Source organism: Caballeronia sp. LjRoot29, assembly GCF_964252755.1.
In the GTDB taxonomy this organism is placed as follows: Bacteria; Pseudomonadota; Gammaproteobacteria; order Burkholderiales; family Burkholderiaceae; genus Caballeronia.
In genome coordinates, this window is record NZ_CAXUPU020000029.1 from 1 (window position 1) to 105,666 (window position 105,666).

Annotated in this window: 110 protein-coding genes and 1 pseudogene; 44 read left to right on the top strand and 67 right to left on the bottom strand. The window is 58.3% G+C overall.

Annotated features, from left to right (window positions below):
* A partial coding sequence (locus ACSQ83_RS25970) for an SDR family NAD(P)-dependent oxidoreductase (RefSeq protein WP_436230096.1) occupies positions 1-765 on the bottom strand: 765 nt, incomplete at its 3' end.
* Between the two features lie 125 nt (positions 766-890).
* Here ACSQ83_RS25970 and ACSQ83_RS25975 point away from each other — a divergent pair.
* Positions 891-1,523, top strand: a complete 633-nt coding sequence (locus ACSQ83_RS25975; RefSeq protein ID WP_436230097.1) for a TetR/AcrR family transcriptional regulator — start codon at positions 891-893, stop codon at positions 1,521-1,523.
* 268 nt (positions 1,524-1,791) lie between these two features.
* Here the strand turns inward: ACSQ83_RS25975 and ACSQ83_RS25980 are convergent, their stop codons facing one another.
* From ACSQ83_RS25980 to ACSQ83_RS25990, 3 genes are all read right to left on the bottom strand, one after another.
* A complete protein-coding gene (locus ACSQ83_RS25980) occupies positions 1,792-2,724 on the bottom strand; it encodes a hypothetical protein (RefSeq protein WP_436230098.1) in 933 nt (310 codons plus the stop codon).
* 143 nt (positions 2,725-2,867) lie between these two features.
* On the bottom strand, positions 2,868-3,767 hold the full coding sequence (locus tag ACSQ83_RS25985; protein ID WP_436230099.1) for a hypothetical protein: 900 nt from the start codon (positions 3,765-3,767) through the stop codon (positions 2,868-2,870).
* Between the two features lie 243 nt (positions 3,768-4,010).
* On the bottom strand, positions 4,011-4,259 hold the full coding sequence (locus ACSQ83_RS25990; protein ID WP_436230100.1) for a hypothetical protein: 249 nt from the start codon (positions 4,257-4,259) through the stop codon (positions 4,011-4,013).
* A 165-nt stretch (positions 4,260-4,424) separates the two neighbouring features.
* Between ACSQ83_RS25990 and ACSQ83_RS25995 the strand changes: the two genes are divergently transcribed.
* The 3 genes from ACSQ83_RS25995 to ACSQ83_RS26005 all read left to right on the top strand — a co-directional run bounded on the left by ACSQ83_RS25995 (position 4,425) and on the right by ACSQ83_RS26005 (position 7,172).
* Entirely contained in the window at positions 4,425-4,844 is a 420-nt protein-coding gene (locus ACSQ83_RS25995) for a hypothetical protein (RefSeq protein ID WP_436230101.1), read from the top strand.
* 54 nt (positions 4,845-4,898) lie between these two features.
* Positions 4,899-5,561, top strand: a complete 663-nt coding sequence (locus ACSQ83_RS26000) for a restriction endonuclease (RefSeq protein WP_436230102.1) — start codon at positions 4,899-4,901, stop codon at positions 5,559-5,561.
* Positions 5,562-5,684: 123 nt separating this feature from the next.
* A complete protein-coding gene (locus ACSQ83_RS26005; protein WP_436230103.1) occupies positions 5,685-7,172 on the top strand; it encodes an IS5 family transposase in 1,488 nt (495 codons plus the stop codon).
* 303 nt (positions 7,173-7,475) lie between these two features.
* Here ACSQ83_RS26005 and ACSQ83_RS26010 read toward each other — a convergent pair whose 3' ends face one another.
* The 7 genes from ACSQ83_RS26010 to ACSQ83_RS26040 all read right to left on the bottom strand — a co-directional run bounded on the left by ACSQ83_RS26010 (position 7,476) and on the right by ACSQ83_RS26040 (position 13,679).
* Positions 7,476-8,528, bottom strand: coding sequence for a DUF4238 domain-containing protein (locus ACSQ83_RS26010; RefSeq protein ID WP_436230104.1), 1,053 nt, complete (start codon positions 8,526-8,528; stop codon positions 7,476-7,478).
* Positions 8,529-8,593: 65 nt separating this feature from the next.
* Complete coding sequence (locus tag ACSQ83_RS26015) at positions 8,594-9,550, bottom strand: reverse transcriptase family protein (protein ID WP_436230105.1); 957 nt, start codon at positions 9,548-9,550, stop codon at positions 8,594-8,596.
* Between the two features lie 62 nt (positions 9,551-9,612).
* Positions 9,613-9,894, bottom strand: a complete 282-nt coding sequence (locus tag ACSQ83_RS26020) for a helix-turn-helix domain-containing protein (RefSeq protein ID WP_436230106.1) — start codon at positions 9,892-9,894, stop codon at positions 9,613-9,615.
* A gap of 39 nt (positions 9,895-9,933) precedes the next feature.
* Entirely contained in the window at positions 9,934-10,158 is a 225-nt protein-coding gene (locus ACSQ83_RS26025; protein ID WP_436230107.1) for a hypothetical protein, read from the bottom strand.
* A 567-nt stretch (positions 10,159-10,725) separates the two neighbouring features.
* Complete coding sequence (locus ACSQ83_RS26030; protein WP_436230108.1) at positions 10,726-11,118, bottom strand: hypothetical protein; 393 nt, start codon at positions 11,116-11,118, stop codon at positions 10,726-10,728.
* A 98-nt stretch (positions 11,119-11,216) separates the two neighbouring features.
* Positions 11,217-13,139 carry a phage integrase family protein gene (locus ACSQ83_RS26035; RefSeq protein WP_436230109.1) on the bottom strand — a complete coding sequence of 641 codons (1,923 nt, stop codon included), beginning with the start codon at positions 13,137-13,139 and terminating at the stop codon, positions 11,217-11,219.
* A 6-nt stretch (positions 13,140-13,145) separates the two neighbouring features.
* On the bottom strand, positions 13,146-13,679 hold the full coding sequence (locus ACSQ83_RS26040) for a hypothetical protein (RefSeq protein WP_436230110.1): 534 nt from the start codon (positions 13,677-13,679) through the stop codon (positions 13,146-13,148).
* Positions 13,680-14,383: 704 nt separating this feature from the next.
* Here ACSQ83_RS26040 and ACSQ83_RS26045 point away from each other — a divergent pair.
* The 6 genes from ACSQ83_RS26045 (at position 14,384) to ACSQ83_RS26070 (ending at position 20,473) form a co-directional block, all read left to right on the top strand.
* A complete protein-coding gene (locus ACSQ83_RS26045) occupies positions 14,384-15,571 on the top strand; it encodes a ParA family protein (protein WP_436230111.1) in 1,188 nt (395 codons plus the stop codon).
* A gap of 2 nt (positions 15,572-15,573) precedes the next feature.
* Positions 15,574-16,548: a ParB/RepB/Spo0J family partition protein gene (locus ACSQ83_RS26050; protein ID WP_436230112.1), complete on the top strand. Its 975-nt coding sequence runs from the start codon at positions 15,574-15,576 to the stop codon at positions 16,546-16,548.
* A 346-nt stretch (positions 16,549-16,894) separates the two neighbouring features.
* Entirely contained in the window at positions 16,895-18,121 is a 1,227-nt protein-coding gene (locus ACSQ83_RS26055) for a replication protein O (protein WP_436230113.1), read from the top strand.
* A gap of 170 nt (positions 18,122-18,291) precedes the next feature.
* Positions 18,292-18,651: an antitoxin VbhA family protein gene (locus ACSQ83_RS26060; RefSeq protein ID WP_436230114.1), complete on the top strand. Its 360-nt coding sequence runs from the start codon at positions 18,292-18,294 to the stop codon at positions 18,649-18,651.
* Positions 18,635-19,531, top strand: coding sequence for a Fic family protein (locus tag ACSQ83_RS26065; RefSeq protein WP_436230115.1), 897 nt, complete (start codon positions 18,635-18,637; stop codon positions 19,529-19,531). The genes ACSQ83_RS26060 and ACSQ83_RS26065 overlap by 17 nt, the downstream gene beginning before the upstream one ends.
* Positions 19,532-20,248: 717 nt before the next feature.
* A complete protein-coding gene (locus tag ACSQ83_RS26070; protein ID WP_436230116.1) occupies positions 20,249-20,473 on the top strand; it encodes a hypothetical protein in 225 nt (74 codons plus the stop codon).
* 341 nt (positions 20,474-20,814) lie between these two features.
* Here the strand turns inward: ACSQ83_RS26070 and ACSQ83_RS26075 are convergent, their stop codons facing one another.
* The 7 genes from ACSQ83_RS26075 to ACSQ83_RS26105 all read right to left on the bottom strand — a co-directional run bounded on the left by ACSQ83_RS26075 (position 20,815) and on the right by ACSQ83_RS26105 (position 24,598).
* Positions 20,815-21,087 (bottom strand): XRE family transcriptional regulator, encoded by a 273-nt coding sequence (locus ACSQ83_RS26075; RefSeq protein WP_165108104.1) that lies wholly within the window; start codon positions 21,085-21,087, stop codon positions 20,815-20,817.
* 28 nt (positions 21,088-21,115) lie between these two features.
* Complete coding sequence (locus ACSQ83_RS26080) at positions 21,116-21,826, bottom strand: DUF7673 family protein (protein ID WP_436230117.1); 711 nt, start codon at positions 21,824-21,826, stop codon at positions 21,116-21,118.
* Between the two features lie 102 nt (positions 21,827-21,928).
* The gene (locus ACSQ83_RS26085) at positions 21,929-22,075 is read right to left on the bottom strand and encodes a hypothetical protein (protein ID WP_436230118.1); all 147 of its coding nucleotides are present in this window, start codon (positions 22,073-22,075) and stop codon (positions 21,929-21,931) included.
* A gap of 449 nt (positions 22,076-22,524) precedes the next feature.
* Positions 22,525-22,887, bottom strand: coding sequence for a single-stranded DNA-binding protein (locus tag ACSQ83_RS26090; protein ID WP_436230119.1), 363 nt, complete (start codon positions 22,885-22,887; stop codon positions 22,525-22,527).
* A gap of 45 nt (positions 22,888-22,932) precedes the next feature.
* Positions 22,933-23,232, bottom strand: coding sequence for a hypothetical protein (locus ACSQ83_RS26095; RefSeq protein WP_436230120.1), 300 nt, complete (start codon positions 23,230-23,232; stop codon positions 22,933-22,935).
* 50 nt (positions 23,233-23,282) lie between these two features.
* Positions 23,283-24,116, bottom strand: a complete 834-nt coding sequence (locus tag ACSQ83_RS26100; protein WP_436230121.1) for a DUF932 domain-containing protein — start codon at positions 24,114-24,116, stop codon at positions 23,283-23,285.
* A 62-nt stretch (positions 24,117-24,178) separates the two neighbouring features.
* Positions 24,179-24,598, bottom strand: coding sequence for an antirestriction protein (locus ACSQ83_RS26105; protein ID WP_436230122.1), 420 nt, complete (start codon positions 24,596-24,598; stop codon positions 24,179-24,181).
* A 228-nt stretch (positions 24,599-24,826) separates the two neighbouring features.
* Between ACSQ83_RS26105 and ACSQ83_RS26110 the strand changes: the two genes are divergently transcribed.
* Positions 24,827-26,944: a ParB/RepB/Spo0J family partition protein gene (locus ACSQ83_RS26110; RefSeq protein WP_436230123.1), complete on the top strand. Its 2,118-nt coding sequence runs from the start codon at positions 24,827-24,829 to the stop codon at positions 26,942-26,944.
* 339 nt (positions 26,945-27,283) lie between these two features.
* Here ACSQ83_RS26110 and ACSQ83_RS26115 read toward each other — a convergent pair whose 3' ends face one another.
* The gene (locus ACSQ83_RS26115; RefSeq protein ID WP_436230124.1) at positions 27,284-27,772 is read right to left on the bottom strand and encodes a hypothetical protein; all 489 of its coding nucleotides are present in this window, start codon (positions 27,770-27,772) and stop codon (positions 27,284-27,286) included.
* A 266-nt stretch (positions 27,773-28,038) separates the two neighbouring features.
* Between ACSQ83_RS26115 and ACSQ83_RS26120 the strand changes: the two genes are divergently transcribed.
* The 5 genes from ACSQ83_RS26120 (at position 28,039) to ACSQ83_RS26140 (ending at position 33,262) form a co-directional block, all read left to right on the top strand.
* Entirely contained in the window at positions 28,039-28,455 is a 417-nt protein-coding gene (locus ACSQ83_RS26120) for a hypothetical protein (RefSeq protein WP_436230125.1), read from the top strand.
* Entirely contained in the window at positions 28,436-28,801 is a 366-nt protein-coding gene (locus ACSQ83_RS26125) for a plasmid mobilization protein (RefSeq protein ID WP_120311653.1), read from the top strand. The genes ACSQ83_RS26120 and ACSQ83_RS26125 overlap by 20 nt, the downstream gene beginning before the upstream one ends.
* 12 nt (positions 28,802-28,813) lie before the next feature.
* Positions 28,814-32,242: an LPD7 domain-containing protein gene (locus ACSQ83_RS26130; RefSeq protein ID WP_436230126.1), complete on the top strand. Its 3,429-nt coding sequence runs from the start codon at positions 28,814-28,816 to the stop codon at positions 32,240-32,242.
* Between the two features lie 58 nt (positions 32,243-32,300).
* Complete coding sequence (locus tag ACSQ83_RS26135) at positions 32,301-32,828, top strand: PH domain-containing protein (RefSeq protein ID WP_436230127.1); 528 nt, start codon at positions 32,301-32,303, stop codon at positions 32,826-32,828.
* Positions 32,829-32,986: 158 nt separating this feature from the next.
* Complete coding sequence (locus tag ACSQ83_RS26140) at positions 32,987-33,262, top strand: HU family DNA-binding protein (RefSeq protein WP_436230128.1); 276 nt, start codon at positions 32,987-32,989, stop codon at positions 33,260-33,262.
* Between the two features lie 190 nt (positions 33,263-33,452).
* Here ACSQ83_RS26140 and ACSQ83_RS26145 read toward each other — a convergent pair whose 3' ends face one another.
* Positions 33,453-33,845, bottom strand: coding sequence for a hypothetical protein (locus ACSQ83_RS26145; RefSeq protein ID WP_436230129.1), 393 nt, complete (start codon positions 33,843-33,845; stop codon positions 33,453-33,455).
* A gap of 599 nt (positions 33,846-34,444) precedes the next feature.
* On the opposite strand from ACSQ83_RS26145, the gene ACSQ83_RS26150 reads away from it, so the two are divergent.
* Together ACSQ83_RS26150 and arsN2 are read left to right on the top strand one after the other, a co-directional pair.
* Complete coding sequence (locus ACSQ83_RS26150) at positions 34,445-34,936, top strand: ArsI/CadI family heavy metal resistance metalloenzyme (protein ID WP_436230130.1); 492 nt, start codon at positions 34,445-34,447, stop codon at positions 34,934-34,936.
* 37 nt (positions 34,937-34,973) lie between these two features.
* Positions 34,974-35,399, top strand: a complete 426-nt coding sequence (gene arsN2, locus ACSQ83_RS26155; RefSeq protein ID WP_436230131.1) for an arsenic resistance N-acetyltransferase ArsN2 — start codon at positions 34,974-34,976, stop codon at positions 35,397-35,399.
* Positions 35,400-35,575: 176 nt separating this feature from the next.
* Here the strand turns inward: arsN2 and ACSQ83_RS26160 are convergent, their stop codons facing one another.
* Positions 35,576-36,553, bottom strand: coding sequence for a methyl-accepting chemotaxis protein (locus ACSQ83_RS26160; protein ID WP_436230199.1), 978 nt, complete (start codon positions 36,551-36,553; stop codon positions 35,576-35,578).
* Between the two features lie 114 nt (positions 36,554-36,667).
* Positions 36,668-37,207 (bottom strand): annotated as a pseudogene (locus ACSQ83_RS26165) (MCP four helix bundle domain-containing protein); the annotation flags it as partial.
* Positions 37,208-37,745: 538 nt separating this feature from the next.
* On the opposite strand from ACSQ83_RS26165, the gene ACSQ83_RS26170 reads away from it, so the two are divergent.
* Together ACSQ83_RS26170 and arsC are read left to right on the top strand one after the other, a co-directional pair.
* On the top strand, positions 37,746-38,840 hold the full coding sequence (locus ACSQ83_RS26170) for an ArsO family NAD(P)H-dependent flavin-containing monooxygenase (RefSeq protein WP_436230132.1): 1,095 nt from the start codon (positions 37,746-37,748) through the stop codon (positions 38,838-38,840).
* Positions 38,837-39,259 (top strand): arsenate reductase (glutaredoxin), encoded by a 423-nt coding sequence (arsC, locus tag ACSQ83_RS26175; protein ID WP_436230133.1) that lies wholly within the window; start codon positions 38,837-38,839, stop codon positions 39,257-39,259. Before ACSQ83_RS26170 ends, arsC begins: the two co-directional genes overlap by 4 nt.
* A 10-nt stretch (positions 39,260-39,269) precedes the next feature.
* On the opposite strand, the gene moaA is transcribed toward arsC, so the two are convergent.
* From moaA to ACSQ83_RS26195, 4 genes are read right to left on the bottom strand one after another with little or no spacing between them, the layout of a single operon-like run.
* A complete protein-coding gene (gene moaA, locus ACSQ83_RS26180) occupies positions 39,270-40,370 on the bottom strand; it encodes a GTP 3',8-cyclase MoaA (protein ID WP_436230200.1) in 1,101 nt (366 codons plus the stop codon).
* Positions 40,371-40,396: 26 nt separating this feature from the next.
* Positions 40,397-40,726 carry a c-type cytochrome gene (locus ACSQ83_RS26185; protein WP_436230134.1) on the bottom strand — a complete coding sequence of 110 codons (330 nt, stop codon included), beginning with the start codon at positions 40,724-40,726 and terminating at the stop codon, positions 40,397-40,399.
* A gap of 56 nt (positions 40,727-40,782) precedes the next feature.
* Positions 40,783-43,260, bottom strand: coding sequence for an arsenate reductase (azurin) large subunit (locus tag ACSQ83_RS26190; protein ID WP_436230135.1), 2,478 nt, complete (start codon positions 43,258-43,260; stop codon positions 40,783-40,785).
* Between the two features lie 12 nt (positions 43,261-43,272).
* The gene (locus ACSQ83_RS26195; protein ID WP_436230136.1) at positions 43,273-43,806 is read right to left on the bottom strand and encodes an arsenate reductase (azurin) small subunit; all 534 of its coding nucleotides are present in this window, start codon (positions 43,804-43,806) and stop codon (positions 43,273-43,275) included.
* A 283-nt stretch (positions 43,807-44,089) separates the two neighbouring features.
* Here ACSQ83_RS26195 and ACSQ83_RS26200 point away from each other — a divergent pair, with 283 nt between their 5' ends.
* The 3 genes from ACSQ83_RS26200 to ACSQ83_RS26210 are packed head-to-tail and all read left to right on the top strand — an operon-like array spanning position 44,090 to position 47,677.
* Positions 44,090-44,860, top strand: coding sequence for a substrate-binding domain-containing protein (locus tag ACSQ83_RS26200; protein WP_436230137.1), 771 nt, complete (start codon positions 44,090-44,092; stop codon positions 44,858-44,860).
* A 7-nt stretch (positions 44,861-44,867) separates the two neighbouring features.
* Positions 44,868-46,331, top strand: coding sequence for an ATP-binding protein (locus ACSQ83_RS26205; RefSeq protein ID WP_436230138.1), 1,464 nt, complete (start codon positions 44,868-44,870; stop codon positions 46,329-46,331).
* Positions 46,328-47,677 (top strand): sigma-54-dependent transcriptional regulator, encoded by a 1,350-nt coding sequence (locus ACSQ83_RS26210; RefSeq protein WP_436230139.1) that lies wholly within the window; start codon positions 46,328-46,330, stop codon positions 47,675-47,677. Before ACSQ83_RS26205 ends, ACSQ83_RS26210 begins: the two co-directional genes overlap by 4 nt.
* A gap of 801 nt (positions 47,678-48,478) precedes the next feature.
* Here the strand turns inward: ACSQ83_RS26210 and arsB are convergent.
* Together arsB and ACSQ83_RS26220 are read right to left on the bottom strand one after the other, a co-directional pair.
* On the bottom strand, positions 48,479-49,546 hold the full coding sequence (gene arsB, locus ACSQ83_RS26215; protein ID WP_436230140.1) for an ACR3 family arsenite efflux transporter: 1,068 nt from the start codon (positions 49,544-49,546) through the stop codon (positions 48,479-48,481).
* Positions 49,547-49,548: 2 nt separating this feature from the next.
* A complete protein-coding gene (locus tag ACSQ83_RS26220; RefSeq protein ID WP_436230141.1) occupies positions 49,549-50,064 on the bottom strand; it encodes an arsenate reductase ArsC in 516 nt (171 codons plus the stop codon).
* Positions 50,065-50,314: 250 nt separating this feature from the next.
* Here ACSQ83_RS26220 and pstS (ACSQ83_RS26225) point away from each other — a divergent pair, with 250 nt between their 5' ends.
* The 8 genes from pstS (ACSQ83_RS26225) (at position 50,315) to ACSQ83_RS26260 (ending at position 56,723) form a co-directional block, all read left to right on the top strand.
* Positions 50,315-51,334: a phosphate ABC transporter substrate-binding protein PstS gene (pstS, locus tag ACSQ83_RS26225; RefSeq protein WP_436230142.1), complete on the top strand. Its 1,020-nt coding sequence runs from the start codon at positions 50,315-50,317 to the stop codon at positions 51,332-51,334.
* Between the two features lie 60 nt (positions 51,335-51,394).
* Positions 51,395-52,426 carry a phosphate ABC transporter permease subunit PstC gene (pstC, locus tag ACSQ83_RS26230; protein ID WP_436230143.1) on the top strand — a complete coding sequence of 344 codons (1,032 nt, stop codon included), beginning with the start codon at positions 51,395-51,397 and terminating at the stop codon, positions 52,424-52,426.
* The gene (pstA, locus tag ACSQ83_RS26235) at positions 52,423-53,283 is read left to right on the top strand and encodes a phosphate ABC transporter permease PstA (RefSeq protein ID WP_436230144.1); all 861 of its coding nucleotides are present in this window, start codon (positions 52,423-52,425) and stop codon (positions 53,281-53,283) included. Before pstC ends, pstA begins: the two co-directional genes overlap by 4 nt.
* Positions 53,270-54,058: a phosphate ABC transporter ATP-binding protein PstB gene (pstB, locus tag ACSQ83_RS26240; RefSeq protein ID WP_436230145.1), complete on the top strand. Its 789-nt coding sequence runs from the start codon at positions 53,270-53,272 to the stop codon at positions 54,056-54,058. The genes pstA and pstB (ACSQ83_RS26240) overlap by 14 nt, the downstream gene beginning before the upstream one ends.
* The gene (gene pstB, locus ACSQ83_RS26245) at positions 54,051-54,845 is read left to right on the top strand and encodes a phosphate ABC transporter ATP-binding protein PstB (protein WP_436230146.1); all 795 of its coding nucleotides are present in this window, start codon (positions 54,051-54,053) and stop codon (positions 54,843-54,845) included. Before pstB (ACSQ83_RS26240) ends, pstB (ACSQ83_RS26245) begins: the two co-directional genes overlap by 8 nt.
* A 9-nt stretch (positions 54,846-54,854) precedes the next feature.
* A complete protein-coding gene (gene phoU, locus ACSQ83_RS26250) occupies positions 54,855-55,559 on the top strand; it encodes a phosphate signaling complex protein PhoU (RefSeq protein WP_436230147.1) in 705 nt (234 codons plus the stop codon).
* Positions 55,560-55,576: 17 nt separating this feature from the next.
* The gene (gene phoB, locus ACSQ83_RS26255; protein ID WP_436230148.1) at positions 55,577-56,308 is read left to right on the top strand and encodes a phosphate regulon transcriptional regulator PhoB; all 732 of its coding nucleotides are present in this window, start codon (positions 55,577-55,579) and stop codon (positions 56,306-56,308) included.
* A 70-nt stretch (positions 56,309-56,378) separates the two neighbouring features.
* On the top strand, positions 56,379-56,723 hold the full coding sequence (locus ACSQ83_RS26260) for an ArsR/SmtB family transcription factor (protein WP_436230149.1): 345 nt from the start codon (positions 56,379-56,381) through the stop codon (positions 56,721-56,723).
* Between the two features lie 77 nt (positions 56,724-56,800).
* Here the strand turns inward: ACSQ83_RS26260 and ACSQ83_RS26265 are convergent, their stop codons facing one another.
* Entirely contained in the window at positions 56,801-57,130 is a 330-nt protein-coding gene (locus ACSQ83_RS26265; protein ID WP_436230150.1) for an ArsR/SmtB family transcription factor, read from the bottom strand.
* A gap of 5 nt (positions 57,131-57,135) precedes the next feature.
* Positions 57,136-57,906 carry an arsenical resistance protein ArsH gene (gene arsH / locus ACSQ83_RS26270; RefSeq protein ID WP_436230151.1) on the bottom strand — a complete coding sequence of 257 codons (771 nt, stop codon included), beginning with the start codon at positions 57,904-57,906 and terminating at the stop codon, positions 57,136-57,138.
* A gap of 132 nt (positions 57,907-58,038) precedes the next feature.
* Between arsH and ACSQ83_RS26275 the strand changes: the two genes are divergently transcribed.
* The gene (locus ACSQ83_RS26275; RefSeq protein WP_436230152.1) at positions 58,039-58,764 is read left to right on the top strand and encodes a hypothetical protein; all 726 of its coding nucleotides are present in this window, start codon (positions 58,039-58,041) and stop codon (positions 58,762-58,764) included.
* Positions 58,765-58,856: 92 nt separating this feature from the next.
* A complete protein-coding gene (locus tag ACSQ83_RS26280; protein WP_436230153.1) occupies positions 58,857-60,008 on the top strand; it encodes an MFS transporter in 1,152 nt (383 codons plus the stop codon).
* Between the two features lie 271 nt (positions 60,009-60,279).
* On the opposite strand, the gene ACSQ83_RS26285 is transcribed toward ACSQ83_RS26280, so the two are convergent.
* A complete protein-coding gene (locus ACSQ83_RS26285) occupies positions 60,280-61,596 on the bottom strand; it encodes a cytochrome-c peroxidase (protein ID WP_436230154.1) in 1,317 nt (438 codons plus the stop codon).
* Positions 61,597-61,806: 210 nt separating this feature from the next.
* Between ACSQ83_RS26285 and ACSQ83_RS26290 the strand changes: the two genes are divergently transcribed.
* From ACSQ83_RS26290 to trxB, 4 genes are all read left to right on the top strand, one after another.
* On the top strand, positions 61,807-63,369 hold the full coding sequence (locus ACSQ83_RS26290; protein ID WP_436230155.1) for an acid phosphatase: 1,563 nt from the start codon (positions 61,807-61,809) through the stop codon (positions 63,367-63,369).
* Positions 63,370-63,658: 289 nt separating this feature from the next.
* Positions 63,659-65,146, top strand: coding sequence for an MFS transporter (locus tag ACSQ83_RS26295; protein ID WP_436230156.1), 1,488 nt, complete (start codon positions 63,659-63,661; stop codon positions 65,144-65,146).
* Positions 65,147-65,213: 67 nt separating this feature from the next.
* Positions 65,214-66,305, top strand: a complete 1,092-nt coding sequence (gene pstS, locus ACSQ83_RS26300) for a phosphate ABC transporter substrate-binding protein PstS (RefSeq protein ID WP_436230157.1) — start codon at positions 65,214-65,216, stop codon at positions 66,303-66,305.
* A 136-nt stretch (positions 66,306-66,441) separates the two neighbouring features.
* A complete protein-coding gene (gene trxB, locus ACSQ83_RS26305; RefSeq protein WP_436230158.1) occupies positions 66,442-67,446 on the top strand; it encodes a thioredoxin-disulfide reductase in 1,005 nt (334 codons plus the stop codon).
* A gap of 87 nt (positions 67,447-67,533) precedes the next feature.
* On the opposite strand, the gene ACSQ83_RS26310 is transcribed toward trxB, so the two are convergent.
* Positions 67,534-68,298: a metallophosphoesterase gene (locus ACSQ83_RS26310; protein WP_436230159.1), complete on the bottom strand. Its 765-nt coding sequence runs from the start codon at positions 68,296-68,298 to the stop codon at positions 67,534-67,536.
* 882 nt (positions 68,299-69,180) lie between these two features.
* On the opposite strand from ACSQ83_RS26310, the gene pstS (ACSQ83_RS26315) reads away from it, so the two are divergent.
* On the top strand, positions 69,181-70,200 hold the full coding sequence (gene pstS, locus ACSQ83_RS26315; RefSeq protein WP_436230160.1) for a phosphate ABC transporter substrate-binding protein PstS: 1,020 nt from the start codon (positions 69,181-69,183) through the stop codon (positions 70,198-70,200).
* Between the two features lie 1,462 nt (positions 70,201-71,662).
* Here the strand turns inward: pstS (ACSQ83_RS26315) and ACSQ83_RS26320 are convergent.
* From ACSQ83_RS26320 to ACSQ83_RS26440, 25 genes are all read right to left on the bottom strand, one after another.
* A complete protein-coding gene (locus ACSQ83_RS26320) occupies positions 71,663-71,989 on the bottom strand; it encodes a TrbM/KikA/MpfK family conjugal transfer protein (RefSeq protein WP_436230161.1) in 327 nt (108 codons plus the stop codon).
* Positions 71,990-72,035: 46 nt separating this feature from the next.
* Complete coding sequence (locus ACSQ83_RS26325) at positions 72,036-72,476, bottom strand: hypothetical protein (protein ID WP_436230162.1); 441 nt, start codon at positions 72,474-72,476, stop codon at positions 72,036-72,038.
* Between the two features lies 1 nt (position 72,477).
* Positions 72,478-73,185 carry a StbB family protein gene (gene stbB / locus ACSQ83_RS26330; RefSeq protein ID WP_436230163.1) on the bottom strand — a complete coding sequence of 236 codons (708 nt, stop codon included), beginning with the start codon at positions 73,183-73,185 and terminating at the stop codon, positions 72,478-72,480.
* Between the two features lie 61 nt (positions 73,186-73,246).
* The gene (locus ACSQ83_RS26335; RefSeq protein WP_436230164.1) at positions 73,247-74,932 is read right to left on the bottom strand and encodes an LPD7 domain-containing protein; all 1,686 of its coding nucleotides are present in this window, start codon (positions 74,930-74,932) and stop codon (positions 73,247-73,249) included.
* Positions 74,929-76,722, bottom strand: coding sequence for a type IV secretory system conjugative DNA transfer family protein (locus ACSQ83_RS26340; RefSeq protein ID WP_436230165.1), 1,794 nt, complete (start codon positions 76,720-76,722; stop codon positions 74,929-74,931). The genes ACSQ83_RS26335 and ACSQ83_RS26340 overlap by 4 nt, the downstream gene beginning before the upstream one ends.
* Entirely contained in the window at positions 76,719-77,081 is a 363-nt protein-coding gene (locus ACSQ83_RS26345) for a hypothetical protein (protein WP_436230166.1), read from the bottom strand. Before ACSQ83_RS26345 ends, ACSQ83_RS26340 begins: the two co-directional genes overlap by 4 nt.
* 9 nt (positions 77,082-77,090) lie before the next feature.
* Entirely contained in the window at positions 77,091-77,648 is a 558-nt protein-coding gene (locus ACSQ83_RS26350) for a hypothetical protein (RefSeq protein ID WP_436230167.1), read from the bottom strand.
* Entirely contained in the window at positions 77,645-77,935 is a 291-nt protein-coding gene (locus ACSQ83_RS26355; RefSeq protein WP_436230168.1) for a hypothetical protein, read from the bottom strand. The genes ACSQ83_RS26350 and ACSQ83_RS26355 overlap by 4 nt, the downstream gene beginning before the upstream one ends.
* Positions 77,932-78,159, bottom strand: coding sequence for a DUF3717 domain-containing protein (locus tag ACSQ83_RS26360; RefSeq protein WP_436230169.1), 228 nt, complete (start codon positions 78,157-78,159; stop codon positions 77,932-77,934). The genes ACSQ83_RS26355 and ACSQ83_RS26360 overlap by 4 nt, the downstream gene beginning before the upstream one ends.
* Positions 78,156-78,419 carry a hypothetical protein gene (locus ACSQ83_RS26365; RefSeq protein WP_436230170.1) on the bottom strand — a complete coding sequence of 88 codons (264 nt, stop codon included), beginning with the start codon at positions 78,417-78,419 and terminating at the stop codon, positions 78,156-78,158. The genes ACSQ83_RS26360 and ACSQ83_RS26365 overlap by 4 nt, the downstream gene beginning before the upstream one ends.
* Positions 78,416-79,456, bottom strand: coding sequence for a P-type DNA transfer ATPase VirB11 (gene virB11, locus ACSQ83_RS26370; RefSeq protein WP_436230171.1), 1,041 nt, complete (start codon positions 79,454-79,456; stop codon positions 78,416-78,418). Before virB11 ends, ACSQ83_RS26365 begins: the two co-directional genes overlap by 4 nt.
* A 54-nt stretch (positions 79,457-79,510) precedes the next feature.
* A complete protein-coding gene (locus ACSQ83_RS26375) occupies positions 79,511-80,170 on the bottom strand; it encodes a hypothetical protein (protein WP_436230172.1) in 660 nt (219 codons plus the stop codon).
* Positions 80,171-80,181: 11 nt separating this feature from the next.
* Positions 80,182-81,519, bottom strand: coding sequence for a TrbI/VirB10 family protein (locus ACSQ83_RS26380; RefSeq protein WP_436230173.1), 1,338 nt, complete (start codon positions 81,517-81,519; stop codon positions 80,182-80,184).
* Positions 81,520-81,537: 18 nt separating this feature from the next.
* Positions 81,538-82,446, bottom strand: coding sequence for a TrbG/VirB9 family P-type conjugative transfer protein (locus ACSQ83_RS26385; protein WP_436230174.1), 909 nt, complete (start codon positions 82,444-82,446; stop codon positions 81,538-81,540).
* The gene (locus ACSQ83_RS26390) at positions 82,443-83,285 is read right to left on the bottom strand and encodes a type IV secretion system protein (protein ID WP_436230175.1); all 843 of its coding nucleotides are present in this window, start codon (positions 83,283-83,285) and stop codon (positions 82,443-82,445) included. The genes ACSQ83_RS26385 and ACSQ83_RS26390 overlap by 4 nt, the downstream gene beginning before the upstream one ends.
* Before the next feature lie 8 nt (positions 83,286-83,293).
* The gene (locus ACSQ83_RS26395) at positions 83,294-83,437 is read right to left on the bottom strand and encodes a hypothetical protein (protein WP_436230176.1); all 144 of its coding nucleotides are present in this window, start codon (positions 83,435-83,437) and stop codon (positions 83,294-83,296) included.
* Positions 83,434-83,724 carry a hypothetical protein gene (locus ACSQ83_RS26400; protein ID WP_436230177.1) on the bottom strand — a complete coding sequence of 97 codons (291 nt, stop codon included), beginning with the start codon at positions 83,722-83,724 and terminating at the stop codon, positions 83,434-83,436. Before ACSQ83_RS26400 ends, ACSQ83_RS26395 begins: the two co-directional genes overlap by 4 nt.
* A 158-nt stretch (positions 83,725-83,882) precedes the next feature.
* Entirely contained in the window at positions 83,883-84,797 is a 915-nt protein-coding gene (locus ACSQ83_RS26405) for a type IV secretion system protein (RefSeq protein WP_436230178.1), read from the bottom strand.
* Between the two features lie 21 nt (positions 84,798-84,818).
* Positions 84,819-85,067 carry a hypothetical protein gene (locus ACSQ83_RS26410; RefSeq protein ID WP_120311308.1) on the bottom strand — a complete coding sequence of 83 codons (249 nt, stop codon included), beginning with the start codon at positions 85,065-85,067 and terminating at the stop codon, positions 84,819-84,821.
* Entirely contained in the window at positions 85,057-85,827 is a 771-nt protein-coding gene (locus tag ACSQ83_RS26415; protein WP_436230179.1) for a type IV secretion system protein, read from the bottom strand. Before ACSQ83_RS26415 ends, ACSQ83_RS26410 begins: the two co-directional genes overlap by 11 nt.
* Before the next feature lie 25 nt (positions 85,828-85,852).
* Positions 85,853-88,423: a VirB4 family type IV secretion system protein gene (locus ACSQ83_RS26420; RefSeq protein ID WP_436230180.1), complete on the bottom strand. Its 2,571-nt coding sequence runs from the start codon at positions 88,421-88,423 to the stop codon at positions 85,853-85,855.
* On the bottom strand, positions 88,423-88,860 hold the full coding sequence (locus tag ACSQ83_RS26425; protein WP_436230181.1) for a VirB3 family type IV secretion system protein: 438 nt from the start codon (positions 88,858-88,860) through the stop codon (positions 88,423-88,425). The genes ACSQ83_RS26420 and ACSQ83_RS26425 overlap by 1 nt, the downstream gene beginning before the upstream one ends.
* Positions 88,861-88,867: 7 nt before the next feature.
* Positions 88,868-89,206, bottom strand: a complete 339-nt coding sequence (locus tag ACSQ83_RS26430) for a hypothetical protein (protein ID WP_436230182.1) — start codon at positions 89,204-89,206, stop codon at positions 88,868-88,870.
* Positions 89,207-89,283: 77 nt separating this feature from the next.
* Positions 89,284-89,943: a lytic transglycosylase domain-containing protein gene (locus ACSQ83_RS26435; protein ID WP_436230183.1), complete on the bottom strand. Its 660-nt coding sequence runs from the start codon at positions 89,941-89,943 to the stop codon at positions 89,284-89,286.
* A 164-nt stretch (positions 89,944-90,107) separates the two neighbouring features.
* Positions 90,108-90,356, bottom strand: a complete 249-nt coding sequence (locus ACSQ83_RS26440; RefSeq protein ID WP_436230184.1) for a DNA-binding protein — start codon at positions 90,354-90,356, stop codon at positions 90,108-90,110.
* A 130-nt stretch (positions 90,357-90,486) separates the two neighbouring features.
* On the opposite strand from ACSQ83_RS26440, the gene ACSQ83_RS26445 reads away from it, so the two are divergent.
* Complete coding sequence (locus tag ACSQ83_RS26445; protein WP_120311505.1) at positions 90,487-90,888, top strand: helix-turn-helix domain-containing protein; 402 nt, start codon at positions 90,487-90,489, stop codon at positions 90,886-90,888.
* Here ACSQ83_RS26445 and pxpA read toward each other — a convergent pair.
* The 5 genes from pxpA to ACSQ83_RS26470 all read right to left on the bottom strand — a co-directional run bounded on the left by pxpA (position 90,885) and on the right by ACSQ83_RS26470 (position 96,430).
* On the bottom strand, positions 90,885-91,637 hold the full coding sequence (pxpA, locus tag ACSQ83_RS26450) for a 5-oxoprolinase subunit PxpA (RefSeq protein ID WP_436230185.1): 753 nt from the start codon (positions 91,635-91,637) through the stop codon (positions 90,885-90,887). The two genes, ACSQ83_RS26445 and pxpA, sit on opposite strands and share 4 nt — an antisense overlap.
* Entirely contained in the window at positions 91,618-91,884 is a 267-nt protein-coding gene (locus ACSQ83_RS26455) for a hypothetical protein (protein ID WP_436230186.1), read from the bottom strand. The genes pxpA and ACSQ83_RS26455 overlap by 20 nt, the downstream gene beginning before the upstream one ends.
* Before the next feature lie 5 nt (positions 91,885-91,889).
* Positions 91,890-92,945: a TRAP transporter substrate-binding protein DctP gene (gene dctP / locus ACSQ83_RS26460; RefSeq protein WP_436230187.1), complete on the bottom strand. Its 1,056-nt coding sequence runs from the start codon at positions 92,943-92,945 to the stop codon at positions 91,890-91,892.
* A 184-nt stretch (positions 92,946-93,129) separates the two neighbouring features.
* On the bottom strand, positions 93,130-94,167 hold the full coding sequence (locus tag ACSQ83_RS26465; protein ID WP_436230188.1) for an autoinducer binding domain-containing protein: 1,038 nt from the start codon (positions 94,165-94,167) through the stop codon (positions 93,130-93,132).
* Between the two features lie 4 nt (positions 94,168-94,171).
* Positions 94,172-96,430, bottom strand: coding sequence for a bifunctional diguanylate cyclase/phosphodiesterase (locus tag ACSQ83_RS26470; protein WP_436230189.1), 2,259 nt, complete (start codon positions 96,428-96,430; stop codon positions 94,172-94,174).
* 313 nt (positions 96,431-96,743) lie between these two features.
* On the opposite strand from ACSQ83_RS26470, the gene ACSQ83_RS26475 reads away from it, so the two are divergent.
* Positions 96,744-97,055, top strand: a complete 312-nt coding sequence (locus ACSQ83_RS26475; RefSeq protein ID WP_436230190.1) for a hypothetical protein — start codon at positions 96,744-96,746, stop codon at positions 97,053-97,055.
* A 28-nt stretch (positions 97,056-97,083) separates the two neighbouring features.
* Here the strand turns inward: ACSQ83_RS26475 and ACSQ83_RS26480 are convergent, their stop codons facing one another.
* Entirely contained in the window at positions 97,084-97,758 is a 675-nt protein-coding gene (locus tag ACSQ83_RS26480; protein ID WP_436230191.1) for an SOS response-associated peptidase, read from the bottom strand.
* Between the two features lie 57 nt (positions 97,759-97,815).
* Here ACSQ83_RS26480 and ACSQ83_RS26485 point away from each other — a divergent pair, with 57 nt between their 5' ends.
* The 4 genes from ACSQ83_RS26485 (at position 97,816) to ACSQ83_RS26500 (ending at position 103,251) form a co-directional block, all read left to right on the top strand.
* Positions 97,816-98,205 (top strand): phage protein NinX family protein, encoded by a 390-nt coding sequence (locus ACSQ83_RS26485; protein WP_436230192.1) that lies wholly within the window; start codon positions 97,816-97,818, stop codon positions 98,203-98,205.
* A gap of 66 nt (positions 98,206-98,271) precedes the next feature.
* Positions 98,272-98,457 (top strand): hypothetical protein, encoded by a 186-nt coding sequence (locus tag ACSQ83_RS26490; protein ID WP_436230193.1) that lies wholly within the window; start codon positions 98,272-98,274, stop codon positions 98,455-98,457.
* A 1,189-nt stretch (positions 98,458-99,646) separates the two neighbouring features.
* Entirely contained in the window at positions 99,647-100,933 is a 1,287-nt protein-coding gene (locus ACSQ83_RS26495; RefSeq protein WP_436230194.1) for a hypothetical protein, read from the top strand.
* Positions 100,934-100,944: 11 nt separating this feature from the next.
* Positions 100,945-103,251, top strand: coding sequence for a hypothetical protein (locus tag ACSQ83_RS26500; RefSeq protein ID WP_436230195.1), 2,307 nt, complete (start codon positions 100,945-100,947; stop codon positions 103,249-103,251).
* 250 nt (positions 103,252-103,501) lie between these two features.
* Here the strand turns inward: ACSQ83_RS26500 and ACSQ83_RS26505 are convergent, their stop codons facing one another.
* The 4 genes from ACSQ83_RS26505 to ACSQ83_RS26520 form a co-directional block, all read right to left on the bottom strand.
* Positions 103,502-103,711 (bottom strand): hypothetical protein, encoded by a 210-nt coding sequence (locus tag ACSQ83_RS26505; protein WP_436230196.1) that lies wholly within the window; start codon positions 103,709-103,711, stop codon positions 103,502-103,504.
* 48 nt (positions 103,712-103,759) lie between these two features.
* Positions 103,760-104,506, bottom strand: coding sequence for an SDR family oxidoreductase (locus ACSQ83_RS26510; RefSeq protein WP_132067690.1), 747 nt, complete (start codon positions 104,504-104,506; stop codon positions 103,760-103,762).
* Positions 104,507-104,549: 43 nt separating this feature from the next.
* On the bottom strand, positions 104,550-105,296 hold the full coding sequence (locus tag ACSQ83_RS26515; protein WP_436230197.1) for an SDR family oxidoreductase: 747 nt from the start codon (positions 105,294-105,296) through the stop codon (positions 104,550-104,552).
* Positions 105,297-105,456: 160 nt separating this feature from the next.
* Positions 105,457-105,666, bottom strand: a 210-nt coding sequence (locus ACSQ83_RS26520) for a hypothetical protein (protein ID WP_436230198.1), incomplete at its 5' end; no start/stop codon positions are given.

Genomic DNA, 105,666 nt, shown 5'->3' on the forward strand with positions numbered 1-105,666 from the left:
CGCGGTCTCCGGCGTCTGGTTCATGCCGGGAATGAGGTTCGCGAGTGGGATAAACAGATACTTCACGGCGAGGCCAGCTTGTCGCGAAACCTTGGTAGCGGTCGCGGCACCGGGCGACACGGCGTATACGGCCATGCCGGAAGGTAGCCGGCGGGCCAGCGCCGCGACCCACCAAGCGACAATGAGCTTCGCGTCGGCATACGCATTGTTGGGCACGTACTTCACGTTCGGCCCGTTGCGCAGCAGGGCTTCCATAGCAGCGGTCAGGTCGCCCTGGTGGTATTTCGCAGCGAGTGCGTCCACGTCGGTGTACTTGAACATGGGTACGCCCCCTCGGGCAGGTTCCGCGCTGGCGATGACGATCCGCGCGTTGGGGCTAAGAAGGTTAGCGCGAAGCAACCCGACAGTCAGTTCATGATGGCCGATGAGCGGGGCCTGAGAAGCCTCGACGCCCGCCGCAGTGATCATGCGCGCCTTGCCAGGGACCATCCCGGCATTGAGCAGTAGGAAATCGATCGGCCGACCTCGCTTGACGAGTTCGGCGAGGGCGGACTGAACGCTGGACGGCGTGTCCAACTCCAGCTCCAGCGGCGTGAAGACCTGTCTTTTGGTTTCCGCCGCGAGCTGAGCGGCCGTTTCCTGGACTCGAGTCAGCCTGCGGCCAGTGACGATGATCTCGCGGTAGCCCCCGACGGCGAGCAAGCGGGCTGCCGTGTAACCGAGCCCGGAGGTGGCACCGGTGACGAGCACGATCGAATGTTCCATGGGCGTCTCAGTGGTGAAGGGGGAGGTCGAGTCGTGAGGCCTCGCGAGGCCCGGACGACTTGCTAATTTAGAACTATTCGGTTATATATTGATGCGATAAAAGTTGTCAAGGAGTTTTGAACCATATGATTCAAAATACCGCTAGGCCAGTGGGGCGACCGCGCAGCTTCGACGAGACGCGGGCGCTGGAAAAGGCGACTCAGGTGTTCTGGTCGAACGGCTACGACGGAGTGACGATTGACGATCTCGTCGCCGGGATGGGTGTGGGACGGCCGAGCCTGTATGCCGTCTTTGGGGACAAGCGGGCGATATTCTTGCGCGTCCTTAAGGCGTACGCAGAACGAAAGGGCGCATCAGCCGCGAAGGCGCTCCTCTCACCAAAGGGGCTTCGCGACTCGATCACCGGCTTTCTGAGGTACGCCGTCGAAAGTGCGACCGAGAAAGGGTCGGCCCGGGGCTGTCTTCTGATATGCATCGCGCCACTTGTGGACGACGCTGAGGTCCGGCAGTTTCTGCAAAAAGCGGCGACTGGTGGCGCCGCGCTGGTGGAAGGTCGTTTCCGGGACGCGATCACTGCCGGTGAAATCCCGCCTGACTTTCCTGCGGCCGTCCGCGCGCTCCAAGTCACCGATTTAGCGCGTGGGCTGACCATGCGTGCGCAGATGGGCACATCGCGCAAGACGCTCCTCATAGATGCTGAGGAAGCGGCCGACTTGGTGCTCCAACCGCGGCGTGGAAACGCGGGGCCAGAAAGTTGACGCCGGCGGTTAAGGGGCGTTGCGGGGCAGTAGGCTTTGGTAGTTGCCGCTCCGTGCGCCCCACAAACCCGATCAAGATCACGGTACAGCGAGCGGTTTTGCTAGCTGTTGCCGCCGATTCCGGTTAGTCCAATCAATTCCATGCTTTCGAGTCTAACTAACCGCGCGTTAGTCCAACCAATTCCGTTAACCGACAGGACGCCGGTGGAGCCGATGAAAAATTGATGCGAAGTGGCCCGGATTCCGACAGGAGTCGACATGCGTTCTGTCAAGAAAGGAGGCGCGTGAACTCGACCAGCAACCCTGCTCCGACCACGCTTCCAGCTGCCTGCTCGATCACCGATCGCATGCTGTACATCGTTTCCCGGATGATCGCAAATCGAGGTCTAGGCGACTTCGCTTGAGCCTCGATGGTTGCTATGTCAGCTTCGACTTCGCCCCGAGCCTCAGCCGGCATATTGAGCGCGTCCAGCTGTTCCCGCAGTCGCGCCATCAGGGCCGAGACCGCGACCAGGTCAGGTGGTGCCTGCACAAAGGTTTGCGTAGAGTCTGTCGTTGCCTGCTGGACCTGAGACTGTTGCATGCTGTGGATGACCGTCTGGTTCTGTGCGTAATACGCGACTGGAGCCGGCGTGGGCGGCTCAGGCATGCGCCGCTTCTCCTCATCCGAAAACGTCATGTCCTCTCCCAGCACGCCGCTGGTTTCCAGCCTCAGCGACCAGTCCAGGACGGTGTTGCGCACGGTATCGATAACGCCTTGAACGGCTGCGCCGCTGATGGCGGTCGCAGGTTGCATCTTGGGTCCTCCTCTCATCGCGTCCATCAAATCTCTCTCGACTTGTGGGACGAACGTCACCATGAATTCGCCCGATTTAGACGTCTCTGCAACCATGCTTTCCAGTTTCGCGATAGGGTCGAATATTGGCCGTTTCGACAGTCGCTCCGCCCACTTCGGTTCGGCAAATCTCAGCGGTTGCCAGCCTTGGTAGTAGGGATTGAAGACCTTGACCGAGCCGGAGAGCAACCGGTACTCCGGCAGTTGTTGGGCATCTTTGTACCCATTCATTTCGGCATCGACCCACTTTTCAAACTCGGCGACTCCGAGTTTTCGGGCGACGACAAAGGCCATGCGCAGCAGATGCGACACGCTGCCTTGGGTGTTCAACGCTTCGCGCTGTAGCTCTAAAACAAGTGAGGCCATCACACTCTCCATGTGGGGCAACATCGCAGTTATTTATGGCTGCATGGGTAGGAGGCAGCGAACGCCTGCGTAACGAACGGGCCAACGGGAAAGTCCCATTATTTGGGCGCGGAAATTCACTGAATGCCTCGGAATTGATTTCTTTAAACCGCGTCTCCGGGTCGCTGCAGACGCATAAGGGGCACAGTCGGAAGAACGCATTCGCTGTCAGGCGGCGATCGATCGGATTCCTCCGCAGATTCAGCGACATCCGTGATTGGAACGGGCTTTCCCGTCCAGCCGCATTTGTCGCAGGTCGGTCGCTCCCATTCAATTTCTGGATCGTCCTTATGGAAACCGCGCTGCGGTGACAGTCGCTGCGACCCACATGCTGGGCACTGCTCCGGCACACCGCGAATATGCTGAATGACGGCCGAGGTGCAAAGGCCGATCGCGTTTTCAGTAGATGAAACCGCCGCTTCCGCGTCATGCCAGTGCGAGGCCTTGGCATGTGTCAGCCAGTTCGTGAATTTCCACGCGCTTTCGAGCAGGGTTTTGAACAGGTGCCGCCTATGCTCGTGTGATGCGCCCGCAAGCGCGACGCTGCAGATGTGATCCGCCCACGCCTTCAAATCCGCCTTTTTCGGTGGCTCCTGGTCTGCGGTCCAGGGCAGTGCTGTTTGCGCCGCGTTGCTGAAAGTCAGCAACGCTTCCCGGCATCGGACACCGATCGACTGATAGTCGTTGATTTCCTGCGCCTGCGCGAGAGCGTCGGACGCTTCTTGCATGTAGCGATAACACTCTGCAAAAGGCTCGATTGGCAGCGCGGACAGTTTCTGCCGATCGTTACGCGGAATACGGAGGCAAAGGCCAACATGGAACGTGAGTGCCAGATCCATATTCGGAAACTGGTCCTGCGAGTACAGGTTCATCGGCTCGGTGATAACCCACCAGCGATTAACATTGGTGTGAACGTCCCACACGTCATGCCGGATGTGCAGCACGTTTTCCGCATACACCTTCTGGACCATTTTTACGGCTAGGTCTGGAGCCTGCCATTCCATATAGCTCGTAACGTGGTCAATCTCTGCTTGCGTAGCGGGTAGCATGCTGTTTCCTGTTGTCGATTTATTTTTCGCTGAGTGTCGAAAAAGTCCGAATCCTGAGGGCATCCCAGTTCAATGGAGCGACGCATGCCCCGCGCGCAGTCAGGTTGCCGATCGTTACTTTACGCCATCCGTACTCGCCAATACCCCCTATTACTAATGCGGTAATTGGGCGATGGCTATATCGGGAGTTGTGACCTCTCACTGGCCGGTTTTGTCAGTGGCAGGGGTCACGCCAATCCGCTCGCCCAGCAACTCACGCATCGCGCTTTCAAGCGCCTGGAGTTTGGTACCAATGGGCTCGGTTTGCTCCCAAAGGTGCCGTGCCATGTGCAGTGCTTCCGAGCCGTCCTTGCTTCGCCCGAAGTGAAATTCCCACGAGCGGGCGATCAAAGACAGCTCGTCACTGATTTCTCTGCATAAGACGACGATCTCGGCGGGTAAGTCCATGTAGTGCGCGGTTATCGAAGCCTTACATGCGAGAGCAGCCCCCTTCGTCCGCTCCGCTGCCAACGCGGAACCCTCACTAAAATTTGCCAATCGAGATCGGGTTCGGGCGAGCGCTGGAACCGTTGGCAGAATGCTCCGCCTGGCGTGTCGCCATATTTTTATACTATGTTCGCGACGAAGCACACCGATGACGGTCGCGAGTGGTACAAGTTTCCGTCCATCGACGCTATACCGCCCGAGATTTTCTACGAATATCCAACTCGCGATCTGGAATTTCGCAGAGCGCATGGGCATTCCGAATTCGAGATCATCACGCTCGATCTAAAGCAAGCTTTAGACGCCTTACCTCCGGGCGATGGACTAACCCTGAATCCGGCTCGTTGGTGCCGTGTGCGTCAAGACTTGAGTGAGGGATGGACATACATGCCGTGGATGGGATCCGATGAAGAAAAGCCTTCCCTCATTGATGGCCGGCATCGTATCGTCGCTATGATGAAATTTCTCGAACTCGAGAAGGCACCCTTCGTGGTTGAGTCGTGCCACGTGCCTGTGATTCGCGCATGGTTTGACGTCAAACCTGCCTGACCCTTCAGCCGCCAATGAACTACCCTTTCCCAAGAGGCTAGGAAGAAGCCCCAGATGATTGATAACCCGTATCCGAACGATTGGCGCGAATTGCAAAACGGCGTATGCCGCCTGTTCAATGAAATCGGCTTAACTGCATCCGTAGAGAAAGACATTCAAACCCCGAGAGGTACCGTTGCCGTCGACGTTTATGCGGTCGATGAACAGAGCGTTGACAAGATCAGGTACATCGTCGAATGCAAGAATTGGGGCAGCGCCATTCCTCAAACTGTCGTGCATGCATTCACAACGGTGATGGCGGAGACGGGAGCTAACATCGGCTTCATCGTATCGCTTCATGGCCTTCAGGCCGGCGCAATACGCTACACAAATAACACAAGCACCCACGGACTAACCTACCTAGAACTCCAGAAGCGTTACCTTCCGGTGTGGTGGGAGCGCCATTTCTGTCCCGCGGTTGGTGATGCCGCGGACGATTTGATGCAATATGTGGAGCCCTTCAACGGCGCCCGTGATCGGCAACTTGCTCTGCTCTCTGGAGCGAGCCGGCAGAAATACAAAGACCTAGTGAACGAATTCGGTACGTTCGGTATGACGCTGAGTTTCTTCAACATCGGGCAATATATCAACGCACGGCGAAGCCCAAACTTCACGGGAGACCTGTTAGTCCCATCGGAAGACGTTGAGACCTTCAAAGAGAAAATGCTCATGAAATAGTCGGCCTTGCAGAAGTTCGTGAGGCCTCGCCTGGCTTGGCGATGCAGTTAGTTGGCGGGTAATAGAACTCCCAGAACGAATATCGATCTGATAAAGATTCTGGGAGTTTCGGAGTGGTCGCCCATGAGCACGCCTGATTTCTTTCGTAGCCGTCTGGACGCGATGATCGATCTGCGTCACCCGCTTGCCGTGTTGGCAACGAAGATGTCGTGGGCTTCAATCGAAACGACGCTTGCTCCCCTGTTCGAGCGACGCTCACGCGATGGGCGGGTGAGCGAGGCGGTTGACCTGTTTGGCTCGAACTCGCTGGAACTTGCTGGTGGCGTCAGTGCGGCTGGACGTCCGCGCCTGCCTATGCGGCTGATGGTGGGTCTGCTGTACCTGAAGCACGCCTACAACGAAAGTGACGAAACGGTGTGCGAGCGCTGGGCGCAGGACGTGTATTTCCAGTTTTTCTGCGGCGAGGAGTATTTTCAGCCGCGCCTGCCGTGTGACCCGACCAACCTGGTGCGCTTTCGACAGGCGCTGGGCGAAGCCGGTGTCGAGGAGTTACTTGCGGCGACGATCGCGGCTGCGGTGCAGATGAAGGCGGTGACGCCGGTCGAATTCGAGCGCGTGATTGTCGACACTACGGTTCAAGAGAAGGCGATTGCGTATCCGACCGACAGCCGTCTGCTTGAGGTGTCGCGGGCCAGACTCGTGCAGTTGGCGCAGCGCGCCGGGTTGGCGTTGAAGCAAACTTACGAGCGTGAAGGCAAGCGGCTGCGGCGCCGCGCAGGCGGCTATGCCCATGCGAAGCAGTTCAAGCGCCTGCGTCGTGTACTCAAACGTCAGCGCACAGTCTTGGGACGGTTGCTGCGCGATATCGAACGCAAGCTGTCCGGGGCTTCGGACGAACGGCAGGCGCAACTGCACGTCTGGCTTGAGCGGGCCTGGCGCATTTGCCGCCAACGTCCAAAGGACAAGAACAAACTCTACGCACTGCATGCGCCTGAAGTTGAATGCATCGGGAAAGGAAAGGCGCGCCAGCCCTACGAGTTCGGCGTCAAGGTGAGCCTCGCGATCACGGAGAAACAAGGGTTGATCGTCGGAGCGCGGACGTTCCCCGGTAACCCCTATGACGGCCATACGCTTGCCGAGCAACTCGAACAGAGCTCCGTTCTGTTGCAGGATCTGCCCGGTACACCGCAGCCGAAGACCATATTGGTCGATCTCGGGTTTCGCGGCGTCGACGCGGAAGTATCATCAGTACACCTGATTCATCGTGGCAAACACAAGACGCTGACCAGCACGCAGCGCCGCTGGCTCAAGCGACGACAGGCGATTGAACCGATCATCGGCCATGTGAAGCACGACCACGGTATGCGTCGTTGCTGGCTCAAAGGGCAAACCGGCGATGCGCTGCATGCCGTGCTGTGCGCCACGGGCTACAACCTGCGCTGGCTGTTGCGTGCGATTGTTCGCCTGGGGCTGGGGCCCATCTTTTTTATCCTCGCCTGGCTGCATTGGATCGTTAATGTCCCGTCGCATCCGCTGCTTTCGCACCGGAAACGCTTCCGGCGCCTATCCTTCCCGCTCCCACAAAATGTCCCGGTCGGGGTCGTGCGTTAAGCAAACTGAATTTTGCAGGGCCGACGAAATACTGGCCAGAGTTTAAATGGAGGTCCAATACCTTTCGGGAGCTTCTCGAGGAGATCATAGTCAACGTGAACTTTGTCACCAACGAATCCAACAAATTGTTTGGCAGAAACATTTTTAAATCGGACCAAGACCCACCCTCACAAACCAGCTCGTGACAGGGATTCCGATCGGTTAATGGCCAAAGCGCGAGAATAGCCCTGACGAGTGGATGTGGTTCCCAGCTAAACAATCCTGAACCCCGTCGAACGAAGGCGGTCCTGACGTCTCAACTTTTCAGCGAACGTATCGATCACCTCGACGGGAAAACCTGTACTGCCTATCGTCAAGCGTTTGATGCTCTAAGAAGGTAAGCGCTAAACGATAGTTCAAATGCGCTTGAAAATTGTGGACTACGTCACCTATCGGGTTTCCGTCATGATCAAATCCCGGCGTTTCGACAACTTTTGCTACCGATGGCTTGATCCTGTTTTGTTCTTGCCGCCACAACTCAGCTACATATCCTGAGAAGCTACCATCGTGAAAATATACACACGAGGATGCGGAATGCAGTTGCAGTTTGTTCATCGATATAACATCGCGAGAGCTTCTTATTATAATTGTATTTCTCTTCATCCCGCGCGTCCTATACACCGCAGGATCTAGCAGAAGAAGGCTGCGGTCTGCGCATAGGGGGAATAGCACCAGCAATCCGGGAGTGTCGTAGCCCAAAACACCCCGGTACTTCACATCTCGATAGTGAGCGTTATAGAACACTACCGGCGCGTCGCTAAAAATGAAAGGACGGTTGGTTTTGTTGATTAGGAGCACAGGAACGAGATCCCGCAAGATCTGAGCGCTCTCCATTGCTACGTCCATTTCTAAAACTTGGGCGTCGATCACATCGTAGTCAATTGCCGCTGGCGAAAGCTCTGCATGATCTCCGGCGACATCAGTTCTATCGTGACCTCCGTTGCTCGCAATCTGCGAAAGCAGCTCGGCTAGCTTATTGCGCATCGGTTCGCCCGAGTCTCTCGCAGCACGCGTACGTGAGCGCTGAAGTGCGAGCCAAATCAGGATCTGATCGATATCATTTCCGGTCATCTGCGTTGGGTCGGGAACGATCTGCAAGGCACGTAATGAGGCACTGCACGCGCCTTCAATCTCGCCTAACGCAGCCTCAATCTGGTCGTTACCATAAAACCACGATTTGCTGGCTTGACTTTTAATTGGCGCTTTCGAAACCGTCTTGCCTGTCGAAACCGTTAGTGCGCATATGCTCCGTCCGTCCTTAGAAAAATATCTGAAATAGAACTGAGGCACGTAGTGGTGGTTTTTTCTGGAACTCATTCAATTTGGATCGTTGGCGGCTAGTGGCCATTGTCTATCGATCATTGATCGATGGCGTACTCATCTCATTTGTCCGTCTCGACTTCGAGCCGACTACATGCCTGAGTTTGTACCGCCGGATGTGCTATCACATTCGACGACAACTGTTTGATTAAGATGGCGGCCTCGTTCACTCGAGCGACCAACTGCGCACCCTCCGTGGGATGGAAGCGCTTGACCTTGTGTGCCTGTCCTCTTACACGGGGTAGATCCCGAATCAAGTGCTCCAAGTCAGCGCCGAGGGTTGCTGCTTTGACATATTGATGGACGAGTGCTCTTACCCTTGAGCGCTCAACCGCGGGTAACGATGCTTTTTCGTTGCTGACGAGCTTCAAGATCACTATCGCGTTCCCGTCATGCATAACTTTGTGTTTGGTCCGCTTTGCCTGTAAGCCTTTATGTCGGAGCATCCCGTAGACTTGACCTACCGCCCAGGCGATCTGATCATTCGGCATGCGCGACGTGCTGGACATCACTACATCATCGCAATGTCTAGAATAGGCTGTGACTCCCCGCTCCATCAAGCGACGTAAGAGCTTGGGCTCGACATCCCAGAGGGCTAGATTCGCGAGATAGCCACTTGTCGGCGCGCCCTGTTCAAGGTGACCATTTCGTGTTGTTACAGCAGTTAGGACTTCAGCGACCTCTTCAGAGAATGCAAAAAAACGACGCCATACGTCGAAGACGATCTCGGCTGTTACGCTTGGATAGAATTGGGTTATATCTTCTTTTATGACGGTGGCAGCGCCTGCGTGGAGTTCAACGTTCGATTTGTAGTCTTTGCCCGGAACGCCACCCGTTAGATACGGTGGGTAGATGACCCGACGCAGTATCGTCTGGTTAAGTCTTTGAAGCACAGCTTTGAGAGGTTGCCGCGTGTCATAGACGATACGCAAAGAACCATCTTCCTTCGGAATCCGTTGTGCAATATAGTACATCCCCGATGCGCGATGGGCGAGGTCGCGCAGAGCATCGGGACTCATCTTGAGAGACCGTCGTAAGGACTCCAAAGATTGAACGCGATCGTGAGGATATGACGGCGGAATCATGATCGATGAATGAGTTCAAGCGCGAGCGTTGAAAATTGTTGTTCTGTCTGCGCATCGAGACCGCGGAGTTCGCTTGCGTCAGACGCCAAGAAGATAAGTACAGGCATCGGCACCGCGAGCACGTTTGCAAGCTTGCTTACAATGTCGAGTGTCGGCTCGCGCTGCTTGTTCTCAATTCGAGATAAGTAGGACACGGATATGTCAGCGCCCTCGGCAACCGCCTCGAGCGACATGTCCTTCGCTGAACGACAAAGTTTTAAGGCTTTTCCGATATTCATATATTCACAACAAAAGTACGGGCCTTGTGTACATGGTCATCATTTCAAGAACGTCATGACGTTTGTCACTACGCTCAGCAGTGCCGCAAGCACCTGCAAGGCATCAGATGCCAAGCGGCGTGGATCGCAACCTGCCTTGTCGATCTCCTGCTTCAGTTGATCGACCTTGAACTGCATTTCACAAAATACATCGGTGTCGAGCTGACCGTGATGCTTGTGCAAGAGCTTTTCAAGCTCCTGAACAAGGTTCTTTAAATTACACATAGGTGTTCTCCGTCCAGGCACTATGCCTGCCGCCCAAGAGCAAAGACCGGAAAGGAGTCGCTCAACACCGCAAGGCCCGTAACCGACGAATGAGGTATTTGCCGCCCCTTACGCATTCGATGCATCAGGTTCGGACCGAGAGCCTAGATCCGGCCATTGGTCGCTACCTGCCGCACGCGATGCGTACGAGACCAGCACCTCGCAGGAGACCGCAGTTGCCTGCGCTGTTCCTATAGCCAGATGACGGGACATCCAGCGCCGAAAACTATCGGCAGCTAGCGGTCAATTTCTTAGACGTTGGAGAAAACTTAAAGAACACATGAGCGGAACGCTCATCCAGGTCCCATTAAAGCAGAGCAATCGTGATCTGTCAAATTTTTTGCCTGTCAGGCAAAAGTCGGCGGTTTATGTTTCTGTCGCGTGAGCCTCCGATACCGGCAATTGGTAGAGTCTGTGGCTTGCAGCGACGCCAGGACTAGAAGACATTCCCCGAAGTACAGATCTGGCCACATGCAGAGTGTTATTGCGTGTGGCTTGCAGATCGGGTGACGTCAGCGTTCAGGTGGATTAGCCGTCGACGGTCAAAGTCAGCAAGGGAAAACTCCCCTTCGCCAGCACCCGCATCAACCGCTGCTTGGCCCCCTCGATCCGGTGCTTGGGCAACGCGGCCAACTGCGCATCGTGCAGACGAAGGATCAACTCGACCCCTTCGCATTCTTCTTCGGCAAGTCGCCATTCGTCGGTCGCAGCAGCGTGCTTGATCACCGCCTTCACCGCCGACTCAGCGCGCGCAAATTGTTCGGTGTGCGTTACTCGCTGATCGGGAGCTAGCAAATCGTACGCGACGTACACCGTCTTCAACAGCTCGGCGATGAGGTCAGCGTTTCCCTTCCCGTGCCGCAAGGCAACGAGCGCCAAGTGATTGTGCAGCGACACCTTGCTGGCGAGCTCCGCGGACATGGGCAGCAACATCGCTCGCGTGAGCGGTGGGGTCGTCCGCCCGGCCTTACGTTTTTTTGGTTTACTCGCCATCGTCCCTTGACGGTCAGTTACCGCGCTCAGTTGTCACGCTTTCCGGTTGTCGCCGATTCGGCACGGCGCGCGTAATAGCCGGCCACCTCCTCGAGCACGCGCTTTTTCTCGGCCTGCACGTAGATCGACGTCGTCTGCAGCGATGCGTGACCCAATACCTTTTGCACGACATCAACCGGGACCTCGTCGGCCACCGACTGGGTCCCAAAGGTGTGGCGCATCGCGTGCGCGTTCACCGATCCCAGGATCACGCGTTCATCCAGACTCAGATCATCCATGGTCTCGACGATGATCGTCAACATGCGCGAGATTAGGCGATTGATGCCGTCGGCCGAATACCCCTGCTCCCCTTCGTTGATTCGCTGGTCATGTTTTGCCCCATGTTTGGCACGCGAGGCGGGCGTGCGCGGGATGGTGACGGGCGACAGCAAGGGACCTGACGGGTTGAGCAAATCGATCGGCGCCATGAAGTCTCGCCCCCGATCCGCCCAATGCGCTTTCAGCGCCTCGAGCGTCGCGATGCTGACCGGCACCGTGCGCTCTTTCTGCCGCTTGCCGATGACGGTCAGCTCCCACACCGGCCGTTCGAGCGTGCCGTAGATCGACACTCGGAGTTTTCCGCGCTGCGCATCCGCCGCTTCTTCACGGCGTAGGCCGGAGTCGCCCATTAACAACAGGGCTGCGCGAACGACGCGCCATTGCATGCCAAGCTTCGGATCACCGTCCTCGCCGCATCGCTTATCGAGCTCGTCGCGCAGGCGCCGCCAGAGATCGGCCGGCAGCGCACGATGGATCTGCATCGCCGTCTCCCGCTGAACAATCTTCGGATCGTTGACCGCCTTCCAGGGATTGCCCGCGAGGTAGCGGACATCGACCAACCAGGTGAACGCGGCACGCAGCGCGCGCGTGGCATACCGCTGAGACTCCGGCGACAGGTTTTCAGAAGCGAACGGCCGCCAGCGCGGCGAGCTACGACTGAACCGCTCGCCCACGAACCGCGGATCCGGCTTTTTCAGGAAATCCTTGTAGGCCTCGCAGTCATCGACCACCAAGGAACTCAACGCCTTGCCGCGCACCACCACCGACCACAATAAAAACCGCTCAAGCTCCTTGGTGTAGGCGCGCAGCGTTTTCGGCTGATCGCGATATTTGTTCAGATACGCGCGCGCAGCCTCCAGATCGTGGCGCGCCTGGATATAACAGAACGCGACCGATCGGTTTTCACCATCGATGCCGGACAGCCCATGTGGCACTGCCATGCGCTCGAGCGGAGTGAGGGTCAATCGAACCGGCGCGCTCCCCGACTGCCCTACTCCGCCAGCATCAACTTGATATGTTCCAGCCGGTCGAACCTCGACCACATCCGCGGCGACCATCGGATCGCGCGCGTAGTTGCCATCACTGACGTCGGCATCCACGCGAAGCCTGAGTTGCGTTTCGTGCCGACGCAACCAGGCGACGATCACCGCCGCGCGCCCCGCACCAATGCGCGGAATCGAGCGCCACCAGCTGCCGCCGCGCCGGTTGCAAAACGCGATCAAGGCACCGAGCGTCGCGATCCCCTCCCCCTTCAAGCGGCTTGCCACGCGCGGACGAAACCACCGCCCGATCGAATGTGATGCGTGGGGTGCTGCCGCCGCCAGCGTCGCCGCCTCGGTGACCATGCGAAAGGTCACGGCCGTCAGTTTCGGTTCGCCGTGTTTGCGCACCGATGCACGCAAGTGCTCCGCCAACGCCGGCGAGCCCTGCTCGATCGCGACCCTCACGAGCCCGTCGAGCATACCGCGCAGGTGCCGCTCCATTGTGGACGGCGTCGCGGCGAAAGTGTCTTCGTCGACGTCGTAATAGGTGCGTGCGATGATCGCCGGCGCCACGCGCTGCACGTATGCGCGCACCGCCGCGAGATCCTTGGCGGTGTAGCCGTAGGTCAGCGTGAGGACTTCACTCATTGGGGATTACTCACGCGGGCCGCCCTTGGGTTTGGACCCGCCTGGTGGCCGTGGCCGGAACCCCGCTAGTACGTCGTTGGCTTCAGCGAGGAAGACGTCAGGGAACGCCAGCGAGAGCTGCGTGAACGCCGCGCGCGTCGCGCCGAGCATCACGGCCAGTTGCGCGTCGGACGCCGACTCGCCCCACAGCACGCGCTGCACGAACGCGACACCGCCGTGCCGGGCGACCAGGCGCAACGCATAACCGAGCGACGAGGTGGTCGTGATTTCGGCACCGTAGGTGTCAGCCAGTGCGGTGAGGATCGCGAGCTCCACGCGATCGGGTCGACGGGGCACGTTGCGATGCCCATGCGCACGGGCAGTGACATCATCGGCCAGGTCGCCGATCAGACGGCTGGCCGCATCCAGGGCGCGGATGCCGGTCGCCTCCCCGGCCCGGAAGGCCGAGAGCGCGTCATCCAGGCGCAGCACGAGGCGCGCGGTCTCCGGGTTGAGCGGGGTCGCCTTATCGGACAGCGGGTCGGGCTGGGATTCGGACATGAGCGGGCGGGCCAAAAAGTGACCCTTAAATGGGAATTGTCGTATTTTAGCTCTCAAATGACATCCCGATAATAACAATTATCAGGCTTGAACGAACGTCCCAAAACGCCCTGGACATCCCCCAAAGCACACCAGAATGGGATTCAAGTCGTCACCGGGCGTGGGCCCGCGTCGACGGCGCGCGCAAAATTGCATACATGGCCGCCAGGTGGCGCTCCCCTACTCCATCAATACTTGCACCACGGCGGGAAAACCTAGGCGCTGATAGACCAAGCTGCCGGCAGACCGTGGAAAGATAAGGTTTTGTGTCGCCGCGCCCGCAGGCCTGCGCGGCTGCCGCGACCGCTGCGTCCCCGACCTGTTCACGTAGCCAGGCCAAGACCTGCCGATCGTGCTCGTTTTGCACCCGCACCCATTGTTCCATGGCGTCCTCCGAATCCTGTATGGATATACAGTGGTTGGAAGATAAGCCAGCGGTGTGACAGAGGCAAGAACCGGCGATTTTCGTTCAGATGATCGCTCCATCCTCGAGTGAATTCTGAGCAATTCCGCGCTGGACTTTGCCTGACGGCCCTTCGGCATCGCTCCACACCAGAAAGTTTACTTGCGTTTACCGTTTACGATCGCTAATCTTCACGACAATTCGACCGTGCCGGTCCATTCCGGCTGAACCGGTCCAATCATCGAGAACGGTACTAAAGCCAATGGACACGAGCCTCGCGCACCCCGGGAAAACTACCGCCGACGATCTTACGCGCCTTGCGCACTTGTCGGATGTAATGCTCCAGAAGATCCGAGACGAGATGCTTGAACCCTTTCCTCGGAAAGAGCCGCCCTTAATCACGTCGGCACGGGTTCAAGAGATGTGCGGAATCGACAAGCAGAGGATGGCCTACGTTCTAAAAAAGGGTGAGTTGCCAGAGGGACGCCAGACGCGGGCAGGCTCTCCCCGATCGTTCTCAGTCGCCGAGACAATTGAGTGGATCAAGGCTGAACTCAAGCCCACAAAACGTCAAGGTCCGGCCAAAGTGCTAGCCGTCGCTAATTTCAAAGGTGGCGTCACCAAGACCACGACGTCAACGCTGCTCGCGCAGGGGTTGGCGATGCGTCGGGGGCGACGGGTACTGCATATCGACCTCGATCCGCAGGGTAGCGCGACAACACTTTATGGGATCAACCCCCATGCAGAGGTGGACGCGTCTCAAACGATCATGCCCTTAATCGAGGCGTACTTAAACAACGAGTCGTTCGATATGCGGGGCCTTCCGGCGCCGACCTACTGGCCCAATTTAGATCTCATCCCGTCATCAACCGAGTTGTTCAACGCGGAATTCATGCTGCCCGCGCGGGCATCGGCAATTGACCACGCGGTGAGGTTCGAGCAAGTTTTGCACGACGGTCTCGCGAGCCTGAAGGACGAGTACGACTACATCATTATCGATACTGCGCCAACTCTCAGTTACCTGACGATCAATGCCGTCTTCGCGGCCGACGGAGTGATTGTTCCTGTTGTCCCCGACATGCTTTCATTCGCCTCAATGGTCCAATTCTGGCATTTGTTCGCCGATCTAATTAACGGCATGAAGGCGTTCGGGGACGAGCGAACCAAAGAATTTGATTTCGTGGATGTGCTTGTTACGCGCTCGACGCCAAAACCGGCCGCGCAAGTTTTGCAGGCTTGGATTTCACAGATCTACGGTTCACGCGTTATTCCTGTCGAGATCCCAGAAACGGACCTCGCGAGGAACACTAACATGCGATTCTCCACGATATACGACCTTTCGAATTACGAAGGCGGCGCAGAGACTCTGCGACGAATTCGTTCTCCGGTCGACCAGCTTGTGGACCGGGTCGACGATAAGGTAAGTGCGATGTGGGCACGAGGAGCTTAACTATGTCTTGGATAAAGGATCAGGCCGCGAAAGCGTCTAACATTCAACTGACGGAGGCCGACCATGCACGTGCCAGCGCGGCAAAGCCTGGTGGCCCGCGAACGGCGCCCGGACAGTTAATGAACCTACAAGCTACCGCAGCCTCGCAGCGTGAAGAGATCGAACGTCTCAAAATCGCGCTCCAAGGCGCTGCCAAGGTCAAACTCCCCGTCTCTCGATTGCACGAGGTTCCGCATCGACGCCGACGGTTGACGGTCGAGCAGTACGGCGAATTAAAGGCGAACTTGGAGAAGTACCCGCTCTCGACTCCCGTGAGCGTTGAGGTGCGTCCAGATGGTGACTGGAACATCATCGCGGGAAACAATCGTGTCGCTGTCTATCGAGAGCTCGGACGTGAGGAAATAGAAGCGAACGTCTTAGACATAGAAAGCTCCTTGGTTGAACGCGTAGCTTTTTTCTCGAACTTGTTGTCTCCATCGCTTTCGGATTTCGAAAAATATTGGAATTTCAAACGCCTCCAACAAGACACCGAGTTGAACCGCAAGGAGCTCGCCGAGGCTGCTGGACTGGCCGAGTCACACGTCAGCCGCATCTTTGCTTTCGAAGGCCTTCCCGACGAGGCAAAGGAGATTCTGGCCGAACGTCCAGAGAGATTGGGAAGCCACGCTGCCGCCAAGCTCGCGAGCGCTGCAGCGGCCGGCAGAAGTAAAGAAGTGATAGAGGCAATTCGAAGGCTGGTAGACGACGTCGCTTTTACGCAGGAAAACGCGGTTAAGCATGCGATCTCAAAGCCTCAAGAACAGGACAGAAATGTTCCACCCCCCCTCGTGGTGAAGGTAGGTAAGAAGAAATTTTGCGAGATTACGACTCGCAACGGCGTTATTGGCGTGAAGCTAAACGACGAGGCCGATCAAGCCGAGCAGTGGGCGAAAGATATACAAAAATTCATCGAAAGCACATTGAAGTCGCGTGCCTGAGTAGCGATTCCCATTGGGAATTCGTTAGCAATCAATAAGTTATAGAAATGGAAATGAGCGTCATAGGTGACTGATTTTCGATTCCCAATGGGAATTGTCGAAAAATCAATCAGTTAGGCATTGAGAACCGGTCGCAGGAGCCGCCATGATGAAGTTCTGACCGTTTAAAAGACAAAAGCCTTCGGGTGGAACCGAAGGCTTTTGAACATTGGGCTTGCTGTCGCTCGCCCTCCTACTGCACTTCCCCGATTGGATTCGGGTCAGGCTTTGACACCTCGAAGTGTAACGGATAGCGATAGGCAGTCAAGCGCTTCTCTTCCATTTTTATAGAAATGGACGTGTGGATATGCTTATCGCGCAACTTTCCGTTGCTAGCGAGGATGTTGATCGCCCTCGCCTACCTGAAACACCGACGGCTGAAACTGATCAGGACGCACTCGAAGAATTTGCCTGCGACCGCTCAAATCTGCCGTGGGTGATCTTTCGCGCAGCACACCGCGCCACGCATGCAACAGCGCTGCCCGCGCGCGCTCGTGCAGTGCTGGCCGCCCTTGCTCGCACAGTCGATGCCAACCGCCCCTATGCCGCTATATTTGCCCGCCGTGAATTATTGACGGGCAGGGCCATGCAATCCATGCGCACCTTCTATCGCAGCCTCGATGACCTGGAAGCAGCTGACCTCATCGTCCGCCAGCCTCAGAAACGTCATGGTGACGCTGGACTATTCGGCCGCGCCTATCTGCACCTGACCGAGAAAGCGACGTTTGTACTGGGTTTTGTCGAGCGTCAGATGACTGCGGACAACGCGAGCGCAACGACGCGAGACAGCGCTAATACACAGGCAGCGCTTTCTTTGAGTCGTCCGTCTGCCACCGTGGCAGACGGAGCTATATATAAAGATCTTGACCCTAAGATTCAAAAGAGACAATCAGGCACCGTCCCTGGCGATCTCACGCGCTTGCTGAACCTGGGTTTTCATGAATTTTTGATTTTTAAGCTGATGCGCGAAGCCAAGCTGCATTCGAAAATACTCTCCGACGTGGTGGAAGCCACCTGGGAGCACCTGCGTAAAGCCGAACGGCCCATCAACTACCTTCGGACCCTGCTGCGCTCGCCGGTCGATTTTGGCCATCAGATACGGGTCAAGCAGGCGAGCGCCGAGCGTGCCCGTCGTGAGCATCTCGACGCGATCGAGATTGAACAGACCCTCGCACGGTGCGCAGATCAAATCTTCATCGATATCGCCGGTCAACGTCAGATCATAATAGGGGAGGGCGGGGCGTCCATGACTGTTCACAACTCGTCCGAATCTGCTGCGCGCCTTGCGGCAGGAAACTGGAAGCCGGCTTTTGTCGCAGCCCTCAATGCCGGCAGAATCCGGCTCGCCAAAGTTGAAGACCAAGAGGCATTTGCTGCACGTCGCCGCGACCGCCTTGGCCCAAGCACGGGCTCCGGACGTTCTGCACTGAAGCTCGTTCCTTCCCGCGTCCTGACTCCAGAAATCCATAATCGCCTGGCTCAGATGAAACAGTTGCTGCGCAACGCAGAGGGGAAGGGCGGACGCTATTCCTAATGCGATTGAAACAGCCCGCTGAGCGCGGCGGTGGATCCTGCTATCAGGGATACTCGTTGCTGAGGCGTACCCGGCCAAGACGCGAACTGCTATACATTGCTCATACATTGTATAGCGAGTAAAATAAGGCTTGCCGTCCAGTAACTTGAGTTATTCGAAAGGGGGTCAGAATGCCAAAAGAAGTGACGATGGCCTTTCGCGTCGAAGAAAACTTGCGCGAGAGCTTCCATGAAAGCGTGCTGCTCGATCATCGCCCTGCTTCCCAAGTATTGCGCGATTTTATGCGTGCCTACGTCGAGCAGACTAACAACAAACAGCGCGGCGAACCGGAGTCGCCCGCGAAGGTTGCGATCAGTCCCACAGAGCGGCGACGTCGCGAGCAAGCCGTAAGCTTTGCGCGAGCCTCCATCGGCCTCGAAGGATTGCAGGCGAGCGATGGGCTCGAAGCGTCCGCGGCGCAATTTATAAATGGTGATAGCGACTTGGCGGCGTTCCTGAAAGGCTCCCGTGAGCATGCACGGGACAGGTAAGCCACTTACCAAAGAGCAACGAGATCAGCTCGAAGCGGACCTGACCTTTCCGCGCATCGTTGAGCTGGAGCTGAACCCGGTTCAAGGCCAGTTTGACGCTGCGCATCTGAAGGAAATCAATCGCCGCATCTTTCAGGATCTGCCTGGCGCCGGTCTCACGGACGTAACGCCCGGGCAGTATCGACCGGCCTCACCGGCAGGCAAGGACTGGTACAAGAATCGCGGCTTGTCGGTGGCGGAAAAGGAGACATTTTTCGTCGCGTATTCGAGCATGGACGCATCTGCACAGACCCGTCTCGATACGGCGCTGCAAAGCGCCGATCCTGCCAACCTAGGCAAGCTGAAAACTAAAGGCTTTACAGACGCAATCGCGAAGCTCTACGTCGAGCTGGACTATCTTCACCCATTCAGTGACGGCAACAGCCGAACGTTACGTACGTTCACCAGACAACTCGCGCGCGAGGCCGGCTACAGCATTGATTGGGAGCGATTCAACAAGACCAAGGGTGGCCGCGATGTCCTATATATCGCGCGAGACCTGAGCGTAAATGCACTCGCGGAGCCGCACCTGCAAGATGACAAAACGCGCCTTGCGATCAAAACAAGCATGTTGATGCTCGATGGAAATCGGACACTGCCTGAGCTTCTTACCGATGTCGTGAGGCCGTTACGGGCCATTGCCTTCGAACAATTGCCGGAACGTGACGCACTGCAGGATCACCCGGAACTGGTCGACGCCTACAAGATGTTGCACGCTGTAGTGACCCATTTCAAACATGCTCTGGCGACGGACGCGAACGCACAAGAACAGGCCATCCGAAGCGCGAAGCAGAAATTGGTGGAGCGGTTAAACGAAGGTGAGACGCACAACTTTGCGTAGCTGTATTGAACACTGACGTTCTTCCGGCTATCAAGAACTGCGCCGTACAGGTCCAGCCCAGTTCCGATCCAGCCATTCTTTCCGATGACGTCATCTGAGAGTTAAATCTATGCTATCGAGGTCGAGAGCGTCCGGTGCGAGTCCAAACCGGACGCTGGCCGGGAGACGCTTGTTGCGTGGGTGTGGTCGCGCTGGTAGGGCAGAGGAGAACCGGATCTGTTGTTCGCGGAGGTGGCCGGTGTGCCGCAGGCCGAGGTAGACGCAGTCAACCCGATCGCTGCATTATCCCGATCAAGCCAGAGAACATTGACGGGTGGTGCGTCTGGATTCTAAGAGCGCCGTGGCGTGACGCGATCCTTGATAATCGCGACACCGTTTTATGTGCGTCGGATGGCGGCCTGAGAGTTGTCCACATAAACTGTGGACAGGCCTGTGGAAAACAAGCATGCACGTCACGCAACCCGTTGTAGTTAGGCTGCTTTTGCTTCGCGCCTTAATTTAAGCCGCGGGCGATCCAATGCCGGCTACGGTGTTGACATGGTCTATGAGGACATGAAGTGTGAATGGAACAGTGCGGATAATAATCGACTTGGTTTTTGACCTCGACTGCCTCACGACCAACAGGCTGCACGAGTTGGGATACTTCAAATCCGATTTGGAAACCCCTTATGCTCGTTTCGCTACGCTGTACACCGCGTGGAGCGAGCAGTACTGCCCATGGTGCACACAATCAAGGTGTCACGCCAGCTGACGGAAAACTCAAAATTTCCTGCAGCGCAACCCGTCATGCAGGAGATCAACAGGGTCGGTTCAGGGATCGCGGAACGCTATACCGGCGCAATCATTACGTATTGCGAAGAGTTGCGGATGTTCGGCATCGGGGCAATCGCCGGGATGACATTCGCGCGTGCCTGCGCGTTACGAATTGCCGCAAGCGGGTAGTGATAGCCTTCGACGTCGACGCGGAGCAGGTCTCCGTGATCGACATTTTCTACCGCGGACGAGACTTTGAGACAGTCGTGCAGGGCGATACTGACAATTCGTGTAGCCGCGGGAGTACGAGACGTAGCCGTCGGTCGGCGCACCACACCGCACGTGTTGCGCCATTCGGGGTGCCCGTCTATGAGCCAGGCGGAAAAGGAGCGCGTGCGACGCACACTCGCCGGCTACTATCAACGGATAACCTACGCTGCCGCGACGCGGTTTGAACACCATTAGTCGCGGCCTTGGTTCGATCCGTCCGGCTGGCGCGAGGCCCGCACGTGCTGCCTCAGCGGATCGGACTACTCGCGGACTTCCCAGATCTTGCCCAGACCTGCTACCTCGCACAGGATCGCCCAGGCCGCGTAGGGGATATGCGACTCCTCACTTATCCATCGCCGAACTTGCCGGCCGCCCCCTTTTTCGCTCAAGCCGACCAGATCCGCGACCGCCCGACCGGTTAGTCCCGTGCGACCTATGACCTCACGTATCTCAACACCGGTTGGTTGCTGCCAGCCTTGTACCCACGGCAGCAGGCATTCGGGGCGAATACGTGTGTGGAAGTCGTTATTCATTTTTTCCTTTTTGCGCGGAGTCTATTTCTTAAAGCCACCGTGGCGGGTGTTCGCCTTCCTTTACGTCAATAGGGCCTGCGCGGTGATCACGGTGCGCCCATGCACGACGATGAAGGTCCAGAAGATCGCGGGCCATGCTTTCCGAGTCTGCGGCCGAAAAGTGCAGCTCGATCGGAAGCTGGCGTGCAGGATCCCCGTCGAGCGCCACCACCAGCGTGATATCTCGATAACCCGGTGCTTCCTGATTCGTCACATAGCGGGCCTGATAGCGTTCGCCATGAACCAGTGCAGGCTCCGGCGCGGGGCGCTTGTCCAGATTCCAGCGCGAGATTATCTGCTGCCAGCGCTGTCCACCGCCAGGAAAATAGCCGTGCACTTCAACGGTTGGCCGGTGATCGAGCCGCAGCACGGCGAGACAGTGCTCGAAGAGATCATCGTCCAGCGCCCGAAGCGCCGTGAGATCGAAGCGGTAGTCGGTGCCGTTGTACAGGCCCGCGAGAAATTCCGCGACAGTCTCCGCCTGGTCGGTGCCGCTCTCGGCAACGTCGACGAGTTGCAGGAGCGAATCCAGGCCGCGGTCGCGATCACCGGCGCGTATCTCCGCTGCGCGCTGCGCCGACGTCTGGCCGCCGTGCGCTTTCGCAAAGAATTCCGTGACGGTGTGCTGGAACGCCTCAAGGAGGTGCTCTGGCACGTCGCTGGTGATTCGGTGTGTTTTCGGGCGGGGCGGAATGTTCATGGTGTTACCTTGATTGTCCGGAATAGGGGGCTTCGACTTCGTACCCGCCTTCGGTGATAAAAGGGGCGATGCTAAACGACACCGTTGCATCGGGGGCATCGGTCAGCGCAAGACCGGCAACCATGTCGCGGAAATATTCGCTACTGTACCCAACGCCAGTTCTTTGCGTCCGTTCGCGCCAGGCCACAACCATGGGGCCTTGAGACGTCCCAGTCCGTCGGCGCCAGCGTAAATCGTTCTGCTTTCCATGTCTGGTCCTGTTCAGTCAGTCCGAATATGCGATCGTACGACAGCGCCGGGCTCGGCGGTCCACAAGCCGATCCAGGATCCAGCCCCCACGGCTTCGCCGCGGAGGAAACACGCAGCCCGCTGCTGCTTGACGACCCCGGCTGGTCTGCCTGGGCCGTACCGGATCGTCCCGGCGCTACTGCGCCGCGCCGGCGCTCTCCCCGCGCCTACTGGCGCGAGTCCCCGTGCGCCTCGATCCGGGCGTGCCGGCGCGCGCGTGACGCGTGCGGTTACCCGGGCTCAAGGTTTGGCAGGAAGGGGGTATCTCTACCGGACGGCTGAGACGCGCATGCCGCTGATGCTACTTTCGGCCAGGTATGAGCCTGAATGAAATACCACCGCCGCCCATGGATTCAGGGGCATTTCCTGTACCGGGCAACGGCCCCGGTGTGAACCGGGGCCGACGTGGATTATTCCTGACGCCGGGCGAGTTGCGCCCGCTTGAGTTCGCCCGGTGCGCCGAATTCGAAATTATCGACCGTGAAGTTGTAGCTGTAGCGTTCGATGCCTTCACCGTCCGTGAAATCGTTGTTCGACAGCTTCGCTTCAACGATCAGTTGATCGCCCTTCAGAACGTTTCTGGCGATGGCCTCACCGCGCGAACCGAACGCCGTAAACTGGATTCTCACCTGACGCTCTTTTGCTTCGCCGCTGCCTTCGTCGCGACCGGCGTACTCGTTGGAAATCAGTGTGAATTTGGTCACCTTCGAATCACCGTGGTTCGCAAGCACGGGAGCGGCGGCAACACGGCCAGTAAAAAAAAGCTTGTTCATGATTTGTACTCCTGATAGTTTGAGTGAAACAGAGGGAGACGTTCGTTAAAATCCCGGCTCGGGTAGGACAGGCTGCGGGGCACGGGGCGGCACGCGATCAAACTCAGAGAGAGCGTTGCGGGCTATCGCGCGCAACTCGTCCCGACGCATGTCGATTGAGTGGCCGTCGCGATCCAGCATGTTCGCAATCCGATGGAGTGCTTCGGCGGAGCGCGCTGCGGCATCGGCGGACAAGGCCATGCGGAACAGTTCCGCGCGCACCAGGGAACGATCGCCGTACTGATAGACGGCCAGCAGCGGAAGGAGGGCGGTTAGCCACGTTGGGCGGATGTGAGCGGTATCCATATCGGTTTCCAAAGTGAGGTCACGCCCGGCCCGAAGGCCGGGCGCACCTGTCAGCCGCGCAGGCGGCACAGTTCGTCGGCGAGCACCCAGAGGGCGCGGTTGAGCCTGATGTTCTGATCAATGCCGGTCACGGCTCGGGTGGTGGTTGCCCGGCCATTCGCATTACGACCGCGCAGGCCGCCGTTGATCATGTTTTCCTGCACGCGGTTGAATGTCGTCCACAGGTCTGGTGCGCGATCCTCCATGCGATGCGGTGTTAGAAGTTGCTGCTCAGTGATGGGCGCGGGCTTGTCGTCGTCGTACCGCAGCGTAAGCGCGGCCCGTGCGAAAGCGGTCTGTTCGCCGTCGGTCAATGCCAGACCGGCCATCCCCTCGCGCTGATCGGTCGCTGCCTCAAAGCTGTTGAGCACCTTGAACGCTCCCTCGATCACCTCGCCGATCACGTCACCCTTGTGAGGCACGCGGATATCGCCAACTGTGTCGCCGCAGACCATGCCGTTCTGGCACACGAACCGGAACATCCCGGCGATCATCTGGTAGCTGCTGCTGCCATCGTGACTGTTCAGGAGGATGATTTCGTTGGCTTCACGTCCGGTGATCTGGTCGGCGTGGCGCAGGCGGACCAGATGTTTCGTATGCGCGCGTTTGTCGTCGTTACGCACGCGGGTCTGGCAGACCATGAAAGGCTGAAATCCTTCCTTGCGCAGGCCGTCCAGCACATCGCTGGTTGGAATATAGCTGTAGCGTTGCGAGCGGCTTTCGTGCGCGGATAGCGCGAAGATCGACGGTGCAACGTTCGCAATCTCGTCGTTCGTGAGCGGGCGATCCGAACGCGTGCCAACAGCGTTGTGGCTGAAGCGGCTTGTTAGGTAAGTGGTATCCATGCTGTTCCCCTATCTCAGGATCAGCCCCAGCCCACTGGCCAGGGCCGTGGATGGTCAATGCGTCAGTCGATGGCGCGAAGGATGTTGGCGGCTTCCACGTGCTGCGTCGCGTAGGCGCGAAGCGCGTGGTAGTGCCCGATGATGCTGTCGTCGTGGCGCAGTTCGGCTAGATGGCAGAGCGCAAAGAGCGTCACGACGATGCCGAAAGCGTCGGCACCCATCATGTCGTTGTAACCGTTGAGGTGCCAGCGGACATAAAGCCGTTCGCACTGCTCGGGAGCCATGTAAAAGCCACCGTTGGAGAGCTGGAAGAAGCTCCACGAGCCGCCGTCATAGGCGCTTGCGAGGCGATGCGCCCATTCATACACCAGCGCCTCGCCACGCAGAGAGTGAGAACCAAGATAGTGCGGCAGGAAGTTGGGGCGCAGTTCCTCAGGCACGACAGACGAGGTGATCGCGTCAACAGAGTTTGCTTGAGTCATCGGTTTTTCTCCGGTTAGTGACCGAAAACAGTTCGGCCTCAGTTCTTATTATAGGGCAAATTGCCCTAATGTAAAGTTGATAGCAGTCGAAGCAGTGAATTTTTTTTAATTAACTTTTCATAGTGATTGATTATTAATATGATGAATTTTATTTTAAAATAGGGCAAAGTGCCCTATTATGATTGTGAGGCCGGAAGCTACTTCTGGTCACTAACCGGAGAAAAACCGATGGAAGCATCTGAACGAAAGGCAGTCGTGGCAGCTAGCAGCGTCCTGGACGCGCTTGAAACCAGCTTCGGCAGGGAAGCGCGGATCGAATACCTCCCGTACGGACGGCTGTGCCGCTCGCCGCTGAACGTACGGAAGAAGCCACCCACAGGCATCGAGTCGCTGGCTGAAACCATTTCGGAGAAAGGCCTAATGCAGAATCTCGTCGTGCACGAGATGAAAGGCCGCGCGAAGGTGCCGAAGCTCGGCGTGTGCGCCGGGCAGCGGCGGCTCGCCGCGCTAGACCTGCTGTTCTCGCAGGGGCGGATTACCAAGGACTATCAAGTGCCAGCGCTGGTCGTCAGCGAAGGCGAGGCGGTGGCCGCGTCGCTGATCGAGAACCGCGAGCGGGAGGCCATGCATATCTCAGATGAAAGCGTCGCTTTCCGGTTGCTCACGGAGGAGGGCAAAAGCGTCGCGCACATCGCGGTCCTGTTCAAGGTGTCGGAAATGGTTGTGCGCCGTGCGCTAAAAATTGCCAACCTCGCTCCGACGCTGCTGGACCTGCTGCGCGACGACACGATGGACTACGAACAGGCGAAAGTGCTGGCGCTCGCTGACGATCACGCAACGCAAGAACGCGTCTGGAATGATGCGCACAACGCGTGGCAACGCCGCCCCTCCGAGCTGCGCGCGGCGATCACGAAGGCCGAGATCGATGCACGCGACAGTGCACTCGCGAAGTTCGTCGGGCTGGACGCGTACGAGGCGGCAGGCGGCTTCGTTCGTCGGGACCTGTTCAGCGACGGCGAGCACGCCGGGTACATCGCGGATGCCGACCTGCTGCACCGGCTCGCGACCGACCGGCTCATCGAGGTTTCGCAAACCGTTCAATCCGAAGAGGGCTGGTCATGGGTGGAGACGCGCACGCGCGGCGACGCAAACGAACTGATCCGTTATGGCCGCGTGCATTCGACCACGCGCAAGCCGACGAAGAGCGAAAAGGCCGAGCTTGCGGCACTGGTCGCGACACGCGACGCGGCGCACATGGAACTGAACGCGTACTACGACGAAGACTGCGAGGAAGATGAGGCACGACACGACCGCCTGAGTACGGCTGTCGATGTTGCCACGCACGCGGTCGACCAGTACGCCGCGCGCTTCGAAGTGTTCGGACCAGAGGACATGCAGCGGGCCGGGGCGTTCGTCTATCTCGATGACGATGGTTTCGTGACCATCGAGCGCGGCCTGATCCGGCCGGAGGAGAGGGCAGTCGCACGCGGTGACGATGCCTTGCCGGTGACGGCAACGGGGCAATCCGGCAGGCCTGCGCGTGTGACTCCGCTGCATAACGAAAAGCTGTGCCGCCGCCTGACGGCACACCGCACGGCGGCGATCCAGACCGAACTGGTGAGGCATCCGAACGTCGCACTCGCGGTGCTGATGAGCCGCATGATTCCGGTCGTGTTCGAAGAACACTATGAACGGCAGTATCCGGAGCACGCGATCGAGGTTGACCTGCGCACATCGCGCGGTGCACTGGTGAAACACGCCGACGACATGGCCGACAGCGTGGCGTGGAAGGAGATCGAGGCCGAGCGCGCGAAGTGGATGCGCATGCTTCCGGCGCGCGCGGATGCACTGCTGCCATGGCTGCTCGACCAGGGTTCCGACATTCAGTCGAATCTGTTTGCGTTCTGCGTGGCGGCCACCGTCGATGGTATCGATGGATCCGACCGCTCACACGCCGTCAACAGCCTTGCCGACGTGCTGAACGTGGACCTGTCGTATTACTGGAAGCCCACGCGCGCGAGCTACTTCGACCACGTGTCGAAATCGCGCATCGCGGCCGTGCTGCGCGAGCATGTATCACCGCAGGCCGCCACCGAGGTGCAAGGCATGAAGAAGGACTCGGCGGCGGCTGCCGCCGAAGTGCGGATGGCCGAGTCGGGCTGGCTACCCGAAGTGCTTGCGAACCGCGCGGTGCCGGAATTCCGGTCGTATGCGTGGGAGGATGATGACGCAGACGGTGAAGCGGACGACGAAGCGCACAACGGGGGCGCTGATCCGGATGACGTGATTGATGAGGCCGGGCACGAAGCTGGCGACGATCACGAAGGACTGGCCGAAGCCGCATAGACGACTGTAGCTGTTCACAAGTGAAGCCGTCCGGGTGCAAACCCGGGCGGCTTTTTGCGCCCTGCATGTCGTGTGGGCAATAAGGGAGCCGATGCCGTCAGGCACGGTCAGGCCTGGCTCTGCAAACACACGCCGATGGATCGGACGACCAGCCAGCCTCATTAACTGCACGGCAATAAAACCCTGAATATCGCCCTTTTTTTGCAAGCCCTGTGCTGCGCCTGACAACCGCCATGCGGGTTGGCGCGCGCCTGCGCGCCCGGATCGAGGGCCACGGGGACCCATGCAGGATGCATGGGGAGCGGCCCGACCCGACGCAGCGCGGCGGGGCGATGCGGCTCAGGTCTTCGGTTTCTGGGGGTATTTGCGCTTCAGGTCTTCGAGCGCGGCGCTGGTGAGTTTGGGGCGGTCGTATTGCTGCGCCTCCAGCTTGATTAGCTGCATGCGGGGCAGATGCGGAAACTCGCGCGCCAGTTCGTCGAGGCTTTTGATTCCGTCGTCCGTTGACGAGGGCGGAGGCGCTTCGGTGACCGGTTGACCGGGGCGCGGGGTTTCGGGCAGCGCTGGCGGGTTGTGAATGCGGCGCGGCGAGGTGCGGCCCATTCGTTTGCGGATGCGATGCAATGCGTTATCGAAGACCGGGAGGGTCATCGTGAAGCCCCCCTTATGGAGGCGTTCGAGCAGTTCTCTGCGCGAGACGCCCCGGGCAAGGGCTGCATCGATATGGTCGATCAGGTCGGCAAGCTGCGCGGTCTCGGATCGAGCATGACTGGTTTGCGGCGCTTGCGCCAGATCGGCGGCGATGCTGGCGATGTCGAGCTTGGTCATGGTGGGCGGTCGCGACAGGATGACTGATTCTGCTACATAAATGCTATATGGTCAAAAAGACTTGCTATGGAAACGGTGTGGAACCGCTTTATCATGGTTAACATGCGCTCAATATCGGCTAGAGTGGCGCTATTCGATTTCTGTGCGAGGCACGTCTGATATGTTTACACGCTGCTACGCATCGTGCAAAATATCCGTGCCAAAGGGGTCTTCCCCTTTGAAACCCCGGCGGCCACTGCCGCCTCCTGAACTCCACAGGAGCGCCGATGGAATCGGAGATGGTGAAGATCGTGGTCGAGGTCGCGCAGAGCGACAACCCCAGCTTTGACGACGACAAGATGGTCATCGTGATGGAGGTGGATGTCGCGGATCGCGAGACGGCACGAGCGCTGTTAAGGCAGGCAGAAGCCGATGAACGCAGCATCGCGCATCTCGGTCAGACGATCGAGGAAGGCGAGGTATGGATCTCGATCGAGGACGATGTAGTCGACGATCCCAGCCCGTGTTTTCATCGAGCGGACGCGGTGGATGCGTTAGAGATGTACCTGGGTATTGCGCCGGGTATCTCGAAGAGGGCGCTTGCGAAGGCGAACGTGAACCGGCTCTATCGGGAAATCGAAGCCGAGAAGGCCCGCGAAGCCTGTGAGGCACAAAGGGGTGTCGATGCCACGCGCGAAGAGTAACGGCGGTGTGGGACTCGGTAAGCCCATCGCGTTCCGATTGTCGGAAGCGGACCGTGCCGTGTACCTTGAGAAGGTTGCCGCGTCGGGGCTGACTCAATCCGAGTTTTTTCGCCAGGCCGTGTTGACTAATCGCACGCAGGTGATCGCGCGCCCAAAGGCGAGCGACGACCGGAAGCGTCTGCTGTACGTGTTCAACAAGACCAGCAACAACCTTAATCAGCTCGCGCATCGCGCCAATTCCGAGCACGTGCGCGGCAAGCTGTCTGAGGCGACCTACGAGCAGATGCTCGATCAATTGCAAATGATCTCGCGCTATTTAAAGGCCACGCTGGCCCAAGTCGAGTAGGGTGGATTAATCATGCTCATTCGCATCCGAGGTTATCACGATGGCATTAAAGAGTATCTGGAGAAAGGCCAGAAGAAGGATCGTGAATTTAATCGTGATGAAATGGATGAGCGAGTGATTCTTGCGGGTGATCTTGATTTTACCAATGAGATTATTCAATCCATTGAAACGGAGTCGGAACGATATCTGAATATCACTCTCTCATTCAAAGAGGATGAAGTATCGCGCGACGTGCTGCAGCAAGTTGTTCGCGACTTCGAGGCGTTTGCGATGTCCGCTTTTCGGCGCGACGAATACGCCTTCTATGCCGAAGCTCATGTTCCACGTTTAAAGAGTTACGCCGATCGACGAAGCGGAGAGCCGATCGAGCGGAAGGTCCACGTCCATATCGTGCTGCCGAAGGTGAACCTGCTCACTGGGCAACGGCTCGATCCGTTCGGCCTGGTCGATCGGCAGGTACGATTCCTTGAGGCGTTTCAGGAACACACCAACAACCGGTTGGGGCTGGCGAGCCCGAAAGATAACCGGCGCGCTGAATTTAATGACGCGTCGGAGATGATCAGTCGCTACAAGGGCGACGTGTTTGCCGGGGCGAACCGCGAGCTGAAAGCGGCCATTCTCGACGCCATGATGGTGCGGGGCATTACGCGGTACGAAGACTTTCAGGCGCTTCTTGCCGAGTTTGGCGAGACACGCACGCGCAATCCGGGGCGAAGCCGCGAATACGAGAACGTGAAGCGGGAAGGGGACGCGAAGGGTGTCAACCTCAAGGAGTATGTGTTCACGCGTGAGTTCATCGAGCTGGGTGCCGAAGCGAAACGCGAGGCTTTGGTCGCTAGTCTGAACCCGAAATACGAGGCACCCGGAGTGCCTCGCGAGACGCCGGCGGCGATGCTTGAGGCGTTGCGCGAATGGCATGAAGTGCGTGCACGCGAAGCTAAATATCTCAATAGCGGCAGTCCGTTTTACAAGGTGTATCAGAAGGCCTCGCCGGAAGAACAGCGCCGGATCCTGGTCGAGCGCGAGGCGCGCTTTTACCACCCATTTGGAGGGCATGATGGCAAAGAAGAACGAACCAGCTCGCGACGAGACCACCGATTCGAGCAATGGCAGCCATGGCGAGGAATTGGACACCCTGGTCCCGGTGATCGACGAGGATGGGGTGATCCACGAGATGCACGAGAGGCCACACGAGAGCGAGGGCAAGCCGAGTGGGACCGAGCATGGGGCCGAGAATGGTCGGCGCTCGAGCGGGAGCACGAAACGCTCATCGAACAGGGGTTCGTCGGACGAAGGCGGGCCCGAGCGGATCGTGACGATGACGTTGAGTTCGATCGACCCGGGCCGTCGGCCGAATCCATCGACGGTATGCGAGGTGTGCCCGGCCGGCGTGTGGATGGCGGCACCGCGCGAAGTGAAATGCTACTGTCGGATTCTGCACATGTTCACGTGGAAGACGACGGAGCCGACGGAGTTGACGCACTGCGACGGCCTCGCGATCGCGATGGAGAAGGAGGAGTAGAGGATGCATCAGACGAAAGATCAGGTGACGGATCGAGCGACGAATCAATCGACGGGTCAAACGACACGTCAAGCGAGCCCCGAAAAGAGCCGTTGGCGGAGCGCGGCGAAGGCTGGCGCACGGTGGTTGAACGGATGTATGCGGCGTATGAGCACGCGGACAGTGCAGAGCGCGCACGGCTCATTGCCACGAGCGCGGAAAAATTCGCACGAGAAAAGTTCGGCCTCAAAGGCGGTGGCAAGCTCCCCCGCGATTTCGACCCGGACACTGAGCCGCGCAGTCTGGCTCAGGTCAAGTCGCTGGGTGGTGTTGCGTCGCTTTCGTTTGACGGCCCAGCGGCCGGTGCTCAAGGCGGCATTGCGGGTGCGAGCGATGGCTCAAGCGACTCAAGCGGTAGACGGTCGCGCATGGCGTCGCCCGATTCGCCGGGCGTTGCGGATCACCCATACCGTTTCGATGGCGCTGATGGGGCTTATGAGGCCTTTGGCGAGCCACCGAGCACCGCCGAAGCCTCACGCGGCATGCCGGCGATCGCGACGCCTCGCGACGTCGACTTATTGCAACCTGATGGAGACATATCGCAACTAACGATCCCCCCGCAATCCGCCACTGGACGGCAAGCCGATTCGGTGCGCGACCAGTTTGCACGCGACCTGGCTGAAGCCCGTTCGGCGCGCAGCGATGCCACGCGCTCGGAGTTTCAAGAGATCAAAGCCACGCTCGATGCGTACCGGCTTCTCGGGGCTCTTTCACACTCGCACGGGCTGGTCGTCGGAAAATATCAGATCACGAAGGGGCGCGACGGTAGCGACCGGATTCAGGCCGGCACGCGTCACCTGAATGTCTCGGATTTTCTGACGAAGGAGATGAATTTGCCGTGGTCGGAGGCCGCCCGGTTGATGCGCGAGCAATACCGGGCGCAAACCGGACTCGACCCCGTGCACGCGCCGCGGCGCACGCCGCAGCAGGATCTGTGGAGCGAGTTTCAGGACTTTCGGAAACAGTACAGCGATGCACTGCGTGCCGAATGGCTGGAGCAGGGTGCTAATGAGCAAGCGCGACGCGGTGCTATCAAATCGACTTTTTATGCGAAGCGCAGTGCCGTCGTCGACAACACCGCATTGTCGCTGGCTGCTCGCCGCGGAGCTTTGTCAGTGGCTCGCGTGGAGCGGGTTGAAGCCGAGGCCATCTTGCGAAAACAGATCGCTCGCGAGCGGGATGCATTGAAAGCCGCGATGCGGCGACCATTGACGGACCAGTACCGGGACTTCCTGCAGGAAGAGGCGCAACTCGGTAACGTGCGGGCACTGCGAGAGCTGAGAAGGATGCAGCCAACTCAGCCAACGCAGCGAACGGGCGACGAACGCGAGAGCCCCGGCATCGCGTTCGGGGGGAGCCATCGGATCAGCGCCAACGAGCCGAACGAAATCATCTACAGCGGACCAGTCATCACGCACCACGTGCAGGAAAACGGCAACGTCGACTACAAGCGCGATGGCGCGGCGCTGATGGTCGACGAAGGTCGTACCGTACGGATGTGGGTCTACGACCGCGACGCAATCGAGATCGGGCTACGCCTCGCACAGCAGAAGTTCGGGCCAACGCTCACGCTTGCCGGTCCCGAGGAATTCAAGATGGCAGCTGCGCGCGTCGCGGCTGAGGCGCGCATGAATGTGGATTTTGATGATGAGGTGTTGAGCGGCATTCTGCATGCGCGGCGCGCCGAACTGGATGCCGAGGCAGAAGACCGGCGCGCGCTCGAACGCGAGCGGGATGACGCCGCGCGTCGTCAGGAGCGTGACGAACTGCCAGCGCGAACTTCGAATCGGGACGCGCCCGGCGCATCGGAACAGCAGAGAGAGAATGACGATCCAGAACCCGACCCGGACGAGCCTGATCAGCCAGAAATTGATCGATAATCATCGGCGCGACCACGTTCAGTCACGACTAAAAAGCACAATTTAAAGGCAAAAACCTATGGCACGTTACGGCATTGTTCCGAGAGGCGAACCTATTAACGCAGTGATATTTCAGGGCACGCCGTCGCAGCTGATCAACCTGCCGGCCTTCGTCAAAGGCGCGGTTGCCATCTTGGTCATTGGTATCGGCTTCGGATATGCGTCAACCCAGTGGCCCGTGCCATGGTTCATTCCCGTGCTCGCTGTCCTTCTGGTGCTTGGCGGCATCGGACTCGCGTATCTGCAGGTCAGATTCACTGAGTTTGAAATCGACGTAGAACGGATCACCTGTCGCAAGGGCATCCTCAATAGAACGGTGCAGAGCGTCGAGTTGTTCCGGATTCAAGACGTGACCTCGGTTCATCCTTGGTGGCAACGCATGTTCGGAATTGGCGCAGTCGTCGTGATGACGAGCGATTCGAACAACCCGGCGTGGCGATTGCCGGGGATGAAGGACGCGGAACAATTGCGCAACGAGCTTAACCGCGCGGCGATCGCATTGCGCGACGTAAAAGGCGTGCGAGAAGTCAATATGGGCCGTGTCTAGCTGTGGACAGTGCCAGTCGGTCGGTTGTTCGTAATGGCTGATGTCGACAGTCGCAATGCCGCTAAGGCCGGTTGCCTCGGACCAACGCCTCCGGTATCGTGACGCGTTCGCCATGCACCGCGTCGGCGGGGCGCTAAGTAAACTCCGAGAGGATGAATATGAACAAGCAAGAACTGGTTGACGCTATCGCATTGGCCGTTGGCACAAGCAAGGCCGCCGCCGGCGAGACCATTGACGCGTTTGTCGCCGTTGTGACGCGAGCCGTCGCCGAAGGCGACGGTGTTCAGCTGGTCGGCTTTGGCACCTTCAGCACCGGCCAACGTGCGGCGCGCACCGGTCGCAACCCGAGGACCGGTGAAACGATCCAAATTGCGGCTGCAAAAACCGTCAAATTTACGGCGGGGAAAGCGTTCAAGGATTCGGTGAATTCGTAAGGGCATTCGGCGTATTGCCGCGGTTGTTCCACAACCACATGTCGAAACAATGGCTCATTGCTTGTACACGTGGGGCTGGGTCGGCGACCCTTGAAACTGTTGTTCGGTTCGGCGCGTGAGTTTCTTGCGCCGGCAGTCATGCACTCACCGGCACTGACCACGAGCGCCGAAGAAGCGAGATGCAAGTCTGTCAGACGAGATCAGCTTCGGGTGTTACAAAAGACTTGTCCACGGCGACCGCCAGGTTCAAAAGCTCCACAAGCTCGCTTGGACGACTCGACTCAATTTCGGTGTCGCCGATTCTTAGGCGCAACTTGCGACCGGCTCGCCCTTGCACCCAAGCACGTGCCGCCGCGACAAGCGGAGGTCCGATGGCTTGCATAACCGGCAAAAGAAATTCGCCGACGAATCCGTCGCCGCCACCTTGGCCGTCCGTCTCAAAGCAGACTGCGACAATCACGTCCCCCTCGGCGCGAGCCAGGCTATAAAACTGCCGCAGTTCGGCTTGGTATCCAGGACTGAACGAGGCCTCGTCCTGCGTGGCGCGAACCAGCGTTAGGCGGTGACCTTCAATGGCAACCATGCGTTCCCCGAAAATATACTGATGGCCGAAGCTATCACATTAAGAAGTACATTCCAGCGGCGCGGACTTGTTGAGATGGTAAGGCAGAACGAGAGCTCTTATTAGGTACATCTATTGTATTTGTCGGCCGCACGAGGCCGTAGGGCGCGCGACCCGGCGCCTCGATCGGCGTCCATGCCATACGTGAGGGACCGCGCTGCCAAGAGCGTAGCCGCAGACACGGCCATCAGAACGACACTGACTATTAGTTCCATAATTCGATAACACTTGAAAGATAGAATCGTTAAAACTATGATGTGTCAGTGGGTGCAGATTTTTGGGCGTATGCGTCACCCATCTGGAGATGAGCGACGCATATGGATGTGGTCTCATCCATCTTGCGGTCGTGCTCGCCGGCTGCCTCCAGGCGGTGCAGCTAGCGAAACGTATGACGGTATCGGCTGCGCAACTGGTGAAGTGGCAGCGCAAGAAGTCCGATTTTTCCTTTATAGGGTCAATTGTGAATTGATCGGCAGTCTGTCTCGCGGTGCAATGGAAGAGAGTTGCACCGCCGGGGTTTAGTCGTCGCGCCGGGCACCGCACTACTCTGGAGAAAGATTATGAAACGCATGCACGTCCACGTAAGCGTGGCAGACCTAGCGGTTAGTGTTCGCTTTTACTCGGCGCTTTTTGCTGCTGAGCCGTTGGTTTTAAAAAGCGACTACGCGAAATGGATGCTCGACGATCCGCATGTGAATTTCGCGATTTCGCAGCGCGGTGCCGAATCTTCCGAAAAGGGTGTGGATCATCTTGGCATCCAGGTCGAAACAGAAGCCGAATTAGCCGAGATGCACGCACGTCTCAGCTCGGCTGACCTACCTGTTGAGGCGCAGCTCGGGGAAAATTGTTGCTATGCGAAATCTGACAAATACTGGAGCGTCGATCCGCAAGGCGTCGCTTGGGAATCGTATCGGACGCTGGACACCATTCCCACCTACGGACGATCGCACAAGGATGCAACGAGGGACCTAGGTTGCTGCAATCCGATGTCGGCTTTACAGCAAAGCGATTCGGGTAGCTGCGCGAAGACCGAGAAATCCTCATGTTGCTGACGGTATGATGCAATTCTTTCCAGCATCCGCACGGGATATGAACAGCGTCACATCGCTGCTGAGGTGGAATGCACTGCCCACCGGCGATATCGACATCGACAAGCTTAGTCACTTTCTCGTATGCAGGGATGACGCGGGCGAACTGCAGGCGTGCGCCGGGGCGGAACTGTTTGCCGATATCGCATTGCTACGGTCAGTCGCGGTCGTAGAAGCGCAGCGGTCGAAAGGTTTCGGTGGCGCAGCAGTGGACGCGGTCGAACGATATACCGCGGCGCGCGGTGTCCAGGAGTTGTACCTGCTGACGACGACCGCCGCTTTGTTTTTCGAGCGTCGCGGTTATCGGCGAGTCGACCGACAGGGCGTACCGGAACCGTTGCGACAGACAGCCGAATTTGCGTCCCTTTGTCCGTCGTCTGCAATTTGCCTATGTAAGACCGTGGCCGCAACAACGGCAATTCGATGATCCAAGTGATCTCGACGGCGCCAAAATGCCAAATTGTGCTGCACGAGGATTTTGAGCCGCCTCGAGAGCGTGCTGCTTGATCCTAATTTCGAACCGCGGTCAAAGTCGGTCCCTCACGAATGGTGAGGATACCGATGCGATTATATGAGATCAGCGTCGGCTGAATTTTACCTTTCCTATGCGGCGACGCCCTGCAAATTTTGATCGGCTCTAACTGTCCTGGCGCGACTTAGTCCCGTGGAACTCAACTCGGCAAAACCGTCAGATGCAGAGACTTTGAATACCGACACGGACTCCATCACTTGCGCCGCTTGGTCCATCAGAGACTGAGCTGCTGCCGCAGCCTGTTCAACAAGCGCTGCGTTTTGCTGCGTCACTTCGTCCATTTGCGAGACCGCCTGATTAACTTGCTCTATCCCGCGACTTTGCTCGTCGGAAGCATCCGAGATCTCACAGACAATGTCTGACACCTGCTGAATTGCGAACTTCATTTTCCCGACGCTAGCTCCGACATCGGCAGCCTGCGTCGCGCCGACTCGAACAGTGACAACTGACGAATCGATGAGCTCCTTAATCTCCTTTGCTGCGGCCGATGAACGCTGAGCAAGACTCCGAACCTCGCTCGCGACGACCGCAAAACCTCGCCCGTGTTCGCCTGCCCGAGCTGCCTCGACCGCTGCGTTCAACGCCAGGATATTGGTTTGGAACGCAACGCCTTCAATCAACGCCGTGATCTCTGAGATCTTTGTAGAGTTGTCACTGATCTTGCCGATCGTGGCTAACATTGATTGAACAGCTGCGTGCCCGGACCCCGCCGTGTCGACGGCTCCTGACGCGAGGGCGCTAGCTTGTCGCGCGTTGTCGGCATTTTGTTTTACCGTCGCAGTGAGCTCGGTCATGCTCGACGCAGTCTCCTCCAACGACGCCGCCTGTTCTTCAGTTCGCGACGACAGGTCGACATTGCCCGCCGCAATTTCCTTCGTCGCGGTACTCACGGAATCCGACGACGAACGAACGAGCGCGAGGACACCGGAAATTCGAGCTATCAGGGCGTTATAGGCAGACGCCGCGAGTCCAATCTCGTCCATAACGCTGACTGGTATGCGGCGAGTAAGGTCCAACGACTCGCTTGCTGCGAGAAGCACGGCCTTCATACCACGAAGGCTCGCTCGAATATGCGTGAGTACGCGAAAGGCCGTCACGGCAGTAAAGAGCAGTATCAATGCAATGCCAACGGCCAACGTTGTCACGGACCTTGTGTAGGCAGCGGCGTTGCCCGTTCGCAGATCGTCCGCAAGTCGGATCTCATATTCGATATGGGATGCGATGCCTGCGCGAAGTTTTTTGCTCGCAGCATCAAGCGGTCCATCTCCATACAGCATGGTTTTTGTCGCTTCCAGGTCGCCTGCGCGCGACGTCTCCATCAGCTTAAGAGTTCCGGCTTTATAGGCTTCGAGATTGACCCTGTCGGCGTTAAGCAGATTCGCGCCACCTTCGCCAAGGTCCTGCGTATTCGCCGAATCTGAGAGCAACCGATCCAGGCCGGTTTTCTTCTCAGCAACAAGGGCCTCAATCTTGGACTTGCCCGCAGCGTCGGAAATCAGCGCATCACGGTATAAGAGAATCCGGATGTCAGTGAGATTGGCTGTTACCGCATCAAGCGTCTTGATGGATGGCAAAACGTTCGCGTAGATGCTTTCGAAGCGGCTTTGTGACTGTCTCAGTTGAAACAGCCCGTAGGCGCCGGTCACCACAAGCGAAGCGGTACAGATGCAGAAAGCCACGGTGAGTCGATTCACAATGTTCATTGTGCTATCCGGTTTGGTTGTATTCGCACCGACGCAGCGGCGGTCTCCACGCAAAAGTTGCACGTGTTCTTTATCTCGATATATCCGGTTTAACGGAAATGTTAGGACGTTCTTTAATCCTGAATTGCCCTAATTCTCGGGATGACTGATTGTCGATCGGCCGACAGGCCGTCGGCAGGGTGGGGCAGTTACCCGACTGCTGATTTCGAGTTGAGCATCGGAGCAAGCGCAGAGGCAGTGAGGACGAAGTTGTTGGACCCAAGGAGGTAGGATTGGGGCGGACGCATCGTTCTGCCTCGGGCCCGCTGCGTCGGCTATCCGTTTAAGCTACTCGTGCAGTTCCGTCCAAGTGAGGGCCGCATTGTATTCGGCTGCATGTCCAACTGCCGGTGCGAAAGCTCTCGTGCCAGCTCGCCAACACCTCAAGACGCATCCGACCCGACCTGGTACTTCGAGATTTCGAACTCGTAGACATCTTCCAAGGGTGGAAAATTTCGACTCATCCAGTATTATCGAAGTATTCACTACGTAAAATCCCATGTCGAAAGAAACTCCAACAACACCAATTCTCGTGGATGTTTTAGTCGTTGGCGGCGGACAATCAGCGCTCGCCACAGCCTACTTCTTGCGCCGAGCGGCTGTCAGTTACCAGGTCCTGGATGATCAACCGACTCCCGGCGGCGCATGGCAGCACGCTTGGGATTCGCTTAACTTGTTTTCGCCCGCGCAATGGAGTTCACTGCCTGGCTGGTTGATGCCTTCAACGCCAGACGAGTATCCGTCGCGCGATCACGTTGTTCGATACCTGGCCCAATATGAAGAGCGCTATGACATCCCGGTGCGTCGTCGTGCGCGGGTGATCTCGGTGTCTCGTGAGGACGACGGGCTGCTCGTTTCGACGGACGATCGCCAATGGCTTGCAAAGACAGTCGTCAGCGCGACCGGGACATGGAACTGTCCGTACATTCCGACGTATCCAGGCCAAGAGAGATTCAAAGGCATCCAAGTGCATTCGGCGCAATACGAGAGCCCGGAGCCGTTCACGGGAAAGGATGTGCTGGTGATCGGTGGAGGTAACTCGGGAGCACAGATCCTAGCCGAACTATCACACGTCTGTAACACGACGTGGGTCACAGTGGAGGAACCGACGTTTCTGCCAGATGACGTGGATGGACGCGTTCTCTTTGAACGCGCGACGCAGCGGTGGAAAGCACGAGCAGAGGGTAGGCCCGATCCGGTCCAGAACGGCGGCCTCGGCGACATCGTTATGATCCCGCCTGTTCGGGAAGCGCGCGAACGCGGCGCTATGCACTCAGTGCGGCCGTTCTCCAAGTTCGTCGACGACGGCGTAGTCTGGCCGGATGGGGCGCGCTCGCATGTTGACGCGGTATTGTGGTGTACGGGCTTTCGACCTGCACTGAAGCACTTAGCACCGCTGCATCTCTTAAATGATGCAGGCCAAGTAGACGTGATCGATGGTCGAGCGATGCAGGAGCCAAGGCTTTGGCTGGTCGGTTATGGCGAATGGTGCGGTTTCGCCTCGGCAACGCTCATTGGTGTCATGCGAACGGCAAGGTCAACCGCGGCACAGATCTCCAAATATTTGCACTCAATCGAAAAGGAAATTTCATGAGCGTCACCATCTATCACAATCCAGCATGTGGCACCTCGCGCAACACGCTCGCCATGATTCGAAATGCGGGCATCGAACCGACAGTCATCGAGTATTTGAAGATACCCCCGAGCCGCGAAATCCTCACAAAGCTGATCAAAGAATCGGGTTTAAGCGTGCGTGAGGCGATACGGCAAAAAGGGACCCCCTATGCGGATCTCGGTTTGGACGACCCCATGCTCAACGACGAGCAACTCATCGACGCTATGCTGGAACATCCGATCCTGATTAACCGGCCGTTCGTCGTCACCCCCGTTGGTGTACGGCTTTGTCGTCCGTCGGAGATCCTGCTAGACATCCTTCCCGAAGCGATCACGAAGCCTTTCACGAAGGAGGACGGAGAAGTAGTCATCGACGAACAGGGAAAACGAGTGAGTTGATCAAGCGTTGTCAGCCACCGAGCAGCGACATTTCAGCATGGCGCTGTTCCGACTTACCCGTTTCCTTCCCCCGCTCTTCCGAGTATCGGTCACTGCGCGCTCGCCAGAGGTTCCGAATTTCTTGCTGAATCTCTTCTGGACCTGCGCACCGCCGCAACGTGGGGCGCAGGTCAAATCCTTCAGCGCCGAAAAGGCACGTGAAGAGTCGCCCGTCTGCCGTGAGGCGAAGGCGGGTGCAATCTGCGCAAAACGGCTCGGTGACACTCGAAATAAACCCTACGCTGCCCATGCCGTCTGCGAACTGAAACGTGCGTGACGTCGCGCGATCTGATCGGACTCCGTCACTCGCAAGCGGGAAAACCCTGTCGATGCGCTCGACCAGTTCTGCGGACGGCACGACCTCCCGCATGTTCCACCGATTAGTGGCGCCCACATCCATGTATTCGATGAACCGAGGCGTTACGCCCGTCCCACGAAATCGGCGAACGATCGGAATGATTTGGTCCTCGTTCACGCCTCGCTGGATGACCGTGTTTATCTTGATATTTTCCATGCCGGCCTCGATGGCCGCATCGATTCCATCGAGGACGACATCTATGTCAACGGTCGAACCGCTCATGGCCGTGAAAACCTGCGCATCGAGTGCATCCAGGCTAACGGTGAGACGCTTCATCCCGGCATCGCGCAGGCTGCGAGCTTTACGACGTAGCAGCGAGCCATTGGTCGTTAGAGTCACTTCTACTGGACGACCGAGCGGTGTGCGAAGCGTGCTGAGCCGTGCGACCAAGAGCTCAATGTCCTTGCGTAACAACGGCTCACCACCGGTCAACCGGAGCTTCTCGACGCCTGCTGCGATTGCTGCCGTCGCGACCGTTTCGATTTCCTCGAACGATAGAATTCGGTCCCGCGGCAAGTACTCATACTCTTTGCCGAACACGTCGCTCGGCATGCAGTACGAACAACGGAAGTTGCACCGGTCTGTCAGTGAGATTCGGAGGTCCCGCAGGGGACGGCGCAGTTGGTCAGTTGCGAGTCCTGCCAAATGCGGCGCGCCTGCTATCACGGGCCGCAGCAATCGCATGTCCGATATCGGGATAATACGGTGCAGTATTGATGACATAGAGCCGCCTTGTCGCGTCACTGAGTGGGCGCACCGGCTAACACCCATGTCAATACAACCCGTAAGTCAGCGTCGCTAATGCCCGGGTTCGGCGGCATCGCCATGGGGCCCCAAACACCTGAGCCGCCGTTCTTGACCTTCTTCGTTAGGGTGGCAAGGGCGTCGGCGTCCCCTTTGTACTTCAGGCCGACATCGTGATAGGCCGGACCGACGACCTTATGGTCGACAGCGTGGCAGCTGAAGCACATGTTTTTGCTAGCGATGCCTTGCGCTTTTGCAGCATCAACATCTGCAAATGCGTGGGTAGTGGCAAACGCAGTCAGACAAACAGCGAGCAATCGTTTCATCGAATCGTCCCGTGATAAAAAAGCCGCGTGCATCCCTGCCCGCGGCGTAGTGAGGTCTATGCAAAACGGCGGCTCTTGAAGCTCACAGTTCGTTTGTAGTCTTCCATGGAGCCTACTCGGCGGAGGTTGGCCCACGTACCCTTGTAGTAAGGAATGATGTTGCGGTCCGTCCAGTCGGTAGTCACGTCACCCTGGATGCCATTCACGTACCCGAACATCATGAAGGTCTGATTTCGCTTGATTTCGGGCGTTGGATACGTCATCGCATAGGTGGACCCAAAGTCGTTGAACACCTCGACAATGTCGCCAGCGGCAAGATTCAGCTCCTTCGCATCGTCTGGATTGACTTCAATGTACGCCATCGGGTATCTCGCCCGTATGAACTCGTTGTATTGGTCGTGGTACGCGGTCTGCCAAACCTCGTTGTTACGGCCGTTGTTGATCCAGAAGCGATATTTTTCCTTTTGCTGGGCGACAGTTTTCGGCAGGCCGTTCCATGGCGCCGGTTTGAACTGCGCCTTGCCGTCAGGCGTGTCGAACTTCGAGTCGGTATAGAGCATCTCTGTCCCGACCAGCTTGCCGCCGGTGTACTCCTTCACCGGCAACTGCACGCCGTTGTTTCCCGCCACACGCAGACGTTCGTAGGTGACGAGGTTGCCGGTGTCGCCACCTTGGCTATCAATCTTTCCGACACCTGGTTGCCCGACCTGTCTGAACCCATCGTTAAAGGCGTCCTCCTCGCTCTTCCAATCGAAACCACTAAACCGGGCCACCATGGATGCGTTGCCCTCGGCCTGGTACATTGCCTTCAAGGTGTTCGCCATTCGTGCAGCGATGAGCGAATCAGGCATCGCACTTCCAGGCGGGTCCATAAACTTCTGGGATAGGCGCATCCGTCGCTCACCATTCATCGAGGTGAGATTAGCTTCTCCTGGATGCGCTGCCGGCAACATAAGGTGTGCCGCTTCGGCAAGCTTCGTTGGATAGAGATTTACGGAAGTCACGAAGAGGCCGCCCTTGCTGGTCGCGTCATAGATGACGTCGACCATCTCGGCATCCGTTGCTCCCTTCGCCTTTTGCATGGCTTGTTTGACGATTTGCGACCGACGCAGGACCGCCTCGCGCAGTGCTTCCGCATTGTTACTGGTCTGGAAATTGTTGCTACCCCACCAAGTCATCACGCGCCCCTTGTCGTGGATGAGTTGTTGGTCGATGTAGATTTTCGAATCGCCGGGGTACGGCGGACGGGTATATCCCTCCTGATGACCACCCATTCGGACGACACCTGTACCGCGGCGCCCAACGTTGTGCGTCGCCAGCACCAAGTCAACCAACGACGATTGAATCAGGTAGTTGTCATTGCCCCAGATGATGCCTTTCTCATAGGCGTGCATCGTGCGCGTCATCTGGCCCGAAGCCTTGGGTTTATACGCCCATTCAGCGGCGGTACGCAGCTTCTCGACAGGGACGCCTGTGGCTTTGCTGGCATCCTCCAGCGACATGCGGTTGGTCTGAACCGCCGCGTCGAAGCCGTTGGTGTGCTGGCTGATAAAGTCCTTGTCAATCCACCCTTGCTCAACGACATAGGTGAACAAGCCGTTAAACAACGCGACGTCAGTGCCGGGCTGAATGTCTAGATGCAGGACTTTAGCGGTTCCCGCCACGTTCTCAGCGATCGCGATCGTGGGCGTGCGACGAGGGTCGACGAATATAATTCTTGTCGCGGGCGTCACTTCGCCGGGGAACCTTTGTTTCTTCTTGTCGGCGGTACCTCCCTGCAGATTTGGAATCCAGTGATTCAGGAAGTAGTTAGTCTGAGTCTCGTATGCATTGTTGCCAACGGCCATAATGACGTCAGCGAGCTCGGCGTCTTCATACGAGTTGTTGAGTTCTCCGATGCCCATCTCGCGCGTGGCATGGCACTCCGAGTTGTACGCAGGCCTGTTATGGATACGCACCATTGGGGTCTGCAACGCCGTGAACATGAGCTTTCCAGTTGCCCAGGTGTTCTCAAATCCGCCGCCGGCACCGCCGTGGTCAAAGGCCGAGAAGACGATGCCACTTGGCCCGTCCTTGTCCAGCGTTCGTTTCAGTACCCCTGCGTAGATAGCCATCGCGTGATCCCAGTCGGTATCGACCCATTGGTCGCCCGCATACAAGCGAGGACTCTTTAGGCGATCGCGCGTGAGGCCATCGGCGTTGTACATATAAGTGGCCATCTTGCCGCCACGAGTTGAACTGAGTCCACTGTTCACGACGCATTGCTTGTCTGGAACAATCATGATGCGGTGCCGACTGCCATCGCGATCGGCAACCACGTTTGTCATGACGGGCGTGAGCGTCACGGCGAACGGCGGGAGCTGCTTGGTATAGTCCAGGCCCAATGCATTTTGATTCGGGCCGCGGCCTCCTTCCTCATTCTCGGGCCACTTGAAGACGTTGTACCCGCACCCTACGATGCAGAAGTGGCAGGTCATATTCGTGCGTTGCGCATTCACTGGTGGCAGCGTGATGCGGTCGTTTTGGTTGTCCATGTCGCCCCCTGATTAGAGTACGTTGGCTTGACGGCCGTATAGCATGCCGTCGATGCCGGTTGCCGATATCTTTCCGGTCTTCTCGTCATAGCTGAGTCGAATGCGGGGCAGGTTTTCCGTCGCCTGGCCGGCGATCATCTGCCCGGATTTCTCGGCATCGAACATGCTGTAATGGCAACCGCATTTGAAGGTGTTGGTCCCAGAGTCGAAGGCCACGGGGCATCCCATGTGCGTGCACATCACGCTATAGGCCACGATGTCTTTGTTCGGGCCAACGCCACCGGGTGCGGCAGCGCCGAGTTTCACTGCAACGCAAGGCGAAGACGCGTCTGGATACGTGAACTGCAGAGGCGTACCCTGCGCGAGTTGCCCCGCACTGGCAACCATTTTGGGGACGTATGGTAGTAGCGTATGGCTCGTCTGCGGGGCCGCCACGGCAGCTGGCGCTGCGGCGCACGCTGGCCTCACGATCACCGCAGCAGTTGCCGCAACGCTGGTACCTCCGACCTTCAAAAAGGTGCGCCGGGTAATGGTTTCTTTCGACATACCTGCTCCTTGATACCCACTTGGGCAACCGTTACTATCGGGAGTGCTAGGGCAAGCTCTATGCCAAAATCACTAAAACACCGTGCAGAGCCGCACCCAACGATTCCACGTCGCTAGAGATATGGGAATAAGTTTCGGGACGGTAACGGCAAGAGGGGGCGGGGATATGCAAGGGTTACCGTTGAGTAACGGCCGACGTAGGATACTTTGCGCCGCGGGTGCCGGCATTGTTACTGCGTGCAAGCCGGCTTTTTCTAAGGATGCTGCGTCGCAGCGGAAGATCTTGTTCGGCACAACTGCAGTTTTTCTCGACAACCAGGTGCGCCTTCTTGCGAAGTGGCGCTCGCGGCTCGAGGAGCAACTCGATCAAGAAGTGCAGTTCGTGCAGCGGGGCAGCTATGGCGAAATTACGGACTTGTTGTTAGCGGACCAACTGGACCTCGCATGGGTATGTGGCTATCCGTACGTCGAGCATGATGACCGGATGAAGCTTCTGGTCGTGCCTCAGTATCAGGGTAAGCCTCTATACAGGTCGTACCTCCTGGTTCCGACTTCGGATACCTCAACGAACAGCATCGTCGAATTGGGCAGCCGAGTTTTCGCCTACAGCGACCCGCAGTCGAATTCCGGTTATCTCGTCCCGAGGACCGAACTGATCAGGCACGGTATCGACCCGCGTCGATTTTTCAGCAAGGCGTTCTTCACGTTCGCCCACCGGAAGGTGGTGGAAGCGGTCGCGTCAGGTCTGGCCGCCGCCGGGGAAATCGACGGCTATGTTTTCGACACGCTAGCTAAGCAGATACCCGAGGCGGCATCCGGCGTGCGAGTTGCGTGGCGTTCTCCCGAGTACGGGTTTCCGCCGATCGTTACTCGTCGCAGCTTGTCCGTCGAGACGTATGCGCGCCTGCAAGCGGCACTGCTGTCAATGACCGAGGATGCCGACGGGCGCGACTTACTGTCCCGCCTGAACTTAGATCGCTTTGTTATCGCCGATGACGCTGTGTTCAATGGAATTCGCGGTCTCGTGAAGCTGTCCAACACGATGCCGACCTGAGGTCGCCATGCTGGAAAACGTCAGCTATCGGTACAAGATTCCAGTCGCCCTGACGCTGGCAATCCTGCTTACTGAATTTGCTGTAACTGCAGTGCTCATTGCACTCGCGTTGTCCGACGCACGTCGCAACGTGGAGAGTGGCGCACGTAATCTGGCGAACGTCACGGCACTTTCCGTCCGAGACTCGATGATGCGCGACGATTTGTTCAGAGTTTTCGAGGTGATTCGCGCCCCGGTTGCCGCGAAGGAACCGGACAATCCTCTCAAGGAACTGATCGTTTTTGACTCGAGCGGACGGGTCTATGCGGCGACGGATCCGAAGTACTACGCGACGCTGTCCCAAGTTGCGACCTTGGCGCCATCGATCGGAGCGGGCGTGCGCTACGTCCGTGCGATGCCTCAATCTTTCTATTTCAGTTTTCCGAGCGTACTAGCAAGCGACAATATCGTTGCAGCGCAGGCCGTTCTTGCAGAGGATGGCAGTCCGCTGGGCGTTGTAGCGCTCACCTACGACACTAAAAAGCTTCGCGATGGAATATTGACGCTCCTCCTCCGAATGGTGGCGTTGAACGTCTTGAGTTTGGTTGTTTTGCTTCCGATTGGTTGGTGGTGGGGAAATCGCATGGCTACGCCGCTCCATCGGCTCAGCAGCGCTATGGCGCGGGTCCATAAAGACGAGCTCGAGGAATTGAAGCAAGAGGTGTCTGCGACCGGGCGCGACGAAATCGGCGCACTGTCGTCGAGCTTCCGGGAGATGCTCGATGAACTCGGGGAAAAGCGGCAACTGGAGCGTGACATGGTAGTGGCGGAAAGACTTGCTGCGGTGGGTCGGGTAGCTGCCGGCATCGCACACGAAATCAACAACCCACTCGGTGGACTCATCAACGCCGTCGACACGCTCGTTAAACACGGGGTGCCCGATGGACTTACTAGCAGAACGCTCGGCCTGCTAGAGCGCGGCTTGGCCCAGATCCGCGCGACCGTCGGCGCTCTGCTTTTGGAAGCCCGCCTCGACTCACCCGCAGTACAACCGGCCGACTGGGCTGACCTAGAGATCCTCACTCACGCGCAGCTAGCGTCGAAGCACATTGAACTGCGATGGTGTGTGCCCGAGCACGAAGTGCCACTCCCATCTCAACTCGTGCGGCAACTCGTTCTCAATCTTTTGCTCAACGCGATTAAAGCTGCCGAAGTCGGAGGCACGGTTGAATGTCTTGCAGAGCCGCGTGAGTCGGGGTTGCTGGTGAGAGTTTCGAACACGGGTGAGCATATCCCTGACGAGGTGGTGAACCACCTCTTCGAGCCGTACTCACCGAATCAAAAGAGCGTCGGGGTTCGGAGCTACGGGCTTGGCTTGTGGGTCAGTTATCAAATCGTGACGCAGTTGAACGGGACGATATCCGTGAGCAGCCAGCCTGGAGAAACGATTTTCGAAGTCGTGCTTCCAATGAGAACAGGAGACGCAGCATGAGCGACTCAAGGATATGCCTGGTCGAAGACGATCCCATCATGGGGGAGTCCATGGTGGAACGCTTTCAACTGGAGGGCTTCTGTGTCGATTGGCATACTCGCGCGGCGGCCGCGTTCGAAGCGATTACACGAATCGGCTATGCGGTTATCGTCAGTGACGTGCGATTGCCCGATTTTTCCGGCGATGACCTTTATAAGCGCCTCGCGGAAACGATGCCCAAGGTGCCGCCGTTCATCCTCGTCACGGCATACGCCTCAATCGATAGTGCTGTGTCCATGCTCAAGTTGGGCGTTGCAGATTACATCACCAAGCCATTTGACATCGGGCAACTGGTCCTGAAGATTCAGGCGCTGGCCACCGCATACATCCCGGAGCAGGCTATGCCGGCTCACAGTCCGCTTGGAGTGTCGGCTGCCATGCGCAAGCTCGCCGATGCCGTGCCGAGGGTGGCCAAGCGCGCATCGTCAATTCTGATTAGCGGCGAGTCCGGGTCGGGTAAAGAGGTTTTGGCGAGGCACATTCACAACGTGGCTGCGGGTGACAAAACCGAGCCATTTATCGCGGTCAATTGCGGCGCCGTGCCAGAAACGCTGATGGAGGCGGAGTTCTTCGGGTATGAGAGGGGCGCTTTTACGGGCGCCGAACGTCAGAAGAAGGGTTTTTTTGAGCTCGCGCATGACGGAACTCTGTTTCTTGACGAGATTGGCGACCTGCCTCTCGCGATGCAGGTCAAGCTGCTGCGGGTGCTTCAGGAGAAGCGGGTGCGTCGCGTAGGTGGCGAGCGCGACACCGAGTGCCATTTCAGATTGGTATGTGCAACGCATTTGGACCTGAAAGCATCGGTTGAGAACAAACGGTTTCGGGAGGACCTGTTCTATCGTTTGAATGTCGTGATGTTACGTGTCCCGGCTTTACGCGAGCGGACCGACGACATCTTGTGGATAGCGCGCCAGTTCCTTCAATCGTATGCTGCAACGAATGATGAGAAGCCCAAAGAGTTGCACCCGGCGACCGAAGCAGCGCTGATAGCTTTTAGATGGCCCGGCAACGTTCGTGAACTCTGCAATCGCTTGGAGCGGGCTTGTCTCCTCGCGGGAAACGTTGTTCTGATGCCTTCGGATGTCTTCGTTGAGGACGCTGCCGGCGATGAGAATAATGATAACGAGGACGTACCCACGTTGTCCGCATATATCGACAAATGCGAAACCCTGTATATCAAGAACGCGCTGGTTCAACATGAAGGCCGTATTGCTGAAACAGCTGCGGCGCTTGGCATATCACGTAAGAGTCTATGGGAGAGGATGCGCCGACACCGGATCTCGGAACCCGATTCGGAAGTGAAGTGACGCAGGAGAGAGCCTCAAGGACGAGACCGACGACGGATGTCTCGCGAAGTCAGTTGGACGCTCTGACGGGCCGAGTTTGTGGCATTCACGATGCGATGCGCCCGCCACTGGAAAAGCGTGGGGTGCCTGAGGCAAGTGACGAGGCGCAGTTAGCCGAGCGGCGGTCAAGGAGGATCCTTGCGACCGCGGAACAGCAGCCGGCTGAGCAACGTGGCGATTCCTGCGATAGAGGCTGAAATGAACGTGGAATTAGAAAACCCGGAAACGGCGAGGAAATACACGCTCACAAGTGCAAAAAGCATTTGCGCGAGCCCCAATGCCAGCCGAAATGGACCCCAAAGAAAGTTGGTCCACCAACGTTGGTTCCACATGATTTTATCCGTCGACGAACCTGGCCATCGTGTGCGCGGCGGCATATTGGCGGTTCGGCATCCTCTTGTTCAATAGGGCGGCTCTCGCGCACGTGCTTCGGTCCGCGCTTAGGCCCGTGTTCCGCTAGGGCGAAAGCCTGTTAGCGGCCTTCCATTGGGCTAAGTGGCCACGTTTGCGGTGTCAATTCAGTCATGCAATTTCCGCTGTATAGGCTCAGGGCGGCGACGTCCCGACTGCCGAAGTTATATTTGCGCCGCATGGTTTGCCGAGATAGCGGGCAATGCGAGGTTGGCGAGGCATTGTCCGCAGTCGCGGGCGGTTTCAATGGCCGTGCCGGAGAGGGGATGCGCAGGCGTCGGATTGCACAACATGCCGTGGAGGACGCGTGAAGACGAAGGCCGCCTCTCGACATAGAGGCGGCCGCTGAGATTACGATTTTCGCAGGTACCAGCCTCGGGATGAGTTCACAACTTTCACGACGACGAGCATCACCGGCACTTCGATGAGCACGCCCACGACCGTGGCGAGCGCCGCGCCCGATTTGAGCCCGAAGAGGCTGATCGCCGTCGCAACCGCCAACTCAAAGAAGTTCGACGCGCCAATGAGACAGGAGGGTGCCGCGACCTCATGCGATACGCCTAGACGGCGATTTGCAAGGTATGCAAGCGACGAGTTGACCACTACCTGAATCAGAATCGGTACCGCCAGCAGCAGGATAACCAATGGTTGCGCCACAATCTGTTCACCCTGAAACGCGAAGAGCAACACGAGAGTAAGTAGCAGTGCCGCAATCGAAAACGGGCCGATCTTTGCGAGCGCACGCTGAAACGACACTTCTCCGCCGCGCAGAAGGAGCTTCCGAAGTATCTGGGCGATGATGACGGGAATGACGATATACAGCCCCACGGACGTTAGCAGTGTGTCCCACGGCACGGTGATGTTCGATATGCCGAGCAGGAGGCCAACAACTGGCGCGAACGCAAACACCATGATCAGGTCGTTCAGGGCCACCTGCGAGAGCGTGAAGTACGGGTCACCCTTCGTCAGTTGGCTCCATACGAAGACCATTGCCGTACATGGCGCTGCGGCCAGCAAGATGAGGCCCGCCACGTAGCTGTCTAGCTGCGCCGCCGGCAACCACGCAGCAAACACGTGACGCACGAAAACCCAGGCGAGAAACGCCATCGTGAAAGGCTTGACTGCCCAATTGATAACGAGCGTTACGCCGATGCCTTTCCACTGACTGCCGACCTTGCTCAGCGAGCCGAAGTCGATGCGCAACAGCATGGGGATAATCATCACCCAGATGAGCACGCCGACAGGCAGATTCACGTGAGCGAACTCGAGCCCGGACACCGTTTGCACAACACCGGGAATTGCTTTACCCAGCAAGATGCCCATGACGATGCAAAGCGCAACCCACACGGAAAGGTAACGCTCAAAGAAACCGATTCGAGCCGGTTTTGCATCGCATGCTGCTGCCTGCATTTCGGCCATCGTTACTCTCCTTTCGCGCTCAACGTCGTACCGATGTTCTGGATCTGTTCTTGCGCTTCCAGTCGGTCGACCTTGTCGAGCGGCAGGTTCACGAACAGGTCGATGCGCTTGCGCAATTGAATAAACGCGGTCAGAAACGCTTTGCGCTTTTCCTCATCCGTACCTTGAACGGAAGACGGGTCAGGAATGCCCCAGTGCGCCTTGGCGGGATGTCCCGGCCAAATTGGACACACCTCGCCGGCCGCGTTGTCGCAGACGGTGAAAATGAAGTCGATGTGAGGAGCGCCCTCCGCTGCGAACTCGTCCCAGGTTTTGCTTCGCAGGTTATCGACGGGTATTTCGCGCGAGCGAAGAAGGTCGATCGCGAGCGGATTAGGCTGGCTGCCCGGATGGCTGCCGGCGCTATATGCCATGAACCGGTCCCCGGCGATGTCATTCAAGATGGCTTCCGCGAGGATAGACCGCGCTGAATTATGCGTACACAGAAAGAGTACGTTGTGTTTCTGGCTATCAGCCATAAGTGCTCCAGAGTGCTTAGGAGCCGCTACCGCGGCATTATGTCCACATCTCCAATATAATGGAAATGACGTTTCTTGGCAATGCTACAGGCGTGACGATGCCTCACTCCGCGCTGGCAAGGCGTGGTGTCACGAAAAATTCATCAAGACCTGCCTTGTCACATCTTTGTCACGAACTATACTCAGAATCCCGACAGTCGTAATGTATCTAGAGTTATCGAGATATCAGCAACCACTGAGGATGACCAAAATGAATAAGTTGTTCGTGCAACGTCTCGCAGGCGCTGCGCTCGCCGCCACGTTCGCTGTTGCCGCACATGCGGCAGACATAACGGGGGCCGGTTCGACGTTTGTCTATCCGATCTTGTCCAAATGGTCGTCCGACTATAACCAATCATCTGGCAACAAGGTGAACTACCAGTCGATCGGCTCGGGCGGCGGTATAGCGCAGATTAAGGCAGCGACTGTCGACTTCGGTGCGAGCGACATGCCAATGTCGGTAGCTGACCTGAAGGAGAAGGAGATGGGCCAGTTCCCCTCCGTCATCGGTGGTGTCGTGCCAGTCGTCAATATCGCGGGCGTGGCCCCAGGGAAGCTTCGCTTTACGGGTGCGCTGCTGGCCGACATCTATCTTGGAAAGATTACGAAGTGGGATGATCCGGCGATCGTGAAGGTAAATCCGGGTGTGAGCCTGCCAAGCGCAAACATCACGGTGGTTCACCGCTCGGACGGATCAGGCACGACCTTCAACTGGGTCAACTATCTGTCCAAGGTCAGTCCTGACTGGAAATCGAAGGTAGGTGAGGGTACGTCGGTTGCCTGGCCCGTGGGCGTTGGCGGCAAGGGCAACGAGGGCGTCGCTGCGTATGTGAATCGGCTCAAAAACTCGATCGGATATGTCGAGTATGCGTATGTCATTCAGAACAAGATGACGTACGCCTCGATTCAAAACAAGGCCGGAAACTTCGTTGAACCCAACGGCAAGAGCTTCCAGGCCGCAGCCGCGACTGCTGATTGGACAAACTCGACCGACTTCGATCTGGTCATGACCGACGCGAGTGGGCCGGATGCCTACCCGATCACGGCCACGACGTTCATCATCATGTACAAGCAGCCGAAAAATGCTGCGCAGTCGAAAGCAGCGATTGAGTTCTTCAAATGGGCGCTTGAGAAGGGACAGCCGCAAGCGCAGTCGCTCGACTATGTTCCGCTTCCCCCTCCGCTCGTCAAGCAAATTGAAACGTACTGGTCCACGAACTTCAAGTTCTAACTGCTAGTGAACTCAGCCAGCGCCGGCGGCACGCTCGGCGCTGGCCGTCAAGGATGAGTCATGCCCCCGACTGCTGAAGAGTTAGCAAACGACGTCCCTCGCCAGCGTCGCGCCGGCGACATGCTCGGCACCGAATTAACCTTCCGCACCCGCGTGCGCCGTCTGCCCGACGAACTGGCGGACCGCTTGTTCCGCTATACCGCTGCTGCAGCAGCCATCTTCGTCCTGATTCTATTGGCAGGGATCGCCGTCTCGATGTTATGGGGCGGACGCTTGGCTTTCCAAACATTCGGTTGGCACTTCCTCGTGAGTACCGACTGGGACGCCGTAGCGCACAAATTCGGCGCGCTCATTCCCATTTACGGGACGCTGGTCAGCTCCTTCCTCGCGCTCCTCATTGCGGTGCCGATCAGCTTTGGTATCGCGATCTTTATCACCGAGATCGCGCCGACCTGGATGAAAAATCCAATCAGCACGGCGATTGAACTACTCGCCGCTATCCCCAGCATCATCTACGGGATGTGGGGCCTATTTGTGTTCGCGCCCGTCCTGGCCGACCATGTGGAGCCTTGGCTCATTGATCACCTCGGTAACAAGTGGCTCATCGGTCCACTTTTCTCGGGCGCGCCCATCGGCCTCGGCATGCTTCCGGCCGGCATCATCCTAGGCATCATGATCATTCCGTTTATCAGTGCTGTGATGCGCGACGTGTTCTCGGCGACACCCCAGGTACTGAAAGAGTCGGCCTTTGCCCTTGGTTCGACGCGCTGGGAAGTCATGCGCAAGGTGATTCTGCCGTACACGCGCTCGGCAGTTATCGGCGCCATATTTCTCGGGTTGGGGCGCGCGCTGGGTGAAACGATGGCGGTCACGTTCGTCTTGGGTAATGCGCACGATCTCAGCGTGTCCTTGCTGAATCCGAGCAACTCAATCGCAGCAACGCTTGCCAACGAATTTACGGAAGCCGACTCTCCGATCTACTTGTCGTCCCTCATCGCGTTGGGCTTCGTCCTCTTCGTTGTGACCTTTATCGTGCTCGCGTTCGCGAAATTGCTGTTGATGAGATTGAACCGAATGGAAGGAGCGAAATGATGCAAGGCTTCGACATGAGAAAACTCCGCCGGCGGCGATTCACCAACAATGTGGTGTTCCTGTTATCGGTCGGCTCGACGCTCTTTGGTCTTTTCTTCCTCGCCTGGATCCTTGTCACGACGGTCATCAATGGTGCCGCTGCCTTGCGGCCGAGTTTGGTGACGCAAATGACACCGCCTCCCGGCCAAGATGGGGGCCTACTCAACGCGCTGTATGGCAGTTTCACCATGATTGGCATCGCCACCGTCATCGGGGTGCCGCTTGGATTGATGGCCGGTACCTACTTAGCGGAATACGCGCGCGGAACCCGCCTCGGCGCGGTCATCCGTTTCGTGAACGACATTTTGCTGAGCGCGCCGTCGATTGTCATTGGTCTGTTCACGTACGAGATCATCGTCAGGCAGGTCGGGCATTTCTCGGGATGGGCAGGTGCGGTGGCGCTTGCGATCATCATGCTCCCGGTCGTCATTCGGACCACCGACGAGATGCTTCAGTTGATACCGGACAGCATGCGCGAGGCGGCACTATCACTCGGCATCCCTCGCTGGAAAATCAGTTCGCGCATATTGTTGAAAGCAGCGAGTTCGGGCGTTGTCACCGGTGTTCTGCTCGCGGTGGCACGCATCAGCGGTGAGACGGCGCCGCTTCTGTTCACGGCGCTCAACAACCAGTATTGGACGACCACGCCGAACGGTCCGATGGCCAATATCCCGGTGGTCATATTCCAGTATGCGATGAGCCCGTACGACAGTTGGCACGCTCTAGCTTGGGCAGGGGCCTTCTTGATGACGATTTTCGTTCTTGCGCTGGCAATCCTGTCGCGCACCTTCTTCGGCCGCGCTCATGCCCCCCGTTAAGATGCCATCAGCCCGTACAAACACCACGCGCATTCGCGTACGTAACCTCGACTTTCACTACGGCCACCGTCAGGCGCTGTTCGACGTGAACGTCGACTTTCCCGACAGAGAGGTCACCGCGATCATTGGAGCATCCGGTTGCGGGAAGTCAACCTTGCTGCGAGTGCTGAACCGGATGTACTCGATCTATCCTGGACAGGCTGCTAAAGGTGCGGTCGAACTGGACGGCCAGAACATCCTTGACCCCAGCTTCAAACTGAGTGCGCTTCGTCTGAAGGTCGGCATGGTGTTCCAAAAGCCGACGCCTTTCACGATGTCCATCTACGAAAATATCGCCCTGGCGATCCGCCATCACGAGTCGCTCAACCACTCGGAGATGGACGAGCGGGTGGAGTTCGCTTTGCGGCAAGGTGCGCTCTGGGACGAAGTGAAGGATAAGCTCGACCAAAGTGCCCTCGCTCTATCGGGCGGTCAGCAGCAACGCCTGTGCATCGCCCGCGCCATCGCGGTTGATCCTGAGGTCCTTCTCTTGGATGAGCCGACCTCGGCATTGGACCCGATCGCCACGGGCCGCATCGAGGAGTTGCTGGAGACTCTGAAACGAAATTACACGGTCGTCATGGTCACACACAACATGAAGCAGGCCGCTCGGGTGTCAAAAAATACGGCGTTTATGCACTTGGGCAAGCTCGTCGAATTTGGAACGACCGAGCAAATATTCAGTAAACCACGCGAGAAGCTTACCGAGGGCTACGTCCGAGGTCTCTATGGTTGAGCTTGCTCCCAAGCCAGACATTGATGCAGAGCTGGCCACGAAGATAGAAGTTAAAAATCTGAACTTCTTCTACGGCAAATTTCATGCGCTCAAGGACATCAATCTTTCTATTCCCGAGAAGCGCGTGACCGCGTTCATCGGTCCGTCGGGATGTGGAAAGTCGACGCTTCTTAGGACATTCAACAAGATATATGTCCTTTACCCAGAGCAGCGGGCTGAAGGCGAAATTCGGATAGACGGTGCGAACGTGCTTACCTCGAAAGAGGACGTAACGTTTCATCGGGCCAACGTCGGAATGGTATTTCAGAAGCCCACCCCGTTCGCGATGTCAATCTACGAAAACGTTGCCTTCGGACCGAGGGCATTCGAGTCCATTTCCAAGTCAGATCTGGACGAGCGTGTCGAGTGGGCATTGACCCGAGCCGCCTTGTGGAAGGAGGTGAAAGACAAAGTTCACATGAGTGGGTACGGCTTGTCCGGTGGCCAGCAGCAACGATTGTGTATCGCGCGCGCCATTGCCATGCGTCCTGACGTGCTGTTGATGGACGAACCATGTTCGGCACTGGATCCGATATCGACTGCGGGTATCGAAGAACTGGTGCTCGAGTTGAAGGATGATCATACGGTGGTCATCGTCACGCACAACCTGCAGCAGGCCGCACGGTGCTCGGATTACACCGCATACATGTACATGGGTGAGCTCGTCGAGTTCGGGCTGACACAGAAAATCTTTAAGAAGCCAGAGCAACGTGCGACCGAAGACTACATCACCGGCCGCTTCGGCTAAGGAGTCACCATGACGGATAAACATTTGTCGAGCCAGTTCGATGCCGATCTAAATCAGGTGTCCAGCAAATTGCTCGCTATGGGGGGGCTGGTTGAGTCGCAAATCGACTGCGCCATGCGGGCATTAAACGACTTTGATCTCGATCTGGTGGAGAGGATCATGGAAGACGAGCGGCGACTGAACACAATGGAAGTTGACATTGACGAGGAGATCAACAATATCATTGCCCGTCGTCAGCCAGCCGCGAGAGACCTGCGTCTTTTAATGGCCGTTTCAAAGACGATCACAAATCTCGAACGCGCCGGCGACGAGGCGAGGAAAATCGCCAAACGAACCCGACGTATCTCGAGTGAGCCAGCGGCCCGCTCGATAAACATAGCCGAAATCAAACAATCTGGTGACATGGCAATTTCCGTTCTTCACCGTGCGCTTGACGCGTTTGCTCGTCTGGACACCGTGGCGGCAGCCCACATCATCCGCGAGGACGACGCGATCGATGAGCAATTCAAAGCGTTCGTGAGGAAACTGATTACCTACATGATGGAAGACCCGCGTGTGATTTCGGTCGCACTTGACTATCTATTTATCGCGAAGGCAATTGAGCGGATTGGTGACCACGCGACGAACATCGCGGAATTCATCATCTATGTCGTCAAAGGCACCGACGTACGCCATGTGTCGCGTGAGCAGCTGGAGCGCGAAGCGTTGGGCTAAGGATAAGGGGAAAGGTAGTGCCCGCAACCATACTTTTCGTTGAAGATGAACCGGCGATCGCCGAAATACTTTCGGTTAATGCCCGACATGCGGGCTATCTTCCGCTCGCGGCGTTCACTGTGGCCAAAGCCAACGAGATAATCTCCGACGTGCTTCCAGACATCATTGTTCTGGACTGGATGCTACCGGACCAATCAGGTCTGACGTTCTTGAAAGATCTCCGGAGCGATCCTCGAACACGCGATCTACCGGTGATTATGCTCACTGCCCGTGGCGAGGAATACCACCGCCTGGAAGGTCTTGAAGCGGGCGCCGACGACTACATATCGAAGCCGTTTTCGCCGAAAGAACTGTTGGCGCGGATCAAGGCAGTTTTACGAAGAAGGGCGCCGCAACTGACCGACGATCCGGTCATCATGAACGGGATTAGATTGGACCCGGCCACGCGTAGGGTCTTCGGGATGGTAGATGGCATTGAGGTTCCGCTGCGCCTTGGCCCAACGGAGTTCAAGCTACTGCATTTTTTCCTGACTCATCCTGAACGGGTTCACTCGCGGACCTTTGTGCTCGACCAGGTTTGGGGCGACCACGTGTTCATCGAAGAACGCACGGTCGATGTGCACGTAAAGCGCTTAAGATCCGCGCTTCGGCCAGCGCACGGCGAAGGGATGATCGAGACCGTCCGCGGATCCGGATATCGGCTGTCAACCGCGCACCCGACGGTCGCGAGTGTTGCAAAAGCGGCTTAAACAAAAGTGTCATGCAATTGACATCTCGATAGCTGTAGAATCGTTGGTTGAATTCTGACGAGTCAACGGCATGATGAAGGAAAAAGACGCAATCAAAGCACTATCGGCGCTCGCGCAATCCACGCGCCTGGGGATTTTTCGCCTGTTGGTTACCGCAGGTCCGGATGGGGTGAGCGTGGGGGTCATTCAAGAGCAGTTGGAACTGGCCAGCGCGACGCTTTCGTTCCACCTGAAAGAGCTCACGCATGCGGGCTTGGTGAGTTCCCGCCAAGAGGGCCGTTTTGTCTACTATGCCCCAGAGATCAATCACGTGAACGACCTGATCGGCTTTCTAACCGAGAACTGCTGTGAGGGAGTGGACTCAGCAAATTGCACGCCTCGCAAAAAGGTGAAGTGCAAGCCGGTGACCGCCTGAACGGTTTCGCGAACGCGCTTGTGCTGCGGCTGCGTTGATCGCGGGGTTCACCGATAGCCGCTGAAGGAAAACAGACCCTACGCTACCGCATCCTTGGCTGCGCAGCCCAGTCCTTCTGCTGCGCAACAGTTTTCCATCAGGAAGTCGATAAGCGCCTGCATGTGTCCATACTGCGCGCGGTACATCACGAATCGCCCCTGCGCGGTGCCCTCGATCAAGCCAGAATGGGCCAATTCCTTCAGATGGAAAGACAGGGTAGGCGCGGCTAACCCCAAGCTTTCTGAAATTGCTCCCGCGCTCATCCCTTCGGGCCCTGCGGTGACCAGCAATCGGAACGTGGCCAATCTCGTTTCCTGCGCAAGCGCCGCAAGCGCCTTCACCGCCAGCTTGCTGTCCATAGCGTTCATGACGCTCACTCCCTTTGGTCCGTGATTGCCATCTCCTCAGCGCCCGCCAATGCCGCGAGGTCCGTGCGGGGATCTATGGGACGACCTTCGTCGACCCGTTCACTGTATCGATCAACAAGGTAATCCGCCTTCCCGCGCAAGAGGAGCGTGAATTTCACCAACTCCTCCATGACGTCAACGATGCGGTCGTAGTAGGCCGACGGCTTCATTCGTCCGTGCTCGTCAAATTCCTCATACGCCTTTGCCACTGACGACTGGTTGGGGATGGTGAACATGCGCATCCATCGCCCCAACTGGCGAAGCTGATTTACCGAGTTGAAGCTTTGTGAACCGCCGCTCACTTGCATGACAGCGAGTGTGCGCCCTTGAGTGGGGCGGACGCCGCCCATCGCTAACGGCAGATGGTCAATTTGGGTCTTGATGATGCCGGAGATGGTGCCGTGCCGCTCGGGGCTGCACCAGACCTGGCCTTCTGACCAGATTGAGAGGTTCCGAAGCTCCTTCACCTTGGGGTGCTCGTTGCAGTCCACATCATCAGGGAAAGGTAACCCGCGCGGGTCGTAGATTCGGGTTTCAGCACCGAAGAACTCAAGCAGGCGCGCGGCTTCCTCCACAGCGAGACGCGAGAACGAGCGCTCACGCAGCGACCCATAGAGCAGCAAGATTTTCGGCGGTGACGCGTCCGGCATGCCCAGGCGTTTGGCAATGTTGCCGTCCAGGAAGTCAGGCTTTGCAGCAGGCATTGAATTATCAGTGATGCGCGATTTAGATGACATAGCGATGTATCCAGGCGAAAATTTCATATTTCCAATTATATGGAAATGTAGTAATTTAGCAAGTGCGGGGCGGACCCTTTCGGCGTCCGACAGACCGTGCACCTTGGCGTGAGAAGGATCTGGGAGCGAACCATGACAAATGATAGAGAGACCGTCTGTCAATTATTGCCGAGTTCCGGTGATATTGAATGCAAGTCGATGCGGGCGTTCGTTGCGGTTCGACTCAACCCGTCCTCGAGTGCCGCGAACGAAGGCTCGGTTGTGGGTCGTGGCCTTCTCGCCGGCCGCTCTGCGTCTAGTCGAGGGACTGGCGATTTCCGCGCCTTCGCAACAGCATTATCGCGCTCGCTCGGTCATACAGCGGGAAGGTCGGTCGACTCGTTACTCATCACGACGGGCGTCGGTCGGCTTGAGCTCCTGCGCTTTGTAAGGGGTGGTGCGGCGAGCGCAGCAGTGCTTTTGCTCGACGCATCCGTCTTGTTCCGATTTCCTCCCTGTGATTGGCAGACCGCATTCTTGCGAACCCGCAATCAGCTTGCTGAGGAGGGCGTCACATTTTATGTGACGCTGGTCAATCGCAAGTCGTTTCTTCGCGTGAATATGCTAGCGGCCGCTCGCGGTCTTTATAAGCTTAACGAACTCACTTCTTTCTGCACTCGCGAAGGAATCGGCCTGCTGTCCGCCGGTCACTTAGCTGGGCCCGCTGAAAGCGACGCCTTTGATGCACCGCTACGCGAGGAGCGCCTCGCCGAGGTCATCGCGAGCGACTTGATGTCTCCCCGTTTTTTTTGCTGCAACGCCTTCCGGATCGCCCCTACGAACGCGGGAACTGACGTAACGGGGGCTGGCCCGAAGTGAATACTTTGTCGAATCGTTGGGGCAGGTACGCCGAGCACGAAAATGTTGCCACGTGGGCACTCGCGATTGCTCAACTCGTTTCCTGGGGCTCCGTGTATTACGGCTTTTCGCTATTCGTCGTGCCGATGGAGCACACGATGGGTTGGAGTCGTACGTGGACCAATGGCGCACTCTCAGTCGGGCTGCTTGTCTCGGGCCTGGCAGCCTACCCGATCGGGGCCTGGATCGACCGAGGTCACGGACGATTTGTGATGGTTGCCGGTTCGATCCTCGCTACCGCGATGTTATTGCTCTGGTCACAAGCGCAGAGTCTAGCCTGCCTTTTCGTCGTCTGGATCGGTCTGGGTGTCGCGATGGCCGCAATACTGTACGACCCGGTGTTCGCGGTAGTAACGCGAGACTACCCGACAACGTTTCGCACCAAGATCACACTGATCACGCTCGTTGCCGGTTTCGCGAGCACGCTCTTCATTCCGCTGACACAAGGTCTTGTGAGTTGGCTCAGCTGGCGGCACGCCCTCATCGCGCTGGCAGCAATCAACCTGGTGGTTTGTCTGCCTATCCACCTCACCGCAGTCAAGGGAAACCCCGGCCAAGCGCGCAGTACCGCCGAGAAAGCGCGCCTTAAATCAGAGGCGCAGGCCTCGACCGCTCGGGCCTTGCACACGCCCACGTTTTGGGGCTTGAGCGTGTGCTTCACTGCGTACTACGCCGCGTTCGCAGCCTTGACCTTTCATTTAGTCCCGCTTTTGGTTGAACGGCATGCCGGCTCTGGTTTGATCTTGGCGACCATGGCAGTCATCGGACCGGCCCAGGTCGCCGCGCGCGCGTTGTGGTTTGCAGTTGGCCGCAATGTACGTCCAGCGCTTATCGGCATTATCGTTACGATTTCTTTTCCCGTCTCGGTCGTTGTTCTTTTATGCGCGGGAGCGTCGCCTGGCCTCCTGATGCTGTTTGCCCTTATTTACGGAGGCGCCAATGGGATGATGACGATCCTGCGCGGAACGATCGTGCAGGATGTCATGTGGACCGAAGGTTACGGCGCGGTCAGCGGCCTATTGTCGACACCATCCAATATCGCGAAAGGGGTCGCGCCCATTTCGGCTGCCGCGTTGTGGACTATCCATCAGAACTACTCTCTCGCCGGAACGGTGATCCTTGTCGTATCGTGTATCTCGGCTTTCGCATTTGTGATCGCAATGTGGCTGTCACGCGACGGCCGAGCGACACGGAAACGCGCTTGAGAAACGACGAGGAGTTGCGACGGTGAGTGTCGCCGGACTTCACGGGCTCCGAGTGCGACGGTGATATCGACGTCGCTGCTTCCGATAAAGAAAAGGTAAGGGGCATTCGGATTACTTCCTGACCCGAGAAGTTCGCAGCTGCGAATGACGTCGATCGAGTGCGCACGCTCAACCAATATTTTGTGCCACCGCAAGGTACAAGCGGCCATCGAAGCGTGTCTGAATTAGGACAAGATCACGACTCCCACATGATGTATGCCCACGACTGCCCTCACTTCGTTGCAGTCTCGTACCCATCGGTCAGCGTGTTGAGAAACGCGACAACATCTTTGATCTCTGCCTCATCCAGCGCCGGTTTTTCCCCGCGCTTCCGATCAAATGGAGCGTCGGTGTTCAGGTTCGCCCAGTAGCGCTTCGGTAGGTCGTCAAATTTCTGGACACCGGCCCTCGAGACCGGATAGAACTTTTCTGGGTTCGTATCTCGCTGGACGTAGAAGCGGACGACATCCTCGAGCGAGTGATAGATCCCATTGTGAAAAAACGTCTTGCGCAGCGCGACGTTGCGTAGCGACGGCGTGCGGAAGATACCGCAATATGCCGCACGTCCTTTCAAATCAGTGCGCTCCGGACCGCAGGCACCCAGATCATAAAAGTGCGGATCTTTATTGACGGGCAATGCTCGGTTTCGCGGCACACCGATTGCAATGAGCCCAAAGTCAGTGAATCGTGGGGGAGTCCCATCCTTCGCACGCTGACTGATGTGACAGGATGCACAGTTGCCCTTGCGCTCATCGTTGAAAAGGTCGAGACCGTGCAGCTCTGCAGCGTTTAACGTTGCCTTGCCTGCAAGATAGGCATCGAACTTACTTGTGTACGGATAGAACTTTGCAGGCACTTGCTCGAATGTCTCGAGTGCCTTGAGGACTGCTGCAAACGCCTTGTCATCATTGTTGAAGATGTCAGGGCCAAACGCCAGCTTGAATTCACCGGCATACGGAGCGGCCTTTACGGCAGACACCACCTTCGCCGGCGTGCTACCCATCTCGAATGAGGACAACAAAGGTATGCGCGCTTGATCCGAACCCTGATCGACGCGGCCATCCCACGTCAGTCCTCCGGTCGGTCCTGCATCGACACTCTCATCTCCTTCGTCGTCCGAGTCGTGAAAGTGTTCAGTGAACTGAGGCACACCCTGCAAGTACGTCAACGAAGGGGCGGCCCGAAAACCTGAGCGATGCATATCGTTACCGCCGAGTTGTACGGATAGCGAATTAGGTGGGCCGAATGCATGAGACGGGCTATGACATGACGCGCACGAAAGCGAGCCGGAGCCAGACAGTGAGGGATCCAGAAAAATCTTTTCGCCGACTGAGGTCATCACTTTGACGGCCGCGAACACCTGGGCTCTCGATTGCCCACCCGCTAGTGCGGTATTTACCTTTGTCGGCTCGGCTGCGTCTTTCTGGGTCTCTGCATGAGAGTCGCAACCACCGAGCAAAGCGATGTACATGAACGCGCAGGCTGCGCCGAATGCAATCGATTTGAGAGCAGGGACTGCTGCAAGCGAAAAGCGCTGCGTAAAAAACATGGCGAGCTCGCATCAAGAAAGCCGCAGCGTATGTCTCGCAGATGTCTTTTCTGTGACGATTCGGCGTCCAGAAAATCTTTCTCGTAGCTTTCGCTTACGTAAGTAATCCGGCTCTTTTCTGTCAACGTAGTTTGCGAGACTTACGGCGCCCGACGATTTGGCGCTGTGCGATACCTGCGACGCGCCGGCCCCTCACCCAAGAGAAAATCCATGAACAAGAAACTCGTGTGTGCCATCCCGCTTGCAGCTTTAACCGCCTTCGGCTTATACGCGTGCGGCGGCCACGACAGCAATCACGCAGACCTTTCGTCCGTGCAAAATATCGTAGTGATCTACGCTGAGAACCGCAGCTTCGATAACCTATATGGCACCTTTCCGGGTGCGAACGGCATCCAGAATGCTACAACGGTCAACACGCAACAGCTCGACCGCGATGGTAGCGTGCTGCCCACTCTGCCAGCCGTTTGGGGCGGTTTGACAGCCACAGGCGTGACGCCGGCAATCACCCAAGCGATGACTGTCAATCTGCCAAATACCCCGTTCGCTATCGATGATCCGGCCGGATTCAATACCGCGTTATCGGTTACCACGCGGGATCTGTACCACCGGTTCTATGAAAATCAAATGCAGATCGACGGCGGGAAGAACGACAAGTTCGCCGCGTGGGCTGACTCGGGCGGTCTCGTCATGGGTCACTACAACACAAACGCAGACAAGCTTCCGCTTTACAAAATCGCTCAGCAATACACGCTCGCCGACAACTTTTTCATGAGTGCTTTTGGGGGCTCGTTTCTCAACCATCAGTGGCTCGCGTGCGCATGCACGCCGACGTATCCGAACGCCGACAAAAGCCCGGCCGCGAGTTCCGTATCGGCTGTGAACAGCGACGGAGTCTCGTTGCAAGTCGCGGCTAACTCGCCTTCGTCTGCTTTGACTGGCATTCCAAAGTTCGTCAATTCGGGTAACCTTTCGCCCGACTTTTTCGCAATTAACACCATGCAACCGCCGTACCAGCCAAGCGGCAATCCTCCCGCTGCCGGCGGTGACCCGACCCTCGCTGACCCCAGCGTTGCGACGACGCTGCCCCCGCAAACACAGCAACACATCGGCGACCTCTTAAACAACGCCGGCGTCTCTTGGGCGTGGTACGGGGGGTCGTGGGCAGCGGCATTGGCTGACCGGACAAAGATCAACGGCGCGGTGAATGTGGTGCCTGATTTCCAGACCCACCACCAACCGTTCAATTATTTTGCGGACTTGGCGCCTGGCACGGCCAACCGCGCCCAACATTTGCTCGACGGTGGAACGGACGGCGCCGAATTTATTAAGGCGATTGACGCAGGTACTTTGCCGCAAGTCGCCTTCTATAAACCTCAGGGAAATTTGAATGAACACGCGGGCTACACGGATGTGGCGTCGGGCGATGCGCATATCGCCAACGTCATTCAACACCTTCAGGCGAGCCCGCAGTGGAAGAATATGGTCGTCGTGGTGACCTACGACGAGAATGGCGGCTTCTGGGATCACGTCGCACCGCCCAAGGGTGATCGTTGGGGCCCAGGGACCCGTATCCCGGCACTCGTCATCTCGCCGTACGCGAAGAAGGGTTTTGTCGACCACACGCAATACGATACGACGTCGATCCTCAAGTTCATCACGCATCGGTTCTCTCTGCCGTCTCTTGCTGGGCTGACGACACGTGACGCCGCGCTCGTGGCGAACGGTGGCAAGCCGATGGGGGATCTTACGAACGCGCTGGACTTTTCACAGTAGAAACGGAAGCTCAAGATAGAACTCGGCGGTGACCTCGGCACGTTCGGGATCACCGCACGTTTGTATAGTCGAGACAGTTCTTCTCATGGTGGCGAAAAGGTTAGGTTGACTGAAATGTTCGTTCACGCATCAACTGACTGACACCTTACATCGCTAGAATCGGTGTGCTTGTTCGGGTCTTCCGGATGCGGAGTCTATCGCGTGAATAGGTCGTGATTCGTACGCTCGTCAGTATGCGGTTTAGCTTACATCGGTAACGCAATCGCAACGATCACAGAGGGAGCACGGTATGCATGACGTGACAGATGCGGAAAAATCGGGACGTGCGCGCGTGAAGTCAGTTCAGGACTACATCGACGAGCGACCGATGTGGCCTGACGGAACGCATCTTCCGTCAGCACCAATGACATCAATGCAATGGCGCATCTGGGCTCTCGCTGCGGCTGGAAAGTTCTTCGAGGGCTTCGTCGTGTTCATGACCGGTGTAGCGTTGCCGCTCATCTCCCGGGAGTTCGGCATCAGCGCTGCACAGGACGGCTTTATCAGCGCGGCAAGCCTCATGGGTATCCTCGTTGGGGCCGTGGGGCTGGGCGGCATGTCCGATTTCTTCGGACGAAAGCGCATGTTCATCGTCGAGATGATCATCTTCGTCGCGTTTCTGGTGCTACTAATTTTTTGCACCAACTTTATATCGCTTGTGGTTTGTCTTTTCGGCTTGGGTGTCGCGCTTGGCTGCGACTATCCGACCGCACACATGATCATCTCAGAGAGTATTCCGAGCACGAGCCGAGGCAAGCTTGTCTTGGGTGCGTTCGGGTTTCAAGCGTTGGGGGCACTCGGTGGAACAGCGGTCGGCCTTCTGGTTCTGTCCCTGGTCCCGAATCTGGATTCTTGGCGGTGGATGTATGGCACCGCGATCATTCCGGCGCTAGCCGTCACGATCGGGCGTTTCTTCATCACCGAGAGCCCAAACTGGCTCCACGTTCGGGGCGCGACCGATCGAGCGGAAGAAGCGGCGAGAAGACTACTTGTACGCAAGCCGCAGTATCCGACGAGCATCGCCTTGTCGCGTGATGTCATGCTCGGCGGCGCAGGGCATGGAGGCAAAGAGAGTTTTATTGCGTTGTTCAGAAAACGCAACCTGCGCGCGACGATCTTGGCCTCCGTACCGTGGTTCTTGCAGGATCTCGGGACCTACGGCATCGGCATCTTCACGCCTACGATTCTCGCGGCGGCTTTCGGCAACAAGCCTGATCATGTCCGTAGCATCAGCGACCTGATCCTCAATGGCATTCTGGCAGCCAAAGGTTCCGCGCTGATCACGACCCTGCTGATCGTCGGCATCCTCTTCGCGGTCGTGCTCGCGGACAGGGTGGGGCGAATATGGCTGCAGGTCATCGGGTTTATCGGTTGCGCAGCTGGGCTACTGATCGCCTCCTTCTCCGACGGCTTTGAAGGCTCAACGAAGACAGCGGTGATCTTCGCCGGTTTCATGCTCTTCAACTTCATGACCAATCTCGGCCCCAACGCGCAAACCTATCTGCTGGCGGGGGAGGTCTTCCCTACAGCAATCCGTGGCACGGGCGCGGGTTTTGCGGCGGCCGTCGGCAAGATCGGCGCAGTCGCAACCGCCTTTCTATTTCCCATTCTGCTCACTGGTATCGGCACGGGCCCGCTTCTCTACATTCTGGTTGCCACATCGCTGCTCGGAGCGGTGATTACTTGGATGTACCGCATCGAGACGGCTGGCGTCAACCTCGATGAAATCGGGCGCTAATGGCGTCGAGCCTGAGCAGTTTGCCTGGCGAACAATTGATTTCCAGCTGCGAGACGGAGAGACGTGCATGACGAATCCTCACAATGACCCGGTACCCTCGTTGAAGCGTCGATGGCTCGTTGTCGCGTCGCTGTGCACGTCCGCGGTCGCTTTGATGCTGAGCGCGTCGGTGCGCGCGGACGATATTACTCTGACCGAAACCGGTTCGACCTTGCTATATCCATTGTTTAACACATGGGTTGCCGCATACACCAAGTCTCACCCGGGCGTTCAAATCACAACGGCTTCGACCGGCTCAGAAGCCGGAATCGGGGAGGCGATCGCCGGCAAGGTCAGGATCGGCGCCTCGGACGCATACATGTCCGACTCCGATGCTCGGCAACACCCGCAAATCATCACCGTTGCCCTCGCAATTGCCGCTCAGACGATCAACTACAACTTGCCCGGCCTCAACGCGACGTCAATTAAGCTTGACGGTCCGGTGCTCGCCGCAGTCTACGCTGGAGCAATCGTTGAATGGGATGCGCCGCAGATCGCAGCGCTCAATCCCGGCGTCGCGTTGCCTCATCACCCAATTGTTCCTATCCACCGAGCTGACGGCTCCGGCGATACATTCGTTTTCACCCAGTTCTTATCGTTTTCGACTCCGTCCTGGGAAGGCGACCGCGGCTATGGCACCACGATCAAATGGCCTTCCGCGCCGAACAGTGCATCAGCAGTTGGCAACACGGGGATGGTGCAGTCGATCCAAGCAACGCCCTATTCGATCGGCTATGTGGGCATCAGCTTCGCCGATAGCATAGCGGGCGCAAAGCTGGGCACCGCGGCACTCAAAAACGGCGCAGGTGAATTCGTCCTGCCAAGCAAGGACACCATCTCTGCCGGAGCCGCCTCGCTCGGCCCGCGTACGCCCGGTGACGAGCGCCTGAGTCTGGTGTTCGCTCCGGCGAGCGGCTCGTACCCGATGGTCAACTATGAATATGCAGTTGTCTCGACGCAGCAGCCCGACGCAAAAACGGCCGCGGCGATCCGCAGGTTCCTCCTTTGGTCGATTGTGCCGTCCGAGACCAAAGAAGCGTATCTGGACACGGTACATTTCATTCCACTGCCGCCGCACACTTGGGAACTGAGTCAAGCACAGATCCAGTCGATCAAGTAGCCGGATTGCCGCCTCGAGCTTGACTCACGGTGACGATGTTTAGCCGAGCGTCACACGCGGCCGAACGGTGCAGTTTCGGGAGCAACCGAAGCCGACCAACCTTTTAACGCCGATAAACGTCTGCTCAGACTCCGCTATGCCCACGACAAAACACGCAAAAGTGCTAATTCTCGGTTCCGGCCCCGCCGGCTACACCGCCGCTGTCTACGCGGCGCGTGCCAACCTGTCGCCATTGCTGATCACGGGCATCGCGCAGGGCGGTCAGCTCATGACCACCACCGACGTCGAAAACTGGCCCGGCGACCCATTGGGCGTGCAAGGTCCGGAACTGATGCAGCGTTTGCTGGAGCACGCCGAGCGCTTCAACACTGAAATTGTCTTCGATCACATCCACACCGCCAAGCTGACCGAACGGCCTATCCGCCTGATCGGTGACTCGGGTGAGTACACCTGCGACTCGCTGATCATTGCGACGGGTGCATCGGCGCAATATCTGGGCGTGCCGTCGGAAGAAGCGTTCATGGGCAAGGGCGTGTCCGCTTGCGCGACGTGCGATGGTTTCTTCTACAAGAACGGCGAAGTTGCGGTGATCGGCGGCGGCAACACGGCCGTGGAAGAAGCGCTGTACCTAGCGGGTATCGCGAAGAAGGTGACAGTAGTGCATCGGCGCGACAAGTTCCGCGCTGAGCCAATCCTGATCGATCGCTTGCTCGCGAAGGAAAAGGAAGGCCTGGTCGATATCAAGTGGAACCATGTACTCGACGAAGTCACGGGTGACGCTTCCGGCGTGACCGGCTTGCGCATCAAATGCACCGACACCGGCGCGACCAGCGACGTGCCGCTGCAAGGCGTGTTCGTTGCAATCGGCCACAAGCCGAATACGGACCTGTTTGCCGGCCAGCTCGAGATGAAAAACGGCTACATCATCACGACCGGCGGGCTGCAAGGCAACGCAACGAGCACCAGCATTCCGGGCGTGTTCGCCGCCGGCGACGTGCAGGATCACATCTATCGCCAGGCTGTCACCAGCGCCGGCACGGGCTGTATGGCCGCACTCGATGCTCAGCGTTATCTTGAAAGCATCAACGAAAATCCCGCTGTGCACTCGATGAGCGCCGAAGCGGGGAGAAACGGTGCGTGACAGTGTGAAAGCGGCGACTCGGTGGCGTGCAAACCGGTCGCAGCCTAACTCTATTGTTCCGGTTTTGCGGGGGGCATCGGCCGGCGTTTATTCTCGCGGAAGCGACTGCGTATGGACAATCACGCTGTCTTCTTCGCAGAGAATAACGCCATAGCCGGGGTTCTCATCCACGGGGATCAGCTTTTCCTCGTGCATTTTCAGCGCAAAACCTAGATGAGGCGTAGTCATGACGACAAACGGCGTTCCCTTCCAAATTCCTGAGATGCTTCGATGCAGGTGTCCGCAGAGAAGAAGGGGTTCGCGGTACCGATAGCGCTCCAGGATAGCCGCGAATTCGGTATCGCCCGCAGAAAGTCGTGCCTTGTCGAGTGCCGGGATGCCGACGCTCGCCGGTGGATGATGCATGAAAAGCAGCGCCCGGTGATTCGTTGCAGCCAGCGACTTTTCTAGCCAGGCTAGCCGTTGGGGACAAAGCTCGCCGAAATGCTTGCCGTCCGCAAGGGTATCGAGATAGATCAGTTCGAAACCGTCCAACAATTCCGCGTCCTGCACAAATCCATCGCGAAGCTTCACGTCGGGAAACGCCGCTGTTAACGCAGCACGGTCGTCGTGATTACCAACCAATAGGCGCACTGGTATGTTGATGTCAGCGAGTAGACTGGCCAACAAAGAGTAGGCTTCTGAATTCCGGATCTGTATAAGGTCGCCGGAGATAATTAGCCGCGCAGCATCCGAATGATTGACGATCATGTGGTCGATGCATCGACGCAGCCGTCCTTCTGGGTCAACACCACTTTTATGGGACGCGCCCGCGCTCATCAAATGCAGATCTGTGATCCAGAGAAGCTTCATGTAATGGCTCCGTAAGTGATCCGCGCCTGTCCTAACCGACCGACATTCATGGGGGTGGGCGAACATTAAGTTGCGAGCCACCTCGATTTTACCGACCAATGTGATGTTTCGCTCGGTCCTGGCACCGATGCGTCTCTGGGCGTCTGATCGGCCCCGGGCTCTAACCGCAGTAGCCGACCTTTTGCTCAGTCTCTGCAGGGGCGGAATGGCGGCGGCACGGCACGCTGAGTCCGCGCCGACTGCGGCGCACTCCGGATAACGGATTACCGCAGGATCAGTTCGCCGCATCGAATCTCGTACTCGAACGGCTAACCGTTTCGTCCAGTGTGTTCGGGCGATAGCCCATTCGAAGTGCTCGGGAGGTCAACGAGGATAGTGGGTCGACGCAAGAATGCAATCAGACGTATCGTGTGCGGCTTCTGTTATCTGCGCGAACAGCCTCTTCAGTTCCGTGCACGCAACGTCCTTTTCGGTGTGAGACATCCCAGCCGTGGCCCTGGAGAGCTCTAGCGCACGCTCTAGGAGTATTTCCAAACGTGCGGCGGCCGGGCCGAATCCGCTAGTAATCTTCGACAGGTCAGAAGTCACTGCACACCTCGCGTACTCGCATCGAACATTATTCTTGGGGCGGCTTGCATCGGAATGCCACCTACACACTACGTCTGAGCGCATTGCTTTAGCCACCAGGCCTGCACGAAAAGCTGTCGGGGGAACCCGAGTAGCTCGAGTGTTTAAGCATTAGAACGCCCACGCATGAACGGAACGACGCTGCCTGATGATGGTGTGCGTCGCAAAGGAACTCGACGGCCATAATTATCACCCTTATATGCATAACATATCTAGTATCATAGAGATAATATTTGCCTACCGGAGGTGATCAAGATGAACAAGCAGTTCGTGCAACGCCTAGCGGGTGCTGTCGTGGCTGCAACGTTCGGTGCCGCTGTCTATGCGGCAGATATCACGGGGGCCGGTTCCACGTTCGTGTATCCCGTTCTCTGGAAATGGGCTGCGGACTACAACCACGCGTCGGGTAACAAGGTCAATTACGAATCCATTGGTTCCGGCGCCGGTATTGCTCAAATCAAGGCCGCGACAGTAGATTTCGGCGCGACAGACATGCCGATGTCCAGTAAAGACCTGAAGGCAAAGGCACTGGGGCAGTTCCCGTCGGTCATCGGCGGGGTCGTGCCGGTCGTCAATATAGACGGCGTTACGCCGGGCAATATACGCTTCACCGGGCCGGTTCTTGCCGACATCTACCTGGGCAAAATCAAGACGTGGAGCGACCCGGCCATCACCAAAATCAACCCGGGTCTAAAGTTGCCAAATGCGAACATCACGGTGGTGCATCGCTCGGATGGTTCGGGTACGACGTTCAATTGGGTCAACTACCTCTCGAAGGTCAGTCCGGAATGGAAGAACAAGGTCGGTGACGGCATATCTGTCGCATGGCCGACGGGTGTAGGTGGAAACGGCAATGAAGGTGTCGCGGCTTATGTGGACCACGTCAAGAATTCCATCGGTTTTGTCGAGTACGCGTACGTCCTGCAGAACAAAATGACGTACGGCTCCGTTCAGAACAAGGCCGGCAACTTCATTGAACCGAGCGCAAAGTCATTCCAGGCGGCTGCCGCGACCATTGATTGGACAAAGGCGCAAGACTTTGACCTTGTGATGACCGATGCAACCGGCCCAGAAGCCTATCCGGTGACTGCCGCGACTTTCGTCGTCATGTACAAGCAGCCAAAGAACGCTGCGCAATCGAAGGCGACCATCGACTTCTTCAAGTGGGCACTGGAAAAGGGTCAACAGCAGGCCCAGTCGCTCGGCTACGTTCCGTTGCCGGATGCGCTCGTCAAGCAAATCGAGCTCTATTGGTCCACCAACTTCAAGTTCTGATATTTCGGTAACCCATGGCAACACGGAACCGACAGGTTGGCGATGCGATTCGAGAAAAGGCGATGTCTAACACTGCTGAAGAGGTTCGATCTGCTTCTCGTCAACACGACTATTCCGTTCATCATCGCCGTTGCGTCTTTCTAGCGGCACATCGCGCTGCCGTTGCCAAGCGATAGACATATCAAATAGAACAGGGGGCAAGACATGAAAGCTGTCAGGCCACATAGGCAACTGGAGAGCGAGGACAAGCGGGAGTGGAGCCTTACGTCCCCTGAAACCGGGCCAGTTCCTACCTTCCGTGATAAGCATTATCTCGTCTGGGGGATTCTCCGGCTGACCCTTGGCGTTATTCAGATGGCGTTCGCCGTTGCGGCGATGCTTCGCCTGATTTATTTCTGGGTATCGCGAGATGCCCTCATTTGTGCGGGGGTTGCAACGATTGCTACGTTGGGGAGCCGGGTGCTGTTTCGCGGCCGAAGAGGGACTCCTCGATAGCTAACAACGATCCAGTCGGCGGCTAGGTTACTCTCTACGAGTTGTCGGGCGCCCCGGAAACTGGAACCTATGCCAGTTAAATGACGAACTACTGACACCAGCGCGCGAAAGGCCTCTCGCGTTCGCAAACAACCTGGTCCGCATCGAGTGGCAGTGCGTACTAAGGGAGACGCCTATCCTCTAGCTTGAATCGCCATTCTGTTAGTGCAAGCGACGTCGGGTGGAAGAAGTTTTCCACAAATGGCTGATGGCACGTCCCGCTCGCAGATGGATAGGCTTACGAAGTGTCTACGGGTAAGCCATTGATTTTTTGCAAGGTCATGTGACAGTCGGTTAAGCTCCGTTATCTATACGATTTTACATAAACTAAATTACCGAGTTTTCGTTCGTAGTCCAAAGCATACGGATTCGCAACTAATCGAACTAGCGTATCCATACATTCTGTCTCGGTACCAGACGCCCGAGTTCGCGCCGGCGAAGCCTCGTTTCTGCTTCTCATTCATATGGGGTGGGCCGGTGGTCCCGTAATTTCGATCAAACAGGAGGCCGCTGATTTGATTGAATATTATATTGGGGGCGGGGCGGGGCGGGGCGGGGCGGACCGACAGACCTTGTCGCGTCTGGATCGCTCTACCGTCGTAATCGGTATAAAAATCACGGGGTACCCTTCAAGCATGGTTGCCTCTGTGAGGTAACTTCCCCGATAGGTTGGCGTGCCTGGTCATCGCAGCGGGCTCGCTGGAGAGCACTGCGTCGAAATCGGGGCCCAACAATTCGCGCGAGGCGAAGCGCCGCATTCTCCTCGCGCAATCTTCTTACCGTCTGAAACAAGTCGATATCCAGCTGGAATGTACGTTGCACGACGTGATTCGCGAAGAAAAGCGGCGGCGACGTCGAGGCGGCGCTTGAAAGGTCCTGACTCCCGAGGGCAACGATGTCTGTCAGGACCTGAGAGAAGGGACGAGCGTCACGGACCAGATTGAACATTTCCATACTTATCGTTGACGTCTTTCTTTGTATCCCCTCCAACGCTCTGGCACTGGTTCGTAAAATCGATACGGGCGTTCGACGTGCCTGTCTCGTCGAAATGGCCATGGTGAAATTTCATGATGGAAAAATAACCCGTCATATAGTTTTTGCAGTCCCCGCCGGCACTGCCACCGGCGATCAGGCCGGCGAGACACAGTACCGCGCCACACGCCGACGGATTGTCATCCGCGCGCGCCGTAGCCGGCGCTATCGATGCTGCGGCGATGACTGCCGCTGTTGTCGTCATCGCAAAATATGGTTTCATGATTCATGCGTCCATGTGTGTGCCACGAGCCGTGGCGATGTTGGTCTCAGTGCGCGAGCACCACGACGGCGATGACGGCAAGTGCCGCCGACAGCAGCGCGGTACCAATTCCCCACAGGGCCATCTCCCGACGGGTCAGCGACGGGCGTGCGAGTGGTTCGCGCAGGATCTGCCGGATCTCGTCAAGGCTGCGGTCATGAGCGTCGTCGTACTGGCGGATTGCAATCTCGCCCAGCAACTGCTCACGCGCCTCGCCAAACTGTCGGGCCTTGTCGAGCACGCCAGCAGTGCTATCCCGAAAGTCAGCCAGAAACTGGTCGGTGCGCGCAGCTAGCCGGAGCATCGCGAGGTCGCTAGTGTCTTTGAACTGATCGCCCGCCTGCTGCAGCGCTGTGCGCAGTTCACCGACATCGCGGCGCAGCAGCGACAGCTCGCCGAGCACCGCGCCGATCAGTTCCTCGCGGATCGAATCGTCCGGAGCGCCCATGTCAGTGCACCATGACCTTGAACACCGCATCGAGATCCGTTGTTACCCTGCTTGCAAGGCGCTTGAGCGCTACCATCTGACGGATATATGCCTTTTCGTCCTCCGGAGCACCTGTATCAAGCGCTTGCGCGTTCAGTGCAACATAGTCACGCGGATCGTCCTTGATCTCGGCGATGGATTTGTCAAAGCCCTTGATCTTTTCAAAGATCGGGTTTTGATAGATGACCGCGTGGCGATCCAGCCAGAACGTACTGGTGCGGGCATGAAAGTCAAACAGCTTGGCAAAGATCCGGGCGATGTCCTGTTTCGGGTCCACCATGTTCAGGACGACCCGGATTTTTGATGCTGACACGCCGAGCTCCGAAAGGGCCCGCAGCGTCGCGATCGTATCAACCTGTTGCTTTGCCGCCGGCACGGTTGGCACAATGAACAGATCGAAATCCTTGTGCGAACCGTCATAGCTTTGCATCAGGCCCACGAAGTCCTCTACGTTAGACGCGCCGATATCGACAACAGCGTTTCCGAGGGTCATGAGCTGGTCCTGCAGCTCGTCGAACTGTGACCCGCGGAGCGTGCCTGTTTCAGTGCCATCGGAGTTGATCGACTCGATAGGGATGATCGGGGCATTGTCCAGGCGCGGCGCAAGCAGATGTTGGGCAACCGTGCTCTTGCCAACGTTGCCAGAAAAATTGATGACGGCGATTTTCATGGTGTGTCTCTCCTGTTGATCAATCAGGGCGTCCGCGACGCTGTCGCGGACGCGCGTTGCGTTAGGGTTCGAGTTCGAGCGTCGGCGCGTCATGCCCTGCCTCATCATGGCCAGCTTCACGCATTGACCGATCCGATGTCTGTTCTCGCGGCTCCGATGCTCTGTCCTGCCCAGCGCGCTCGCGCTCGATCTGCTCGCGCACCGCCTCGATCGTCGCCTCGCTTACTTGTGGCATCGGCACGTCCAGTGGCCGGTTAGCTGCGCGCGCTTCGGCCACGGCGCTTTCGAACTCCCCCATCAGCTTCTCCTGCTGCTGCTCAGGCAGGTTTTTGATCTCGTCACGCAGCACCTCGCGCGCTGCCTGCGCCTTGATCCGCTCGCGTGCCGCATCGAGCGTCGCCTGCTGTTCCTTCGAGAATTTCCACTCGCCCTTCAGAAACCGTTCGCGCGCCTCGGCGATCCGCTGGCGCTCGTCGGCTTCCCGCCGTGCGCTGGCAAGCGCTTCGCGCTGCTCACGCGTGGGCAGGCCCGGAACATCGGGTGAGGACACAAACCACTCGTTGCGCCGGCTCGTGACCGTCTTCGGTGGGAGCTCCTTGCCCTTTTTATCGAACTGGCGCTGCTGGGCCGTCACGCTGCGGCTGCCACCTTTCTCCAGTTCGATCTGCTGGCCCGTCTGCACACCGCTTTCTGCGATCGCGCGCTCGAGGTCCAGTCCCCAGACGGTGCGCTCACCGTCTTGCGTACGCATGGTCGCGTAGTAGCTGGCGTTCTGCTTTTCATCGTGGTTGAAAGGAGCGGGCCCGTGGGCCATCAGCACCCCGGCCGTGACACCGGCCGGGGTTGGCGTGTCGTGAATGGGGCTGGCCGGCATGGCTGACAACGGTTGCGTGGCGGGCGTCCGGTCACCTTTGAGCGGGGCGCTTTCACGCGCCGGTGTGCCCGTTTTCGTCGACTCGGGCGAAGCTGGCTGCTTCTGCCCTGCTGGGTCTGCGGACTCCATCTCGTTCGTGCGCGCCTTGTCCGCATCATTCGATCGCTCGCCTGCCCCTTCGCCTGCCCCAATGCGCATCGCCTCGCGCGCGGCGGTCAGTGCGGCACGATCCTGCGCTTTGGGCTTGAATCCACGTGTCGGCATGCCAGCGAGCTCGGCGGCAATCCACGCCTGCCGACGAAACTCATCAGTGCCCTTGAGCTGCAACTCGCCCCAATTCTTCGCCTTCGCGACTTCGACCATGTGCGCGATCACGTCGCGGTCCTCACTGGCCGTCGACAGCGAGCGGCCCTTGTCCTCAAAGTGCACCGTCTCGCTCTTGCGATCGAGAAACTTGCCTTCATGCGCCACATACAGGTTACTGACCGACTTTGGCACGTCGTAGCCTGTTTTTTCGAAGATTGGCTTCGGCCGAATGGTGTTTTCAGACTGGTAACCTGTCTTCCCGAGCGGCTTGCCCGTGCCGGCCGCCGGCTTCACTGCTTCGTCGGTCGCTGTGTCGGTCACCGGCTTGGTCGACGGGTCGCGTTTGAGCTGCGCCTCGACCTTCTCGCGATCTGCCGCCCGGATTTTTTTCAACCGCTCTTGCGTAGCGCCGTCAACACCGGTCCGGGGACTGCCCGGCAACGTGCCGGCGTCCGGCTCGTTCGCTGGCGGCGTCGACCGGGCACGTATCGCCGACGCATCGTCGGCATTGGCCGCGCCACGCTCGCGGTAATCGATCAGGTCGGTGGGAAATTCGATCTCGTTCATACGGTGACTCCTTGCGGTTCAGGTTGGGACGGGGCGACTGAGGTTTGCGCACCCGCGGTCGGCGCAGCGGCAGCATCCGCGTCCGGCAGGACTTCGCGCAGATAAGGCATCAACTGGAAGAGCGACGCGCGGATGCTGTGACGGTTAGCGAAGTGAGCAGGCGCAAGCACGCCGATCTCGTGTTCGCGCACGTCGCGCGCTGGACCGGCTGACTGCCTGGCTGCATCCGCGGTCGCGGCGGCCTGCTGCGCACGGCGGGCGGCGTTCTGCGTCTGCCACCATTGCTCGACGTCGATCTTGGGCACGGGTGCGCAGAGCTCGCGCGCGACGAACGCAGCGTGTTTCATCTGCTGTTCGTCCGGAAACTTCGGGGCGAAGCCGAACCACGCGCGCCGGCGGTTGGTCCTCTCCAGCTTCGCCATCACCCCTTGCAGGTAGGAGCTTTGCCGCACGAGCCGGTCGACGAGCTCTGCGTCTTCATAGAAAAACGCCTTGTCGCACAGGATCGGCTCGCACCCCTCCATCGTGATGATCTGTTTGTGGTGCTTGAGCGCCCGCAGCTCCTGCGGCAGCATCAAAGGTCTGCCGTGCTCCGACTCGTTGGTGCTTGTCGACGAACTGCGGCCGCGGCTGCGGCTACGCGAGCGCGCCATGTGCGTGAAGGTACCCAGCATCTTTGAATACTCTTCCGATTCCTTCACCGTGCGCGGCGCGTACAGGCTGCGCATCTTGCAGTTGATCGCCAGCGTTTCGGTGCCGTGCTTTCCGTACAACTTCGGATCCTCGAGCTGGGACATGCCCTGGAAGATCAGCATCAGTCTGAGGTTGTAGCCAGCGATGAACGGGTTGGCCGTATCGATGATGTCGATCTTGCCGGGCGCCGCAAACTCGTCCAGCACCAGCGCACACTGATATTTCAGATCCGGATTCTCGGCGGGCAGCTCGCGCGTGTTCAGGTCGATCAGTTGCGAGAAGAAGAGATTGACCAGCAGCGCGCCGGCCTTCAGGTCGCCCGGCTTGATGCCAACATAGATCGACATACGTTTTTTGCGCACGTCGGCCAGATCGAAGTCCGAGCGGCTGGTTGCCGCGTCGACAACCGGATTGGTAAAGACGTTCAACGGCGCGGTCATCGTCGATACGATGTTGGCGAAGGCCTCCTTCGATTGCGACAGGAAACGGTTCAGCGCATCGAGGCACTCGAAGCTCAGTGCTGGCAGCGCGTCAGTCGTCTGAGTTGCATGGGCACGCGTGCTGACGATCGAGGAGACGTGTTCGCGGATCGCCCTGCCCTTGCCGGAGGCTTGCCGCAACACCTCACCGAACGTGCATGGCAGCGAGGGCGTTTCCAGCAGGTACAGCACGATCCCGATGAACAGGTTGCGGGCATTGTCGTTCCAGTATTTCAGCTTCGCATCAACGTTGGACGGATACAGGTGCTCGCCGATCGTCATCACGTCACCCACGCGCGTGTAGGCCGCACGGCGCTGGATGTATTCGAGGGGGTTGTACGCGTGCGAGCGGCCGTCTTCCGAGAACGGCGCCCATAGGTAGGTTTCGTGACCGCACGCCCGTCGATAGCCCGACGTGTACAGGTAGTTCTCTTCCTTGATGTCCTCGACCACGACGGAATCGGGATAGGTGAGAAGATTCGGGATCACGAGTGACGTGCCCTTGCCGGAGCGGGTGCCGGCGGCGGCCATCAGAAAGTCCTGGCCGTAGTACTTCAGGTAGTCGCCCTTGTACTTGCCGACGATGAACGGCGGATACAGCTGTTGTGAGGTCGTCATGGTTGTTTCTTCTCCAGCAGGCCTGCTTTCACGATGTCGCTACGGGTGGCGAACCGGGCCTCGCCGAACTGCGCAAGGCGCTTGCGTCCCGATACGAGTGCCATCGTGATCACGACCACTGGCAGGCCGGTGATGACCACCGACAGCAGCGTGCACACCTTGAGCGCGCGCACAACCGCAGGCACGTCGCCGTAGGCATGCCAGTAGTCGTACAGCGTGAACACGCCCGCGCTGCCCTGCGGCAGCTTCTGCATCTTCGCGAAAAGCTGGCCGCCGGCGAACTGGCCAAGGAACGCGAAGCCGCACAGGATCAGCAGGAAGATCACGAGAGGGATGAGAATGCGGAGCGGTTTCGGCATGGTCGGGCCTCAGTGGGTGGCTGCGTCGACATCGAGCTGGAATGTGGCTGCGTCAGATCCGACGATCGGCTTCGCGGGCAACCCGCCGGTCTGATCAGCGGCCGCGATCAGCACATACAGTCCGGCCGCGATCTCATCGTCGCAGTGTTCGAGCACGCTTTGCGCAGCGCGCAGGATCGGCATACGCGCGCGCAGGCGTACGAATTTCGCGTAGGCGTTACGCGCGAAGTTCAATGGACGGTCACCCGTGACGCGTTCGGTCATGCGCGCGTGATCGTCACCAAAATGCAACAGCAACGGTTGCCCGGCACATCCGACTGTTTCGCTGTTAATCCACGTTGTCTCCGGCGTCATGCGGTTCGCAAGCTCGAGCATCGACAGGGCTATCTGCAACACCGCGCGCCGCGGCACCGATAAGTTCGCGTCGATCCGACTACCCGGCTTGCCATTTGGTTTTGCCTCGCGCACGGCGAACGTCACATGATCGGGATCCTCCGGCGCGTAACCGTTGCCACCCTCGACACAGACCCGCTTGTCGCCGATACGGAATTTCCGATGTGTAGTCATGCCGCCATCTCCTGTTTTTGCAGATGCGCGGTCAGGTCGCGATGCAGGCGCATCGCGTCGCGCACGTTATCGAAGGGTCCGTGGAACTGGTTGCTGCTGGCCGCCGTACAGCGATCGATCGGCTCCCACAGCAGGTAGCGCCATTCGTCATAGACTGAGTACCGCGCGATCGTCCAGCCCGACGGGTGGACCAGCGCAAAGTCGCCGGACGGTCGCCATTTGCACTGGCTGCCATCGTTCGCGTCCGCGGCATCGGCAATTGCGGGAACCGGAAGATCTGCCTTCATTGCGGGAACTCTCCGAGTGGATCGATGGACAGGATCCGCAGGGCGTCGCGCTGCGCGTCGTCCAGCTCGGCGTCGGTGATACCCTCGCAGCCGTGTACGATCACGGCGCCGTAGAGCCGCGCCAGCGCGCGGGCCTCTGTGCTGGCAGCGAATGCTTCGTCTGACGGCGAACGCATGCGCCATCCCTCGATCGCCGCCTCGATATCGCTGATCGCGAAGTTCATACACGGTCCTTCCTGCGGACGAGCCAGTGCGCCGTGAAACCGCGCTCCCACGACACCGCGTAGACAAGGCACAGCGCGAGCACGCCGCATTGATGCGCACGCCACGCCATGTCGAACCAGAAGGGCTGCACGGCCAGCCCGAAGATGCAGGCCCAGCGTCGCCATCTGTCGCGGTGGTCCTGCGACAGAAACACGGCAAGGGTGCCGCACTGGCTGATCGCGCCCTGTTCGATCAGCTGCGCAGCAGCATCGGCGCTCATGAGACACAACCCAGCAGTTGCGCCTTGCCGATCGGGTCGTACCAGATCTCAGCGAGCCGCTTGTCGCGGTTCATGAACAGGACGAGGTCCACCGTTATGCGCACCTGGTCCATGATGAATTGCCAGTCGAGCGTCTGGCCAACGACGCTCTGCTTGATCAGCGTCGCGATGCGCGAATGAGCTGAACGCGCGTCGTTGCAATGCACCGTCGTGATGCCGCCTGGCGTGCCCGTGTTGAGCAGCGTTAGGTAATCCCACGTTTCGTCGCCACGACACTCGGCGAGAAACACACGGTCGAACTTCATGCGCAGTGTGGAGCGCACCAGTTCCCTCGCCGGCAGCGTGTCGCTGAAGAACATGTGCACGCGATTCGGATGGTTCGGCAGCGAAAGTTCTGGCGTGTCCTCGATCGTGCCGATCCGTTCATCGGACGGTACGAGGTCTGAGAGCGCTTTGTTCAGCGTCGTCTTGCCGGACCCGGTTCCGCCGGCGACCGCAATATTCAACCGGTTGGCGACGGCAAGCTCCAGCATGCGCGTGACGTTGCGCTGCGACTTCGCCTCGAGCATCTCTATCTCGAACGGCTGCAGATCAAGCGCGGCTGGCATCTCGCGGCGAGGCGAAACGTCGCGGTATCCCTCGAACCAGCCGTTGGTGTCGTATTCGTCAACGGTAAAGCGCACGTTCGAAGGAATACGGATCGTGATGGAGATGGTGTCCTGCTCGCAGGCCGGCTGCATCAGCACGTGTCCGCGCTGGCCCTCCGGCAGCACGACTGGATGAATCGGTTCTTTCGTCCAGAACTTGCCGCCCTTCATGACCGTCAGGGCATTCGCGAGCTTGGAGCAGGCGTCGAACGTGCAGGCCGCGGCTTCGTGCCGCTTCCAGCCGTGCGAGCCCTGGGTCCAGATCTCGCCCGGACGATTGATCGCGACCTCGGTAAGACTCCCGTCGAAAAAATTTGAGATCCCCATCTGCTTGAGGAAGCTACGGGCGATCGTGCCCTTCTCGATCACATCGATTATGTCTGCGCTCATCTGCACTCCTTTCTGGTTCAGGCTCACATCCATCTTTTAAGCTGACGCACCGGTTCAGCGGGGCGTGGTGTCCGAATCCTGCGGCTCGATCTGCACTGACACGCGATATGGGCGGCGATCGCCCGGCACGCTGCTGGCAAGCTCGCGAAGGGTTTGCGCCGGCGAGGTGGAAACCACGGTTGCGCTCAGAGGCGCGGCCGGCCGGGTCCATCTCCATGCCGCACCGCCGATCGCCACTGCGCAGAGCCCCGCTGCAAGCAGGACGCGTGATGTGCGTGGGGCATGGCGATCTTGAATTTTGGGGACCCCGGCCGATTGCCGGTTAGTTGCGCTCGCTTCCGTTGCAAGACTGGCCGCATGATGGGCTGGCTCGCCGAGCGACGGCAACGCGCTGTCGTCCCACTCCGAAATTGTCAACCCGATACGCGCCCCGACGTTACGCAGCAGGTTGCGCCGCAGCGGCGCTGACATATCGTCGATGCGGCACCCATCGAGCGCCATGCAATCCTCAAACGTGTGCTCGTCGGCGATCTGACGCAGTGGCAAGACATCGGGAACCACAAGCGCACGGCGCACATCGACCCGTTCGGCCAGTTGCCGAACCGTCGTACCGTAGAAACAGAAACGCAGTGCGTTCCGTAGTTTGGTCTCGAACATGTCGCGATCGAGGCCGTGCAGCGGGAAATCGTCCGGGTAGGTGATCTTCAGGTTCACGAGTCCGCTCCTTATTGCTGCCCGTTCTGGCCAACGGGGTTACCCTGTACATCGACGTTCTCGTACACGCCGCTCAGGTCAATGTCACGCGCGACAAAGATATTGATTACCGAGCCCTGGTTCGAATACGCCGTCGGCGGGATGTTGATCGTGCTGCGCAAGGTCTCAGCGGCCACGTCCTGCGTCGCGTTCGAACTGTTCGAGAATGTGATCTGGCTGCCGCTGCCGCTCGCCTTGTTGGCCAGTGCCTGGCCGAAATCGCCAATCAGGCTGACCATTAGCGCGCCTTTGAACCGCAGCCAGAAGTGCTCGTCGACGTAAGCCGGAATACCCGCGGCTCCAAGCGGATCTGTTGCCGGCGAGTTGAGCGGAATATGCTCATCGCCGTCGTCGATCTCATCCCAGATCGCGCCGATCACGCCCTGCCCCTGCAGGACCGCATCGCGCTGCTCGCCCTTCGCCATGGCTCCCTTGCGAACGAGCAGCGTCGTGCCATCGTCGGACCACACGTCCTGCGCGATCGGGCATCCGATCAGGCCCGGCCGGTCGGTACGGAGCGCCGTCGACTGTCCGCAGCGGATCATCGTGTTTCGGGAAAGCAGGTAGTGCCTGTTCGGCCTGAACGAGGCTTGCATCGGCTGCAGCTTCGATGGCTGCAACGACTGGTCGATCGACGAACCGTTGCCGTCGCCGGTGTCCGTCTTGCCCCGCGAGTTGGACGTGCCACCTGCATTGCGGCCGCGCAGCGCTGACAGCCCCATCGACTTCGCCAGACCTGCCAGACCAGACGCATCGTGGCCGCTGACACCGGCGTTGCCACCGCTGTCACCTGCAATTTCATTTGATGCTACGGGACCATCGTTGCTCTGGCCAGAATCGTTGTTCCCGCTCGCGACAAGCACGCTGCCCTGCAGGCGGCGCTCGGCCGGCGTAAGCGGCCTCGGTCGGTTGCTCACGGCCACCGCCTGTCCGTTCGTCTGCGATGCCGCGCCGGCCGGCGTCGCGAGGTGGGAATTCGCGGCAGCGGCGGCCGCAGCCTCCGACGCTACACGGGCCTGATCTTCCGCGCGTTTGATACGTTCCTTCTGCGTCTCCAGATCCGCACCGGCGTCACTCGCGCCGCTGTCTTTCGGTTTTGTCAGCGCCGCCTGTTTCGCGTCCTGATGCTGCTGGAACAGGCGCTGCAGATAGATCGTGACGCCCGATGCACCCAGCGCAATAACAGCGAGCGCGACCAGCACCAGACGCAGCTTGCCCACACGCGTTTTCCGACGGCCCGGCAGGTCGAGCGAAGGCTGCGGGCCGACGTCGGTCGACGCCGCATGTTCCATTTCATTTCGTTCAGTCATACCCTGTTCGCTCCCTGATCAGTTCGTCGATGCATCGGTATGGTCACGTGCAATGCGCGCGCTACCCGGTACCGACGAGCCGGCACGGTTGTAATGACCATCAGGCAAATAGCCGTCGTTGCGGATACCCAGCACCGACTGACCGTAGCGGATGACAAACGACTTCGACACTTCGTGCACGACGACCGTATCGCCCTCCATATGGAAGTTCACCGTCGCCTCGCCACCGTCGGGAAGCTTCGTGAAGATCGTCGGCAGGTCACGCGCGGTTGAGTACTTGAAGTACGTGAATCGGCCGTCGTCCCACAGCGCGGTCGGCGCTAGTACACGATCGCCGCGCATCATGTATTGGATATTGGCCGCTGGAACCGACGCCACAGGCGTGGATTTCGCAGCGCCCACGCTCACGATCGACGCGGGAATAGCCGGCCCATTGCCCTGTTGACTGCCCAGCGCAACGCTTACCGCCTGCTGACGGCGCAGCTGCGCGCTCGCCGCTTTGTCACGCGTGTCCGGATAGTCGAAACGCAGTATCCATGTCGCCGGCTGTGCGGCCGACACGTCAACAAGCGAGAGCGGATAGGTGCGCCGGTTGGTGACCAGCAGAAGATTGGTTTCCGGCTGCGGCGCACCCGGTTTGAGCATCGCGCCACTGTCGTTGATGGCCACGTGCCAGGCCTTGCCGTCTCCGATGCCCTCGCCGCTGTTGATGATGTGTTCGCCTGGCTCGAACTGGATCATCACCGCACGCCCCGGCATGGTCGCCACACGATAGGCCTGGTCCGGATCGTAAGTCGCGCACTGAATGTGCGGGTCTGAACCGCAGCTGCGCGGCGTTTCGAGCGCTCGCGCGTGGATCGGCGCCAACGCGAAGCTTAGTGCGAGCGCCGCTGCGCCTGCCGACATCCGGATCGTTCGTCCTTTCATGCTCCACCTCCGGCTGCCGCAGAGCCCGACGCCGGCGCAGCATCGGCGGGCGCCCGGGTCCAGTCTCGCGTGACCTCGTAGCTCGTGCAGCGAAAACCGTCCGCATTGAGATCCTGCTGATCCTGCTTTTCCGGAACGTTCGCACGCTCGAATGCGACCGTCGCAATCCAATACGTCGGATCTGGACGCTTTACGGCCGCGTTGAGCCAAACCAGTTGCCGCGAGCAGAACACCTGTGCCGTCGTTCCCACGAAGGTGATCGAGCCGACGTGTGCAATGACCCGCGCCTGATCCTTCAGCAGCTTGAGTGGACCCGCCGGGCCGCGCACAAACCCGTCATAGGCTTCCTTTTCGTGGTCGTCGCTCATGAACATCACTGCGGCGTGCGTATCCGAAATCGTCTCCCAGTCGTAGCTCTCGCGCAGTTCGACGTAACGGTGCAGATCCGCGCGATCAGTCTTCTCCGAAAACGTAACGTGTCCGTTCGCAGTTGTTGGCAACACATCCACCTTCCCTGTCGTGTCGTTCACGCGCAGCACAGCCGGCGGGTTTGGTCGCCTTAGGAGTCCTAAAGCCCCCATGCCAGAAACAGCGGCGAGAGCGACAGCGCCCAATAACACCGAGCGCCGGTCCGCAATACGGGCCTTCTCTTCCGCTGCTTCGACCTTCGACTTTTCGAAGGCCTGCGCCTGTTTCAGGTACCAGCTGACCGCATCGCGCTCACCCGACTCAACGCCGCTCAGAGGCGCATCCGCTCGCGTGGTCGACTCGGCCGGGTTTCCCTTACGTTTGCGCGCGTTCGTTCCCGACGCAAACCATTGCCTGATAGTCGATGCCATCCTGGTCCTCACTTCGGTTCCGTATGGCCCGATTGCTGGGCCAACGGTTGATTGACGGGTACCCACTGACCAGTTGGCTCGGGTGGCTTCGGCGGCGAACTGCACGCCTGCAGCGCGAGAGCAAGCAGCGCGAGCGTTAATATGCCTTTCATGATTGCGCCCCTTGTGTCGTCTCGCCCGGGAACGCCCGGCTGAACATCGCCAGCCAGCCACATCGGGCGGTATAAACTGCAATCTCCACGCCCTGTACAAATAGGAGGCCCACGATCGCGACATGTTCGAGCCGGCCTCCGTACACCTGCAATGAGCTGATCCCGAACCAGCCGACAAACGCGCTGAATACCAGCAATGCGAGGCGGCCCGCGCGCCGCGACGCATACATACGCATTGCCAGCGTCATAGCCGTCACGGCCTTTCGAATACAAAGTTGCGCTTTCAATCGTGATCTCCTGCTGTGTGCACTTAATGCAGGCGGTGGTAAATGAATGTAACGATGCTATTCAGCAATGCCAGCGCGAAACCAGCAAACGTGACCCAGCAGACAGAGAGCAACCACCAGCGGATCAGCTTCGCAAAAAAATCAGGCACGTACCCTCCTTACGCTTTCGACACGGATCCGCCCGTGTTTTGCTTCCCCTCGCCTCCCATCTTCGCCGCAGCCGCAAGGGCTTTACCGGCCGCACCGAGCTTGCCGGTCATCGTGGAAATCCCCACACCACTCGCCAACGCCGAAGCAAGACCCGGCAGATTGAGCGCGACAATGAAGAACACCACGCCCATCACATCGATTTCAACCACCTGTTTCATCGATGGGAAAGCCGATCCGGAAGGCGCGATCTTCTGCGCAAAACCCACCTCAATAGCGCCGGCACCTGCAAATAGCGCCACGAGAAGGGCGTAGTTAAGACACTGGCCCGCCCAGTTCCAGAAGAACTGACGCACCGGTGGAAACAGCGCCATTGAGATAAAGAGCGGCCCTAGCGCAAGCAGCAAACCAAGCGCAAATTTCGCGAGGATGATGTATGCAACGGCCAACCCCATGAACGGTGTCGCGAAAATAAGGAGCACCGTGATCACCCAAACAGCTCCAATAATCTGGAAGCCCTCGGCCCTGTCGTAGATCTGCCCGCAGGCATTGATGTATGCACTCAACAGATTGTCCAGGCCGGAGATAGGATTCGCCTGCCCCGTGATCGCGCCGGCCAGTTGCTCACCCAGGCCGTTCAACGCAGGTACGATGTAAGTGGTGTAAAACTGGATATTCATCCCGCAGGTCAGGATGAATGCCCAGGTTGCCATGCGCATCAGGAAATCGTTGATGGGCTCATCGTTCCTGCCCTGCCAGTACGACCACAAGATCAGCAGTACGTAGATGCTGAAACACGTTGTCATCAGAGGCGAGATCAGTCCGATGATTCGCTCCGAACCCGAACTGATGGTCGAAACCACGTTCGCGTCGAAGTCGGACGTCATGCTAGAAAAGATCGTGGTGGTGATCGGTGTGTAGGACATTGGAGTTCCCTGTGTCAGGCACTACTTCTGGACGGCTTTCGCAGCCTCTTCCTCGTCCGCTTTTCTCTGCGCACGCTGCGCCGGCGTTTCTTCCTGTTCAAGCTTTTCTGGAGTCGTACCCAGGAACTGCGCCTTGAACGCAAGTTCGCGCTGGTGTGCAGCTTCTTCCTGCAAATTGTGTTGATGCCTGTCCCACGCGAGATAGCCGAGGTAGCCTGCGATCGCGACAAGCAGACTAATGATGGTCGAGAGAAGTGCTTTATTCGCCACTGGAACCTCCCAGGAGAGTGTTTTTGAATTCGCGATCGCGCTGCTGTTCGGCAAGCTGCAGCTCTGTTTTCTGCAACTGCGCGGTGAGCTGCAAGCGCGTCTGATCGTTCGTGACTATCGCCTCTTCCGCGGCCATGCGGTTCTGGAGATCCGCTTTCTGTGCCGGATCCTGCGTCAGATTCGACTGCTGCATGAGCGACTGGATGTTGTTCAGGCGCGCCATCGTCGCGCTGTACGCCTGCTCGTTCATCGCCTTGTTTGCCGCGAGTGTGTCGTAATAGCGCTGCTGTCCAGGCGTGCTCGCGCCGGTCATGCCTTCCTGCTGCTCGATCGAACGCATCGACGAACTGATACCCGAGAGACCGCCGTTCTTCGCCTGGTCGTAAATGTTTTGCCACTGTTCCGGAAGGTAGTTGCGCAACGACGCATCGTTCATGATGTTGCCGAAGCTGCTGTTGCCTGTGAGCGCACGGTACTGGTCTTCCTGATTCTGTATCTGCTGGAACAGCTGTTGAACCTGCACCATCTGTTGCGCGAGCTCCGCCGGCGAGATGGTCGGCACGCCCTGCGCGTGGGCTTGTGAAAACATACACGCGCACAACAGCGCGACCAGACTGCGGCGCGGCCAAAGCGTAATCCCAGGCAGATAGACCAGACTCATGCCCGCGCGCGTTGATCGTGCCCGCAGCGCGTCGCGAAGGTTCCGGATCGCTGGGTCAACCGGCCGGCGCACGGCCGGATAGACATCGGTGCTGTTCATCGTTCCCTCCCTGGGTTGCACCACATCAGGCAAAAACTTCGTCGTCAACCGGCCGATTCACCGGTGGATAAATCTGCGCAAGCTCGGCACGCTTGCGCTCGAGGCCGCGCTGCAGCTCGGCGGACCACAAACGCTCATCGGCGCCGTGCTTCGCCGCGAGCCGCGTGCGCAGCTTGCGTTCGAACACGCGGTACAGATGGACGGGCAGCCAGACGTCCGGATCGTCGCCAAACTCTGCGCGCACCCCGTCGCAGATCAGTGCGTTCTCGCGATCACCAGAGAACACCGCAATCGCGTCGTCCAGCCCACTCAGGTCAAAGCTGGCGAAGGCCGACTGGTTGCCCTGCTTGATCAAGAATCGGCGCGACTGTGGCGTGAGTTTTTTGAATTCCTTGAACTCCTTGCGGGTCATGCCGTCGCGCAGATAGGCCTCCTCTTCGGCCGCCGGATCAGCCAGCCAGATCTTCGTGGCGACCAGACTGCGCAGCGCGGGAAACAGGTCTGCCGCCCGCTGCGCCTGTTCCGGCTGTTGCGTGATCAGTCCCATGAACTCCCCTTCCTTACGCCCGCTCGCCAGTGTTTCCTCGATCTGCTCGCGGATCGTGCGAAAGCGCAGCGGCAGCCAGTACTCTTCGATCACCGTCAGCATCAGGGTGCCTTCCCGACGCATCAGTTTTTTGAGATGGAACAGATATGCAAATGCGGGCTCCGACGGCTCATAGTTCTCGACAAGAAACGCCTCAACATCGAACCCGATCCAGCGTTGCTCGCTCATGTTCAATGAGAGATTGGGCGGGTTATCGAACACCCACCAGAACCGGCCGCCCTCCGACTTGCACCAGATCGACAGACGTGCGCGCAGGCCGTCGTCGCCCTCGTCCGGAATGCTGTCCAGTAGCAGGCTGAAGCGGCGCAGCCGAACGTCATCAACCCCCATTACCGCATCGACGGCGTTGCGGCAGTGAATCTTCTCGCCGGCCGTCAGGTCAATCCTGATTGGCTTACCCTGATGATCGACACCGTTCTTCCGGCCGCACAGTTCGACGAGCCCGTACAGGAATTCGCGATTATCTGGTGTGTCGGCGAGCTCGAACGGCGCCCATCCGGTCGGCTTGCCTTTCTCCAGATAGACATAGGCGCCACCCATCGCACGAATGAACACTTCCCAGCCCCGCCCCTTGTCCAGCACGTACAGCATCGGATCGAAGCGGGACAGCATGCCAGTCGCCGCCACGATGACCGTAGACTTACCGCTGCCGGTCGTGCCTTTCGCTTCAAAATGCCCAGCGACCTTCTCCGAAACGTTGATGTCCGCCATCCGGCTCGCGTGCGAGCTGTAGTTGTACACGCCCGAATCCGAGCGAAACGGGATGACGGCTGACCCGTCACCAATAGGGTTACCTTCCGCCTTGCCTGACGAGTAGTCATGGCACGTGTACATCGCCGCAAAATTGCGCGAGGACTGCACTTTTGGTCGCGGTTTGACTCGCGCGCCCGGGACTTGTGAGAAGTACGTGAACGGAGCAGACCCCGTCGCGGGCGACCATTCAACTCCACACTCGTTGCGCGAACGGGACGCAAACCTGTCGGCGTTCTCCAGTGCTTCTTTCGCTGTTTCGCCGTAGATAACCGCCGCGCCGTGATACTCGCCGAACGACAGCTCACCCGTGTTCACGTAACCCTGTGCGTCGCGCAGTTCCTTGACCTGATGTTTCGCCTTGTCACCGGCCGACTCCAGCTTGTTGATTGCCGAATCGATGGTCCGGTTTGACTCGAAGCCCGTCATGCAGTTGAACGTATGCGTAATCGTGAATTCCATGTTCAACGTGATCAACGGGTCGAGCTGGCCCCAGCCCGGCTTCTCCGGGCAACTGCGAAGGTCGAGGCAGGTTGCAACGCGCCGGTACGCCGGCAAGTCGCTCGCCCCGATCTCGAGCGTGTTGTACCCAAAGTGCAGATGGCTCGACGGGATGACATCGGTGCCGGGTTCCGCTGCGACCGGCAGATCACCGGTCTTCCCATTGATGAGATAGCTGACGAGCCCATACAAAGGCGAGAACAGCATCTTCGTGCCGTTCATGTGCTTGCGCTCGTACACTTCAAGCAACTCGGCTTCATACTCGCCGAACTGCAGCAGCGCCTGCTGCGCGAGCGATTCGATTTCCTTCAGCCCGTCATCGAAGTCCTCGTATTTCAGGATCAGCGACAGGTAGTAGCGGTTCTCGAAGAACTTTTCGTCTCCGAAACGTCGTCCGATGTACTCGCGTACGAACCACTGCAGGAAGCGTTGTTTGAACCGGTACACGCGATCAAAACTTACGCGCTGTCGCACGAACGTTGCGTGATAGCCAAGGCGGCCACCCAGGTCGCGACCCAGCTTGCTGTACGCTTCCGTATCGCGATCGAACATGCGCTCCATCGCGACGTTCTCGTGCACCTCGAACGGCACGCCGCGCATGGCCAGCGTCACCATGAACCGGTTGCCCTCAAGGTGCTGTACGTATTTCGTGACCGGATGCCCGTACTTCGGAATCCAGTCTTCCACGGCGCCGATCGCGCCGAGGATTTCGCTGGTGACGGCGGGTCTGCTTTGCATCAGGCCTCCGGATCGAGCTCACGCAGTCGGCGCTCACCCTTGGACAACGGTTTGAAAAAATCGCGGTAGACGCGGCGTTGCCGTCCGTATCGCAGCGGCGCGAGCGTAGCGGTATTGCCGAAGCGTGGGGCGGCTCGCCCGGCATTTAGCCGCGCGCGGACCCGCAGCTGCCAGAAGTAGAAGCGGCAACGCAATTCCAGCCACATGATCCGCAGGCCCTGGTCGTCGGTTTCGCAGATGTGCTTGAAATACAGCAGCACCGGAAAGCCCAGGAAAACGAACAGCAGACCGCCTGGTCCCACGAAGAAGGAAATCAGCACGCCGACAAACATCGACGCGACGACGACAACCAGCATCGCCATATAGGGGACGCCCCAGATGGCCGCCGTGCGGCCAAGGCCGTTGAATCCGGGGTAGCCGGTTTTTTCGTCCGACATGGCGTGCTCAGCTGAACATGTTCCACAGATAAGGTGCGAGCACGCCGACCACCGAGCCCACCGCCGCCACCTTGCCGCACATCGTCACAAACTCGCTCCAGTGCGCGCGATCGGCCCAGCATTCCGCCCCTTTCCACATCAGCACGCAGGCCGCGACGACGCCAAGGAACGAATAAAGCCAGATCTTGAAGGTGGTCGCGCCCTGCGTTGCTGAGTCCAGCCCCCCACCCGCGAATGCGAGTTCGGGACCGATTGCGATGCCCAAGGCTGTTGTTTGGCGTACGCAGGTCGCGATTCGTTGCATCGGCTTGCGATATGCATAACCTTTCAGTTGTACTAATTTCATGAATATGAGCCTCGTATTGCGATGCATGTCTTCTCCTTTCACGTGGTTTCGATCAGGCCGCGTTGTCGCAGCTCAGGTTAGTTGCAATTGTCGTCGCAGGCGGAATCGCCGAATGCGTCCCATGACGGATGCGGTGCGTCCGGCCGTTGTTTTGGGCCATCGCGGTGCGCGGAAAAGGTTTTGGCATCGGGCGCTGCAGCGTGCGCCGGTCTGTCGGAGTGACTGTCCATAACAACAGGAATCGCAGGAACGACATTGGTTGAACTTCCCGTCGTCTGGGCGTTGGCAACAACGCGCTGTACGTAGCTTGTACCGCCGGCGCCGGCTGCCTCGCCACGCGTGAAATTACCGCTGTAGTAACAGCTGATAGCAGCACGCAATGCGGGTGTGCCCTGCCCCATTGCTGCGGCCGCCCGCTGATAGCAGTCATGCAGGATGGCGCTGCCGGCGCGCAGGTTTTCGCACGGGTCGAAAGCTGTTTCGTAGGTCAGTCCGTAGCGGGCAAGATTTCCCTTGTTGACCTGTCCAAGCCCCATACTGAAATTGATGCCTTGCGCTTCGAGCGCTTTCGCCGTCGCCACCGCTTCAGCACGGTCACGGGGCTGGCGAACAAGGTGCCCACCAACGACGCCGATCGCGTACGGGTTGAAGCCGGATTCAGTCCTCACGACCGCCTGAAGCGTCGTGGGGTGGACGTTCGGCGCGCATTGCTGGGCCAGGGAGTTGAAATCAAGCACGACTTCCCCCTTTGCCCACGTTATGTCGCCGGCTGTGCCCGAACGATATAATGGCTTTAGCCACTGTCGACCTCACAGGTTTCAACAACTGGTCAGGTCGGCGCCAATGCTCGCAACATTGACGCTGACCGCTTCTACATCCTCGCCTCCACGCCTACCCTTCCCTATCTGGCGGTACCTCGCACCTCGCAAAGATCTGGCTCATTCGCCTCGTCCTCACGATTTACGACGCCGTCCTTCAGTCCCAGCAAGACCGCCGCGTTGTGCGCGTGGCCGCGCTTGCCCTTCAGTCTGCCTTGCAACACGCCGTTGACTATGTTGCGAGGGATTCCATGTCTTACGGCCCAGCTCGAAATGGAGATGCCACACCGGTCGAACTCTGCGCGAACCTCTTCCAATGTTTTCAGTGGCATGCGGCGGCCCGTATACTGATCAAATTGAGCAATTAACTATCATGATTGGTAGTTTTCGACCCATTGTCAACAAATAAAGTTATTTACAGCCAATGATAGCCGTTTTCTACCCTTGTTTTGTGGAGTGCCTATGACCGGCACTGTGGGCGATCGGATCGTCGCCGAACGAGACCGCCTCGGCATTCAGCAAGGAGATATCTGTGCATGGACTGGTGTCAGTCGAAGAACGCAGTTCGCATACGAACAAGGCGAACGATTTCCTGACGCAAGCTATCTCGTTACGTTGATCGAACATGGCTTTGACGTGCCGTACATCCTCACTGGAAAGCGCCCTCCTCGTTATGGAGCAATCGACGAAGATCTGTTACGCGCCGTGTTTAATGCCGTCGAAGCTGCACTTTCCGACGCCGGCCAACCCGTCAATACAGGAAAGAAAGCCAAGCTCGTCGCCCTCGTCTACCAAACTTCCGCTGAAAACGGTCAGGTCGATCCCCTGGTCGTGCAGAAGGCGGTCGGCCTTATCGGCAATTAACAAACGGCAGACGCGACCGCAACATCAGTTTCGGCCAGCGCCGCGCGGATCATCCGTGCAAACTCAACGGCGTGCGCTCCGTCGCCGTGCAGGCACAACGTTTGGGGTTTCACCTCAAACCAGCTGCCGTCACACGCACGGACGCGGCCGTCACACGCCATGTTGATCGCCTGCCGACAGGCTTTGTTGTCGCTATCGAGAACCGCGTTCGGTTCGGATCGAGGCACCAGCTTGCCCGCCGGCGTATAGGCGCGGTCAGCGAAAGCTTCGTCGATCGCAACGAGCCCTTCTTCCCGTGCAATCCTGACGAGCTGGCCGCCTGCAAGGCCGAATACCGCAAGCTCGGGATCGAAGTCGCGGATCGCATGAACAATGGCGCGGGCGAGATCTGAATCCTCCTCGGCCTGGTTGTAGAGCGCGCCATGAGGCTTGACGTGAGTTACCCGGCCGCTCAGCCCCGCGACGACCGCAGCATGAGCACCCACTTGGTATTGCACGCCGGCGTACACCTCTTCCGGCGGCAGGACCATTGCAGTTCGACCGAAATTCTCCCGGTCCGGGAAACTCGGATGCGCGCCGATCGCCACACCCCGACGTATTGCCTCCGACGTGACGCGGCGCATGGTCAGGGGGTCACCCGCGTGCCATCCGCATGCGACGTTGACTGAAGTGGCGTACGCGAGCAGCTCGGCATCGTGGGGAAAGCCCTCGCCGAGATCGACGTTCAGATCAATTCTTTTCGCGCTCATCCTTGGCCCTCTCCTCTTCAGGTACACAATGGCTGGCTGTACGAACAGCGCCGTCGCCAATAAATACGTTCTCGAAACGGCATGCACTCCCGTCCATCCGCACATGCAACGTGGCAATCGGTTCTTCGGTCGCCTTCCACGGCGTCAGGATCTCTGCACGCTCGCTGGCAGACATATGCGACGTGCTTGCGAGCACCAGAAAAACGTAGGTGCTGATCACGCCAGCGGCCATCATCGCGCTACGCATCGCGACTACCCGCGAGCGCCCTGTTGAGCTTCCAGCAAGCTGATTGGACATGTGCTCTGCGCCGACGGCGCCTCCTCCAGAAACGCTTTGACAGCTGCGCCGTATTCAGCCGGCGCGCGTGCAAGCCATTCCTTCATGCGGGCATCACCCGCCTCGCGAAGATGCGTTCGAAAGCCGTCATCGATCGAGGTGTTTACATCGACGCCAGCCAGCCGCATGGCTGCATAGTTCTCACGGATGCGCGCCGGCAACGTTGCCCACTGACGGCGCTGTACGTCTTTGGCCGCCTTATCGAGCTGGGCTCGCAACTCGTCCCGTAACGCCTCATAACGTGTCTGGCTCATCACGACAAATGACACCGGAAAGGCGTAGTGGATCGCGGTGAAGTTTGGCAACTGTCCGTGAAAAGACCTTCCAACCGCCCCATCGCCTGATGACAGGACACCATCCAGCGCGCCAATCCGCAGCAGCGCGCGTACGTCCTGAACGGGTAGCGCAGTTGCGCGCATGCCCAAGCCAGTAAGAACCTGGGCAGAGCTGTCGTCGTAGGTTCGTACCCGCAGGCCGGCCATGTCGGTCGGATCTGCCACCGGCCCGCGCGACCATAGCCCGGTCGGTGGCCACGGTGAAATAAACAGCATGTGAAGCCCTGCACGCAACAATGCGCGGCGGTATAGCGGCTCAACCACGCACGTAAGACGCTGGGAGTCGCCAAGTGAATGCACCTGGAATGGCAGCGTAGGCAACTCGAATATCGGATCCAGCTGTGCGAGCGAGCCGCCAAACACGTCCGCGACCTGCAACCGTCCGTCCTGAACCGCCAATACAAGATCCGGCGCGCCAGCTTTCGCCTTGAACTCCGGTTTGCCCAAAACCTTGCCGCCTGTCTGATCGGCCAGCGCGCTGGCGAAAAACGCGACGCCTCGTCCTGCGACCGTGTCGGCCGGATACGCGGTCGCGATCGACCAGGTCTGCTGCGCGCGGGCAGGCTGAAGCCCTACACAGCAGACCAGCGTGCTGGTGACAGCCAGCCAGTTAAATAGTTGTCCTAATCTGCTCATCTTTATTTCAAGGCGGACTGCCGGAGACGAGGGGGAGGCCGCCAGTTTCCGGTGCGAGAGGCGCATCGACGGCCTGTTAGACAAGACTCTAGCCGGAAAAGCGTGGGTAATTCCGTTTCCGAATTACCATTCCCAAACGCCAACGCCTTTGATATGATCAAATGTTTGGCCGCGCGTCACTGGCCTATTTGATCAGTCCGCTACTGACGGCCATGGCAGCCGCCTTGTTGATGTTAGGCGTGCCCATTTTGTTGTCGATTCTCGGATACACGACGCCGTAGACAGTCTTCACGGACACCCCAAGCGCTTCCGCAACGTTGGCCGCCGTTCCACCGTCGTGCACCATTCGCAAAACTTTCAGCTCCTGCTCGCTCAGGCTGAACTGGCTGGCTGCCTGCTGTCGCAGGCCGGCCAGACGCCAGTCAAGCAGCTCGCACGTAAGCAGGCGCAGCGAGCGGCGGTTGCGCCACAGAACTTCCTCCCCTGCCTCCGTGCGTTTTGCGTTGCTCGCCTGAAGCATGACAAAGACCGAACCGGTACCTGAATGCACAGGACAAACCAGGTTATTGCGGAAACCGTGTGCCGCCGCTTGGGTTGCCAGCCAGTGTGCATCGCTGTACAGATCCAGTCGGGACGACAGTACCGGCGTCACGTTGCGTTTTGCATATTCGAGCAACGGATCATTCATGTACCACACGTGGTCTATGTACTTGTTCAGCCATGCGGGATCGCAGCCGGCAAGATAGCGATGCTCAATGACATCGCCAGACTTTTCATCGAGCACGAGCCAGCTGAAGATGTATTGTTCAGCACCGAGTGCCTGCGTCACGGCCCGCGCAATCCGCAACAACTCCGCCTCATGGCGGCAATGCTCGATTTCGCCAATCTGGTCGAGGCAATTGCCAGCCAACCCGGGACGTTGCGCAGCGCGCCCCCCGCTCTCTGACAGGTAACGTTGCCGCAAAGCGAGGTAAGAGCCTTGCAGGCTGTCGCCATATGGGTCCGCCGACGCGAAATCATGAAGCTCGGCCTCAGCATCGACGAGAAATACCTGCGTCAACGTAACGCCGCCCGCGCGAACGAGCTGACGCTCAAGCGCGAAGAGATCGCTCCCTCCCCGACGCAGGCGCAACGTGACTTCATCGCGGCCGAGCCGATTCACACCTTCATAGACGACCTCTCCCAGTCCGTCCGCTGCTCTATCTGTAGCCAGCGTAACCATGCGACTAGGCCGCCCTAGCGATCGGAAGCGCCGCCGCCGGCACCGGTTCGGAAAAATAGAAACCCTGGACCGTCACGTCACCAAAACGCGAGAGCCACGCAACCTGCTGCTGCGTCTCGACGCCTTCAATCACCAATGACAGCCCAAGGTCGCGCGTCAGGCCGATCAGGTGCGTCAGCATCGCCGACGAAGCCTTCTTGGCGGGCACCCCGCGCGTGAAATGCCGGTCGATTTTCACGCCGTCGATCGACAGGTTGACGAGGTTTGACAGCGACGAATAGCCGGTACCGAAATCATCGAGAAGGATCTTCGCCCCTGCCCGGCGCAACGCTTCGAGCCGAGTCCTGACCAAAGCCGACTCATCAAGAACAACCGTTTCTGTTACCTCCAGCTGCAACCGGTCAGGCTCAATCATGTAGTCATTCAGGCATCGCGTAACAGCGCGAACCACATTGCCCGTGGTGAGCTGCACAGGCGATACATTGATTGATAGAGTCAGTGGTCGCGGATCCGTGTCCTGCCATTCCCGAAAGTCCTGGCACGCCTGTTCAAGCACGAATTCACCGATCTGTACGATGAACCCGCTCGACTCGGCAAACGGGATGAATTCGCCTGGCAGTAACACGCCCTTTGTGGGATGTCGCCAGCGCACCAGGGCTTCGACGCCGCGCAGTTCGCCATCGAGGCTAACGATAGGTTGATATTCGAGGAAAAACTCACGATTGATGATGGCGTACTGCAACTCCTGATGCCGTTCAATATCGTGCAAGGCGCGCTCGGACAGTGCTGGCGTGTAGGTGCAGTGCTGGCTGACATTGGCGGGCTTGCCCGTCTCCTTGGCCGCATACATCGCGAGATCCGCTTGCGTGAGCAAGCCGAACTCGTTATCAACTGCATTCCTGTGGACCGCGATGCCGATGCTCACACAGATCAGATAGCTGTTGCCGCGCATGACGAACGGGCGCTCGAACGCCTTGATCACAACATCGGCCAGATCTCCGGCTTTCCTCGCTGCGTCGTCATCCTCTACCAGAATGACAAACTCGTCTCCGCCGATACGTGCAAGCAGTCGCTCTTTTCCAACCACATCGGCAAGTCGATGCGCAACCTTGAGCAGGAGTTCGTCACCCGTCTTGTGGCCCAGCGTGTCGTTAATCTTCTTGAAATTGTCGAGGTCGATATACAGCATCGCGAGCCGCGCCGATGCACCCAAGGCATCCATTCGCCGGCGAAGCGTTTGCGTAAGCAGGTGACGATTCGGCAATCCTGTCAGCGAATCGGTTTCAGCCAAACCCTGTAACTTGCCCATCATCACGGTGATAAAGCCTGCTGCCGTGAGCAACAAAGCACTGATGACGGCTGCCATCACAAGGTACAGCACCTTCGCGTGCTGGTAGCCAGCCAGCTCGTCGCGCTCTGACAGTCCGACGAGAACAGCAACAGGATATTGGGAGATGTGTCGATACGTCACTAACCGGCGAACGTGATCGACGGGATCACTGAACACACGGCCTTTCGCGCCCACCATTTCGCGATATGCCGCTGCGGGTGGACCTGTGGGCGACGCCTTACCCAACCCCGTCCGCCGGGACAGCAGATAGCCGTTATCCGATATGACGGCAAGCATGCCGCGAGGTCCGAGTGTGTCGAGATTGTAAAAGCCGTCGGTAAGGAAATCGGGGTTCTCCGAAACCACGACCACACCCGCGAACGATCCGTCAGGGTTGTTCAAACGGCGCGTGAACTGCAACGTCCATTGGTTCGACAAGCGACCGAGCACGGGCTGGCTGATATACAGGCCAGCCTCGGGGTTGGTCTGATGGATCAGAACGTGAGGCCGGTCACTGAGATTCACCTGTTTCCCGCCAGGTGTTGTCGTCTGCAACACATCCCCGTTCGGCCCTACGATCGTCACCTGCAGGGCGGTGTCGGCTGAGATCATTCCTCGCTGGTCATATGCAGCCAGGTCGAACGTGGCCGGCGAGCGCTCATACTCGAACTTCACCCACCGAACGACCATGTCGGCATCGTGCACCGTCTTGGCAATGTGAGCGGAAAACGACGACGCCAGTTCGGCGGTGGCGGCAGCAGCGGTTTCCCGCGCCTCCCTGCCCTCCGTCTGGATGCGGACAATGGCAGCAATCCAAATCGCGATGACAAGTGCGACGGCCATCACCGGGATCCAGACCACAGACCGCGCTGGCCGTATCTGCACCCAATCCTTGAGTCCCCATCTGATCAGCCCGCTTTTCGCATCCGCCATAGCGGCGCCTCCTCGTTGCTGGACCAAGTCACCGCCATTGCGATCCATAAGACGAATGTAGGCATGGTACGAACCCCTTAGCGCGATGGCAAGTGCTTCCGTCCGGCACATTTGTCAACGCTGGGGTTCGCTCCTTGGTCGCGAAAGATGGTCTTGCGCCCGTGTGGGTAGGCTCAGCGGCAATTGTCCGCGGCCTCCGGAGCCTTCGAAACGAGCCGACAACATTCAGTGCCCCGCTTTTCGCCAGTTCGATGATAGACACGTTGCGCATCGCCTATACTGTATATCCATACAGCTTTTGTGATGCAGAATCATGTCGCTCAAAATCGAGGATTTCGAGCCCGTCTCCAATGGAGACCTGCGTGATCTATGGCGGGTTTGCCGCGATCCAGCCCTTCGTCGCCTAATCCTAGAGGTGGTGCGCTACCGGCGCGTCATAGACAGAGCGCATGCTGAGGCCCTGGAAATTCATTACGGCCTGGGAGCAAATAACCAGGGGAAAATTGTTGGTGCTGCGAAGTCGCTATTAGCTCGCCTACAGGACGAGCACGTCCGACTCGGATCACAAGGTGGCATCATGATCAAATTGCCGACGGACGGTCAATATGCCGGTAAGCGTTGGTGAACCAAGGATGTGCGGCACAACCGTAGCTCTACAGGAGCGATTCGTTAATCTCAGACTTCGGTTTCGGGCGCCGCGGTGGAATCGGCGCCGGCGCGGCAGCCATCTCGTTAGCGGGAAACAGGTTTAGGAACGAACGCGCCTCGTCCGTTGTCCGGCACCCAAGCCAGTCTTGGTATTGCTCAGGCCGCAGGATGATCACCGATCGCTTCTCAGCCCCCGGCTTATGAAAGCGCCGCATGAGCGCATGGTTCTCGGCATTGACGGTAAGCATCGTGAACGACAACGAAGGGCCGTCTGGATCGATCCAAGCGCGCCACAGGCCGGCGAGAGCGAGTGGCTGGCCAGAGCCCAAGCCGATCCGCCAGCGCACCGGCGATCCGGTCTCATAGTTCGGCTCGTAAAAACTGCGTATCGGGATCAGGCAGAGCTGGAGATTCTTCCATGCTCCGCTGAAGCTGCGCTTCTCCCCGATCGACTCAGCGCGTGCATTCATCGTGTCGAAAAGCTTCACACCCTTGGGAATGTGCTTGCGCGGCACAATGCCGAAGGTGGCAGGATCGGTCAGCCGCTCGCCGCTGTCCATGCGCAGGATGGGCGCCGAGTAGTCTTTCCACGTCTCAGGTGGATAATCAAAGGTGGGGCGCGGAAATTCGCTGAATGCCTCGAAATCGATTTCTTTAGATGGATCGTAGTTTGCGCACATGGGCCACCTCCTGCCTTAATGATAGCGCTGAGTTAGGCCGTTTTTCGGAGTGACATCATGGACTCGACAGACCTTCCAGACGCAACCCTCGACTGCTGGGTCGAACGAGCGGAACTGCTTCGTCTAAACCCGCGCGCGTCCGCGGCCGATATCGCCAGCATTTCCCACTGGCCGCGATACACACTGGATCCTGAACTGGCGGAGCCAATCATCGAGCGCGCGCAGATCGTCGTCGATGAGATCGATGATCCGGGGCGCGGAATTGTTTTTTTTGCTCGCCGGCCGTATGCCGAGCCAGTTTCGATCTTCGTAGACCACCGCGAGTTCCATGGCGATACCTACCTCGACGCGGCCATGATCTGCTACATCGCGTCGGTCTTTGGGCCAGAAGTTGAATATCAACTGCTCTGGGATGACGGAACATCGCGCTATGAGCCGTATGAATAGATTCGCAGCAGGCTTTGTGGCAAGAAGATTGGTTGATTCGCCGCCGCGCGCGGCAAGGAGATAAGCATGACGCACGAGGAATTCGAGGCACACGTCGCCATGTTGCTGCGTGATCAGCCGCGCGGTACAACTGCAGATCTGACTGACTTCGCGGCTGCCTACTGGGACGGCGAGCGAGTGCGCTACGCGTTCCTTCACGGAGACGGCCAAGACGCGCTCGACGAAGAATTCGACCTAACTGGGGTGCGCTGAAGATCCGGACTTTTACGCACGCTTGCGTTCCGCTACGCCTTGATGGGTAAGGCTTCCTGCTTCTCGTGGAGTCGTCGTATGGACTTCGGCGAGACAAACACGCGAAGTCGTTGATTTAAGGGTGACTCGACGAAAGGGGCGACAAAGTACGCCAGCAAGGGCGAAGGCCTTTAGTTGGGTAGGGGTAAGGATTCGGGCGATTTTGCGTAACATCGCCCGACAAACCCCGTCGTTCAAGGCTCTCAGCGGGCCGGTTGGTTCTGCCGTTCTTGTCCCAATTGAACAACTCAGGGTTTACATAGGCACAATATAACCTTGAAATTCCATGTCGCAACTGTATTTTCCAAACTGAGGTTTGAGGCGCAGTGGACCGATTAAGCGCCTCAAACCCCAAACTCTATTAACTCATTACTGGGTAGAAAAAAATGTCAAACCACATTAATCCCGGACCAAAGCCAAAACGCAAAGATGGTAAAGATGACAGAAGGCATCACGTCGACCCGCCAACTAAACCGAAGCATCCAACGCTCCCAGTACATACCCCCCCAAAGAAGAAATAATAAGCACGACAGGAGCGCGATCAAGGCCCGGACCGCGATGGGCCTATCATTTGGGTGTTCGTCCCAGTTGAAGCTAGCTTTAACTGGGACGAAACGGCTAAACGTACTTTGTCGCCCCAGTCGTCAAACCTCCTCATTTATATGATGGTGCCGAGCGAGCATTCCGCCGTAATTGGCAGCGAGCGGCTCAGGAACGACCCGCTCGACCATGTCATTCATTTTTCAACTTCGGTCTGTCTTTTTGCGTTGACTACCTTCCACTTAGGTAGCCAAAGGCGCGAGCCAGGAGAACCAATCGGGCCTGACAAGCTCGTTCGACTATAATTTTGGTCACGGTTCGTCCTTCGCTGTCGACTACCGCGAGACGAAGTCGGCCGCCATCAAAGTAGTTCCCGGCTCAACAGCTCAGCGCATGGAGGCGGGCCCCGGTCGGAATGAGCCCGACAGGCGCCCGTGGTACTTGAGATACGCAAAATATCCGTGAGGTCGAAGGTTCGAGGTACAAGCGGGAAGACTGGTGCTGTTTACGGTCCATCTGGCATTTGATGCCGATGTTTAGATTTTTGGCCTGACAACGCGCCGTCAACGTAGTAGGCGAGACGTGAAACTTGATTTCAAAAGCGGACGAAATGGAAATCCCTCAGGCGACCGTTGAAAGCATTGAAGCAGCTGTACGGAAATTGGCAGGCCCAGACGCGGGCGAGCTTCGCCTGCCAGCTCCCAGCAAGTTTATGTCTTTCTTTGCTGACGCAGGTTTGCTGCAGCTTGTTATCAGTTGGGCGAGGAAAAGTGCTGATGGTCGTGCGAGATTTGACGGCATAGACAGTTCCGACGGTGGATTTACCGGGAAGTTAGAAACACTTCTAGGCCGGCCATACGCGTTGGCAGCTTGGGTAATGGCGAAGGTCCTCACCGACACTAACGGAAAACGGATAGGCCGCTCTGAGGGGCGCGTCTACACAAATTACCTCGACGCGATGGATGAGTTTGACTTTCCGCGCACTCATCCATCGAGAGAAGGCGTCAACCTGCTTTGCGTACAAGGCTCATCGCGTGAGTTTATTCGGCCTTTCTATGAGGGAAGCGATGGCGACAGAAAGCTGCGTCAGTTTGGTGAAATTCGAGTCGTCGTTCAGGCAGCGTTGGCCCACATAGCACAGGAATGGCCTGCGAGGAAACTCCTCGATATATCGGAGGCGGCTACGCAGTTGACCCGGGAACTGATCGAAAACTCTGATTGGTGGGCCAGAGCAGACGAGCGTGGCGTGTTTTATTCAAAGGGAATCCGCGCTATCACCTTCCGCCTGGTGGACGTGGATGACGAACTCGTCGAGCAATTTTCGGGGAACAACACTCATGTCAGAAACTTTCTGATTCAGAGCCTCGCTGAAGACGCAGTGCGACATCCTGCCTTGGGTAGCGACAAGAAAAAGGACCTTCGGCAGCTATCGTTCGTCGAACTTTCAATTGTAGATTCTGGACCAGGCTTGGCTCGTCGCTGGCTGTCCAGCGGTGCAGAAGACAAGCGACAGGTGGCCGACGTATGGGAACTCTCCATTGAGGAGGAGGAGGCGGCGGTCATTTCATGCTTCCGAAAATGGGCAACGTCGTCGGGCGACACGAACCGCGGCATTGGTCTCTTTGCCGTCGCGCGTCTGCTGCGCAAACGAAATGGTTTCTTGCGATTGCGCACTGGACGGCTGTCGTTTCTTTTCGGCACACGCTCCGCGATTTCTGATATTGAGCGTCGGCTCACTTTGGAGAAGAAGGACGTATCCCAGGCATATCTCCGTCTCGAGGATGGGACTCACGTATTCATGGAAGACGGCAAAATGTTGTTTTTCCTCAGGGCCTGGACCAGTGAGGCACTCGGCGCAGTCGAAGGGACTTCGTTCTCTATCTTGCTGCCAGCTTGAGGGGCAAGACAATGCTGATATTTCCCTTTTCTGGGGCGCCTTTCGCCTCTGCTTTTCGCCATAGCGTGCTCATTTTCTTGGGACAGGAGCACGCAGACTGGCCAGAAATCAGTTCCAAATTCGGAGACTGGGCGAAAACCAACGTGGTACCCCCTCGCGCTCTTCTGGTTGCGTCGGACGCACACGCTCGTTCGCTAGCCGATGCTGTAAGAAGCGGTGAAGCGAAGGGCTACACGGAGATTATGGCAAAAGGAGAGCTTGCGATTGCCGGCTTTGATTGTTCCGGTCGCATCATGGAGATCAACGGAACTGCCGCGCCGCTTGACCTGACGCCCTATTTCGAATGCGCTACGGCGGAGTATCTAAAGCAGGCCAGTCAGCGCGGTGACGTAGTGGTCGCAGCTCCGCCGGGGTTCTTCTTCGCGAAGCAATCGGACCGTTATTCAAGCCACTTCCTGCGTGCGGAGTCGTTGCTTAGTGGCACGAGCGCAATAGAGTTACTCTCGATAGCCATGCTGCCGCGGTTTGCCGCTTTCTGCGCGCAGGAGGAGGCTGTTCCGAAAGTCCGCTTGTATATCGACTCGATGGCCATATGGCCCGTCGCTCAGATGCTCGTGCAAATGCACGCTTCGACTGCTGATAACGCTCGGCGTTATTCGATCGAAAGTTTTCGTGGTTATGAGGGCCTTTCACGATGGTCGCCGTTGCCGGGCTCTGCGTTCGTCGTCATATCGGCTTCCACGTCTGGTGGCCTCGAAAACAAGGTTCGACGCAAGCTCGGAAGCACAAGGAACGTTCCTGTCGTCACGCTTATCGGCTTGCAGGCAGATGCGTCTGTCGATGATAAAGAATCAGTCGACCCCCGGTCGACCGTCCTTTTTCAAGTGCCTCGCAAACTCGTCGGCGAACCGGCTCTGGACGGTCTTCGCCGCGAATTCCTACCGGACGTCAAGAATCTGCCGCCAGGCGCGGAAAGTGTGCGGGTTATCGGTGAGCGCTTCCTGAGCCATAACAACAAGCCGAAACTGGCACGGTTAGCACACAAATCACTTGCTCAAAAGAGCAAGCGGATTCTGGCGGAGCTTGCGGAAGCTCATATGGTGCTTGCTGGCCGCCGGAAGGCCGTAGGTAGTCAGTGGTGGTCGTTGTCGCTCGACATAGGCGCATTAATGGCACGCTACGCTAGCGCCGACGGTGTTAAACCGTGTCAACTTGAGGAATGGATACGCAACTATGCGGCGCCAGGCCCAACAGTTGTCGTCTATCCAAAGGACTTGACGCACGGCAAACCATACAATCAGCAACTGGCGCAATGCATTGACGCGTTGTTAAAAAAGCGCGCTCCCGGAACCGTGACCCGCGTCATTGACCACGTGTCGCTCGAAAATCCGGACCCAGAACTCAGCGCGTTTCTGCGAAACGCCGCAGCAATTGTTGCGAGTCCAATCGTATCGAACGGCTTTATCTTCAAACAGATAAGCGCGATGTTGCGCATTGTTCAACCTTCCGGCCCTCGTCTCTATATCGCATTAGCTGTACTGCCGGAATCCGAAGCAAGGTTTAAAGAACTTGGCAGCGACATCGGTTCAAACTCCGCTGATAGTGCGTATCGGTTCAAGCACGCCTTTGCGCTTCCCGTTGGACGTGTCAACAAGGCTGTTCTCTGGGATGAGGAAGTAGCGCTGCTGGACGAACTGATTGAAACGTGTGAAGCGGAGAAGATTGACGTCCCAGAGCGTCTCGTCCAACGCCGAGACGCAATGCAATCGTCGGAAGGCTTGATCGACGAACTGGCCTTCATGCCCTCGGCTCGCGGCGAACCCCAGCCCCTGTCGGCTGGTTTTCTTCTCTGGGATGTGGACCATCCTCAGGAAGGGCAGAACTTCGGTGCGAGCGTTCTGTTGACCCTTGCTTGCTTTTTGGAGGCGTCAAGATGCGCTCGGTCACAAGACCCAGAGACCTCGCTGCGCAGCGGCGTCTTCCAGCACACGCTGATCGAACCTTCGACGTTCACCCGCTTCAACGACGGCGCGATCCAGGCCGCTCTTTTGCGTGCGGCCTACCCATCTGAGCTGGATTACTCAGTGGACAGAGCCGCAAGCCGTGATATGGCCCGATTGATCGCAAAATTCATCGAACTGCATACCTCCCCCGCTGGAAGCGCGGCGCCGGAATTCATATTGGCGCTTCGGCTCGGAAAATTAACTCTGCATAGAGAAGACTTAAGTACAGTCAAAGAAGCTTGCTCAGGACTCACTGGCTGGCTCGCAGTTCTAGCAGAACAGTTGTTTCGGGCGAGTTGCGATCAAGCAGGATAAGTTGTTTGGGACTGCGGGGATACCGAATTTATTAGACTGCGCCTCTTTAACAATCAATGACTTGCTAAATTACTCGGTCACGCGCCAGATGACGTAGTACCGAAAAAATTGGACTTGCCGGATTTGTGACGCAAATTTGTTGGATTAGCCGGAAGTTATCTGTTGAAATTTGGTTAATTGTCCGGGTACGTGTCCCATCAAAAATGCTAACGCGTTCACGGATAACCCTTAGCGATCGGACGGCGAGGGATCAACGCGGTGCAGAGTCACGAGGGCTGGACGCCCGGATCTCCTGCAACTCTTCCGTGAGCCCCGCAACCTTCCGCTCTAACTGATCGATCCGGTCTTGGGTGTAGTCGTAGCTTGTATGTTCGAGCGCATCGAGCCAAGCGCCGACTGCCGCGGGGGTTCGGCGAAATTTCCCCTGCTCTGGGACAGAATGGTTCGCTGTGTGTGTCATCAGAGGCTCCTCGGAAGATGACGTTCGGCGTTGCGCTAAGTCTTCGGGCTAGACTGCCGTCAGGCCGCCATCGACCGGCAGGTCGATGCCAGCGACGTAGCTGCTCTGATCGGAGGCGAGGAATAAAGCTGCGGAGGCGATCTCCTCGGGGCGCGCCAAGCGTGCCAGAGGCGTCATCGCAGTGATTTGGTTTCTCGCTTCGGCCGCGCCCTCTTTGGATGGGAACTGGTCGTCGAACATTGGCGTGTCGACCGCGCCAGGGCTCAACACGTTGGTCCTGATCTTTCGTTCCTTGAGTTCGCTGGTCCACGTCCGGGCAAATGACCGGAGCGCTGCTTTGGTGGCGCTGTAGGTGCTGCGGCCCGGAAGCCCTTTGTTCTTCCCAGCGGACGCCACGAGGATGATGGAAGCACCATCGTTCAAGTAAGGCAGCGCCCTTTGAACGGTGAAATAAGTGCCGCGGGCGTTGGTGTTGAAGGTCTTGTCGAAATGCTCAGGCGTGGCTGCGGCGGTCATCGTCTTTTCGACGAAAGCCGCGCCAGCAAAAATCACATCGATCTTGCCTTTTTTCGCGACTGTCTCGTAAAGACGGTCGAGGTCATCGAGTTTGGCGATGTCGGTCTTTACACCGGTGACATTCGAGCCGATCTCCGCGATGGCCTTGTCGAGTTCGGCCTGCCGGCGGCCGGCGATAAAAACGTAGGCGCCCTCTTCAACGAACCTTTTTGCGGTCGCGAGGCCGATGCCGCTGCTACCCCCCGTCACGAGGGCGATCTTGTTATTCAATAAAGACACTATGGTTCTCCCTGTCTAGTGAAACGTGCGGCCTGCACCGCGTTCAGATTTGCGTCCAGCCGCCATCGACCGGAAGCTCGGCGCCGGTCGTGAAGGTCGCATCGAACGCGAGGAAGAGGACTGCCTTGGCGATTTCCTCCGACGTCCCGAAGCGCTTCATGGGAATAATGCCGACGGTGTGCCCCTTGACCTGTGTACGCATCTCTTCTGTAGGAAACACCTTTTCGAGGATGCCCGTGTCGATGGGGCCGGGGGACACCGCGTTTACTCGGATCTCTTGAGGAAGCAGCTCGGTGGCGAGCACCCGGGCGAATGACCGCAGCGCAGCCTTGGCGGCTCCGTATGTGGCTTGGCCCGGTAGTCCCTTGACGTTGGCGACGGAGGTCGTGAGGACAACGGAGCCTCCCCGATTGATCAGCGGCGCGAGCTTCTGGACCGCGAAGAAGGGGCCCTTGGCGTTCAGGTTGAACATCTCGTCGTAGACGGCTTCGGTCACGCTCCCGAGAGGCGTTGGAATGCTGAACCCGGCGTTGACGAAAAGCAGGTCGATGGTGTCGAACTTGGTCTTCACCTGAGCGGCGAGGGCGTCGATGTCGGTCAACGACCGCGCGTCGCTCGAAACCACGATAGCGCCGTCCCCAAGCTCTTGCTGCGCCGACTCCAGGCCGGCCTGCGAGCGGCCTGTCACCAGAACGCGCGCTCCCCCGTCGAGGAGCATCTTCGCCGTCGCGAGCCCCATGCCGCTTGTGCCGCCGATAATCACCACCTTTTTATCTTGGTACCGGTTCATATGTATTCTCCTTGAGAAGTTGAGGCTGCTTTGCTGATATTTAACTATTTAGTATGACTATTTATTTACAAATACCGTAAGACCCGTGGACGATCATGTAACTCCGCAATCGCCTGCTGAGTCTGATCACCGCAACCATTTCGCCGCGACCGCCGCTCCTTCAGGACACCGCCCGCAAGGATTCCGTGTATGACCAGTTGACGCCGGAGACATTGACGACGGCCTGCCACGCGGCTTCTTGATTAGCGCCATCGAGGAGGTGTGGGTGGCGCTGCGCCTCAATTGGGCCTGAGAACTTCCCTTGAGCCGAGGCGAAGAATTGCCCTGAGACGTCGGTTCCGAACTCCGAGGCCTGGAGGTACCGACGGGC

Coding starts and splice junctions, on each gene's coding strand:
- ACSQ83_RS26210 (WP_436230139.1), top strand. CDS start 46,328: ATGAGCGACTCAAGGATATGCCTGGTCGAAGACGATCCCATCATGGGG.
- ACSQ83_RS26030 (WP_436230108.1), bottom strand. CDS start 11,118: ATGTCCGCGGAGCTCGCCAGCAAGGTGTCGCTGCACAATCACTTGGCG.
- ACSQ83_RS26010 (WP_436230104.1), bottom strand. CDS start 8,528: ATGAGTTCCAGAAAAAACCACCACTACGTGCCTCAGTTCTATTTCAGA.
- ACSQ83_RS26425 (WP_436230181.1), bottom strand. CDS start 88,860: ATGTCGGACGAAAAAACCGGCTACCCCGGATTCAACGGCCTTGGCCGC.
- ACSQ83_RS25990 (WP_436230100.1), bottom strand. CDS start 4,259: ATGGACTTACCCGCCGAGATCGTCGTCTTATGCAGAGAAATCAGTGAC.
- pstC (WP_436230143.1), top strand. CDS start 51,395: ATGCCCCCGACTGCTGAAGAGTTAGCAAACGACGTCCCTCGCCAGCGT.
- ACSQ83_RS26130 (WP_436230126.1), top strand. CDS start 28,814: ATGCTCATTCGCATCCGAGGTTATCACGATGGCATTAAAGAGTATCTG.
- ACSQ83_RS26105 (WP_436230122.1), bottom strand. CDS start 24,598: ATGACTCAAGCAAACTCTGTTGACGCGATCACCTCGTCTGTCGTGCCT.
- ACSQ83_RS26110 (WP_436230123.1), top strand. CDS start 24,827: ATGGAAGCATCTGAACGAAAGGCAGTCGTGGCAGCTAGCAGCGTCCTG.
- ACSQ83_RS26285 (WP_436230154.1), bottom strand. CDS start 61,596: ATGTTTTTTACGCAGCGCTTTTCGCTTGCAGCAGTCCCTGCTCTCAAA.
- ACSQ83_RS26150 (WP_436230130.1), top strand. CDS start 34,445: ATGAAACGCATGCACGTCCACGTAAGCGTGGCAGACCTAGCGGTTAGT.
- ACSQ83_RS26430 (WP_436230182.1), bottom strand. CDS start 89,206: ATGAAATTAGTACAACTGAAAGGTTATGCATATCGCAAGCCGATGCAA.
- ACSQ83_RS26365 (WP_436230170.1), bottom strand. CDS start 78,419: ATGAGCGCCGATGCTGCTGCGCAGCTGATCGAACAGGGCGCGATCAGC.
- virB11 (WP_436230171.1), bottom strand. CDS start 79,456: ATGAGCGCAGACATAATCGATGTGATCGAGAAGGGCACGATCGCCCGT.
- arsH (WP_436230151.1), bottom strand. CDS start 57,906: ATGTCATCTAAATCGCGCATCACTGATAATTCAATGCCTGCTGCAAAG.
- ACSQ83_RS26505 (WP_436230196.1), bottom strand. CDS start 103,711: ATGACACACACAGCGAACCATTCTGTCCCAGAGCAGGGGAAATTTCGC.
- ACSQ83_RS26125 (WP_120311653.1), top strand. CDS start 28,436: ATGCCACGCGCGAAGAGTAACGGCGGTGTGGGACTCGGTAAGCCCATC.
- ACSQ83_RS26360 (WP_436230169.1), bottom strand. CDS start 78,159: ATGAACTTCGCGATCAGCGATATCGAGGCGGCGATCGAGGGATGGCGC.
- ACSQ83_RS26135 (WP_436230127.1), top strand. CDS start 32,301: ATGGCACGTTACGGCATTGTTCCGAGAGGCGAACCTATTAACGCAGTG.
- ACSQ83_RS26465 (WP_436230188.1), bottom strand. CDS start 94,167: ATGGTTACGCTGGCTACAGATAGAGCAGCGGACGGACTGGGAGAGGTC.
- ACSQ83_RS26295 (WP_436230156.1), top strand. CDS start 63,659: ATGCATGACGTGACAGATGCGGAAAAATCGGGACGTGCGCGCGTGAAG.
- ACSQ83_RS26475 (WP_436230190.1), top strand. CDS start 96,744: ATGTCGCTCAAAATCGAGGATTTCGAGCCCGTCTCCAATGGAGACCTG.
- ACSQ83_RS26320 (WP_436230161.1), bottom strand. CDS start 71,989: ATGAAACCATATTTTGCGATGACGACAACAGCGGCAGTCATCGCCGCA.
- pstB (WP_436230145.1), top strand. CDS start 53,270: ATGCCCCCCGTTAAGATGCCATCAGCCCGTACAAACACCACGCGCATT.
- ACSQ83_RS26050 (WP_436230112.1), top strand. CDS start 15,574: ATGTCTTGGATAAAGGATCAGGCCGCGAAAGCGTCTAACATTCAACTG.
- ACSQ83_RS26380 (WP_436230173.1), bottom strand. CDS start 81,519: ATGACTGAACGAAATGAAATGGAACATGCGGCGTCGACCGACGTCGGC.
- ACSQ83_RS26090 (WP_436230119.1), bottom strand. CDS start 22,887: ATGAACAAGCTTTTTTTTACTGGCCGTGTTGCCGCCGCTCCCGTGCTT.
- ACSQ83_RS26170 (WP_436230132.1), top strand. CDS start 37,746: ATGTCGAAAGAAACTCCAACAACACCAATTCTCGTGGATGTTTTAGTC.
- ACSQ83_RS26260 (WP_436230149.1), top strand. CDS start 56,379: ATGATGAAGGAAAAAGACGCAATCAAAGCACTATCGGCGCTCGCGCAA.
- pstB (WP_436230146.1), top strand. CDS start 54,051: ATGGTTGAGCTTGCTCCCAAGCCAGACATTGATGCAGAGCTGGCCACG.
- ACSQ83_RS26350 (WP_436230167.1), bottom strand. CDS start 77,648: ATGACTACACATCGGAAATTCCGTATCGGCGACAAGCGGGTCTGTGTC.
- ACSQ83_RS26335 (WP_436230164.1), bottom strand. CDS start 74,932: ATGAACGAGATCGAATTTCCCACCGACCTGATCGATTACCGCGAGCGT.
- ACSQ83_RS26290 (WP_436230155.1), top strand. CDS start 61,807: ATGAACAAGAAACTCGTGTGTGCCATCCCGCTTGCAGCTTTAACCGCC.
- ACSQ83_RS26420 (WP_436230180.1), bottom strand. CDS start 88,423: ATGCAAAGCAGACCCGCCGTCACCAGCGAAATCCTCGGCGCGATCGGC.
- ACSQ83_RS26340 (WP_436230165.1), bottom strand. CDS start 76,722: ATGACGACCTCACAACAGCTGTATCCGCCGTTCATCGTCGGCAAGTAC.
- ACSQ83_RS26390 (WP_436230175.1), bottom strand. CDS start 83,285: ATGGCATCGACTATCAGGCAATGGTTTGCGTCGGGAACGAACGCGCGC.
- ACSQ83_RS26485 (WP_436230192.1), top strand. CDS start 97,816: ATGGACTCGACAGACCTTCCAGACGCAACCCTCGACTGCTGGGTCGAA.
- pxpA (WP_436230185.1), bottom strand. CDS start 91,637: ATGAGCGCGAAAAGAATTGATCTGAACGTCGATCTCGGCGAGGGCTTT.
- ACSQ83_RS26480 (WP_436230191.1), bottom strand. CDS start 97,758: ATGTGCGCAAACTACGATCCATCTAAAGAAATCGATTTCGAGGCATTC.
- ACSQ83_RS26120 (WP_436230125.1), top strand. CDS start 28,039: ATGGAATCGGAGATGGTGAAGATCGTGGTCGAGGTCGCGCAGAGCGAC.
- ACSQ83_RS26355 (WP_436230168.1), bottom strand. CDS start 77,935: ATGAAGGCAGATCTTCCGGTTCCCGCAATTGCCGATGCCGCGGACGCG.
- ACSQ83_RS26085 (WP_436230118.1), bottom strand. CDS start 22,075: ATGGAAAGCAGAACGATTTACGCTGGCGCCGACGGACTGGGACGTCTC.
- ACSQ83_RS26045 (WP_436230111.1), top strand. CDS start 14,384: ATGGACACGAGCCTCGCGCACCCCGGGAAAACTACCGCCGACGATCTT.
- ACSQ83_RS26080 (WP_436230117.1), bottom strand. CDS start 21,826: ATGAACATTCCGCCCCGCCCGAAAACACACCGAATCACCAGCGACGTG.
- dctP (WP_436230187.1), bottom strand. CDS start 92,945: ATGAGCAGATTAGGACAACTATTTAACTGGCTGGCTGTCACCAGCACG.
- ACSQ83_RS26065 (WP_436230115.1), top strand. CDS start 18,635: ATGCACGGGACAGGTAAGCCACTTACCAAAGAGCAACGAGATCAGCTC.
- ACSQ83_RS26100 (WP_436230121.1), bottom strand. CDS start 24,116: ATGGATACCACTTACCTAACAAGCCGCTTCAGCCACAACGCTGTTGGC.
- ACSQ83_RS26500 (WP_436230195.1), top strand. CDS start 100,945: ATGCTGATATTTCCCTTTTCTGGGGCGCCTTTCGCCTCTGCTTTTCGC.
- arsC (WP_436230133.1), top strand. CDS start 38,837: ATGAGCGTCACCATCTATCACAATCCAGCATGTGGCACCTCGCGCAAC.
- ACSQ83_RS26040 (WP_436230110.1), bottom strand. CDS start 13,679: ATGTCCGAATCCCAGCCCGACCCGCTGTCCGATAAGGCGACCCCGCTC.
- ACSQ83_RS26020 (WP_436230106.1), bottom strand. CDS start 9,894: ATGAATATCGGAAAAGCCTTAAAACTTTGTCGTTCAGCGAAGGACATG.
- ACSQ83_RS26060 (WP_436230114.1), top strand. CDS start 18,292: ATGCCAAAAGAAGTGACGATGGCCTTTCGCGTCGAAGAAAACTTGCGC.
- ACSQ83_RS25975 (WP_436230097.1), top strand. CDS start 891: ATGATTCAAAATACCGCTAGGCCAGTGGGGCGACCGCGCAGCTTCGAC.
- ACSQ83_RS26005 (WP_436230103.1), top strand. CDS start 5,685: ATGAGCACGCCTGATTTCTTTCGTAGCCGTCTGGACGCGATGATCGAT.
- ACSQ83_RS26140 (WP_436230128.1), top strand. CDS start 32,987: ATGAACAAGCAAGAACTGGTTGACGCTATCGCATTGGCCGTTGGCACA.
- ACSQ83_RS26185 (WP_436230134.1), bottom strand. CDS start 40,726: ATGAAACGATTGCTCGCTGTTTGTCTGACTGCGTTTGCCACTACCCAC.
- ACSQ83_RS26220 (WP_436230141.1), bottom strand. CDS start 50,064: ATGGCTGATAGCCAGAAACACAACGTACTCTTTCTGTGTACGCATAAT.
- ACSQ83_RS26440 (WP_436230184.1), bottom strand. CDS start 90,356: ATGCCACTGAAAACATTGGAAGAGGTTCGCGCAGAGTTCGACCGGTGT.
- ACSQ83_RS26055 (WP_436230113.1), top strand. CDS start 16,895: ATGCTTATCGCGCAACTTTCCGTTGCTAGCGAGGATGTTGATCGCCCT.
- pstS (WP_436230160.1), top strand. CDS start 69,181: ATGAACAAGCAGTTCGTGCAACGCCTAGCGGGTGCTGTCGTGGCTGCA.
- ACSQ83_RS26190 (WP_436230135.1), bottom strand. CDS start 43,260: ATGGACAACCAAAACGACCGCATCACGCTGCCACCAGTGAATGCGCAA.
- ACSQ83_RS26275 (WP_436230152.1), top strand. CDS start 58,039: ATGACAAATGATAGAGAGACCGTCTGTCAATTATTGCCGAGTTCCGGT.
- ACSQ83_RS26470 (WP_436230189.1), bottom strand. CDS start 96,430: ATGGCGGATGCGAAAAGCGGGCTGATCAGATGGGGACTCAAGGATTGG.
- ACSQ83_RS26070 (WP_436230116.1), top strand. CDS start 20,249: ATGGTGCACACAATCAAGGTGTCACGCCAGCTGACGGAAAACTCAAAA.
- ACSQ83_RS25985 (WP_436230099.1), bottom strand. CDS start 3,767: ATGGAATGGCAGGCTCCAGACCTAGCCGTAAAAATGGTCCAGAAGGTG.
- ACSQ83_RS26035 (WP_436230109.1), bottom strand. CDS start 13,139: ATGAGTGAAGTCCTCACGCTGACCTACGGCTACACCGCCAAGGATCTC.
- ACSQ83_RS26405 (WP_436230178.1), bottom strand. CDS start 84,797: ATGTCCTACACACCGATCACCACCACGATCTTTTCTAGCATGACGTCC.
- ACSQ83_RS26205 (WP_436230138.1), top strand. CDS start 44,868: ATGCTGGAAAACGTCAGCTATCGGTACAAGATTCCAGTCGCCCTGACG.
- trxB (WP_436230158.1), top strand. CDS start 66,442: ATGCCCACGACAAAACACGCAAAAGTGCTAATTCTCGGTTCCGGCCCC.
- pstS (WP_436230157.1), top strand. CDS start 65,214: ATGACGAATCCTCACAATGACCCGGTACCCTCGTTGAAGCGTCGATGG.
- ACSQ83_RS26000 (WP_436230102.1), top strand. CDS start 4,899: ATGATTGATAACCCGTATCCGAACGATTGGCGCGAATTGCAAAACGGC.
- ACSQ83_RS26195 (WP_436230136.1), bottom strand. CDS start 43,806: ATGTCGAAAGAAACCATTACCCGGCGCACCTTTTTGAAGGTCGGAGGT.
- ACSQ83_RS26495 (WP_436230194.1), top strand. CDS start 99,647: ATGGAAATCCCTCAGGCGACCGTTGAAAGCATTGAAGCAGCTGTACGG.
- pstA (WP_436230144.1), top strand. CDS start 52,423: ATGATGCAAGGCTTCGACATGAGAAAACTCCGCCGGCGGCGATTCACC.
- ACSQ83_RS26115 (WP_436230124.1), bottom strand. CDS start 27,772: ATGACCAAGCTCGACATCGCCAGCATCGCCGCCGATCTGGCGCAAGCG.
- ACSQ83_RS26160 (WP_436230199.1), bottom strand. CDS start 36,553: ATGAAGGCCGTGCTTCTCGCAGCAAGCGAGTCGTTGGACCTTACTCGC.
- ACSQ83_RS26025 (WP_436230107.1), bottom strand. CDS start 10,158: ATGTGTAATTTAAAGAACCTTGTTCAGGAGCTTGAAAAGCTCTTGCAC.
- ACSQ83_RS26310 (WP_436230159.1), bottom strand. CDS start 68,298: ATGAAGCTTCTCTGGATCACAGATCTGCATTTGATGAGCGCGGGCGCG.
- ACSQ83_RS26445 (WP_120311505.1), top strand. CDS start 90,487: ATGACCGGCACTGTGGGCGATCGGATCGTCGCCGAACGAGACCGCCTC.
- ACSQ83_RS25995 (WP_436230101.1), top strand. CDS start 4,425: ATGTTCGCGACGAAGCACACCGATGACGGTCGCGAGTGGTACAAGTTT.
- arsN2 (WP_436230131.1), top strand. CDS start 34,974: ATGAACAGCGTCACATCGCTGCTGAGGTGGAATGCACTGCCCACCGGC.
- ACSQ83_RS26015 (WP_436230105.1), bottom strand. CDS start 9,550: ATGAGTCCCGATGCTCTGCGCGACCTCGCCCATCGCGCATCGGGGATG.
- ACSQ83_RS26325 (WP_436230162.1), bottom strand. CDS start 72,476: ATGGGCGCTCCGGACGATTCGATCCGCGAGGAACTGATCGGCGCGGTG.
- ACSQ83_RS26145 (WP_436230129.1), bottom strand. CDS start 33,845: ATGGTTGCCATTGAAGGTCACCGCCTAACGCTGGTTCGCGCCACGCAG.
- ACSQ83_RS26385 (WP_436230174.1), bottom strand. CDS start 82,446: ATGAAAGGACGAACGATCCGGATGTCGGCAGGCGCAGCGGCGCTCGCA.
- ACSQ83_RS26345 (WP_436230166.1), bottom strand. CDS start 77,081: ATGCCGAAACCGCTCCGCATTCTCATCCCTCTCGTGATCTTCCTGCTG.
- arsB (WP_436230140.1), bottom strand. CDS start 49,546: ATGGCCGAAATGCAGGCAGCAGCATGCGATGCAAAACCGGCTCGAATC.
- ACSQ83_RS26490 (WP_436230193.1), top strand. CDS start 98,272: ATGACGCACGAGGAATTCGAGGCACACGTCGCCATGTTGCTGCGTGAT.
- ACSQ83_RS26455 (WP_436230186.1), bottom strand. CDS start 91,884: ATGCGTAGCGCGATGATGGCCGCTGGCGTGATCAGCACCTACGTTTTT.
- ACSQ83_RS26265 (WP_436230150.1), bottom strand. CDS start 57,130: ATGAACGCTATGGACAGCAAGCTGGCGGTGAAGGCGCTTGCGGCGCTT.
- phoU (WP_436230147.1), top strand. CDS start 54,855: ATGACGGATAAACATTTGTCGAGCCAGTTCGATGCCGATCTAAATCAG.
- pstS (WP_436230142.1), top strand. CDS start 50,315: ATGAATAAGTTGTTCGTGCAACGTCTCGCAGGCGCTGCGCTCGCCGCC.
- ACSQ83_RS26395 (WP_436230176.1), bottom strand. CDS start 83,437: ATGAAAGGCATATTAACGCTCGCGCTGCTTGCTCTCGCGCTGCAGGCG.
- ACSQ83_RS26415 (WP_436230179.1), bottom strand. CDS start 85,827: ATGAACAGCACCGATGTCTATCCGGCCGTGCGCCGGCCGGTTGACCCA.
- stbB (WP_436230163.1), bottom strand. CDS start 73,185: ATGAAAATCGCCGTCATCAATTTTTCTGGCAACGTTGGCAAGAGCACG.
- ACSQ83_RS26515 (WP_436230197.1), bottom strand. CDS start 105,296: ATGAACCGGTACCAAGATAAAAAGGTGGTGATTATCGGCGGCACAAGC.
- ACSQ83_RS25980 (WP_436230098.1), bottom strand. CDS start 2,724: ATGGCCTCACTTGTTTTAGAGCTACAGCGCGAAGCGTTGAACACCCAA.
- ACSQ83_RS26095 (WP_436230120.1), bottom strand. CDS start 23,232: ATGGATACCGCTCACATCCGCCCAACGTGGCTAACCGCCCTCCTTCCG.
- ACSQ83_RS26075 (WP_165108104.1), bottom strand. CDS start 21,087: ATGAATAACGACTTCCACACACGTATTCGCCCCGAATGCCTGCTGCCG.